Genomic DNA, 110,964 nt, shown 5'->3' with positions numbered 1-110,964 from the left:
GCGAGGAGCGGAAAACCTTCTCATAGCCGATGAGGCTGAAGGTTGTGGCATCCGGTGGCGCGAGCGGGCTGCCGAAGATGGCGCTGCGTACCTTGAACGAATTCATCACCACGAGCAGGATCGGACCGACCGCCAGCAGGCTGTAGGCGATCAGGACGAGATGAACACCGAAGCTCCTTGCACGCTGCTCCGTCGTCATACCGCCCTCCTCAGAACGCGTAGCGGCGGATGCGCCGCTGCACGAGGAAGAGATAAAGGCAGAGGCCGACGAGGATGATGAAGAACATCACGGTCGCGACCGCGGAGCCCATCGTCGGATTTCCGAGCTGAAGCTGATTGCCGAAGAAGGTGCGGTAGAAGAACGTGCCGAGAATGTCGGTCGCGAAATTCGGCCCTGCAAGCGCGCCCTTGACCGAATAGATCAGATCGAAGGCGTTGAAGTTGGCAACAAAGGTCAGGACCGAGACCAGGCTGATCGTCGGCAGGACGAGCGGAAGCTTGATGTGGAAGAATATGCGGAAATGTCCGAGCCCGTCGACGCGCGCCGCGTCGATCAGTTCTTCGGGGATGTTGAGCAGCGCGGCATAGATCAACATCATCGGGATGCCGACAAATTGCCAGACGGAAATGAGGGACAGGGTCACGAGCGCGCTCGATTCAAGACCAAGCCAGGGAGCGAACAGTGAGCCCAACCCCACGGCCTTCAAAGCGCCGGAAGCGACGCCCCAGAGCGGGGATAGGATCAGGTTCCAGGAGAAGCCGACGATGACAACCGAAAGCATCGTCGGCAGAAACATGACGGTGCGATAAAAGCCCCTGAGCCTCAGGCCCGGCAGGCTCAGCAATCCTGCGAGCGCGATACCGATCGGGTTCTGCACGCACATGTGCACGGCGAAGAATATCAGATTGTTGCCGAAGGCATTCCAGAACGGCTTCGACCACAGCGCATCACCGAGCAGCGTTTCGAAGTTGGCAAGGCCGACGAAATATCGGGCCCCGGTCGGATCGCTTGTGTATGTAGAGAGCGCCATCGTCGCGACGAGCGGATAGATCGAGAACAAGGTGTAGATGGCGACCGCCGGTCCGAGAAAGAACAGCAGCAGGCCCGCGAGCTTTGCGCGAGGCATCTGGGCGGTGATGTTCGAGACCGATTCGGGCATGACGGAAAGAGATCAAACCTACCGTGCGTTATCGTCCCTCTCCGCGCCTTGAGGCTCGCGCCTCGTTAGCGGAGTGTGCAGCAACTATCGAATGAAACAAGGAAAGTACCTCTCCCCGCGAAAGCAGGGAGAGGGATCGGCATCACTTGGCAGGCTTGTACCACTTGTCGAGGCCGTCCTGCAGTTGCTTGCCGGCGGCATCAGGCGTCAGCTTGCCGTTGACGACCTGCGCCGACACGTTCCAGAGCTCGTTTTCCAGATTTGGCGTGCCACGCGACAGGATCTGATACGAGTTGCGGATCGTCGACTTGCAGGTCTGCCGCCATCCAACCATCGTCGCGGCGACGTCGTCGTCGACCTTCACCGGAGTCTTGGCGAGGGGGAAGAAGCCGGGAAGTGCGTTGGCGTAGATCGTTGCGAATTCCGGCGTCGCCAGCCATTCCAGGAACTTCTTCGCGTCTTCCTTGTTCTTCGAGGCCGCGTTCACGCCCATCGCGATATCGGTATGATCGGAGATGTAGCAATCCGTCATGCCGGCCGGTTGTGGCGGCGGGAATGCGCCCATGGCGAATTTCGCCTGGCCGCGGAACGTCGAAATGTCCCACGAGCCAGCCGCATAGATCGCGCCCTTGCCGAGCGAGAACAGGTTCTGGCTGTCAGCGTAGGTCTGCGCCTGGAAGCCTGATCCGAGATATGGCGCCCAGCCGGCGATCTCCTTGAAGGCCGCGACATATTGCGGGTCGGTGAACTTCTCCTTGCCTGCAATCAGATTGGCGCGGCCGGTCTCGCCTTTCCAATAGTCGGGGCCGATGTTCTGGAATCCCATGGTCGCGGCCTCCCACTGGTCAGCCGTGCCCATCACCAGCGGGACGTAGGTGCCGTCCTTCTTGAATTTCTCAAGCACGGCGTGGAATTCATCGAGCGTCTTCGGCTCGGACGCGCCGACCTTGGCGAACGCTTCCTTGTTGTAGATGAACCCTGCGATGACGGAGGCGATCGGAACACAGAAGGTGGTTTTGCCGTCGTCGGTTTGCCATGCGGCCTTCGCGACATCAGAGAAATTGTCCATGCCCTTGAGGCCGTCGACCGGATCGAGCTGATGCTTCTGATAGAGCGCCAGCGAGGCGTCGAACGGTCGGCACGTGATGAGATCGCCAGCGGTGCCGCCATCGAGCCGCGCGTTGAGGGCGGCGTTGTATTCCTTGGGCGCCGAGGGCGAGAATTCGATCTTGATGTCGGGATAATGCTTGTTGAAGGCGGGAATGATCTTCGAGTTCCAGATGTCGGCGTCGTCATTGCGCCAGCTCTCGATCTTCAGCGAGCCTGCCTGGGCCGACGCAAGCCCCGCAAGCAACGCCAACGCGGCAACCTCAGCTCCCATTGCAGCCTTGAATGTCCGTCTCATGCTACGCTCCCTTGTTCGGGCCTTCGCCCTTGATCTCGTTGACGCTTGCGCGGCGCAACGCGTCGTCTATCCGGCCTTCTGCAGCCGTGAGCCACGTAACGGCTTCGCTCATGCTGACGACACCGCAGGCAATCAGGACGGCCGGCTTGACCTCGCCGCCAGCCTCGCGCAGCGCCGCTTCCGCTTTGGCATCGCTGACATCAGCGATTGTCGCGACGATCCCGCGCGCGCGTTCGCGCAATTTCACATTGTCGGCCTTCAGATTGACCATCAGGCCCTGATGGATGTGACCAAGCTCGAATCCCATCAAGGATGAGAGCATGCCGAGCGCTGCCTTTTGCGCAGCTCCGGCCGCGAGTCGTGTCGAGCCGCGCAGCGCCTCCTCCCCGCTCTCGAGCAGGATCGACGCGTCGGCGCCCACGAGCAAGGGCGAACCTGGGCGATGCGCGATACCGATCACGAAAGCGCCGCGGCGGCGCGCCTCTGCGGCGGCCGCGACGGTGAACGGCGTCGAGCCACTTGCGGATACGACAATCACGGCATCACGAGAGAGGTCACCGAGCGCGGCCATGGCGCGCTCGCCGGCCGCCGCATCGTCCTCCGCAGCCCCATCGATGCGGAATGGCTCGGCGGTCCCTCCGGGCAGGACAATTGCGATGCGGCTTTGCTCAAGGCCGAACGTGCCAGGAAGCTCAGCGGCATCTTCGGCCGCGGCAAGACCGGAGGAGCCTGCCCCCGCATAGACCAGACGTCCGCCTGAGCGCCAGATCGCGGCGAGGCGCAGCGCGGCGGCGCGGATGTCGGCGGAGACAGCCGCGACCGAAGCAATTGCCCGACGGTACGATGCGAGCATCGCCTCCGCGAACATCGCCTCATCCGCCATCACGACACCTCCGATGTCGCGCCACCTCTCTGCGTCCGTCTCCGAGCTCGGCAGTACCGACATCGTGAATACCAATGGTAGATACCTCTTGTATTTGTTTTAGCCACGTGACATACCACTTGTCTAGAGGCGTTAAGAAATTTTTTAGGAGGCTCCTTGGCGACGGCCCAGTTCTTCCTCGGTGTGGACGGCGGCGCGACCCGCTGCCGTGCGAGATTGCGGGACTCATCGGGCCGCGAGCTCGGACGCGGTCTCGGGCCGGCTTCGAACATTTATCTCGATTTCGACGAGGCCATGCGGGTCGTCCGGGAAACGATCGAGTCAGCGATCGCCGACGGCGCGCCAAGACAGGAGATCGCTGTCGGCCTCAGCCTTGCCGGGCTTTCGGACGACAAGGAAGCAGAGCGCGTCGCCGCCGCTCTGCCCGGCTTTGCGCGCATCGTCGCTGTCAATGATGCTGTCGCCGCCTGCGTCGGTGCCAATGGCCTCGGCGACGGCGGCCTGATCATCGCGGGCACGGGCTCCGCGGGCATCGCCCGCGTGGGAGCTCGGACGACGATTATCGGCGGACGCGGGTTCTGGCTCGGCGACGACGGATCTGCCGCGCGCCTCGGCGAGTCGGCGTTGCGTGCGACGCTGCGTGCGATCGATGGCCTCGAGCCGATGAGCGGCCTGGCGCAAGCGCTCGGGCGCCATTTCGATGACGATCCGTTGCGGATGAGCCGCTGGGCAGCGGACGCGAGACCCAGAGACTACGGCGCCTTCGCACCCCAGATCCTCGATGTTGCCAGGTCCGGAGATATGCGCGCGCGCGAAATCGTCGGCGAAGCAGCGGACGCGATAGCGGCGCTTGCGAACGCATTGAGGGCACTCGGCGCCGAACGCATTGCGCTCGCAGGCGGGTTCGGCGAGCCCTTGCGTCCCTTCTTGCCGCCCGATGTGGCCAAGCGCCTCGCCCCGCCGCGGCGCGATGCGGTCGATGGCGCAATCCTGCTTGCCGGCGGAACGCTCGCGGAGGACGCGGCATGTCCATGACGGTCGAAACCGCGCCGGGCCAGAAGCTTTATCGTGCCGTGGTCGACGCGCTTCGGCGCGAGATCGAGACCGGGCGCTTCGCGGAAACGCAATTGCTTCCGGCCGAGCGCGTATTGTGCGAGCTGCTCGATGTGTCGCGCACCACGCTGCGCAAGGCGATTGCGGATCTGATCGCCGAAGGAGTGCTGTTTCACCGCCATGGCGCCGGCACCTTCATCCATCGCGCAACGCCGCGCGTCGAACAACCCTCGTCGCGCCTGACGAGCTTCACGGAAGACATGCGGCTGCGCGGACTGGAGGCGAGTTCGCGCGAGATCGAGCGCGGCGTGTTCCTGCCGACGCCGGAAGAGGCCATGATGCTTGGCGTAAGGCCGAACGAACGCGTCTTCCGGCTCGGCCGACTGCGCTTGGCCGACGGTTCGCCGATGGCGATCGAGCGTGCTGCCGTACCAATACGTTTTCTTCCTGAACAGGATTCGGTCGGCGGCTCGCTCTACGAGGCGCTCTCTGCCAAAGGCTTCAGGCCCACCCGCGGCCTGCAGCGCTTGCGTGCAACCCTCGTCGATCATGCAGATGCGGAACTGCTCGGCGTCGCACCGGACAGCCCTGCGCTCTATATCCAGCGTATCGCTTACTTGGCCGACGGATCCTGTGTCGAGTTCACGAAATCGTGGTACCGCGCCGACGCCTATGATTTCGTCTCCGAACTCACGCTGTCGCCACCGACCCGAAAGGCGCACCGATGACGACTCACATGCTCCAGGAGATCGGCGAGGCAGGCGATGCGGTTGCGCGCCAGCTTAGCCAGAATGCGGAGCGGTTCGCTGAACTTGGGGCACGTCTGCGCGCCCTCGATCCGCCGCTCGTCGCGACCATTGCCCGCGGCTCGTCGGATTGCTGCGCGCTCTATCTGAAATACCTCGTCGAGATCGTTTCGGGGGTGCCTTGTGCCTCCATCGGGCCCTCCATCGCGACGCTCTATCGTACCCCGATGCGGCTCGAAGGCGGCGTTTCCGTCGCAATCTCCCAATCGGGGCGCAGCCCGGACATCGTCGAAATGCAGCGCGCCGCGCGACGCGGCGGTGCGCTGGCCGTCGCGCTGGTCAACGACGTCGCCTCGCCGCTCGCGCAAGAGGCCGAAGTGCTGCTGCCCTTGTGCGCCAGCACGGAGCGTTCTGTCGCCGCGACCAAATCGATGGTTGCAGGTCTCGCCGCGGGCGCTAGCCTCGTCGCGGCCTGGCGCGAGGATCGACAGCTCGCAGACGCCCTCGCCGGCCTGCCGGACGTCCTGCGCGGGCAAGCGGAGCCGCCGCCCCCGGAGATGCTGGAGAGGCTCGCAAATGCCCGGAGCGCCTTCGTGCTCGGCCGCGGCGCGACGCTTGCCATCGCAGCGGAGGCGGCGCTGAAGCTCAAGGAAACCTGCGCGATTCACGCCGAAGCCTACTCCGCGGCGGAGGTACTGCACGGCCCGGCCGAACTTGTGGCCTCGGGCTTTCCCATCATCGCCTTCCTGCCATCCGACGCGGCGCGCGAAGGCATGTTGCCGACGCTCACGGCGCTGGCCAATGCGGGCGCGACGGTGATTGCAATCGAAGCGGGCGGCACCGACAGGGCCGATCGTCTCACAACGGCAAGGGTCGAGGCGACACTGCTGGAGCCGATCGTCATGATCCATCGCTTCTACCGCCTTGCCGAGGCGCTTGCGCTCCGGCTCGGGCGCGATCCTGACCACCCGCGCAACCTGCGCAAGGTGACGGAGACTGTGTGATGATCGTTCTGTCCGGCGCGCGGATTTTCGATGGCGAACGCTTTCTCGACGACCATGCTGTTGTCGTCGAAGGCGAGCGTATCACTGCAATCGTCCCTTACGCCGAGAGACCCGGCGGCGCCTTACGCGATCTCGACGGCGGCCTGCTGGCGCCCGGCTATATCGATGTGCAGGTCAATGGCGGGGGCGGCGTCCTGTTCAACGAGGATCCGACGCCCGAAGGCATCGCCCGTATCGCCGCCGCGCATCGCAAGCACGGCACCGTCGGGCTGCTGCCGACGCTGATAACCGACGCGCCGCAAGTGACGGCCACCGCCATTGCCGCCGCGCACGAGGCGCGGCGTCTGACGCCAGCTTCGCTTGGAATCCATCTGGAAGGACCTTTCCTGGATCCACGCCGCAAGGGCGCGCATGAGCTGAGATACATCCGCAACCTTGAGGCTGACGACATCGCGGCAATCGTCGGTGCGAATTGCGGCTCGGTCATGCTGACGCTCGCGCCCAATCGGGTTGGGGTGGAGAGCGTCGCCGAACTTTCCCGGCATGGCGTGCTCGTCTCGCTCGGCCACTCCGAGGCGACCTACAAAGAGGCACACGCCGCGGTCGAAGCCGGCGCGCGAGCATTCACCCATCTGTTCAATGCGATGAGTGCGCCGGCCGTGCGCGAAGCGGGCATGGTCGGCGCAGCGCTCGATCTCGACGAGCCGTTCGTCGGCATCATCGCCGACGGCCATCACGTGCATGAGGCGAACCTGCGAATCGCGCTTGCCGCCAAACGGCACGATCGTTTCATGCTGATTACCGACGCGATGCCGCCGGCGGCCGGTGGTCCCGATCAATTCGATCTGCTGGGCCGCCGCGTGACATGCGTTGACGGTTGCTTGCGGCTCGATGATGACACGCTCGCCGGCTCGGTGCTGACCATGGACCAGGCGGTGCGCTATGCCGTCAACGTCCTAAGGCTCGAGCTCGGCGACGCTCTCGCGATGGCCTCGCGCGTTCCGGCAACCTTTTTGCGGCGCGAGACCGAGCTCGGCCGCATCGCGCCCGGCAATCTGGCGAGCCTCGTGCATCTCGATGACGATTTGCACGTGCGCGAAACCTGGATCGAGGGCCGCCCGACCGCTGGCCTCTCCTGATGCAGGAATCCGCGGGGCGTTGAAGGAGGTGTGCGATGCCCTCTTTATCGATTTCAACCGAGCGGCGCGTCCGCGTTCTCGTGGTTGGCCTTGGCACCATGGGAACGAGCCATGCCCGCGCCTACACAGCAATCGAAAAGTTTGAACTCGCGGGCTTCTGCACCTCTCGCGCAGCCGATCGACATGACCTCGAAACCGAATTTCCGGGCCTGCCGCGATTCGAGCGATACGACGAGGCACTCGCGGCGCTGCGTCCGGACGCCGTCGCGATTTGCACCTACACCGAACATCACGCCGCCATGGCTCTTCAGGCCTTCGCGGCAGGTGCGCATGTATTCTGCGAAAAGCCGCTGGCCGACTCGCTGGAGGCCGCCAGGAGCGTGGTCGAAGCCGCGCAAGCAAGCGGAAGGGCACTGCTGATCGGCTATATCCTGCGCGTCCACCCCTCATGGTCGCGCTTCGTCGAGATCGGCCGCACGCTCGGGAAGCCGCTCGTGATGCGCATGAATCTCAACCAGCAATCGGCCGGCTCTTTCTGGGAGGTTCACAAGAAGCTCATGCTGTCGACCTCGCCCATCGTCGATTGCGGCGTGCACTACGTCGACATCATGTGCCAGGTGACGCGCTCGCGGCCGATAGCGGTGCATGCGGTCGGGGCGCGGCTTACGGACGAGATTTCGCCCAGCACGTACAATTATGGCCATCTTCACATCATGTTCGAAGACGGATCGGTCGGTTGGTACGAGGTCGGCTGGGGGCCGATGATGAGCGAGACCGCTCATTTCGTGAAGGACATCGTGGGGCCGAACGGCAGCGTGTCGATCGTTGCCAAGGAAAGCGCCGATGCGAATGCGCGTTCCGCGGATCATGACACGCACACGCGCACCAACGCGATTCGCATCCATCACGCGGCCCTGAACCCGGAACGCAACTTCGAAAAGCCCGATGAGCTCCTCTCCACGGAAGACGAGCCCGGTCATCAGGAACTCTGCGAGCGCGAACAGCGGCTGTTTCTGAAAGCGATTCGCGGCGAGATCGATCTGTCCGAACACCACGAGGCCGCGATCAACTCGCTGAGCATCGTCTTCGCGGCCGACGCCAGCGTTCACAGCGGCGAAGTCGTTCGCCTGTAGCGACTGTTTCTCGGATGGGGCCGTCGCACGCGACGCCGAGCCCGGCCGTGAGCGTAAGCACCGGTCGCAAAAAAAGCACCCGGCAGTTTCCTGCCGGGTGCTTGTCCGTCCGTTTGAACGAACTTAGAAGTTGCGCTGAGCGCGGAGGAGCATGCTGACCGAGTTCTGGTCCTTCAGCTCATACACGCCTGCCGGCTTGGCGGCGGTCGTGATGCCCGGGCTGTTGATGGAGCCCGAGTACTTCTGGTCGAGACGGGTCCAGTTCACGTCAGCCGTGAACGCCAGGTTCTTGACCGGGGTCCACACGGTGTTGACACCGATAACCGCGAAGTTGAAGTCCGGGTTACAGGTCGAACCGGCCACGGCGATCGCCGCGAAGTTCGTGCAGATCAGAGCCTTGCCCGTGTCGCCGTACTTCAGCTGAGCATAGCCACCGTAGATGGCGCTCGCCCAGTTCGGGTTCCAGTTGTGGGTGTAGCCACCGCGGAAGCCCCAGGTCTTGACGGTATCGATACCAGTGCCGGTGCCGAAGACGCCGTCAGCAAGGCCCGCGAAAGCGGTGCTCTGATACGCGCCGGTGCCACTGCCGCTGAACATGAAGAAGCTCTGCGGGAACAGGCTCTGGAAGTTGTAACGGGTCGCACCATCCGTGTAGACGGCCTGCAGGTTGATCGTGTCGCCCGGACCAGTCGGGATGTTCTTGATCGACAACGCACCCTGGACAGCCCAGCCCCACTTGTCAGCCGGATGACCGCTGAGTTCGGTGGTGCCGTAGTAGGCGGGATGGATGTCATGCGCGGCAACCGAGATCTGGGCCAGACCCCAGGCCTGATCGACGCGGATCGCACCGACGATATCGGGAACGCGGGTACCACCCCAGTCCGCGACGCCGTAGTTGCCCTGCACGAAGGCAGCCGAAGCAGCCGTGGCCGCGGTGAAGCCGTTGACGTTCCAGAGGTTCGACTGACCACCAGCCGCCGTCGTCAGATCCTGCAAGGCCACCGAACCGGTGATGCCCTGGCCGAAATCAGCCGTGTAAGCAACCTGGTTCACGCCGGTGACGTTGTTCGAGCCGCCCGGAATGGTGTCGGGACCGCCAGCCGGATAGCTCTGCCACGGAGTATCGAAGATCGAGACCGTACGGCCGAAGGTGAAGCCGGCGAACTGGATGAACGCATGGTAGAGACCGAGCCCGGCGGAGCCGGTCGAGAACGCCGACGGGTTGCTGCCGGTGACCGCGGTCGTATCCCAGGTGAAGATCATGTCAGCGTAGGTGCGAACCACGCCATACTCGGTCGCCGTGCGGGTATCGACCGTGAAGTCCATACGAGCGCGGCTGAACCAGTAGTTGGTCAGACGGTTGTTCGAACCCTGGTTACCGGACGAGCTGCTCTGCTGGATGTTGTAGTCGCCAGCGCCAACCGACGTGTCGGCACGAACGTAACCACCGAACTTGATGCAGGTATCAGTGCCCGGCATGTAGTAGAAACCGGCTCCGTACAGGGAGCAGATCTTCACGTATTCGACCGCCTTGGCCTTCACGGGAAGATCGGCTGCCTGTGCTCCGCCAACGGCGATCAGAGCCGCCGCCGAGCCAAGCATAAGGCTCTTCGTCAATTTCATTTGCTTACCTCCAAGTTGGTGTTGGGCGGCTCGGACGCGATCGAAGACGCGGCCTCCTGCCCCTCAATTCCCCAAGTCCGCACCCAGGTTCCGGCTGCGGAAACGACTTCGAGGTGCCCCCCTCCGTCGCTAAATTGGATATAATTTAACAAAACAATCATCTCAATTGATTGTTTTATTCAATCGATCGTTCGCGGCGAGCTGTTGTATGCGCGCAACACCGCAAAAACCCCGGGGTTTCGGGCCAATTCTGATTGAAATAACAACAAAAAACCCTCGGGGGGCATCCCGAGGGTTTCCTTGGAGGTTTAGCGAGTGGCGCTTCAGAACCCTTCGTTGAAAGAGTTTGAGCTGCTCGTAAACACCAGCAATGATTATTTTAATTAATTGATCTTTGCAAGCCTCTATTTGCGCCGATGCTTGCGTCGAGTCGTGGCTCGAGTTCAGCACAATGGGTCCGTGGATAACGAATATCTGAGAACAAAATCGTTAGAGATAACCGTAGAGTAGCTAAAAGGCCTCTGGTGCCTGCAACCTCGCCGGATCTCAAAAATGATCGAGAAAAATCTCGACCGAGCAATCAAAGACTTCATTTGGAACGTGGTCGAGATCCACTCTCAACTGGAGGAAATCCATAAGAGCTGGGCCGAGCTCCTCGGCATCACGGAACCGCAATGGCTGATCTTGATGGCCATCGACGAACTGGATGACGGGCAAGGCGTGGCTGGAATCGATATTGCGGGCAAGCTGCGCATTCATCCGGCCTTCGTCACCAATCAGACGAAGAGCCTCGAGAAGGACGGCTTACTGTCGCGAACGCCGCGTGCGGACGACGCACGTTATGTCTTGATGTCTCTTACCGCCAAGGCACGAACTGAAATTGCGAAGCTCACCAAGAGAAAACTGGCTCTGAACTCGACAATGTTCAACGAGTTCGATGAGAAAACGCTGGCAGACGTCAACGTCGCGCTCGCGGCGATCGCCAAGAATGCGCGGTTGGCATCTCGCCTGCTGGCGATCGATATCTCCTGAACGCGGGAAGCCGATCGACCGGCGCATCATACACCGGGACCTCAAGCTCGAACCAGCCGTAGAGCAGAATTCTTGAGCTGCTTGCTGCCTGCTAATCGCTCGTCGGTTCAAATTGCCGACGCGATCCGAGTTTCTGCTCAAGCCAGTCGAGAACGAAATCGTCCTTCGTGACGAAGTTTTCAAGCTCGTCCGAGCCCCGAGAAATCGCAATGGAGCAATCCACTCCAGCACGCTTGCAGTCGGCCTGCAGTTCAAGAGCATGCTGCTGGTCGACCATCGCTCGACCTCCCGCCACGATCAGGACCGGACACCGCATTCGGCCCACCAGCCGCTGACCAGACTCCCGCGCGCGGTCCGAGGCCGAATCCCAAATGCCCGTCATCCAGCCCACGCTCGCGCGATGTTGGGCCGCAGTCCAAAGTCCGCCGTCACAAACAGCCGCGACTATCCTGCGGTCCGATGCAGCGATACGCGACGCATAACTGGCGGCCATTCTCTCACCGCTGACAGCAATTCGGTCGGCATCGACATCCGATCGGCTTTCCAAATAGTCCAGCCAACTCGCCAGGAGGGCTTCAGGCCCGAACAGACGATGCCTTGACGCATCGTCTCCTCGAACAACCAGGATCGATAAATTGCGCCCCTCAGCCGCAGGCAGAAGCTGGCTCAAGATCGCATCGGGCGACGCTTCTTGGTCACTAATGAAAATAACTGCAGGCGCAGGCCGAGCGCGACACGCCGCGGGCAGAAAGTACCCGGCAAGCCGCAGGTCATCGAAAAGCTTGATCTCTATCCGTTCGACGCGACGCGGCTCACTGGCATCGAGACTCCTGAGACTATTCTCGATCCGATCCTCAAGCGCGAGGCTCGATGAACTCCCGGGATGAGCGAGCTCTCTTGCGACCTCAAAAGCCGTCAGAGCGCAAAGCCAAGATTCACGGGATGACGTTGGCAACTTCTTGCTGATCGCGAGTTCAGCCGATTCCCGATACCCATCACCAACCGTCATCCAGTGATGAATCCAACGGTCGCAATCTTTGGAAACAGCGACCAACAAATTGTCAAGAAATGCTGCGGCACTCTGCCGCACATCTGCAAGGTTGGCGCGGGCGTTCGTCATAGGTGCCTGCGGCCACCGATCGCCGTCCATGTCTTCCTCCGAAGGTCTGCTCTCCAACTTGCGTGAGCGCCCCTCCTTGGTTTTCACCCGACTCTTCTCTCAACGCGTCCTTTGTTCATCTTGCGAGCAGCCGAACCTGCCTGCACGAGACGCCGGCAACGCGCACGTCTATTACGATTGTCGGGAATACACCCGACGAAGATTAGATTTTTGATCGGCTCGGTCAACCCTCGTCGGCGGACACGAATGCAGCAGCGACGACCAAGATTTGGCCGGATCGTTTCACTTGCTTTCCGAAGCCTGGGTCAAAGCCCCGCCATGACTCGTGACGGCACAAGCTTCATCCAGGATTGCATCAACCCTTCGGCATTCTCCAACGTGGCCCCAAGGACCTGCATGCCCATCCCGAGCTTTTCTTGCAATAGCAGGCGGTATTCTTACGGAAGAGCTCGCCGAACTCGGCATTCCCTTTGTGGCGGCATCAGCGGACAGGCCGACGCGACCTGGCGTCTCATCTTCTCAAGTGGCGGCAGCCGCTTGAGAACGCCGTCACGCAATCAGGCGACGCCAGCGTTCGGAGCGGCAAGATTGTGCGTATTTCAGCGGCATAAGAGCGCTTTTGGCGCTTGGCGCAGCTACTTCGTCGCCTCGAGCACAGCTGTAACAGGTCCTTCGATGCTGCCGATCGTCAAGGGCTCCGCCACTCCGAGGAGTCTCACATGCAAACGGTCGAATGCCGGACGGAAACCGCCTTGCGCTTTTGCAGTCAATTCCAGGCCGGTGCCTTTCCGGCACAAATGGAAGGACAGAAGCAAAGAATCCGTGCGCCAGGCTGCCGTTTCGCCATCGTCCTCGTAGAGATCGGCAGCGGAATGCGCGCCCGGCGCGCCGAAAACCATAAGCGACCGCTCGCCCGGTCTACCGGCCAAATCGATATCAACGACCGGAATCATGGCTCCTGCACGGACGAACAAAGGCATGCGTCCAAGGGGCGCAGCGACCTGCACAGTCTCACTATCTGAGAAATGACGGCCATCGTGCCAGTCGTACCAGCCACCTTCATGGGCGGGTAGCCGGACGCGGCGATCGGAAGCGCCCTCCTCGAGCACGGGCGCGACGAGCAGATCGGGGCCGACCATGAAGGCGTCCTCAACGTCCCTCACCGCCGCATTATCAGGAAAGTCCCAGAACAGCGGACGCACCACGGGCTCATGGTCGCGGCTGGCGCGCCACATCTGCGTGTAAAGGTAGGGCAGCAGCCGGTGCCGCATCTCGATCACGGAGCGCACCTGAGGCAACACCGATGCGTGCATCCAGGGCAGAGTGACCGATCCGTCATCGTTCCACGAGTTCATGATCATGCGTGGCCAGAGTGCGCAGAACTCGACAAAGCGGCAGAGCAACTCCGGACTTGGCCTCGGGCCGTGAAAACCGCCGACATCGTGGCCGATGTTGAAGAGCCCGGACAGGCTCATGTTCAGACCCTGGGTGAGATTGAAACGCAGCGTCTTCCAGGCGGTCTCGTTGTCACCGGACCAGGTCTGGCCATAGCGCGCAAGCCCGGCCGGCCCGGCGCGCGTGATGACGTAGGGCCGCCGTGAGGAGGATCGGTCGGCCTGCGTCTCGAAGGAAAGCTTCGTCATCAGCAAGGCCTGCGCCGGGCGCGCCAGCGCCTGCGCGAAGGGGCGGCCGTCGCCGGCACAGACCGCGTCCTCGTCCCAGATCTCGAACTCATTGTTGTCATTCCACATGGAAACGACGCCATGATCGAGCAGCGCATGCTCGATGCCCGCGCGCCACCACCGGCGCCCGTCGGGATTGGTGAAGTCGACGTGAAAGCCGACGCCATCCCAGAATTGCGCGACGGCTGGAGCTCCGGTCACCTTGTCCTTCACCAGGATGCCATCGTCGATGGCCTCGGCGAGCCGCGGATGATCGTCGAGCAGGCACGGCTTGATGTTGGTCACCGGGTGGATGCCGGCATCGACCAGCCGCGCCATGGTCGAGGATGGATCGGGAAACTTGTCGTGGTTCCAGTTGAACACGTAGCGACGTCCACCGATCGAGGTGTAGCCTGAGCCGAAGTGGAAGCTGTCGCAACGAATAGCGTGGCGGCGGCAGTCGGCGATGAACTCCGTAACCCGCCGATCGGCGTCGGGCGCATCCGCGATCGCCATCGACGTAACACCGAATCCGAGCGACCAGCGCGGCGCAAAAGCCTGCCCCCCGGTGAGCCAGGAGAAACGGCGCACGACCTCGCGCACGCTGGGCCCAGCGAGCACGTAGAAGTCGAGGTCGCCATCGTCGGCGCGATAAGACCGGAACGTGCCATGGTAGTTGTCGATCGTGCAGCCGAGATCGACAGATCCGGTGGAGAGATTGTCATAGAAGATACCGTGGGCGCCTTGCGGCCCATCGACAATGACGAACGGCAGCATCTTGTAGAGCGGATCGCTCAGCTCGGCGTCGAATCCGCAAGGGTCTACTGCGTCAATGGCAAAACGCCGTCCCGTGCGATCCAGCGGCCCGGCCTTGTCGCCGAGGCCGTAATGGCGCTCGTCCGGATGACGCGCCATCATGTGCGCGATGGCCGGGGTTTTGTTGGAGACGAAATAGGCCTGGGTCGGCCGGTCGCGCAGAAACGGCTCGACTTCGTCGTCACGCCGCCAGGCAATGCCGAACGGATGAAGCGTAATCTCGGCCGTCAGCCCGGCTGTCGTCATGCTGACGGTGCCCTCGCCCACTGTGATCGTCACCGCGGGATTGGCGAAGCCCGACATATCGTCGCGGTCGCGTCCCCCATATGGGGGCTCGATGCCGCCGGGCGCCAGCGACCAGCCGCGGTCGAGCCGAAAGCCGCCAGCACGGCGAAGCGTCACCCGGCCGAGATCGCGCTCGAGGATGCGCACCGCAATGGTGGCTCCCTGCCCGACGTCGAATATTGCAGCTCCGCCCTCGCAACCGCGATAGCGACCCTCAACCAGGGCTTTCATGTCTCAGCACTCCATCTTTGATCTTGTTCTATCGTGCCGGCCTCAGCAGCCTGGCCGCACGGCGGCCCCTTCGGCGTCGAACAGGTGAAGGTGCGCCGGCTCGAAACGAACCGGGAGGGTCTCGCCGCGCCCCCGCAACGCCTGACCGTTCTGGCGAACCGTCATCTGTGGCAAGCCGGGCGCGCTGCCATAGAAATACGTATCACCGCCGAGCTGTTCGACGAGGTCGATCGTGAGCGTCAGATCGGCCGCGCCGTCAGCGAGCGCGATGTGCTCGGGGCGCACACCGAGCGTGGCGGAAGCGCCCGCGATGAGCGAGCCCGTCGCTACCTTGATTGGTTCTCCGGTTTCGCCGACGCGTACCAGCCCCGGCGACACCACCTGCACCGGCAGCAGATTCATGCGCGGCGAGCCGATGAAGCCCGCAACAAAGAGATTATCGGGCCGATTGTACAGGTCGAGCGGCGTGCCAACCTGCTCGATGCGGCCGCTGCGCAGCACGACAATACGGTGCGCCATGGTCATCGCCTCGACCTGATCGTGCGTGACGTAGATCATGGTGCCGCCGATCTCGGCATGCAGCGCTGCGAGCTCCTTGCGGGTGGCAACGCGCAGTTCGGCGTCGAGGTTGGACAACGGCTCGTCGAGCAGGAATATCTTGGGATCGCGAACGATCGCGCGACCAATCGCCACGCGCTGCCGCTGGCCGCCCGACAATGCCTTCGGCTTGCGCTCGAGATATTCCGTGAGGCGCAGCATCTCGGCCGCGCGCCGGACCCGGGCATCTATCTCGGACCGCGCAAGACCCATGTTCTCGAGCGCGAAGGCCATATTCTTGTAGACCGTCATGTGCGGATAGAGCGCGTAGGACTGGAACACCATGGCGAGCCCCCGGTCCGACGCCGGTACGCGCGTGACGTCGAGGCCATCGATCGCAATCTGTCCGTCGGTGACATCCTCAAGCCCGGCGATGATGCGCAGCAAGGTCGACTTGCCGCAGCCGGACGGGCCGACGAAGACGATGAATTCGCCGTCCGCGATCGCAAGATCGACGCCGTGGATCACGGCGATCGTTCCGTAGGCCTTGCGGACGCCCTTGAGAGTCAGGCCAGCCATGACGACATCCCCGCCATCATTTCATTCCCGTATTGGCTATTCCCGTGGCGATGAAGCGCTGCAGAAAGACGAAGACAAGGGCCACGGGGATCAGCGACACCACCGTCATCGCGAGGAGATAATTCCATTGCGTCTGCAGTTCGCCCTGGAAGGCATTGAGACCGATCTGCAGCGTGAAGGATTCGGACTTGGTGAGCACCGCGAGCGGCCACAAAAACTCGTTCCACCGCCACATGATGGAGAAGATGGCGAGCACTGCCAGAGCCGGGGCCGCCAGCGGCATGACGATCCGCCAGTAGATTTGCCATTCGCTTGCCTTGTCCATGCGCGCCGCCTCGATGAGATCTCGCGGCAGCGTCAGCATGTATTGCCGCAACAGGAAGACCCCCGTGGGAGTCGCGGCACCCGGAAGAATGACCGCCCAGAGCGAATTAACGAGGCCGAGTTTCGTGACGACGAGATAGACCGGCACGAGAATGATGGTGATCGGGATCATGAGCGTGCCGATCACCATCAGCATGGCGATGGTCTTGCCTCTGAATTCGTAGATGGAGAGAGCATAGGCTGCCATCGAATTGATGAGCAGCGTGATCAGAGTTGCGATCGTCGTGACGAACACCGAGTTCCACAGATAGTGCGTGAAGGCGAATTTCTGGAGCGGCTCGGTGTAATTCGAGGTCGCGAAACTCAAGTGCCGAACAGGCGCGAGCTTGGCGGTTGGTACGCGATATTGCTGCTTGGGATCGGCCGGGTCGACCATCTGGGCGATCAGCCCGATGCGCCTGATTTGCACGAGTTCGCGACGCTCGCCATTGTCGAGAGTGGCCGCAAAAAGCGGCAGCGGCTGCGGAAAGCCCTGCACTCTGACCTCCTGTTGCGACAGCGGCAGCAGCGAGGGCGGGAATTCCAGCAGGCTCGCCTGGGTCTTGAACGAGGACAGAACCAGCCACACGACGGGCCCGAACATCAGCACGACACCGAGCCCGAGATAGGCGTAGGCGGCGATGTCTGTCCAATGCCAGTGCCCGCTCCGACGGCGGGCGCGCAGTAGCTGAATTGGCTTCATGAGGCGCTCCGGGTGCGAGACAACTGCGCCAGCGTGAGCAGAAACAGCACCACGCCGAGCACGATTGAAGCCGCAGCAGCCAGGCCGAAATTCTGCACCTGGCTCGCAAATGCCGTCTCGTAGATGTATTGGACGATCATCAGCGTTGCCGTGCCCGGTCCGCCGCCGGTCAGCACGAACACCTCATCGAACGTCTGCACACCGCGGATCAGTGCAAGCACGATCACCACGATGAGGTTCGGCCAGAGCAGCGGCAAAGTGATCCGCCACAACACGCGCCATCGCGGCGTCGCGTCCATCTGTGCCGCTTCGTAGAGATCGGCTGGAATGGCCTGCAACCCCGCGAGCAGGATGAGCGTGTAGAAGCCCATATGCGCCCAGACCGAGACGAACACCGACCAGAACATCGCCCAGCCAGGATCCACGAAGAACAGGATCTTCTGCCCGCCGATCGTGGTGAGCCCGGCGTTCAGCAGGCCATCGCGTTGCAAGATCCATTTCCAGACAAGTGCAACCACGACCGGCGACAGCAGCACCGGAAAGAAATAGACCGCGCGAAAAAAACCGCGGCCGCGGATCCGCATGTTCAGAACCAGCGCGGTAACGAGCGAAAACGTCACCATGGATACGAGCTGGAAGATGGTGAAACGCAGCGTATTGGCGACGCCGCGCCAGAAATGATCGACCCGGCACGAAGCGGGATCGAAGAAGGAGCCGCAATCGAACAGATAGGCGTACTGATCGGTTCCGACATAAGGCCGCTGCGAAGGAAACAGCGATTCCCCGCCCGTGAACGAAAACACCAGATCGATCACAAGCGGGACGAACACGAACAGCGAGAAGAAGACGAGGTTCGGCAGCAGAAAGACGTAGGCCATTCGCCGCTCGCCGATAAGCTCTTGCAACAGGCGCATCGGGCGATCGACGAGACGTAGCAGGGCTCCGAACACCGCGCCGAGCGCCGTCTCGCCCGCGCGACGCAAGCGCGCGAGCAGCGCGACCGTCGGCGCGGCCTGCGGTTCAATGCCAGTCGGCAGATCGGTCATGCCGCCACGCGTCCGTCCGACGCCTACTTCTTGTTGCGCTCGGCGAGCTGCTGCTCGATATCGCCCGAGATGCGCTTATAGGCCTCATCGAGAGTGATCTCGCCGGAGACGGCCTGGCCAAGCCGACTGATCACCGCGTTGAGTATGACGCGACTGGCCGGGTAGCCCTGCAGCTGGTTCGCCGCCGGCGCGAGTTGGTTGACGCCGTCGCTGAAGACCTTGAGCGCGGCGTTCGCGACCGGTGACGCATCCTTGTAGTCGAGGCCCTTGCGGGCGAGACCGAGATGGCCCGGCACGAACAGTGAGCGGGCATAGAACTCGGCGACGACGTCCTCGCTCGCGAGGTAATCGAGCACGCGGGCCACTTCTTCCGGATGCTTGGTGGACTTGATGCCGACGAGCGCCGCACCGCCCGGCATGCCGGAACAGTTCGCCGGCCCGCACGGCGTCGGCACGGCAACCCAGTCAAAAGCCGTTCCGATCGTCTTGTCGAACTGGCTGATTTGCCAGGAGCCCGATTCATACATGACGACCTGGGCGTTTTTGAACTCCTCGTTGGCACCGCGATAGGTCGCCCCCGCCACCGATCCCCACAGCTCCTTCGACATCACGCCGCTGTTGTGCCAGTCATAGATCAGCTTGGCGGCACGTTTGAACCCGTCGTCGACGACCGCCGGCTGCCCCTTGCCATCGAACACGGCGGCGCCTTCCGAAATCGCCATGCCGAAAAAGCGGTGACCGGAACGGTCGAATGCGATCGGAAATGGCGCCTGGACCTTGTCCGCCACCTCTTTTGCCGCCTTGGCCCAATCCTCCCAGGACGCTTTCGCAGCGGGCATTGCGACACCCGCCTGCTCGAACAGCGTCTTGTTGACGAAAGGACCGGTCACGGTCAGCTGGGTCATGAAGCCCGGGATCGAAGACGTATCGCCCGGGACCCGCATCCACTTCAGGAAGGGACCGTAATTCGCTTCCCAGTAGTCGGCGTTCTTCAAGTAGGGGCGCAGGTCGAGCATATAGCGGGCAAGGCCGCCCATGTCGCCGACACGGGCGATGTCGGGCCCCTGCCCCGAAGCTAGCTGCACAGGCAGATTCTCGTTGATGGCCTTGAACGGCACCTGGTCCAGGACGACGTGGATGTCCCGGTTCTTGTCCTCGAAGCGGCGGAGGAGATCGGCCATCACCTCGCCTTCGTTGCCGTCCGAATACCAGGTCATCCGCAGGACCGTCTGCGCCTCGGCGGCGCGAACGCCCAAACTGCCCGCCAATAGGCAGGCCGCCAGCACGGAGGCGCTGATAGCGCGACGGGTCATTGTCCTCATTTGCGTCCTCCGGGCGATACTTTGATTGTTGGCGGGTACTTTGGCAAACGTTTGCCTAAGCTGTCAATCGCTGTATTCTCGCGTTTCAGCGGATCACACCCGAGCCCAACAATGACGCGCAAGCAACGCTCCGCCCCCGCTTCACTCGCGACCGTCGCTGCGGCCGCCGGCGTTTCGATCGCCACTGTCTCGCGCATCGTCAACGGCGAAACGCGCCGGGCCTCTGCCGAGACCGTGGAGCGCGTCCGCAAGGCCATCGCCGTCGTGGGCTACCACCCCAACCATGCCGGCCGGACGTTACGCAGACGGGAAAGCCGCCTCGTCGCGATGCTCGCGCCCAATCTGGACAATCCCGTGATGGCCGCCATCGCCGCTTCGACCGAAGCCGCGCTGCGCGCCGCCGGTTATGTGATGATCCTCTGCGACACGCACGATCGGCCCGATCTGCAGGACGAATATCTCAATGCCATGCGTTCGCAGGTGGTGCGCGGCTACATCATGGTCGCGAGCGTACCGAGCGCAGTGCTGAAGGATTTCGTCGCCGACGGCGCGCCAATGGTTTTCGTCAACCGTCGCCCGCCGTTCGGGCGCGGCGCCTTTGTGGGCATCGACAACACCAAGGCGGGCGCCGACGCCGCCGACATGCTGTGGTCCGCGGGGTTGCGGCGCTGCGGCGTGCTCGCGCCCGCCCAGGGATCGTCCGTCACACTGGATCGCCTCAAGGGATTCTGCAGCCGCATGCGCGCGCTCGGCGCCACAGAAATCCCGAAGGCTGAGGCAGCTGGCCGTTCTCACCTCGAGATCGGCTATGAGGCCGCCCGTCGGCTCGCCGCGCGTAACGGTTGGCTCGAGGGGCTGATGTGCGTCAGCGACCAGATCGCCTACGGCGCCTATCGTTTTGCCCGCGAGAGCGGCATCCAGGTTCCGGAGCGCTGCAGACTCGTCGGTATCGATGGCAATCCGCTCAATCGGTGGATTGCGCCGTGGCTGCGATCGATCGAGGTGAAGTATGAAGATTTTGGCGAACCGATCGTCGAACTGCTCGACCACGTCTGGTACGGCAGAGGCCACGTAGAGCGGGTCATACCACACAGCGTGGCATGATAAGGCCTCGAGGGCTGCGCTAACGGCCTGCGTGGCCCGACTACGCCCACGTGCTCGTCCTCGCGTAGCGCCGAATGCTAGGAGCCTTCCCGCACCCGCTCCAGCTTCTGCAGACACCGCGTGGCACGTACGACGGCCGGCATCTCCTCGTCCGGAAAGTTCGTCTTCCAGTCGGTGACGCCGACCTCGCCGACATACAGGTCACCTTGCGAATCCAGAGCGAGGCCATGCGGCGCCAGGAATTTTCCGCTGGCGAGACCCGGACCATCTTCGCCGCCAAGCCGCGCGATGCGCTTGCCTTGCGCATCGACGATCGACAGCCGCGGGCCGAGATTGGACACCTTGCGGTTCACCGGCATGGCAGGGCCAAGCTCACCGATGATGAAGGTCGGCTGCTTGCCGCCGCAGCAGCACAGCGCACAGGGCCGGTGCAGATTGTTCCACTGCGTCTCGTATCTGCCCTTGCCGTCGAACACCTGCACGCGATGGTTCTCGCGGTCGGCGACATAGACATAACCGTCGGCGTCGGTGGCGATGTTGTGAACGATGTTGAACTGCCCGGGATCGGTGCCGGGCTCGCCCCAGCTCATCATCAGCTTGCCGTCCGGCGTGAATTTATGGACGCGGGCATTGCCGTAGCCGTCGGAGACGTAGATCTCGCCCTTCGGCGACAGCGCGGTATGGGTGCAGCGGTGGAAGGGATCGCCGCTCATGAACGGCGAGGGTTTTTCGGGGACGCCGATCGTCAGCAGCACCTTGCCATCGGTCGCGCACTTGCGCACCGTGTGGTCGCCATCATCGGTGCAATAGAGATTGTCGTCGGCATCGATATGCAGGCCATGCGCGCGGGTGAAGAGCCCCTCGCCCCAGCTACGCAGGAAATTACCCGCGCGGTCGAGCACCACCATCGGATGAGCGCCGCGGTTGAAGACGTAGATGCGATCCTTGCTGTCGACCGCGACGGACGCGACATCGGTGAGCTGCCAGCCATCCGGCAGCTTCGCCCAGTTTTCAACGACGCGGTAACGATGCTCGCCCGAGCCGAGAATGGCCGGCATATTCGCTCCTCGTCCGCCCGCTCAGCCGAAGGTGCAGTTCTTGGCCTCGAGCACCTTGCCAATGCCGGACAGTTCTAGAATGTCGCCACCCGCCTTGAGTGCTTTCATCACGCTGGCTTCCTTTTCCTCGCGTGCAGCGGATTTGACGCAAACGTCGGCGATGTTCTCCTTGGGCACGATGACCACACCGTCATCGTCAGCACTGACGATATCGCCCGGACGGACTGCGATGCCGCCAATGACGATCGGCTGGTTGATGTAGCCGAGGGTCTCCTTGACGGTTCCCTTCATGCACAGCCCGTAGGAGAAAACGTGGAAGCCGGTATTACGGATCGCCGGACCATCGCGCACGCCGGCATCCGTGACCAGGCCGGCGAGTCCCTTCGAGACACAGGCCGTGGCAAGCACCTCGCCGAAACCGCCCTGCTCCGGATGATCGCCTGCGCTCACAATGAGCACGTCGCCCGGTTTGGCCAGCGAAATCGCCGTGATGAGCATCATGTTGTCGCCGGGATGGCAGCTCACCGTAAACGCCGGCCCACAGGCCCGCATTCCCGGATAGATCGGCTTGATCCGGGACGTCAAAGCACCCGAACGCCCCTGCGCCTCATGAAGAGTGGATGGAGGAAACTGCTTGATGCGCTCGACGAGGTCTGCGGCAGGCCGATCGAAAGTTCTGACAACGTGAACCATGGTCCCTCCAAGGGTCCGCTCTGAGCTTCACCTGAGATAGTCGACTGCCTGATGTCGGAGAATTTCAGATTTGGGATTGCCGCATCGTATTTCGTTATGGCTCGTCCTTCGGATCGCCCAAAGGCGGTGTCGGGCCGACGGCAGCCGAGCCGGACGGGCAATCGAACGGCCCCCAGCTCTTGGCGATGATCTCGAGCAATATCTTGTAAACGGCGAATGCAGCATCGGACAAAGCAACGTTGTCGGAAATGCATAGCGACGTTTGCTGCGACGCCGACGGCGCATCGATCCGCCGAATGCAAAGCTCATCCAGGTTCGGCAGTGCCTGTGCGATGGACATGGGTAGCACGGCAGCACCCATTCCGGCTGCAATCGCCGAGGACAGGGTCGATTGCGAATGAATCTCGGCGATGACGCGCGGGCGAAGTCCCACCTCGGCGCAGACCCGTTCGACCGCCTGTCGCAGGAAGGATTCCCGATATGGAAGCAGCAGGTCGAATTGCGCGACCTCCTCCGCAGAAACCTCCTCCGAAGGCGTCTGACCCGAATACATGCTGCGGGGCGCGACAAGATAGAAGTACTCGCGCATCAGCGGCTTGTAGTCGAGACCGGTCACCGGACGATCGCCGTAGAGGACAGCCATGTCCATGCTCCCCTTCAGCACCATTTCGCTGAGCATGACGCCGGAACTGTCGTAAATGTGCAGCACGATGCCGGGATAGCGTTCACGCACCTGCATCAGCAGCGGGGTCGCGAGCAATGCCGCCGAGCTGAGCGGCGCCAGGCCGATCGTAACGTTGCCGGTCAGCCCCGATCGGTTCTCCAAGATAGTCCGTCTCGCCTCGTCGATCTGCCGCTGGATCGATTTGGCATAGCGGTAGAGGATCTGACCCGCGTCGGTCGGCCTGACACCCCGGGCGCTGCGGTCGAGCAGCTTTCGCTTGAAGTCGACCTCCAGACTGGCGATCTGCTGGCTTAGCGCCGGCTGGGCAATGTTGAGCAGTTTCGCCGCGCGCGACATGCTTCCGAGGTCGACGACTTTGACGAAGGCTTCGAGGCGGCGCGTATCCAATACGGGGTTCCCAACAACAAGGTCATCATGGCGGCAGCAATACGCTGGAGCTATGGGACTAGAACGAAATATTCTTACCACCTGGAACCCGCCGGGCCTATAGGTAACGATGCACGAAGGAGCCGAACGAATGGGATTTTCAGACTATCGAACGGCGCTGGTGACGGGCGCTTCCTCGGGCATCGGCTCTGCAACGGTTCGTCGGCTGAGCGCCGAGGGCCTCGACGTCTATGCCGTGGCGCGCGACGCGGACCGGCTTGCGGCCCTGTCGGCCGAGACCGGCTGCCGTGCCTGCGCCGTTGACGTCGGCGATCTGGACGCGCTGACCGCGCTGGCAAGCTCGGCCGAATTCGACGTTCTCGTCAACAATGCAGGCCAGTCACGTCGCGGCAATATCCTGGACACCACGCCCGACGATGTTGACGCCCTCATCAACGTCAATTTGCGCGCCGTCCTGCATCTGACGCGACTGATCGTGCCCGGCATGGCCAAGCGCGACCGCGGCCATATCGTCAACATCTCGTCGATCGCCGGCCATTATGCCTTCGGCGGGGGAAATACCGTGTACCACGCCACGAAGGCGGGCATCCATTCGCTTTCGCAGCAGCTGCGTGTCGATCTCTATGGCACCCGGGTTCGCGTCACCGAGGTTTCGCCGGCCCGCGTAGAGACGGAAGTCTTCGGACGATTGCTGGGCGATCTTGCCGAGGCCAAGCGTCGCTTTTTCGACGACTACGACGCGCTGCAGCCCGAGGATATCGCCAATTCAATTGCTTTCGCGGTCGGCTCGCCCGCCCGCATGAACGTCGCTTTCATGGAGGTGCTGCCGACCCAGCAGGTCGTCGGCGGCCTCAACTTCGCGCAGAGACATCGGCAGACCACGACCTGATGGACGAGAGGCGCATATCGATACGCTAGACAGGGGCGATCACCGTGGACCTCGCTAAAATCGAGCAACTGGTCGATCTGGTCTCGCGATCGCGCATCGCTGAGCTGGAGCTGACGCAAGATGGGACACGCGTCCGCATCCTGAAAGGTCCGCCGCCGCAAGAGGCGAATCCGATTGCACCTCACATCCCGAACGCATCGGACGGGATGCGCGTTCCCAGGCATGAGCCGGCCCCCTCGCCGGCCGCAGCCCGCTCGCCGGCCGTGCCTGACGAAGAGACCGTCGTGCCCGCACCAATGCATGGCGTGTTTTATCGGGCCGCCGCGCCGAACGAGCCGCCGCTGGTGGAGATCGGCAGCACCATCGCGGCAGGCCAGAAAATATGCATCATCGAAGCCATGAAGACGTTCATCGACGTCACCGCCGAGACGTCCGGCGTCGTTGTGGCCGTTCTCGTCGAGGACGGTAACGAGATCGAAGCCGGACAGGCGCTATTCCGGATCCGACCTGCAGGCCCCTCCTGATGTTCGACAAGGTTTTGATCGCCAATCGCGGCGAGATCGCGCTTCGCATCCAGCGCGCCTGCCGGGCGATGGGCCTCAAGACCGTCGTCATTCACTCCGAGGCAGACCGGGACGCGCGATACGTTGCGCTCGCAGATCAAGCGCTCTGCATCGGCCCCGCCGTAGCGAGCAGCACCTATCTGAATTCTGCAGCGATCCTGCTCGCCGCGGAAGCCACCGGTGCGCAGGCGGTTCATCCGGGCTACGGATTTCTGTCGGAAAGCGCTGATTTCGCCGACAGGGTTGCGCAGGCAGGCCTCATCTTCATCGGCCCGCCGGCGGACTGCATCCGGACCATGGGCGACAAGGTCGCGGCCAAACGAGCGATGCGGATGGCCGGCGTTCCCTGCGTGCCAGGCCCGGACAGCGCCTTGCCCGATGATCCGGTCGAGCTGCGCGCGATCGCGCGGGAGATCGGATATCCCGTCATCATCAAGGCGGCGGGCGGCGGTGGCGGGCGCGGCATGCGGATCGTGCGCGCAGAACATGAACTCGATGATGCGCTCGCCCTGACGCGCGCAGAAGCGAGCAAGGCCTTCAAGAATGCCGCCGTTTACATCGAGAAATTCCTCGAAAAGCCGCGCCATATCGAAATTCAAGTCCTGTGCGATCAGCACGACAATCATCTCTGGCTTGGCGACCGCGACTGCTCGCTCCAGCGCAGAAATCAGAAGGTCGTCGAGGAGGCCCCCGCGCCCGGCATCGACCGCGCACTCGTCGAGCGGGTCGGAGCGAGCTGCGTCGAAGCCTGCCGTCGGATCGGTTACCGCGGCGCAGGCACCTTCGAATTCCTCTATGAAGATGGGCAGTTTTTCTTCATCGAGATGAACACGCGCGTCCAGGTCGAGCACCCCGTCACCGAGATGACCACGGGCATCGACATCGTCAAGGAGCAGGTCCGCATCGCACGTGGCGAGCCATTGCTGATCTCGCAGGCGGATATCGCGCGGAGTGGCCATGCCGTGGAATTTCGCATCAACGCGGAAGACCCGGTCACCTTTGCGCCTTCACCAGGCGCCGTGACACGCTGGGATGTCCCCGGCGGTATCGGCATTCGTGTCGATTCGCACATCGTCGCCGGAGCCAATGTTCCGCGTCACTACGACTCTCTGATCGGCAAGCTCATCGCCCATGGCGCCACCCGCGACGAGGCCCTGGCGCGCGCACGTGTCGCGCTGTCCGAGCTGCGCGCTGAGGGCGTCCGGACCAATGTGCCGCTGCATCAGGCCATCCTGTCGGATCCAGCGTTCTGCAGAGGCGGCTATGACATCCATCATCTGGAGCATTGGATGGCCGAGCAGAGAGCTGCAAAATGACCGCCCTCGATCGGCCACGGATCAGCCTGCTCGGCACATCGGCCCTTCTGTTCGAGGCGCCCGGCACGTTCGACCTGCCGCACCAGCAGCGCATCTGGGCGCTCGCCGTGGCGGCCTCGAAATGGCCCGGCATCCGCGAAGCCATCCCAGGCATCACCAACCTGATGCTGACTTTCGAAACACCTCCCCGCGAACTGGACACGCTGATCGCGGCTCTCAACGACGGATGGGATGAAGCGCAGGAGTTTACGATCGGGGGACGCGAGATCAGGTTGCCGGTCACCTATGGCGGAGAGATCGGATCGTCACTGCAGGCCGTTGCCGATCATACCGGCCTGTCCGTTGATGACGTGGTGTCGATCCATTCCGCGCCCCTCTACACCGTGTTCGCGCTGGGAAGTCATCCCGGCTATTGCTACCTCGGCGGCATGGATCCCCGCATAACCATGCCGCGCCGTCAGACGCCGCTACAACGTTCGGCTGGCGGCTCGGTATCAATCGGCGGATCGCAGACCGGGGTCTCCGCATCACCCGGCCCCACTGGGTGGCACGCCATCGGACACACGACCTGGACGTTTTTCGATCCGGCATGGCCCACGCCGGCCGCGCTCGCACCGGGCGACACCATCCGCTTCGAGATCGAACGGGTGATCCGTTGATCGAGATCATATCAGTCCTCGGCCCGACCAGCGTCCAGGACCTCGGCCGCTTCGACCAATATCGGTTCGGGGTCGGCACGTCAGGCGCGATGGACGACGTCGCATTGCGCGCCGGCAACATCCTGCTTGGCAATGACGAGAACGCTGCGGGCATCGAGATCCCGATGACGCCGTTCAAGCTTCGCTTCGGCCGAAGCATGGCCTTTGCGCTTACGGGCGCAGAGGTCGAGGCCGAGGTCGGAGGGCGAACGATCCCGCCATGGTGGCGATCACATGCGCAGGCCGGAGACGTTCTCAATCTCAAGACGATGCCGCGTGGCGCGCGCTGCTATCTTGCCGTCAGCGGCGGTATCGACGTTCCAGTGGTTTTGGGATCACGGAGCACCCAGTTCCGCGGTGAGTTCGGCGGCCTTCACGGGCGGCCTCTCCAACCGGGGGATATCCTGCCATGCGCCGAGCCCAATCCAGTGACCGGAATCGGCGAGCTCGGGATCGAACCGGCCGAGGTCGCCCTCGCCCGGCCGGATGCGCCAGCGGACGATATCCCCGTGCGGGTCGTGATCGCCGGCGAATATGATGGGTTCGACGGCGCAACGCAGGAGTTGTTCTGGCGCAGCAGTTGGAAGATCACGCCACAGAGCAATCGCTACGGTTACCGCCTGCAAGGTCCCGCCGTGAAGCCGATCGCACCGATCGAAAAGCGATCGCACGGCATCGTCCCGGGCGTCATCCAGATCCCGCCCAATGGACAGCCCATCATCCAGATGCGCGATGCGCAGACCTCCGGCGGCTACCCGAAAATCGCAACCGTGATCAGGGCCGATCTTTGGCGCGTCGGGCAGGCCAGGCTCGGCGGCAGACTCCGGTTCGAGCAAACTGCATATTCGGATGCGCTTGCAGCCGAGGCCGATATCTCGGCCTATCTTGATCGGCTCAGGACCAACGTTCGACTTATCGAGGAGCTCCGCAGATGCCGATAGACGCATCCCACATCGAACGCCTGGCCAGGCTCCTGGAGATCTACGGCGTCGCGTCCATCGAGATCGAAGACAAGGACCAGTCGTTGAAGCTCGTGGTGGAGACGGGCGCATCTTCGACGGCGCCGGTCGCCACATCGAGTCCGCGGAGGGATTCTCACGTCGTCGCGACGGCTGATGTCGCAGGGCATTTCCTCAGCCAGCATCCCTGGCGGGCAAAGCCGTTCGTCGAGCCGGGCCAACAGATCCAGGCCGGCGCGATCGTCGGCCTCGTCAAGGTTGGTCTGATCTATGCGCCGGTTCTGTCTCCCGCCGAGGGCATTCTCGATGCTGTCCTCGCCGAGACAGGCGCGATGGTCGGCTACGGAACGCCCATCGCGAGGATTCGCCCCCTTGTGGAGGCCTGCTCGACCTGAGCGACGGCCCGCGAGGCCGGCCGACGCAGCTAATTGACCAACGCCGCCGCTGGGGCCACCTCGCCGCCGCCCTGCTCCACCACGCGCCGCACAGTAGCCGCGAGATCGACGGAGCCAGGGGTGTCGCTGTGAATGAGGATAGAGCGCGCCTCGACCTTGATCGATTTGCCTTCGATCGTCTTCACCGTGCCGCTGTCCAGAAATCTCTGAACCCGTTCTGCCACGGCGTCTGGCGAGGTGATGACGGAATTGGGCAGCTTGCGCGACACGAGATGGGCGTTCTCGTCATAGGCGCGATCCGCCAGAAAGAGCGTCAGCACCCGCAGGCCGACCTTGCATGCGGCGTGTACGATCGCGGCGTCGGGCTGCGAGAACACGATGAAGTCTCGATCGATGGTCGCGATTGCGCGGGCAACCACGGCAGCCATGTCCGGATCGGCATTCACCATGTTGCCCATCGCCGCATGGAAGCTGACATGGGTCACGCGGTGGCCGGCATTGGCAGCGATCCCCTGGAGCGCACCGATCTGATAGACCATGTGCTTCTCGAGCTCGGCCGCATCCATCTGAATCACGCGGCGGCCAAATCCGAGCAGATCCGGCAGCCCCGGATGCGCGCCGATCTCGACTCCCTTGGCCTTCGCCATGCGGACCATGCGATCCATGATGATGGGGTCGCCGGCATGGAAGCCGCACGCCACATTGGCGGAAGAGACGATTCCCATGAGCGCCTCGTCGTCACAAATGCGATAGTTCCCGAAGCCTTCGCCCATGTCCGAGTTGATGCCGATTTTCATGTCTGAACCACCGTTTTTGGCTTGTTGCTTGGTTTCACTCAGAGAACTCGATAAAGATCGGCCGTCGCGCGTACCCGGCCGATGTAGTCGTTGACGGGAGCCATGGCGGCGACGGCGTCCTGGTAGCTGACCTCGCTAAATTCAATGAACGATCCCGATCGCGCCTGGCCGAGGCGCCAGAGATCGGCCTGGATCACGGCGGCCATCTTCGGATAACCCCCGGCTGTGTTGGCGTCGCTCATCTGGATGATCGGCTCACCGCCCGGCGGCACCTGTACGACGCCGGCCACCACGCCGTGGGAACGCATCTCGACCGGCGCAGCCAATGTCAGCTTCGCCCCGCTAAGCCGATATCCTCCGCGATCGCTCTGCGCGCTGATCTTCCATCTTGTCGACCAGAACGTCGCCCGTACCTCCTCGGAAAACAGATCGTGCTCTCCAGCGCGTATGACGCGCACCCGCACAACGCGGTCTTCCGCCGGGTCGGGCTCCGCGATCGCGACCTCCGGTGGTTCGGCTCCGAACTCGAAGCGGCCCGCAGATCGAAGTTGCGGACTCCCAACCGGCACGACGTCGCCCGGCTGCAAGGCACGCCCATCCAATCCGCCGAATCCCGCGCGAAGATGCGTGCTCCGTGAACCCAGCACTTGCGGAACGTCGATGCCGCCTTCGAAGGAGACATAGACGCGGGCACCGCGTTTGGGCGCGCCGATCGTAAGGACATCTCCTGCCCTCGCTCGCATGCACCACCAGGGCGGGACGGCTCGCTGCCCCAGCCTTGCATCACAATCAGCTCCAGTGAGCGCAAATGAGATGTCGGCCCTGAAACGCAGGCGGAAGGGAAAGGTCTGCACCTCGATGCCCGCGGCGTCACCATCGTTGCCGAGAAGTGCGTTGCCGGCTTCGAGAGCGACCGGGTCCATGGCGCCAGACGTACTCACACCGAAGCGACGTACGCCGCGGCGGCCGCGGTCCTGGATCGTGTTAAACGCGTGGCTGGTCAGGATCTCGATCACAGTTCGATCCGATCGATTCTGAACTTGACGCGATCGCCCGGCGCCATCAGTGACGGCTGTGTCTTGTGGGGATCGAACATCGTCATATCGGCCCACCCGATCGCATTCCAGCCGTTCGGGCTCGTCAGCGCCGCAACGCCGGTCTGCATTCCGCCGATCGTCACCGAGCCCGCGCGCATGTTGAGCGACGGGACCGATTTGCGAGGCATGAAAATGCGGGGATCGAGGCCGTGGAGATAACCGAAACCGGGAGAGCTTGCGATCGCACAGACCGTATACTCACCCTCACTGTGGATTCTGATAACGTCCCGCGCCGATAATCCCGAGCGCGCCACAAGGGCCGGCAGGTCGAAACCGAGTTCGCCGCCATAAACAACGGGAATCTCGATCAGCTTGCCATCCGTATTGCGCGGGCTCAAACGATGCCAGAGCTCGATGATATCGGCTGCGAGCGCGTCAATGTCGTTCGGCGGCTGCACGAAGGTGAGCATGACGTTGGTGACGCCAATCACGGCCTCCTCGACATTGGGCCAGGACGAAAGCACGTCGGCAAGCGACCAGACGCGCCCCTGCTGAACAAGGTCGAACTCCCCCGGCGCCTCTACCAGCATGGCCAGCGTGCCGATCAGACTGATCTTTGGGTCCTTCTCGAGCACGCCGACGAAGGGGGAAATGCGATGGGTGATCGACAAACAGCGCTCCGGAGATCGAACGCGCGGCCCTGTGGCCACTACATCCAATCTAGATGAGCCGCACGAGCCAAACCAACACGTTGTCGCTCTGCGGGTATAGGGGATATTGATTGCTGGCGAGATGTCCTGCCGCCTGCACCGCGACGTACGATAGCGAGCGCATGACTTGCGCTCGCTATCCCGTTCGATGAACCTCGGACTTGCGACGCCGAACTTCAGTGCCGCGCAATGACGTGATTGCTCGGTGCGTTCCATCGCGCAACGACCTGCTGCCCTACCGCGTAGCGGAGCTCCGATTGCTGCGATTGGTTCTGCTCGAACACGATCAGTTGCTCACCGCTCGCCGTCTTCAGATAATAGTGACTGACGAAGCCGCGGTAGACGACCTGATCGACGCGCGCAGCCACGCTGTTTGGCCGATCCGCCGCTCCGCCCTGGTCAACGCCCTCGACGATGATCGCTTCCGGCCTGATCGAGACCATCACGTCCGCGGCAGAAGCCGGCACCTGATCGACTTGGAGCTTCAGATCCTGCGACACGCGAATGATCGCGCCATTTCCGTTGCGTTGCTCGACCTTGCCCTCGAACAGGTTGGAGGCGCCGATGAACTTTGCAACGAATTTGGTGGCTGGCCGCTGGTAGATCTCGGTCGCCGAACCGACCTGCTCGAGCTTGCCGTCCCGCATCACCACGATCTTGTCAGCCATCGTCAGGGCTTCGTCCTGGTCGTGCGTGACCATGATGGTGGTCAGGCCCAGTCGCCGTTGAAGGGCTCGCAACTCGACCTGCATGCTTTCGCGAAGCCCCTTGTCGAGGGCGCCCAACGGCTCATCGAGCAGCAGCATCGCAGGCTCGATCACCAGTGCTCGCCCCAGCGCAACGCGCTGCTGCTGGCCGCCCGAGAGCTGGGTCGGGTATCGCTTTCCGAAGTTCGAAAGCTGGACGAGGCTCAGCGCAGCGGCGACCTTCTTGGCCGCCTCCGCCTTGGCGATCCCCCGCATCTGCAGGCCGAATGCGATGTTCTCCTCGATCGTCATATGCGGGAACAACGCGTAGTTCTGGAACAGCATGCCGATGTTGCGCCGATGCACCGGCACATCGGTGATCTTTGCATTGTTCACCAGGACGTCACCGGATGTGGGGCGGATCAGTCCGGCAATCATGCGAAGGCAGGTCGTTTTCCCGCACCCGCTCGGACCGAGCAGGGCAACCATGTGACCCGGCTCGATCGTCAGAGACACCTCATCGACCGCAACAGTGCGGTTGTACTCCTTGCTGAGGCGTTCAAGCCTGACTTCGGAGGACCTCATGGCTACATGCCTCAGCTTGTAAAGACTTGGTTGTAACGCTCCAGCCAGGGGCCGCGACGCGGCACGATGAAATTCCAGTCCGGCGTGAAGAGCCCGAGATCGGTCGCCTTGGTATCCGGATATGCGAGGAACTTCGCCGTCTCCGGCTTGAAGTCGATGCCGCTGACCGAGGGCGCGCTCAGCGTCTGCTCCGAGAGCATCTTGGCAACCGACGGCTCGAGAATGCGGTTGATGAGAGCTGCTCCCAGTTCCGGCTCGGGCGCATTCTTGACCACCGTCATGCTGTTGATGCCCGTGAACGCGCCTTCCTTGGGGAAAGTCATGTCGAGCGGCATGCCCTTCGCCGTATGCGGGTAAATGGCCTTCGAATATTCGATGCCGCCGATCGTCGCCTGCCCCTGGGCAACCTGGAGGACCTGCGCTTCGCTGTCATAGATCGTCAGCACGTTCGGCTTGAGCGTCGCCAGCTTGTCCCAACCCTGATCGACCAGGTACTGGGCCTCCTTGAACGGCTTGCCCGTCACGAGCGCCGTCGCGGCAATGAGCATCAGCACGCTCTGGGTGTTCTTCGGCGTATTCAGCAGAATCTGCTTGCGATACTTCGCATCGAAGATCTGCTCGTAGCTCTCGATCGGTTTCGTGACCTGAGGATTGATGAACAGCGCAGCGCTCGAGATCGAGAAACCGACACCGTAGCCATCCTCGAAGATGTAGCGCGGATACACTTTCGCGAGATTGGGAATCTTGGCGGGATCGAGCTTGTCGATCAAACCCTCCTGCTTCGCCTGGGGGATACCGACGTCGTCCATCATCATGACGCTGTATCGCGGCGTATCTCGCGTCGCGCGGAGTGCTGCGATGTTGGAGAGCGTCGCTCCTTCGATCGTAAAGACGCGACACTTGAACTCAGCCTCGAACTTGGGAATGATCTCCTTCTGGATCAGCTTGCCCAGGGCGGAGTTGTAGACGCCGACATGAAGCTGCTTGGCGTCCTGTGACCATGCCCGGCTAATGATCGTCGGGAAAGCAACCGCGGATGCACCGGCCTTGATGAGAGTCCTACGCGTCAGTCTCATGGTCCAATCTCCATCTACGAAGTAAAATCAGGCGGCCAGCGCGCGGCGAAGACCTACCAACTTTTCCAGAAGCAGGACGCCGACCATCGCCATCAGGATGATGATCGTCGACATCGCAGGCACGGAAGGATCAAACACGTTGACGAGCTGCCGCATCAGCACGAGCGGCACCGGCGAGTACTCGGAATTGGCGAGCCACATCGTGACCGGGTAGTTGTCGAAGGACACCATGAAGGCGAACAGGCCGCCGGCGGCGACCCCGGATGCGATCTGCGGCAGCGTGACACGCCAGAAAGTCCACAGCCGGTTCGCTCCAAGCGTACGAGCGGCATCCTCCAGATTCTCGTCCACCAGTTGCAGGCTGGTGACCACCGTACGGATGACGTAAGGCGAGGTCACGACGACATGCCCGATCAACAGGTTCAGCCTCGCGTCCTCGGAACCAAGCTTGGTGAGGACCTGGAGCAGCGCAAGGCCGGTCACCAAGGCGGGGAAAATCAATGGCGAGAGCAGGAAGCCCTTGATAGCCGACACGCCGAAGAAATTTCCGCGCACCAGCGCAAAGGATGCCGGAACGCCGAACAGCAGCGAGCCCGCCGTCGTGCCGAGCGCCAGCAGGATGCTCAGCCGCATCGCTTCCAGGAAATCACGATCCCCGAGGACCTTGACGTACCACTTGAGCGTGAAGCCCTGGGGCGGAAACGTAACGAAGTAGGAGTCGGAGACCGACACCGCCATGACCAGAAGCAGTGGCGCCAGGATGAAGACCATCATCGCGGTCGTGATCGCATAGAGAATGTAGGCGCCAATGCCGGAGAAATGCTCGTCCATCAGCTCGGCCTCCGAAGACGGCGGCCCTCGAGAAGCCACATCGAGAAGCCATTGACCGCGAATACCACACCCACCAGGACCACGGCGATCGCGGCGCCGAAGGGCCAATCGTACACGACGAAAATCTGCTGCTCGATCAGATTACCCAGCATGACGGCGGAGGCCCCTCCCAGGATGGCGGGGATCACGAAGGATCCGGCCGTCAACGAGAACACCAGGGTAAAACCCGCCACGAAGCCGGGCATGCTCAACGGCAGCGTCACCCGCAGGAAGACCTTCCACCACGGCGCGCCAAGAACGCGGGCCGCATCCTCCAGATTGCGATCGATCTTGCCGAGCGCGGATGCCAGCGGCAGGACCATCATCGGGAAGAACACATGAAGCGAGCCGATGACCACGGCCTTCTCGGTGTAGAGAACCGATACCGGCCCGTCGACGATATGCAGCGTCATCAGGATCCAGTTCAGCATCCCCTTCGGGCCGTTTGCCAGGATCAACTGCCACCCATAGCCACGAACGACGACGCTGACGACCAGCGGCGCGATGACGATGAGCGTAATAATTCGCGTGAAGAGGGGGCGGCTCTTCACCATGACCAGCGCCACCGGATAGGCCAACACAGTCGCAAGGGCTGACGTGATCAGGCTGATCCTCAGCGTCGTCCAGAACACGCGCGCATAGAGCTCGACATCGATGAGCCTCGCATAGTGCGCGAGCGTGAAGGGAGGACCGATAATACCCTGGCTGTTCTGGGTTTGAATGCTCGAGAACAGCAGCCTTATTGCCGGGTAGAAGAAGAAATAAGTCAGGAAGACCAGCATCGGGAGCGCGAGCAGCCCGGCGGGCAAGCTCAAGCGCCACCGCGATCCCTGTCGGGTCTGTGGTTGGGCACTTACAACAGCCACCGCATCGTCGCTGGTCATTGCTGGCCGTCCCCGACTGCGCGATCCCAAGATCTACCCCTCTTTAAGCAAAGCTTAGACGCCGACACCTGATAGGACCAAGATTGTCTCCATTTAGGGGCATTGCAAACAGTTATGACAATGGGTGCGGCACCCTGCCCGAACTCCAGTCATCGGATGCCTCATCCGACATCGCATCAACGCAAGCCTTCGCAGAATGCCGCAATGCGTCGGCAGCCCTCCTTCAGCGTGTCGATATCGGTCGCGTAGGAAATCCGGAAATACGGGCTCATTCCATAGGCCCCACCGGGAACGGCGGCGACGTAGTGCTCCTCCAGAAGGGCCGAAATGAAGTCGGCATCGGTGTCCAGCCGCCGTCCTCCCTTGGTCGTCTTGCCGATACAACCGGCGATATTCGGGAACACGTAGAATGCGCCCTCCGGCTTGTGGCACGTGATCCCGGGGATCTGATTGAGGAGCGAGACCACCAGATCGCGCCTGCCGCGATAGATATCGGCTCGTTCTTTGAGATAATCCTGAGGACCGTCCAGAACCGCCACGGCCGCCGCCTGGCTGAGCGTACAGATGCCGCCCGTCGCCTGGCCGTGGACATTGTTCATCGCAGCAATCAAGCCTTTGGGGCCACCGCAATAGCCGACGCGCCATCCCGTCATGGCGTAGGCCTTGGACGCGCCGTTGACCGTCACGACGCGATCCTTCAGCCTGGGCTCGACTTCCGCGATCGTGCAGAACTCGAAGCCGTCATAGGTGAGGTGCTCGTAGATGTCGTCGGTCAGGATCCAGACGTCGGGATGCTTCAGCATGACGTCCGCGATCGCGCGCATCTCGGCCCGCGAGCAGGCGGCGCCGGTCGGATTGTTCGGGAAATTCAGGATCAGCCACTTCGTCTTTGGCGTGATCGCAGCCTCGAGATCGGCCGGCCGCAGCTTGAACTGGTTGTTCTCCGGGCACGGCACCGAAACCGGCGTCGCCTCGGCGAGGAGAACGATGTCCGCATAGGTGATCCAGCCCGGGGCCGGAATGACCACTTCGTCGCCGGGATTGCAGGTGGCGAACAGCGCGTTGAAGATGATCTGCTTGCCCCCGTTGGCGATCAGGATTTCATCAAGGGCGTAATCGAGATTGTTCTCACGCTTGAATTTGCGCTGGACCGCGCGTCTCAAGGCCACCGTCCCCGGCATCGCCGGGTATTTGGTGTCCCCCGCCAGTGCCGCTGTGTGCGCCGCATCGATGGCGTGCGGAGGCGTCGGAAAATCGGGCTCGCCGGACGACAGGCTGACGATCTTGACGCCTGCATCGCGCAGCTCACGCGCCTTGTCCGTCATCGCCGCCGAGGCGGACACTTTTACGGTTTTGAGGCGGTTCGCAAGTTCAGGCATCATCAGCTCCGTTTCTTGATCTCTCATTGTTGCGCGGATCGACGCGCAAATCGCAGGTCACCTACGACCTGAAACGTTGGAATAATCTCGAGCATCGCGACGTTCATGCGCATCGGCGATCCCACAGCGAACGCGATTGCGTCCGCAATATCCTCGGGTTGAAGCGTCTCGAAGGCACCGACGAAGCGGTCATTCTCCGCGCCTCCAACCTCCGGATTGCGGAAAATGCCGGTCGCGACCCGCCCCGGGGACACTTCGGTGACGCGAACCCGGGTGCCGAAGAGATCCACCCGCAATTGCTGCGACAGCGAATGGATGCCCGCCTTGGACGCGTGATAGGCGACGGAGGAATTGAACGTCGTCGCGTTCTCGCCGAAGGCATAGTGGCCGGCTATGGAGGAGATGTTGACGACGTGCCCGCGGTCGCGCTTGGCCATGGCCGGCACGATCAGCCGCGTGAGATGGAGGACGGCCCGCAGATTCACGTCCACGAGCGTATCGACGTCCTCAGGGGCGGTATCCAGAATATTGCTGCGCCGGGACTGCCCGGCATTGTTGACGAGCACATCGAACTCGGCCGCGCCTGCCAGTTCCGTCAGGGCGCCCAAATCATTCACATCAACCGCACAGGCGCGGCACCCGGTCTCCGCCGATAAGGCGGCCAGCCGTCCCGCGTCCCTGGCGGTCGCATAGACCTCGAGGCCCTCTGCGCTCAAGCGGCGAACCGTTGCAGCCCCGATTCCCGAGGACGCACCCGTCACCAATGCCGTTCGAAAGTCCGCAAATCCCATCCGCATGCCTCTCTTGCGATCAAGCGGAGCGGCGGAACACTACGTTCACACAAATGGGCGCGGATAGGACGGATTCGATCTGGCCTCATAAGCATGGCCGATAGCTGTGCCGGCGCCTCCGGCAGTCCCATAAGCGTCACCGATACCGGCAGAGTGAATTGCTCTTACTCTGTTTCGGCCACGCTCCCCTACATTCGCTCAGACCCGTTTGGCCGACCATTGGGAGAGAAACGCACATGCTGGAGGTCAACAATCGGATCGTCATGGTCTCTGGCGCCTCGCGAGGCATCGGACGCGCCGTGGTCGATCGACTCCTGGCATCGGGTTTCCGTGTCTCGGCGGGCGTTCGCAATCCCGACGCCCTCCCGGAGAGCCAACGGCTCATGACACACCGCTACGACGCCGACGATGCCGAGAGCCCCCAAGCATGGGTCAAGGCGACGATCGCGCGATGGGGCGGCGTGGACGCGATCGTCAACGCGGCCGGCATCAATCCGAGGGTCCGCGTCTCCGACGAAGGCGAAGACGAATTGGAAGACATGTGGCGGATCAACGTCAAGGGCCCGCTGCGTGTCATCAGGGCCGCCCTGCCCCATCTTTCAGCTTGTGGCCATGGGCGAGTGGTCAACCTCGGGTCGCTCGCCGGCAAGCGCGTGGGGAGCAATGTCGGCTACGCCATGACCAAATTCGCGGTAGTTGCACTCACGCACGGCATCCGCCGCGAGGGTCGCGCTGCAGGAATCAGGGCGACCGTCATATGCCCCGGCTATGTCGCCACCGACATGACGCTGAACGATGACGAAATTCCCCGTCACGAGATGAGTCAGCCCGGCGACATCGCGCGACTGGTCGAGACCGTACTGATGCTGCCGAACAACGCTTCGGTCTCCGAACTGCTGGTGCATTGCCAGTTCGAACCGATGTTGTAGCGATCGGGTTGCGCAGCCTGCCCAGCGCGAAGGCGGGCCTCCGCAAAAAAACCTCGAAAACCACCCCATGCAAAGCAGCCGGCAAGCCCGAACACAGGCTGCTGCGGCTTTTACGAAATCGATTGACGCATCGGGCAAATCACCGATGCCATCATCGCAGACTGACGCATCCCGCCTGGCCGTGAAGCTGCGTCGCGGGATCAGGTCCTTGGGAGACGGCTTCGAATTTCGCGATGCGCTGGTCCAGGCGCCACAACTCGATGCGATAGAGACTCACCAGTGCCCGGGCCTTTCGCTTGGCATCCTCCTCGTCGTCACAGACGAGGTTGATGCACCCGAAGACGTGGCCGGCGGGATCGATCTGGAACGCCCGATAATGTTTCATGATCTGCCCCCTCCTTGCCAGCGCTTGTGAAGGGCCGGCGCGGTCAACCAATCGGTCAGATTGGAAGCCACTTCGTCCTGCTTCGCGCGGCGCAGCAACATCTCCCGCTCCTTGCCGGCCGGAAGACGGCGGGCATGCTGGCGGGCCTGTTCGGCTGACATCTGCAAACGCTCCTGGAGCGAATGCGTCTGTTTGGTTCGATTACGCTTGATGCCCATTTTCTACATTCTAGGATGATCTGGATGGTAGAGGACCGGCCCCGGCCGGAGGCTCAAAGCGCCGGGGCCGGTCACCTGCCGCACCGGGGACGGCCCGGGCGGATAGTGTTCGCAGCTTCGGGTTGGAACCCGGTTCCGGCATTTCCATAAGTTAAGCGGAGGCGATTGTTACGAGCAGCGCCGACCAGCCACTGCATCGCAGCACGATAGATCGCGCAGGCGCCTCACGTACGGCGACAGGCGCCCGAACATGACGGCGGGGGTCTGAAGCTACTTGCCGCGGTAGAGTTGCAGATAGCTCGGCGAGTACAACGCGGCGTCCTTGAGTGCATCGAAATCGATGATGGTCAGGGTGCGCTCGCGCAGCACGATCAGGCCGTTAGCGCGCAATTCCTGCACGGTGCGATTGAGATGGACCACCGACAGGCCGGTGGCATCGGCAAGGTCCATCTGCGTCACCGGCATGATGCAGGAATTGCCGTCGATCATTCCGACCGGGCGCAGCCGCTCGAAAATCTCGCAGAACAGATGCGCTACGCGTTCAAGCGCGCTGCGGCGGCCGAGATTTACCGCCCATTCGCGCTGGATGGCGCCGTTCACGAGCGTCTCGCACCAGAACGCTTCAGCGAGCGATCGATCGCTCGCGACAAGGCTCTCGAAGCGAGCACGCTTGATTTCGGTATAGACAACCGGCGTCAGCGTCGCGATTGAGTGATCCATCACCTCCAGCAGAAACGCATGTGCGTCGCAGGTCTCACCGGGAAAGATGAAATTCACAATCTGGCGCCGCCCGTCCTCAAGCGTCTTGTAACGGCAGAGCCATCCCGACAGCACGACGCGGACGCTTCCGACGGAATCACCCTCGATGATCAGATCCTCGCCCGATCCGGCGCGCTGCATCCCTTCGAGCATGGCATGCTCAAGCGAAGCGGAGGCCTCGGTCGACAAAGGCCGCAGGGCATTCAACCTGCGGATGACCGGATCGGTCACGCTTCGATCGAGGGTCGACACCGGCATCAACTACCGCCCCCTGGCGTATGGAACGTGCGCTTGCTCAAGGGAATGGTGATCGTGCATTGCAGTCCCGAACCGCTTAACGCCATCGTCGTCTGCCCCTTGAACTCGAACGTCAGCGTGCGCTCCAGAAGTTCCGTGCCAAACCCCTTTCGCGGCCGCGGCGTAACGGGGGGCCCGCCCCGCTCGCGCCATTCGAAGACCAGCTCCGCCGGATCGGTAGTCTCATCGAAGCGCCAGGAGATTTCGATCCGCCCCGTAGGCTGGCTCAAGGCGCCATATTTCAGGGCGTTGGTCGCGAGCTCATGAATGGCGAGCGCAAAAGTCTCCGCGGCCTTCGGCTGGAAGCGGACCTTGGGGCCGGAGATCCGAACCTGCTCGCCCTCGCGGGCATTGTAGGCCAGAAGCTCCTCGACGACGAGATATTCGAGATCGACACCGCCCTCGGGATCACGCGTCACAAGCGCCTGTGTACGCGCGAACGTGTTCAGCCGACCGTCGAGATGGGAGGCATATTCGTCAACGTTCGAGCTCGATTCGGCCGTACGCCGTGAGATCGAGCGCACGACACTAAGCGTGTTGCGGACCCGATGCTGAAGCTCGGCCAGCAGCAGGCGCTGCCGCTCCTCGGCACGGGTGATCGCGGTGACATCGATGAAGGTGATCACGACGCCGGCAATGAAATTGTCGATGCTGCGATAAGGCAGGATGCGCACGATGTAGCGGGTGCCGCTATCCGGCGCGGTCAACTCGCGCTCGGCGCTGGCCAGCGTCCGCAGCACGCGGCGGACGTCGTCATAGAGCTCCTCGATGGGGATACGCGCCTTGATGTGGGCGATCGGACGGCCGACGTCGGTTTCCACCAGGTGCAGGACCTGTGTGATCGCAGGCGTGAAGTTCATCACCCGCAAATCGTTGTCGAGGAACACGGTCGCGATCCGCGTGCTCTCGAGGAAATTCTTCAGATCGCTGGTAGCGCGTGTCAACTCCTGCACGCGGTGCGCCAGCTCGCCGTTGACCGTCGTCAGTTCCTCATTGACCGACTGCAACTCCTCGCGCGAGGTCTCGAGCTCTTCATTGGCCGACTGCAATTCCTCATTGAGCGACTGGTATTCCTCGTTGGAGGATTTCAGCTCCTCGTTTGTGCTTTCCAGCTCCTCGATGGTCGCCTGCAGACGCTCCCGTGTCGCACGCAGCTCGCTTTCCAGCCGCTCGACGTGCTCCGTGCGCACCAGCACGTTGGCATTGCCCTGCTCCGCCTCGATCGCGCGAACAGGGCCGTCCTTGAACAGCACCACGAAATTGCGATGGCCGCCGGCGCCTTCCTGGATGGGCTCGACCGTGATGTCGACCAGGACGCGGTGGCCGTTCACCCCGAGCTGCACTTGCTCGGCATGGGCGGGCTCGTTGATTTCCGACGCACGGCCGAGCGCGGTGCGCAGTTCGAGCCTGAGATCGCGGTGGACGAGCTGAAGCAGGTCGAGCGTGGCGGCGCCCGCGGTCGGCTCGATGTAACGGCCCGTGCGTCCGGAAAAATGCAGGATCTGGAAATTGTCGTCGGTGATGACATAGGCGGGCGCATATCGCTCCGCGATGCGCTGCGCGCGGCGCTCCAGGCCCACATCCGGGCCGAACGAGCGCACCGGCGGCACCTCGACCGGTACTCTGCCCGCCGCAGTCGTGATCGGAAATTCCGGCGGCAGCCTCGTGCCGGTCTCGAGCTTCTTGAAGATGCGGGCGCGGCGATCGACTGGCGCGAAGAGCTTGGGGTGCCGCGTCACGTTCTCGGAATTGCCGAGAAAGAGGTAGCGGTCCGGCAGCAACGCAAAATGGAACAGCGGGATCACGCGGTTCTGCAATTCGGCGTTGAGATAGATGAGGAGGTTGCGGCAGGAGACGAGATCGAGCTTGGAGAACGGCGCGTCCTTGATGACATTGTGCTGCGAGAAGATGCACATCTCGCGCAATTCCTTCACCACACAATAGGTATCGCCCTCGCGCACGAACCAGCGCGCGAGGCGTTCGCTGGTCATGTCCGCCTCGATACTGGTGCGATAGCGGCCGACCCGCGCGGCGGCCAGCGCACGCCCGTCGATGTCGGTCGCAAAAATTTGGACCTGCGGCGCCGAATCCATCCGCGCCATGTACTCACGCAGGAGGATGCCGATCGAGTAGGCCTCCTCGCCGGTGGCGCAGCCGAGCACCCAGATGCGAACCTGCTGGCCGGCACCCTTGCTTTCGAAGACCTTCGGAATGATCTGGGTCTCCAGCACCTCGAACTCACGCTTGTCGCGAAAGAACTCGGTGACGCCGATCAGGAGGTCGTTGAAGAGATTCTGGGCCTCGTCCTTGTCGTTTCGCAGGAAATCGACGTAGCCCGGAATCTCGTCGATCTGGACCACCTGCATGCGCCGCTGCACGCGACGCAGGAAGGTGTTCTGCTTGTAGCCGTGGAAATCGTTACCGGTCTTGTTGCGCAGGATATCGGCGATGCGCGACAGCGAGGTCGCAGCCGCCGCCAGCACCTCGTCAAAGCCCTGCTTCTCTTCGAGGCGCCGCAGATGACGGGCGTAGACCTGGATGTGCTCGGGGATGTCCTCCGGCGGCAGTACGTAGTCGGCGATGGAAGCGGGCGTATTGCCCTCAAGCAGATGCTCGGACTCGGGGCTCGCCGTTCTTTCGGCGATAGCCAGACCGCCGTGATCCTTGAGCGTTGCGGTGCCTAACGTTCCGTCGCCGCCGGTGCCGGCGAGGATCACGCCGATGGATTGCTCGGCACGCTCTTCGGCGAGCGACACCAGGAAGCTGTCGATCGTCGCCCGCTCGCCTGGCGCCTGCTCGGCCTTGCGGATCGCGAAGCGATCGCCCTGGATGGTGGTGATCATCGCCGGCGGGCACAGATAGATATTGCCCCCCTCGATCGGCCCGGCGTCACCGATGTTGGTGACCGTGGCGCCGTTGGCGCCACGGACGGCCTCGCGCAGCCGGCCCTCGTCGAAGGCCTCGTGATGCTGAAGCGCCAGCACGATGGCTTGATCGGCCGCGACGGTCAGCTTGGCAAAGAAGCGCTCGATGCTGTCCAGTGCGCCGGGCGAAGCGCCCACGCCGATGATCAGCGGGGCCTTGACTTGACGCTCTCCCTCGACCGACGGGTCGCCGACTTCATTCATGACTCTGGTAGCTCTCGTTGGCTGGCCGGAAGCAACGGGCATCCGGCCCCCTGCAATTAGCAGAAACTCATGTTACCCTAATAGTTCAAAGGCAAAAATGGTCTCGCCGCCCTTCCCCCCGGGCGTGTTTTGCCGTGCCGCAACGGCCATTCTCGAGCCGTGACGCCGGAACCCGTGATGCAAATTTCCGAAGAACTCGCGGCCTTGATCAGGCGCGCCGAGGGCGCCACGGCGCCCGCCCGCCGAGAACGACCGCTGGCGTCAAAGCGTGGTGCGACAGCTCGACCATATGTTCGAGATCGGCGCTGAGTTCAGGAGAGCGCCCGTTAGCTGGACGCCGGCGGGTCCGGATCGACTTGATTCCGAAGATAGAGGACGCGCTGCTCGATCAGGGTACGATGGCGCTCCCACTCGGTCAGGGTTTCCTTGAGGAGGTCAATGAGGCGCTCGGCCTGACGGATGTCGTACCCGTCACCCCTGAGATCACGCACCTTGTCTTCCTGATCGCGCAGTCGCTGCCGCCCTTCCTCGATGTCGCGATCGGCCTTGACGAGAAGAAGCTGCTCGGAGTTGAGCTGCTCCGTACACTCGGCGAGGGTCAGGGTCATGGGATGCCTCTAAGCCTCCCGCTTGCGCACCGGAGGATCGAGCGACTGTAGCACGACGCGGCGGATCATGTCGGCATATTCGCGATATTCGGCGGCCCGCGCGCCGTACAACTCGGCGACTGCAGACCGGCCGCTCCGCTGGCCGTCGGAAGCCATCCGCTGCACCAGTTCGGCCCGCTCCTCGATAATGCGCAGCGCAATCCGCAAGGCTTCATCGACGCGCCCTTCCTGCTCCTTTGCAAGGGCATCGGCGGTGTAGGCATGACCGACCTGGCAGCGGAATCGCATCGGGCGCGATCCTTTGATCTCGGACAGGACGCCGCCGCAGCCCGGGCAGGTCAGCGCCACCGGATCGGCAAGTGAAACGAGGTTATCGCTGCCAATCCGGTCACCGGCTGCAATCTCGACTTCGAGGCGGATATCTGGCGGAATCGGCAACTTCGCCGCCGGAGGTTCCCTGACGAGATCGGACAGCACATCGCCTATGGTCGCGCCGGGCACGCAGAGATCGATAGTGGTCGCCTCGAGAGCACGCCTTGGCATTTCGTCGGCAATGGCGTCGGACGGATCCTGCACCACGGTCATCCCGCCGCAACGCTTGATGGCGTTGAGACCGGCCGCGCCATCGGACAACAGACCGCTCAGGAGGACGCCGATCACGCGAGGGCCATGGTGCAGCGCCGCGGAGCGGAATAAGGCATCGATCGCCGGCCGCGCCATGTTCTCGCGCGGACCGCGCCCGAGCAACACGCGATCCTCGAATAGCAGCAGATGGTGATCGGGCGCCGCCAGATAGACGCACCCGGGTTCGATCTTCATGCCGTTTTCGGCCTGCCGGACCGGCAGCTTGGCGGCACTTCTGGTAACCGTGGAGAGGATGCCAACGCCTTGCGCCGGTATGTGCAATACGATGAATATGGCGGCCGGCAGATCCGCCGGCAGGCGACCCAAAATCTGCTTCAGCGGTGCGGTCGCCCCGGCCGAGCCTCCGATGACGATAATGTCGTGGTTGCTCATGGAACCCGCCTTCGATTGCATCGTTTTGGACCAAGGCGGCCCTTCATCTTATGTTCCTAATCGTTCGAAGAAGATCGCTGGAGGGATCATGTCCGCATCGCCCATGCTGTCTCGTCGGCCCGCGCCGTTGGCGGGCCGCCGCATTCTCGTGGTCGAGGATGAGTATTTTCTCGCCGATGACATCGGCAAGACGCTTCACGCCTTCGGTGCCGATGTTGCGGGACCGGTGGGTCACATCGAGGATGCAGTCAAGATTTTGCACGATGGCAGCGTTCTGGATGCCGCCGTGCTGGATGTGAACATCCGCGCCGAGATGATCTTCCCCATCGCCCGTGAGCTCAGGTCACGCCAAGTGCCGTTCGTGTTCACCACGGGATATGACAGGACTTCCATCAGTTCCGAATTCCGGGACGTCCTGCTCCTCGAGAAGCCGCTCGATCTCGCGGCGATGGCCCGGAAGCTGACGGCGCTCATCGACAATCCAGCGATCTGACGCGCAATCCCCGCGCCGCTCATCAGGATGACGAGACATTCGATGAGACATTTAATGATCTACACACCTGACCACGCGCTGGATGCAAAGCTGCTGGCGAACTCTCGCGAACTGGTTCGCGAGGCGCTCAGGCTGCTGCGCAATAGCGATCACCTCGTCGGTGCCGTGCGCCTGCGTGACGAGTTCGAACGTCACGAACCTCCCCGGGACGAGGGTCAACCGTCCCGACGTAAGGCCCGGCCGTCGCGTTCACAGCAAGTTGACAGCTAGAACAGATGAGCAAAGGCCAACCAGGCGGTCACCGCGAAACAAAGCGCAGCCGCGAAATAAGGTAGCGCGACGCGCAAGGTTACCTCCCCGTCCGGTCAGCTCAGCATCATCCACACGATCGCCCCGGCCATCACGAGGAATCCCGTAATGGCGGTTGCGACAAAGGCCTGTTCGACGCGATCCATCGCCATCGCAGCCCCCTTTCCAGCCCGATCAGTGTGATGGGCCGGGACGTATCGCGCATTAGGATATGTGAATCGGCGGCACCAGCTTTTTTTGGCACCCCGGTTGAGACCGCGCTGCAGAAACGATGCGGCGCTACGATTTAGCTATTCTCGCCAGAATTTGGGCAGTTCCTCGGCCGTCACCAGGTCCACCTGGCCATGGAAGCGATTGCGGTACATCGTCATGAGCGCATCGTGGCCGACATCCGAGGAACTGCACAGGGCATCCTCTACGATGACGACCCTGAAACCGAGATCAACCGCGCTCAAGACCGTCGACAAGACGCAAACGTCGGTCTCCGCACCGGTGATGATCACCGTACCGACACCTTTTTCGACGAGCAGGGCCGCGAGGGTCGGATTGCTGAATGCCGAATAGGCCGGCTTGTCGATCACGCGTGCTGGAGGGACGTACCGAGCAAGGGCCGGCACGAGGTCGAGGCCGGATGGCGGGATACGCGCCCGCGTTGCCTCCCTCCAGCGGCGAAAATAGTTCTGCCATTGTCCGGGGCGATCCTCGGGGTCCTCAGGCGTGATGAAGCGCGAAAACACGGTTCGCGTCGTGTAGCGCGACGCGATTCCGCCAATCGTCGGCAAGACCCTTTCCATCCAGGGCGTTGCCCAAAGCCCGCCGGGAGCGAAAATGTTCTGCATGTCGATGCAGAGGTGAACCGCATCCCGGATCTCCGCAATCTCCGACCTGTCGTCCCTCATCACCATCCCCGTCGTTTCAGGCGATTGCAATGAACCGACGACGACGATGGTTCCGCCGCGTGGCGGCTCGCCCGCGTTCCCAGCGGACCTTTCCCGATTTCGATTGGCTCATGACCGATGTTCCGCCGTCTCTGCTACTTGGCCGAGAGCGGCATCTCGCCGCCTTCGATCAGCTCAGGGACGACATCCCGGAACAGGCGCACCGGAACGGACTTTGCCGCCGGCACCTTGCTGCCTTCGGCGAAGTGCCACAATGGAATGAGCCCGTTGCACTCCGGATAGTAGCCGGCAATGCTCCTGCGCGGAATGTCGTAAGGCACGACCTGAAGCTCGCTCAAGCTTCGTTCCACGCCATCGCCTGCTTCGGTCACCAGGGTGACGGTGTCTCCGGACTTGAGGCCATCCATCTCCATGTCAGCCGGATTCATCAAAACGACGTAACGGCTGCCGTGAATGCCGCGAAAGCGATCGTCTTCCGTGTAGATGGTCGTGTTGAACTGACCATCGGCACGCATCGTCATCAGCTCATAGACGCCGTCGCTCTCCCGCGGCGGTGCGAAGGCCGCCTTGGGAACGGTGAAATTGGCCTTTCCGTTGGGCGTCTTCCATTGGCGATCACGCGCCGCCAGCGGTCGCGGAAATCCGCCGGGCTCGAACATACGTTTATTGAAATCCTTGAACTGGTCGGGATAGGTGCGCTCGATGGCGTCCCGCACGCGTGAATAATCAGCGGTCCAGGCATCCCAATCGACATTCGGATTGGGCTTGAGGGCCGCCTTTGCAAGGCCGGCAATGATCGCCGGCTCCGACAAGGCATGCTCTGTCACGGGCTTGCGCTGGCCGCGCGAGCCGTGAATGCAGGCCGTGGAGTCCTCCATCGACACGGCCTGTGCGCCGCTCGCCTGATGGTCGATCTCGATGCGGCCGAGACATGGCAGGAGATAGGTGACCTCGCCCGGAACGATGTGTGTGCGATTAAGCTTGGTTGCGATCTGCACCGACAGGCGCAGACCCGACCAGGCCGGCTCCATCAGCGAACGCTCGGGAATTGCACGCACAAAGTTTCCACCGAGGCTGACGAAGCCGCGAACATCTCCCTTCAAAATGCCCTCGCACGCATCGACGGTCGACAGGCCGTCCCATCGCGGCGGCTCGAAGCCGTAGAGTTCGGCAAGCCTGTCGAGCGGCACGAGTTTTGTCTTTTCGGAGATGCCAACCGTACGCTGGCCCTGAACGTTGGAGTGGCCCCGGATCGGCGAGATCCCGGCGCCCGGCTTGCCTATGTTGCCGCGCAGCAGCAGCAGGTTCACAATCATCTTGGCCGTTTCGACCCCGTGCTTGTGCTGGGTGACGCCCATGCCGTAATTGGCGATCACGGCCTTCGCCGCCATGTAGGTGTTCGCAGCCTCGAGCAGCGCCGATCGCGAAAGCCCCGATGCCCTCTCGATTTCGCTCCAGCCCTGCGCGCGGCAGAACGCGGCGAACTCTTCAAAGCCCGCAGTGTGCCGTTGAATGAACTCGACATCGACAAGAAGCGGATTTCCGTTCTCCCGCGCAAGGTCATCCGACTCGATCACCCTTTTGCAGATCCCGACGATCGCAGCGGCATCGCCGCCGACCCTAACCTGATGATATTGCGAGCTGATGCGCGTGCCGCCAGCGATCATCTGAAGCGGGTTTTGCGGATTGACGAACCGCTCCAGTCCCCGCTCGCGGAGCGGATTGAACGTCACGATCGGCACGCCCCGCTGAGCCGCTTCCTGCAGCGGATGCAGCATGCGCGGCGCGTTCGTAGTCGTGTTGTGGCCGAAGAAGAAGATGCAATCGGTGCTCTCGAAATCCTTGAGCAGAACTGTGCCCACCGGAGAGCCGATCACCTGCGGCAACGCCACCGACGTCGTCTCGTGGCACATGTTCGAGCTGTCCGGAAAGTTGTTGGTGCCGTACATCCGGCCGAACAACTGGTACATGTAACTCGCTTCGAGCGAGGCCCGGCCCGACGTGTACATGATGACCGAGCGCGGATCGAGCTTGTTCAGCTCAGCGCCAATCTCGCGGAACGCCTCGTCCCACGCGACCGGCAGATATCTGTCGCTGGCCGGATCGTAACGCATCGGTGTCGTGAGGCGGCCCTGCTCTTCCAATTGATGATCGGACCATGTTCGCAGCTCGGTCAGCGTATGCCCCGCGAAGAACTCCGGCGTGACCGTCTTGCCCGTCACCTCCCAGGCAGTGGCCTTGGCGCCGTTCTCGCAGAACTCGAAGGGACGCGGTTTGGCGGGCTTGGCCCAGGAGCAGCTCACGCACATGAAGCCGCCAGGCTTGTTCTGCTTCAGCAGGATTTCGCTGCCGAGCATCGCGACCTCTTCCTGAGTCAGGATGTGAACGACGGCATTGAGCGATCCCCAGCCACCGGCTGGAGAGTCATAATCTTCGATTTTTGCTTTTTGCCTCATGGCGGGCCCTTCGACTGCAAGCCCCTTACTGAAAACCTGAGAGACGATCGCTGGTTCCTTTATGCTTAGGAACCTCGCAGCCGCTCGCGCGTCGATAGATCGACCCAAGGACGAACATCATGCACGGCTTCCGGTTCGACGGACACAGTCGCATATCCACGCCGACAGCTTCAGTGAGAATGCCCCGACTGACATCGAGCCGCAGGGATGACCAGCGGATCGTGGCGGAGGAGTCTCCGGTTGCGCTGGTCTATGACGGAACGAGCATCGCCGTTCTGATGGCGACGCCCGCCGATTTGACCGACCTTGCGGTCGGCTTCAGCCTGACCGAGGGGATCATCGAGGATGTCGGCGAGATAGAAGAGCTTACGATCGCCGGAGGTCCCGACGGCATCGAACTGCGAATGTGGCTGCGCCCCGGCGCCGGACGCCTGCTGAAAGAACGACGACGCCGACTGGTCGGGCCCACGGGGTGCGGCCTGTGCGGCATCGAAAGCTTGCGCGAAGCCAGTCGAGCCATCCGCTCCGTTGAGCAGCGGATGCGCCTCACGCCCGAACAGATCGGCATGTCCATCAAGACCCTGGCCGCGTCGCAGATGCTCAACCACAAGACACGCGCAACACACGCCGCCGGATTTTTCGATCCTGGCAGCCGACGCATGATGGTGCGCGAGGACGTCGGCCGCCACAACGCGCTTGACAAGCTTGCTGGGGCCCTCGCCGCCGAAGGGATATCCGGCAGCACCGGCGCGATCGCACTGACCAGCCGGATATCGGTGGAGATGGTGCAAAAGGCCGCCGCGATCGGCGCCAGCATCGTCATCGCGATGTCGGCACCGACCGCGCTTGCGATACGTACGGCTGAGTCCAGCGGAATCACGCTCGTCGGCATCGCGCGCGGGCACGATTTCGAGATTTTCAGCCACCCGGCAGGAATCGACTTCTGAAGGATCGATCCACGCCGGGCCGCCGGCCTTCGTTCACGCCGGATATCGGCCGATGAAAAATTCGCGGAACGGATCCATGCTGGGATCCAGCCCGGCATCGATCAGTCCCTTGCGAAGAGCGAACATCTGCGGGTCGTGAATACGCTGCGTCGGCTGACGAAGCGGCCCACCATTGTAGCCTTGCAGCCAGCCCTGGAATTTCCAGGCCTGGCGGTTGAGAAAGGCACCACCGTGCAGCACCGGCGCCAGGCCGCCCTTGATCTTGCGGGCGGGATGAAGCTGCCAGTAGATCTGCGTCGCCTGGTCGTATTCGCCCTTGCGGAGATGATTGAACACCTTCGGGATCATCGGCCCGTAATATTCGTGGTCGCTGGTCGCCGATAGCTGGATCTTCATGATCTGGCCGAGCGGTATCAGTTCGCCTTCGATCGGCATCGAGATCACGACGTCCTTGCCGAACAGGCGGTCGCATTCAATGACGCTCTGGATTGAGGGGAAGCCTCCTTCAGCCTTGATTGCCGCGACATTCGGGCAATCATCGATCAAACGCCGGATCAGGCGCGTTGGGATATCCGAGGGATGAATGCGGCTGGAAAAGCCCCAGAGAAACATCGGAAACAGCATGACCGCGAGATTGGTCGCGTCGCAGACCGCCTTGGTGTAGTCGTAGATGTCCTGCTCGCTCTCCGGATAGAAGTTCGGCGGATAGGACAGCAGTACGAATTCGGCCCCCGCCTCCTCTGCCCCACGTATGGCCTCGATGTTCTGCTCGAGATTGTTCCAGCTTGCGTGATGGGTAACGACGAGGCGGCCGGCCGCTTCGTCGGAGATGATGCGCAGAAAATCGAGATATTCCGACAGGGTGATCGACACCTCCGACACGCCCAGGGTGCCAATGAACCCGTGGGTGATAGCGAGCCGGGTGTCGTGCCGAATGGCTTTTTCGTTGATGCGCTTGAGATCCCCCGTAAAGGACGGGATCGTGCAGTTGACGACGCCGACGAGCTTCTCGCGCGCCCATTCGCGCGCTTCGCTGCGCTTATACCTTGCCATGATGTTCTCCCTGATAAGTCTCGCGACATCGTTCGGGTGCGTGACCCGGCTCTATCCGCCGCAGCCGCTTCCGCTTCATTTGAGGACCGGTGCGATGGTCACTGGAAGCACGGTGCCCAGCGACATCTCGCGCGCCCGCGCCACGCACATGCCCGCGATCACCAGATCCTGTAATGCGGCACCGACAGACTTGTAGAGCCGTAGCCCGCCCGCCTCGATGTCGCAGGGTTGCCTCAGGAGTTGCGACAGCGATCGCAGGCGGGGCTCGAATCCGATACCGGCTCGACGCGCCGCCAGCATGTCGCCGGTATCATGCGCGACTTCATCGACCATGTCGGCGATGATGATCTTGGCTCGCGCGATCACCGACGTGTCGACCTCGCGCTGCTCCGGCAGCGTCGAGCCGATCGAGATCACCGTGGTGCCCTCGCTCATCCAGTCGCCGTATAGGGTCGGCGTCTCGTCGCGCGAGCGCGCTGCGCAAATCACGACATCTGCCCCGGCGGCGGCCGCAGGTCCGCTCTCGGCGGAGATGATGGGGATGCCAAGGTCGGCAGCGTCGGTCGCAAAGCGCGCTCGGCTTGCCGGATTTGGGCTGAACACACGGACGCGCGCTATGTTGCGGATCGATGCAAGCGCCCGCAAATGCATTTTCGCCTCGAACCCGGAGCCGATGACTGCGACGTCGAGCACTCCCGCTCGCGCGAGGACGTCCGCAGCAAGCGCGGAAGTCGCGGCGGTCCGGAATCCGGTAATCGAGGCCGCGTCCACGAGCGCCACCAGCTCGACCGTCTCCTGATCGAACAATGGAATGAGGTACGATGCGCGACGGTTGCGGATCGAAGCGGCGATCAGCTTGGCACCCATCAGTCCGCCATCGGGGCTGATACCCGAGAGCGTTCGTAGCCAAAACCCCTCGCCTCGCGCCATGCCGCGCGGCGGAAACATCGCCGGATTTGCCGCCACAGAATAGGCACGCCGTATTGAATTGATGGCGCAGCGCCAGTCAAAGACGGCGCGTACATCCGCATCGGTGAGAAAGAGCGACATCGCTTTGGGGGAGACGGTGGTTTCACTCATGGTTTGGCCTGCTCCACCGAGGGCGTCGTGACGACGGGCTCGCCGGCCAGGCGACCTCGCGCTTCGGCATAGGCGCGGCGGCCAAGCAACGAGGCGGTCAGGCCCAAGGCGATTACCGGAAACAGCACAGTCAGCATCGACGCACCCAAGGCCTTCGGGTCATGAAAGACCCGATCGGTGACGAGCGCGATAAGCGTCGGCGCGACGCCCATACCGAGCAGGCCGGAGAAAATGAAGTGCACTGCCGTCGCCTGACCGCGCAGCCGGTTCGGGGTAATGTCCTGGATCATCGGCGGTACGCTGGCGAGACCAACGCCGCTGCCGAAGACGAGCACCCCAACGGCGCAGAGGGCCACCAGTTCGTTCCGTGCCGTAGCGATTACCGGCAAGGTCAGGATCGAGATCAACCACCAGACCAGCGGCACCAGAAATCGCCCGGCCGGAAGACCGCGACGAACCAGCCGGTCAGAGACGATGCCGCTGGTCAAGCTGCCGAGCGCGCCGGCGATCGCCGTGACAGGGCCGAGATGCAACCCGACCTGCGCAGGTGAAATTCCAAGCTGACGAATGAAGAAAGTCGGTCCCCACACCGCAAAGGTCAGGCCGACGAACGAGGTCATGGTCGAGACCGTGTAGAGCGAGAGATAGGCGACACGATGCGCGGACAGATGAGTGTAGAGTTGAGCGAATGCCGTGCGCCGGCTTTGTACGCCGCCCACCTGCTTGCGCGGCACTTCGCGAACCGTCGAAAGCCATAACGCAACGACGAGCCCCGGCGCCCCGACGATGAAAAACACCGCCTTCCAGCTCGCAACCTCGCCGAGGAGCGGCAACTTCGCGGCACTCGCCTGGCCGACGAGCGAAATCACGACGCCACCGATCAACAACGATGCACCGGTGCCGACGTAATTGGCGATGTTGTAGACGCCCATCGCACGGCCACGAGCCAGAGGGCGGAAATAGTCGGCGATCAGCGAATAGGCGGCCGGAGCAAGACATGCTTCGCCGATACCTACGCCGGCCCGCGCCGCGAACAGCCCGGTAAAGCTGTCCGCAAGGCCGCAGGCGATCGTCATGGCGCTCCACAGCGCCACGCCGGCGACGAGAATGGTTCGTCGATTGCTCCGGTCGACGAGCGCACCGAACGGCAGACCGAAGACAACGTAGAAAATTGCAAACGCGAATCCTTGCAACAGACTGATCTGGGTGTCGCTCAACAGGAGGTCGCGCTTGATCGGCTCTACCAGCAGCGAAATCAGATAGCGGTCGAGATAGGATGTGACCGCTGCCACGAGCAGAACCCCGACCACGTACCATGCGTAGCCTGCGCTCGGATAACCCTCCCGGTCCAACCCGCGCACCGCTCGTTCCGACGGGTCGTTTGGCACCGAGACCGGCTCCGCGACCTCCGCAATGCGCATTGCTTTGCCCCTCCCCGCCGATTTGTTCGTTTGAGATTAATTAATTCGACAATTAATGCATGTCAATATTTCCATTGATGCGCTCCTATGCTTTCAATCCCATCGGAAATCGGCCATACCGCCCCCATGAACGGAATGCAGCCAGAAGAGCAGCGCTTGCGCGCCTACGTTGACGACGCCTTGCGCGAACGTCGCGAACGGTTGTTGCCGGAGCCTCAGCTATCGGAGCTTCTCCAGATTCCGCGCGGCCGGCTGCGCACCCATCTGAAGCGGCTCGAAGAAGACGGTCTGATCTGGCGCCATGTCGGGAAAGGCACCTTCGTGGGCCCACGCACGGCGCAGCTCCCCGACTCGGCCGCCATGGCTTCGGTCAGCCCGAGCGATGTGATGGAAGGCCGGTTGATGATCGAGCCGCTGCTTGCGGGAAAAGCCGCCGTGCACGCAAGGCAAGCGGATATCGAAACCATGCAGCGCTGCCTCGACGGGATGAACGGCGCGAAATCGTATGTGTCCTGGAAAAGCGGAGACGATCGGCTGCACCGGACCATCGCGGAAGCGGCACAAAACCCTCTGCTGCTGATGCTGCACGATGCCGTCCACGGCTATGCCCGGAAATTGATCTCCGAGCGCATGGAGCAGGCGCTCGGGCAAAACCCCGCTCCGGTCCAAAATTCAAATAACGAACACGAGGCGATCGTCGCCGCGATCAGAAGTCACGATCCAGAAGGCGCGGAGGACGCAATGCGCAAGCATTTGACCTCGATCCGCACAGTCCTGTTCGGAGATCGCTGAGCGCCTCGTCCGCTGGCGTCGGCTAGCCCTGTGCTTGTTGATTGCAGATGCTCATCTCGCGACCCATGCGCGGCAACCCCGCGCAAAGCGAAACGTCATCAGGACGAAATTGTGCGGCCGCTGCAATGAACAGCCGTTGCGCGCTAAGCTATTGAAATGATTGGAGCGGGTGAAGGGAATCGAACCCTCGTATTCAGCTTGGAAGGCTGCTGCTCTACCATTGAGCTACACCCGCGTCGGGGATCACCTAACACGGCGCGCCGGGCGCCTCAACAGTCCACCGCGCCTTTTGGGCGTTGCGAACAGGCCCTGTTCCGTCGCACGCCGCCATGTCAGGACGCTGCGGCCCGCACCTCCTCCGCCCCGCCGCGACGGCCGGCCATCTCGACGGCGAGCAGGAGCGCGGCACGGCTGGCGCCGGCGGACGCGATTCCCTTGCCCGCGATGTCGTAGGCGGTGCCATGCGCGGGCGTGCAGATCGGAAACGGAAAGCCGCCGAGCAAAGTCACGCCGCGATCGAAGCCCATGAGCTTCATCGCGATTTGTCCCTGGTCGTGATACATCGTCAGCACCGCATCGAAGGCACCGTTCTTTGCACGCAGAAACACCGTGTCGGCCGGGAACGGCCCCTCGGCAGCGATGCCGTCGCGCTGGCCGGCTGCCACCGCGGGCGCGATGATGTCGATTTCCTCGCGACCGAAATTGCCGCCGTCGCCGGCATGCGGGTTGAGCCCGGCCACCGCAATTCGCGGCCGCGCAAAGCCGGCGTTGCGCATGCAGCCGTCGGTCAGCTTCAGCGCGCGATGAATGCGCTCAACGGACAATCGCGCCGCGACGTCCTTCAGCGGAATGTGCGAGGTGACCCGCGCGTTCCAGAGCTCGCCCAGCACGTTGAACTCGCTCGCCGCGGTCTCGAGCCCAGCGACTTCCGCCGAGAACGCGATCTCGTCGTCATAGTCGGCGCGTGCAAGCCGCATTGCCTGCTTGTTGAACGGGGTGAAGCAGACTGCATCGACGCGGCCATCGCGGGCAAGCTCGAGCGCGTGGTGGTAATTGGTCAGCGCGAACCTGCCGCCGGCAAGACTCGCAACGCCGCGTTTGACCTCCGCGGGATCGAAATGGCCGAGATCGACAAACAGCGCGTCGCCCTCCGCCGCGCGACAATCAGCGCCCTTCTCTACCGTCTTCAGCTCTGGAGAAACGCCGGCGACGCGCGCGCCTTCGTCGAAGATGCGGCGGTCGCCGATCACGACGAGCCGGGCATGGGCGCGGATGTCGTCGAGCGCCACGAGCCTCGCCGTCAGCTCGGGGCTGATGCCGGCGGGATCTCCCATCGCCAATGCGACAAGCGGCTTTGCGTTCATATGATCACCTTTTCCTGGCTTGTCGTATCGGCGATGGATGCGGGCTTGCGCCAGAGACGTGCGAGCTGCAACACCAGCGGAAGCAGCAACAGCGCGATGCCGGCCACAACCAGGCACGTCACCAGCCGGTTGGCAAAGAAAATTCCGAGCGAGCCCTTGGACATCAGCATCGACTGCCGGAATGCGTCCTCCGCCTTGTCGCCGATGACGATCGCGAGCACCAGCGGGGCCAGCGGATAGAACAGCTTCTTGAAGAGATAGCCGACGACGCCGAAGCCGAGCATCATGACCACGTCGAGATAGGAGTTCGACACCGAATAGGCGCCGACGACGCAGATGATCACGATCAGCGGCGCGATCACGACGAAGGGGATGCGCATCAGGGCGGCGAACACCGGGACGGTGAGCAGGACGAGCGCGACGGCGACGATGTTGCCGACATACATCGAGGCGATCAGGCCCCAGACGAAATCCTTCTGGTCGACAAACAGCATCGGGCCAGGATTGAGCCCCCAGATCATCAGGCCGCCCATCATGACGGCCGCAGTCGCAGAGCCGGGAATTCCGAGCGAGAGCATCGGCAATAGAGCACTTGTGCCCGCGGCATGATCGGCTGTCTCCGGTGAGATGATACCCTCGACTTCGCCGGTGCCGAAATGCCGGCCGCGGCGCGAAAAACGCCGGGCGATGCCGTAACTCATGAAAGACGCCGCGGTCGGACCGCCCGGCGTGATCCCCATCCAGCATCCGATCGCAGCACTGCGCAGCAAGGCAACGCCATGACGCGGCAGGCGCACTACCGCGCGAAACACCTCGCCCCAGTCGATCTTCGAGGAGACCGCGCGGGCGTGAACCTCCTCTTCGACGGCGATCAGGAGCTCGCCGATGCCGAACAGGCCCATGACCGCGACGACGAAGCTCACCCCCTTGACGAGTTCGTCGACGCCCATGGTGAGGCGCACGCTACCCGAAACGGTGTCGATGCCGATCGCGGCGATTGCAAAGCCGATCGCGAGCGCCACGACCGTCTTGATCGGCGCCGCGCCACCCATGCCGACAAAGCTCGCAAAGGCGAGGAAATAGACCGCAAAATATTCCGGCGGCCCGAAGGCGAGCGCGACCTGCGCAACCCATGAGGCCAGAAAGGTGATCAGGATGACGCCGACCAGCGCGCCGAACGCGGCCGAGCCGAAGGCGGTCGCGAGTGCCGTCGTCGGCCGGCCGTCGCGTGCCATCGGGTAGCCGTCGAACGTGGTCGCCACGGACGATGGCTCGCCGGGAATGTTGAAAAGGATCGAAGTGACGGAGCCGCCGAATAGGGCGCCCCAGTACATGCTGGAGAGGAGAATGATCGCCGAGACCGGCTGCATGCCGAACGTCAGCGGCAAGAGCAGTGACACGCCATTCGGCGCGCCCAGCCCCGGCAGCACGCCGACGAGGATTCCGAGCAACACGCCGATCACCATCAGCACCAGGTGCGGCACCGTGACCGCGATGGTGAAGCCGTGCAGGAGTTCCCCGAGATTATCCATCGGCCTCTCCGTCAGAACCCGAACGCAGCGGCGAGCGCGCCATGCGGCAGCGTGACCTGGAACATGCGCTCGAACACCACGTAGAGCGCGAGCGCTGTCGCCGTCGCCATGGCGAGCGCACGCGGCACGGATTGATGTCTGGGGATCGCCAGCACCGCGAAGATATAGATGGCCGAGGCGAGATACATGCCGAGCAGCGGAATCGCAGCAACGAAGATCGCGGCCGGCACGAACAGGCTTGCGAGCCGGCGCAGCTCGGTCGGTGTGATCGCCACGGGGATGCTCGCGAGCGTCACGGCCGGCAATGCGCCACGCACCAGATTGTAGAGGCTGCCCAGAACGATGATAACACCGGTCAGGAACGGAAACGTGCCGGCGTCGACACCCGCGCTCGACCATCCAATGCCGTTGTCGAGGCTGGAGACGACGACCGCCATACCAAAGCTGCCGGTGAGCATGGCGGTCGAGAGTTCAAGAGCGCGGCGCGATATCATCGAGGACTCCGGTCCGATACGTGACATCAGGATTGCAGCTTAACCTTTTACTTGATGAGCCAGCCCTGCTCGCTCGCCACCTGCTTGAGGTGCTCGAGATCCTCTTTGATGAATCTGTCGAAGTCGCCGCCGGTCAGGAACGTGTCGACCTGGGAGGTCTTCTCGATGTAGTCCTTCCATTCCGGCGTCGCCTGCACCTTCTTCATGAGATCGACATAGAACGCAGTCTGGTCCGGTGTGACCTTGCCGGGCAGCCATACCGTACGCGGCTGTTCGTATTGCTTGATATCGAGGCCCTGCTCGACGCAGGTCGGAACGTCGCTCCAGCCTTCGGTCGCGGTGATCTTCGGGCCCTGGGGCAGCCGCTTCGGGCTGAAGGCGCAGAGCGGGCGCTGCGTTCCGCCGCGCCATTGTCCCAGGCTTTCGCTGGGGTTGTTGACGTGGGAATCGATGTGGCCGCCGGCCAGTTGCACGGCGGCCTCGGCGCCACTCTTGAAGGGGATGTAAGTCAGCTTGACGTGACCGGCCTTCTCGATCATGCGGGTCAGCACTTCGTCGGTGTCCTTTGACTGCGCGCCGCCCATCTTGAATTCGCTCGATGCCGCTGCCTTCAGATATTCGCCCGCGGTCTTGTAGGGCGCGTCCTGCTTGACCCAGAGCAGAAACTCGTCCTGCGCCATCGCCGCAATCGGGGTGAGGTCGGTGTAGTTGAAGGCGACCTTGGAGACGAGCGGCTGCTGCCAGGCATTCGACGTGCCGAAAATGACCTTGTAGGGATCGCCTGCGGAGGCCTTGCCATAGACATAGCCTTCGGCGCCGCTGCCACCGCCCTTGTTGACGACGACGATCGGTTGCTCCGTCAGCTTGTACTTGGTGACGATGTTCTGCACCGCGCGCGCAAGATTGTCCGTGCCGCCACCCGGCCCGGCCGTGGCGACGAACTCGATCGGCTTCTGCGGTTGCCAGGCCGCAAACGCCGGCATCGTGCCGGCGAGGACGATGGCTGCCGCGGAGAGAAGAAGTTTTGACGTGCTGCGCATGATTTTCCTCCGGCTGATTTTCTTGTTTTTGTTTGTTGGTCTTGTCCGTCGTATCGACGCTTGGTCAGGCGACTCGTTCCTCGCGCGGTGTGGACGCTGATACGATTGCGCCCTGTTTTTCGAGCGCTTCGATCTGCTCTTCATCGAAGCCGTATTCCGCCAGCACCTCGCGCGTGTGCTCGCCATAGACGGGCGCGCCGGAACGGACCTTGCCGGGCGTCTCCGAGAACTTGACGGGTAGCCCGATGGTTTTCACCGGACCGAGCGTCGAATGCTCGACCTCGACGACCATCTCGCGCGCCAGCGTCTGCGGATCGCTCAGGGCTTCCAGCATGTCGTGCACGGGTCCGCACGGCACGCCCTTCTCATCCAGCGCCGCGAGCCAATGCGCCCGCGTCCCGGTGCGGAAGCGTTTGCCCAAAACCTCCTCAAGCTCCTTCAGATGCGCCATGCGGTCGGCACCGGTGATGAAGCGCGGATCGGCGGCGAGCTCGCTCGCGCCAAGCGCCTCCAGCATCAGCAGCCAATGCTTCTTGTTGGCGCCGCCGACCACCAGCCAGCCGTCGGATGCTTCAAAGGCCTGATACGGCGCGTTGAGCGGATGAGCCGAGCCCATCGCGCGTGGCGCCGTGCCCGCGGCCAGCGCAATCGTCGATTGCCAATAGGTCTGCACCAGGGCTGCTTCATAGAGCGAGGTCTCGACCCACTGCCCCTCGCCGGTCTTCAGGCGGTGCGTGTAGGCAGCAAGGATGCCCATGCTCGCGAGCAGGCCAGCGGTGATATCGGACAGCGGCGGGCCGCATTTCACCGGGGGACCATCGGGGCGCTCGCCGGTAAAACTCATGATGCCGCTCATCGCCTGCGCGACGAGATCGAAGCCGCGACGGTGCTTGTAGGGACCTGTGCGGCCAAAGCCCGAGAGCGAGCAATAAATCAGCGCCGGAAACTCTCGGTGCAGGTCATCGTAGCCGAAGCCGAGGCGCTCCATGGCGCCCGGCGCAAAATTCTCGACCAGCACGTCGGCGCTCGCGATCAGCCGTCGCAACACCTCCTTGCCGCCCGCTGTCTTCAAGTCCAGCACGATGCCGCGCTTGTTGCGGTTCATCATCAGGAAGGAGGCGGCCTCGTCACCGATCTTCGGCGGCACCGAATGGCGGGTGTCGTCGCCGTTCGGCCATTTCTCGATCTTGATGACGTCCGCCCCCATGTCGGCGAGCATCAGCGTGCAGGTCGGCCCGGCCATGACATGGGTGAGATCGATCACCTTGAGGCCGGCCAGCGGTCCGGTGGGGCGAGCGGTGGAGTGCGATTGATCCTTTTTCATCGGCCCGTCCTATCGGCCGCGCCATTGCGGGGCACGCTTGCTAAGGAAAGCATCGAGCCCTTCGCGAAAATCCTGGCTCGTGTAGCACATCAGGATGAGGTCTTCGCCCTCGTCCCGCGTCAGCCGCTTTTGCAGGCGGGCCACCGCCTGCTTCGTCGCGTTCAGCGTCAGCGGCGCGTGGCTGGCGAGCAGGCGGGCGACCTCGTCGGCACGCTTGTCGAGTGCCGCGCCATCCTCGACGATCTCGCCGAGCAGACCGACGCCTGCGGCTTCGGCGGCGTCGACGAGGCGCGCAGTGAAGATCAGATCCTTGACGCGCGCGGCCCCAATAAGCGCGGTGAGACGGCTGACATTGGACATCGACAGGCAATTGCCGAGCGTTCGCGCGATGGGAAATCCGATACGCGCGCTCTTCGTGCCGATGCGCAGATCGCAGGCGGCCGCTATGCCCGCCCCTCCGCCGGTGCAGAAGCCGTTGATCGCCGCGATCGTCGGCACCCGGCATTGCTCGAGCGTGGTGAGTACGCGATCGATCCGGTTCTCGTAATCGAGCGCGTCCTGCGACGTCCCGAATTCGCGAAACTGGTTGATGTCCGTGCCCGAGGCGAAGGCCTTGTCGCCCGCACCGCGCAGCACCAACACCTTGATGGAATGATCGCTGTTCGCCTCTTCGCAAATCGCGGCTAGCCGCTCATACATCGCAAAAGTGAACGCGTTGCGGGCCCGCGGGCGGTTGAAAGTGATCCGCCCGATGCCCTCCTCACGCTCGAAAACGAGGTCTTCCGCCTCTGCGACTTGGAGGTCCATTTCCTCACGTCCCTTTTGTTTTTTGCATTTTTGAATGCAAAATTTGGAATTTTCAAGCTGGAACTTAAGTATTTTTGATCTATAAGCTCACTTTTGCATGCAAAATAGAGGCTTGTCCCATGCTTCATGAGGACGTCGTCAGCCGCATCCGCGTTATCCTGATCGAGGGCGAAATCCCGCCGGGCGCGCGGATTCCCGAGCGCGAACTGTGCGAGCGGCTCCAGATCTCGCGCACGCCGCTGCGCGAGGCACTGAAGGTGCTCGCCGCGGAAGGCCTCGTGCAGTTGCTGCCCCATCGCGGCTCGCGTGCGGCAAAGCTGACCGACAAAGATATGCGCGACCTCTTCGAGGTCTGCCAGGGCCTCGAGGCGCTCGCCGGCGAACTTGCCTGCGAGCGCATCACCGAGGACGAGATCGACGAGATTGCCGCCGCGCAAACGGCGATGGAGCAGCATTATCGCGATGGCGATCTCATCCAGTACTACCGCTGCAATCGTGCCATCCACGAAGCGATCGTCACCGCCGCCGGCAATCCCGTGCTCGCGAGTCTCTATAACTCCGTGACGGCGCGCATTCGCCGGGCTCGCTACGTTACGCCGATGACGCCGCGGCGCTGGGCGCTCGCCGTCAGGGAACACGAAGCGATCCTCAATGCGCTCCAGCGGCGCGACGGTACCGGCCTTTCCCACATCCTGCGGGCCCACCTGCGCCATAAGCGCGAGGAGGTGTTGCAGGCCGGATTTGCCGAGACGGACGGCCCGGCCCTTGCCGCCGCCGATGAAGACGACGACTAAGCGCACGACGAGATCATCACAGACGAATATTTATTCCAGACCGGCGGCAACAATTCCGCCCCTTAACTTCAGCGCGATCTCGACCTATATTGAGTGTCCCGAAACCAACGAAAGGAGGTGATCCAGTGTCTTATCTCAAGCGCTGTCACCTCGCTGGGATCGCCCGCTAGGCTTTGACGTAAAAACGTGACGTCAAAGGTTGGCAACGGGGCGTTCTCAGCCCTGGACCAGCGAGACAACAGATCGGGCGCGACGGGGCTTTCCCCTGCCGCGCCTTTTCTTTTTTGCGCACGTGCTGGTCTTTAGCGCTTCCCGCAAGGTCAATACGGCAGGCTGCCAGTCAGCACTTCGCGGATCTTCTGCGACAGTTCCGACTTCCGGTACGGTTTTCTCAGCAGCGCCACGCCGGGATCGAGGTGGCCGTCATGCACGATGGCGTCGTCGGTATAGCCCGATGTGTAGAGTACCCTCACATCCGTACGATGCTTGCGGATCGCCTCCGCCAATTCCCGTCCGTTCATACCGCCGGGCATGATGATGTCGGTGAACAGGAGATCGAACTTGACGCCCTGCCCCACCAGCGCGAGCGCGGCGGCGCCATCGCCTGCAACCAGCGTGCGGTAGCCGAGACTGCCGAGCTGGGCGATCACATAGCCCTGCACCAACGGATCATCCTCGACCACCAGGATCGTCTCGTGTCCGCGTGCCAGGCTGGGCGCGGCCACGGGGCCGGCCTGGCTTACCATTCTGCCGATGGAACGCGGCAGAAACAGCTTCACCACCGTACCAGAACCTTCCTCGCTCTCGATCGCGACGGTGCCCCCGGTCTGCTTGGCAAAGCCGTAGACCATGCTGAGTCCGAGCCCGGTGCCGCGGCCGACGCCCTTGGTGGTGAAGAACGGCTCGAACACGCGGTCTCGGATGTCGGCGGGGATGCCGTGGCCGGTATCGGCGACCGCGATCATCACGAACTCGCCGGCCTCCATGTCGCGATCCCCGGACTCGCCGGGGCCTTCGAGTACGCGATTGGCGGTCCGAAGCGTGAGCTTGCCGCCGCCCGGCATGGCGTCACGCGCGTTGACGGCGAGATTGACAATTGCCGAGGAAAGCTGTGACGGATCGGCCATCGCGAACCACGCATCCTCGGCGAGCTCGGTGTCGATCTCGACGTGCTCGCCGAGGATGGGCTTGAGCAGACGCGAGGTCTCGACCACGAGACCGTTGACGTCGATTTCCCGCGGGTCGAGCGGCTGGCGCCTCGCGAAGGTCAGGAGCTGAGAGGTGATCTCGGCGCCGCGCGTCGCCGCATCGTCGATGAGCTGCGCGATCGCGGCAAGCTGCGGCTTGTCGGCAAGACCTTCCTGAAGGATCTCGATGGTCCCGGTGATGACCGTCAGCACGTTGTTGAAATCATGCGCGACGCCGCCGGTGAGCTGACCGATCGCATCCATCTTCTGCGATTGCCGCAACCGCTCCTCGGTCTCGTGCTGGTCGGTGAGGTCGGTGGTCGAGCCGCGATAGCCCAGGAACCGACCGGCGGCGTCGAACACTGGCCGGCCGTTGACGCTGAAATGCCTGATGCGTCCGGCGGCATCGCGGCCGCGATACTCGAACTTGCGAAATGGCTCGTGGCGATCGAGTGCAGCCATGTGGTCGCGCCATTTCTGCGGCTCGGCCTCCCGATCGATTGCGCCGTCGGGACGCCGCCTGCCGATCACGAGATCACGCACCATACCGAAGGTGCCCGCGCGATCCGAGATATAGGTGAACACGTGATCCGGCCCGGTCTCCCAGAACCAGTCGGAGGCGGTTTCCGCGTAGTCGCGGAAACGCTGCTCACTGCGGCGCGCGTCACTCTCGGCACGCCGCCGAACCTGGAGATCGCGTTCCAGATTGGTATTGGCAAGACGCAGATCGCCATAGGCACGCTGCAGGCTCGCGGACATGGCGTTGAACGCGTCGATCACCTTGTCGAGCTCGTCGACCTCGTGCGATGGCTCGCGTTCCAGATGCAATAGCGGCTGCGGCCGCGCCAGCGTGTATTTGCTGACGAACTCGGCGATGGCGACCAGATGCCGGGTCACCAGCAGATGGAACATGTAGATGATGAAGAGTGAGACGAGAAACGTCTTGGCGGCCTGGCTCGCCAGGATGATCAGGGCCCGGTTCAGCAGCTGCCTGTAGACGTCGGTCAGCGTCGCCTCGACATGCAGCGTGCCGATCCTGTGCTTCTCGCCTTGCGTGGCGTAGTCGATGGGATAGTCACGGACCACCACAGCGCGGCCGCCGCTTTCGCCGGCCACCACGCGAATCGGATTCGGACGATCGGCGAACTCGCGAACCTCGACCGCTTGAATGTCGGGCAGTCGCATGATGCCGTTGAGCTGAAGCTCGAGCTGGTTCTTGTCCAGGCTCCAGAGGCTCTCGCCGAGGCTGCCGAGATAGCTGCGGCCGATCTCGTTGAGCCGCGTCTCGATGATGCCCATCTCGCGGTCGTAGTCGAGATAGAGCTGAAGCGCGGTCAGGGTCAGCGTCACGATCGAGGAGAACAGCAGCACAGCGGCGAGCAAGCGGCGGCCGATGCCGCTGCGAAACCACGAGAATACGCGCGGCAGCGGGAAGCCGATCCCGCCCCCGATTCGAGGCAAATCCTCATTCGCGGCTGCCGGCGCAATGGCGCGGCCGCGATTGGGATCGTGCTCATCCGTGTTGCCCATGCACCACTCCCCCGAGATGGCGACAATCCTGCGTCGGCCCCTTGCGGCCTGCCGCGGTTCGACAGTTCGGCCTCCCTGGAAGACCCGACCCGCTCGCTCAGCCTCCCTGCCGTATCCTGGACGATGATTCGTCTGTGGGGGTCAATTTTTGCGCCCAGCCGCAGGAAGCCTGCGCAAGCTAGCATCATGCGTGCTAAAATGTCATCGGTGAAAGTGCGGAGTAGTTCCACATCGCGGCGGCGGATGGTCGCTGTGATTCGCGGGGGCCCATCACCATCCGCGGTAGATCGCACCGCTTCATGAATCCAGTGGTAGCAAGGACGAACGGGAGACGCGTCATGTGGCGGATATGTCTGGTCGGGGCGCTGCTACTGTTCGCTCCCCCCTCACAGGCACAGTCGGTCATCCGGCTCGCGCGGATCGCCAACATTCCCGACCAGTATGTCGGTGGTGAGATGCTGCGCGCGGTCTATGCGCGGCTGAACATCAAGCTCGAATTCGAGGATGTGCCTGGGAAGCGCGCGCTCGCGCTTTCGAGCACCGGGGAGCTTGACGGCGAGATCCAGCGCATCGGCACGCTGTCCAAGGATTACCCGACGCTTGTCCGGGTCACGCCCGCGATCAACTATATCGAGCCGGCGGTCTTCGCTACGAAGCTTCGTTTTGACGTTGCCGGCTGGGATTCGATCAAGGACTACAGCGTCGGCATCGTGCGCGGTGTCGGCTCTTCGGAGAACGGGACGCATGGATTTAGCCGCGTCACCGCGACCACGAACCTTGAAAGCCTGATCCAGATGCTCGACGCCGACCGCTTCGACCTGATCGTCACCGACCTGTTCAGCGGTCTCGTCGCGATCCGCAAGCTCAACCTGCAAGCACGGATCTATCCGCTTTCGCCGCCGCTGGAGCGGATCGACATCTACCACTATCTGCACGAGCGCCACCGCGATCTGGTGCCGAAGGTCGGAAAGGTGATCGAGGAGATGACTGCAAGCGGCGAGCTCGCCAGGTTGCGCGAGCAACTCGTCAAGCAGGTGCTGAACGAATCCTGACCGCGGGGACAGCTAAACTATATCTTTCACGCACCGCGGTGGCGCGCGCGGCCTGTCGTGTTCTTCGTCGCCATCAGTCGCGATCGGGGGGAACCCGCTTTCAAGGTGCAGCCGACAATCGGGGTTGAGGACGGTTTCTTGCCCGCGCGATCACGCAATATTTCCAGATCGGCGATTGTCGGACTCATCGGCCTTCATACGTCCTTGGACCGGCAAAGGTGCAAAGCAAGCGAGGTGACGATGTTCTACGCCATCCTGGCCTATCACGTGGAAAGCGAGGTCATGTCCTGGACGAAAGCGGAGGACGCCGCCGTCATGGCCGGCCTTCGCGAGGCACAAGACTCCTTGAAGGCCAACGGACATTTCGGGCCCGCGGCGCGGCTCGACGAGACCAGGAAGGCGCGCACGCTGCGCGGCCCTGGCGCGGGCATGGTGCTGGACGGGCCCTTTGCCGAAACCAAGGAGCAGCTCCTCGGCTTCTACATCATGGAGTTTTCGGACGAGGCCGGCGCGATTGCCGCCGCACGGGAGCTGCGCAAGGCCAATCCGAGCGCGGTCTACGAGATTCGCCCGATCAAGCTTTTCCTCCCCGCCGATGGGTTTGGCGCGACAGCGGACAGCGGATGACCTTCTCAGGCCTTTCTGACCGGATTCACCCTGACGAACCGGCGCATCAATAAGGCGCCGAAGGCGAGAAACCAGACGAATTGCGCATATTCCGGCGCGATCGCGGCTACGATCGTGCCCGGCACGAACACGAGCACGGGAAAGATCGCAGGAAGGATCTCGTGAAGGCGGCCGGCCCGGGCCGCGAACCACCATAGCCAGGCATTGAGGCCCGCAATCGCGGTCAGATGCAGGCCATAGAGCACCGCGACGGCACTGCTCAGCCGGTAACTGCCATAGAGCCCGTTGGTGACCGGCAGCAGGATGATCGAGAGCAGGAAACACAGATTAAGCAGCACCACGCCTCGGCCAGCCTCGGGCTGGCGCGCCAGGCGACGATGATGACTGATCCAGAACACGCCGGCGACGATGAAGGTCAGGATCAGGCCTGCCACGCGTCCGGAATAGAGATGGTCGAGATCGCTCCAGGTCGGCGCCGTCTTGAGCTCATCGGCTTTGGGCAGACTATAGGCGAGCAGAGTCATGGCGACGCCGAAAATGGTGTTGCTCAGCGACTCCATCCGGCGCATCTCGAACTGATCGGTATCTTGCTCGGTCATCCGGGGCATGAGGCTGGAACCAGGGGCGAGCTTCTCCCCTAAATCCTAATGCACCTCCCGTCCAGCCGCATTGCGGATCGCAGACGGATCGCTGAATCTGCGACTTTCACCGGGGCGATTCGTGGCGGTTGCGACATATCTGGACACGCTGAATGCCGAGCAGCGCCGCGCCGTCGAGCATGGCGTGGCTGATGGCACCACCGTCGGCGGCCCCCTCCTCGTCATTGCCGGCGCGGGTTCCGGCAAGACCAATACGCTCGCCCACCGGGTCGCGCATTTGATCGTCGCGGGCGCCGATCCGCGCCGGATCCTGCTGATGACGTTTTCGCGCCGTGCGGCCGCCGAGATGGCCGCGCGCGTGGAGCGGATCGCCAGAAAAGTGCTGGGCGAGAACAACGCCGCGATCATGCGCGACGCCTTGAGCTGGGCCGGCACGTTCCACGGCATCGGCGCGCGGCTCTTGCGCGAATATGCCGAGCGGATCGGCGTCGATCCTGCCTTCACCATCCACGACCGCGAGGATTCCGCAGACCTGATGAACCTCGTGCGGCACGACTGCGGATTGTCGCGGACCGAAAGCCGTTTTCCCGCCAAGGGCACCTGCCTGTCGATCTATTCCCGCTGCGTCAACGCCGAGATGGAGATCGAGAAGGTGCTCGGCCAGCATTATCCCTGGTGCGCGGGCTGGGCTTCGGAGCTGAAGCGGTTGTTCGCGGCCTATGTCGAGGCCAAGCAGTCCCAGCACGTGCTCGACTATGACGACCTCCTGCTCTACTGGGCGCAGATGATGAGCGACGCGCTGATCGCCGAAGAAATCGGCGGCCGCTTCGATCACGTGCTGGTCGACGAATACCAGGACACCAACCGCCTGCAATCCACCATCCTGCTGGCGCTGAAGCCGGAAGGCCGCGGCCTGACCGTGGTCGGCGACGATGCGCAGTCGATCTACTCCTTCCGCGCCGCCACCGTGCGCAACATCCTCGAGTTCCCGCAAAGCTTTTCGCCGCGAGCCGCGATCATCACGCTCGACCGCAATTACCGCTCGACGCAAGCGGTGCTGGCGGCGGCCAATGGCGTGATCGGCCTTGCACGCGAACGCTTCACCAAGAACCTCTGGACCGACCGTACCTCCTCGCACAAGCCGCAGCTCGTCGCCGTGCGCGACGAGGCCGAGCAGGCGCGCTACATCGTCGAGCAGGTCCTGGCCAATCGCGAGCAGGGCTCGCTGCTCAAGCACCAGGCGGTGCTGTTCCGCACCTCCTCGCATTCGGGCCCGCTGGAAATCGAGTTGACCCGCCGCAACATCCCCTTCGTCAAGTTCGGCGGCCTGAAATTCCTCGATGCTGCCCACGTCAAGGACATGCTGGCGCTGCTGCGCTTCGTCGAGAATCCGCGCGACCGTGTCGCGGGCTTTCGCATCCTGCATCTGTTGCCCGGGGTCGGACCTGCAACGGCGCAGCGCGTGCTCGATCACATGGCCGAGAGCCCCTCGCCGCTTGCCGCGCTTGCAAAACTGCCCGCGCCGCCGCGGACCGGGGACGACTGGATTGCTTTCATTCGCACGGTCGAAAACCTCAGCTATTCCGAATGGCCGGCCGACCTCGAGCGCGCGCGCCTCTGGTACGAGCCGCATCTCGACCGCATCCATGAAGACGCCGAGACGCGCCGCGCCGATCTCGTGCAGCTCGAGCAGATCGCCAGCGGCTATGTCTCGCGCGAAAAATTCCTCACCGAGCTCACGCTCGATCCGCCGAATGCGACGTCCGACCAGGCCGGTGTTCCCCTGCTCGACGAGGACTATCTGATCCTCTCCACCATCCACTCCGCCAAGGGCCAGGAGTGGAAATCGGTATTCCTGCTCAACGTTGTCGACGGCTGCATGCCGTCCGATCTCGGCGCCGGCACCAGCGCCGAACTGGAGGAGGAGCGCCGTCTGCTCTACGTCGCGATGACCCGTGCCAAAGACGACTTGCATTTGATCGTGCCGCAGCGTTTTTTCACCCATGGTCAGGCTGCCTCGGGCGACCGCCACGTCTACGCCTCGCGTACCCGTTTCATTCCGGAAGCGCTCGTGCCGCTGTTCGAGCGGACGACCTGGCCGAAGGCGCAAGCCGGCACAGCGCGGACCGCGTCGCAGGGGCCGAAGATCGATATTGGAGCCAGGATGCGGGGCATGTGGCGCTAGCGCTGACCGCGCGCACGAAGCCTCAGGAATTCCAAGGGAGCATGGAGATGACGACAGCAGGAAAGAACGCGATCAAGGCGGAACTCGACACGCTGCGAAAGCTCGCACGCGAGGTGATCCAGACGTCCAAGGGCAAGAGGCCGCTTCCCGTCAAGGACCAGCGCACCCTGCGCCAACAGCAGAAACGAGCGGTGGACGCGATCGTCGCCGAAATCAAGGAGCTGAAGCAGTTGAAGCGCCGCGTTCTCCAGGCGCGCGCCCCCGAAGCGATGGCGGAAAAATTCGTGCCTTGATGCGAGCGCTGCGGCGATCGACAGGCATCGCCGGGGCGCGAAACGGAAACAATGCATTTCCTGAAGCGGTATTGTGACGGGCAAGCCGGCGACTAGATCTCAAGCTGCCTCCGCAATTGTTTGAGCACGATTTTTTCGGAAAACCGCTCCACCCTTTTTCCGGATCGTGTTCCAGAGACCCGATCAATGACCGCACCGCTCGAATTCGGACTGGATACCTTTGGCGACGTCACCAAGGACGCAAGCGGCACGCCGCTGCCGCATGCGCAGGTGATCCGCAACGTCGTCGAGGAGGCCGTGCTGGCCGACGAGCTCGGCATCGACTTCATCGGGCTTGGCGAGCATCACCGCGCCGATTTCGCGATCTCCTCGCCGGAAGTCGTGCTCGCGGCGATCGCGGCCCGCACCAAGCGTATCCATCTCGGCTCCGCCGTGACGGTGCTCTCCTCGGACGACCCCATCCGCGTATTTCAGCGCTTTGCGACGCTGGACGCGCTTTCGAACGGCCGCGCCGAAGTAATCCTCGGCCGTGGCTCGTTCACCGAGTCCTTCCCGCTGTTCGGTTTTGACCTGCGCCGTTACGAGGAGTTGTTCGAGGAGAAGCTCGACCTGTTCGCCGCACTTCTGTCCCAGAAGCCGGTGACCTGGGAGGGCAAGCTGCGTCCGCCGCTGCAGAACCAGCTCGTCTATCCGCCGGTCGAGCACGGCCAGCTCAAGACCTGGATCGGCGTCGGCGGCAGCCCGGAATCGGTGGTGCGCGCCGCGCATTACGACCTGCCGTTGATGCTCGCGATCATCGGCGGCGATCCCAAGCGCTTTGCGCCCTATGTCGAGCTCTATCACCGCGCCTACAAGGAATTCGGCCGCGCGGTGAAGCCGATCGGCGTGCACTCGCCCGGCTATGTCGCCGAGACCGATGCGCAGGCGCGCGAGGAGCTCTGGGCCGACTACAAGACCATGCGCGACCGCATCGGCAAGGAACGCGGCTGGCCGCCGATGGGCCGCGACGAGTTCGTGCACGAGGCAGATCATGGCTCGCTCTATGTCGGCTCGCCCGAGACGGTGGCGCGCAAGATCGCCGCCACCGCGAAGGCGCTCGGCATCTCCCGCTTCCAGCTCAAATATTCCGCGGGACCCCTGCCGCATGGGAAGCTGATGCGCAGCATCGAGCTCTATGGCGGCAAGGTGATCCCGATGGTGCGCGAGATGATGGGCTGAGGTTTAGCCTCAGCCCTTGAGCGCGGTGACGACGACCTCGATCAGCGCGCTGCCGCCGAGATCGGCGACGCCGACGGTTGCGCGCGCCGGCAGATTGTCGCCGAAGAACTCTGTCCAGACCGCGTCCATCTCCTTCTTCTTCGACAGGTCAGTGACGAAGATCGAAGCGCTGACGATGCGAGACGCGTCGGTCCCCGCTTCCTTCAGGTAGCCCGCGATCTTGCCGAGGATGTTGCGGGTCTGCTCGCCCATCGACACGCCGGTGTCGTCGGCGATCGTGCCGCCGACGAAGACGAAGCCATTGGCCTCGACGGTGCGGTGCATGATCGGCGTGCGGATGCTGCGGGTGATGCTCATGAAGTATCCTGCTGTGTCTTACGGAGTGGAGGAACGGAAGCGATCGATGCTGAGACCGCCGATCCGGGTCTGGGTCCCGCCATTGACAACCAGCTCCGCCATGACGGCGCCGGCGCCGGGGCCGAGCTGGAAGCCATGCAGCGAGAAGCCGAACTGATGATAGAGGCCGACGTGGCGGGCGCTCGGGCCCAGCACGGGCAGATCGTCCACCGTCTTCGCCTCGATGCCGGCCCAGGCGCGCATGATGGTGGCATCGCGCATCACCGGAAATAGCTCGAACACTGTGCGGGCGCTGATAGCGAGGCTGCGCCAGTCCAGCACCGTCTCGTTGCGGTCCTGGTCCGGCGTCGCCAGATGGCCGCCGCCGATCAACACGGTGCCGTTCTTGAATTGCTTGAAGGACAGTTTGCGGCCACGCAGGATCACCACGGGATCGATGAAATGCGGCACGCGCGAGGTGATCATCAGCATCGGCGCCACGGTCTCGACCGGCACGGGCTCGCCGAGCCCTGCGGCGATGCGCCCTGCCCAGGCGCCGGCCGCATTGACCAGCACAGGCGCGGCATAGGTCTCAACGCCGACATCGACGCGCCAGAGTCCATCCTCGCGGCGGACACTGCTTGCGGCCACGCCCTCGCGCACGGTGGCGCCGAGCTGCTCAGCCCTGCGTCGGAACGCCGTCGTTGTCTGCGCAGGATTTGCCGCACCATCTCGGCGCGAGACCACGCCGCCGGGACAAGTGTCGGCGACGGCGGGCACCAGCCGCCGCAGCTCGGCACCGTCGATCAGCTCCTCATGGGTGAAGCCGAGCGCATTCAGCTCGGCGACGCGGGCGCGGCATGCCGCTAGCTCGGTCTCATCCTCCGCAACCAGGACCTGGCCGTGGCTCTCGAAACTGCAATCGTCATCGAGCAGCTCTTCGATCCGCTCCCAGATCCCCATCGAGCGAATCGAGAGCGGGATCTCGGCAACGTGGCGCGCAAGCTGGCGCACGCCGCCGGCATTGACGCCGGAAGCGTGGCGGCCGGCATAGTCCTTCTCGATCAGCACCGGCTTCATGCCGGCGAGCGTCAGGTGCAGCGCCGTCGAGCATCCGTGGATGCCGCCACCCACGATGATGGCATCCGTAAGCTTGGTCATCCCCGCACCACTGCCTTGACGTCGTCTTCCGTCTTCGGCATCGCCGCGAGCTCGGCGAGCGTGATCGGCTTCACCGGAGCGCGCAGCCGGTAGTAGCCGATTTCCTGCGGGCTCTTGCCACGCGCCTCGGCCATCAGCTCGGTGACGGTGAGACCGCACAGACGTCCCTGGCACGGACCCATGCCGGTGCGGCGATAGGCCTTGAGCTGGTTCGGTCCTGTCGCGCCGATCGCAACGGCATCGACGATGTCCTTGGCGCTCACCTCCTCGCAGCGGCAGACGATGGTGTCGCCTGCGGGAATGCGGAATTGCCGCGCGGGACGGAACAGCGTGTCGAGGAAGGCGCGACCGCGCTCGGCTTTGGCGAGATCGGCACGCAGCGCTGCCATCGGCGAAAGCCTCGCGGCGGCTGCAGGTGCAAGCGCCTCGACTGCAGCCCGTGCAGCGATGTGGCCGCGAACCACTGCGGAGTTCACGCCGCCGATGCCGGCGCCGTCGCCGGCGATCGCGATGCCCTCGATCGAGGTGCCGCAGTTGGCATCGAGCACAGGTGACCAGCAGAGTTGCAAATCGTCCCAGCGATGTTCGACGCCCGCCGCCATCGCGAGATTGACGTTCGGCACGACGCCCTGATGCAACAGCAACAGATCCGCCGGCATCGTCTCGTGCCTTCGACCTGCCACATAGCTTACAGTGGCGAGGCGCCCCTCGCCGGTCGCGGCCAGCTCGGTGACGCCTGTGATAACCGGCACTTTCGCCTTCACCTCGCGCATCAACGCCAAGCCCTTCGTAAAATAGGGCGACGTTACGAAGGCGAAGGCGTGCGGTAGCGCCGAGAGGTAATTGTTCCGCTCGGTGGTATCGAGAATGCGATCGATACGGCCACCGAGGCGCAAAATCTGCGCCGCGAGCAGCCACAGCAGCGGCCCCTGCCCCGCGATCACAGTGCGCCCGTCCGGCACCAGCGCCGACGATTTCAGCATGGTCTGCGCGGCGCCGGCGGTCATCACGCCCGGCAACGTCCAGCCCGGAATTGGAAACGGCCGCTCAAGTGCGCCGGTCGCAAGAATCACGCGCCGCGCCTTGACGAAGGCAGACGCGCCGCCGATGGAAACGCCGATCTCGAGGTTGCGATCAAGGCTCCACACGGTGGCGCGATGGATGATCTCGGCCTTGCCCGCTCGCACCTCGCCGACCAGCTCGGCACCTGCCCAATAGTCGGCGCCGAGTTGGTCATGCGCCGTGACCGGGGTCGACGCAATCGCGCGCCAGACCTGGCCGCCGGGGCCGGGGTTTTCATCGAGCAGCAGTGTCGACAGGCCTGCTGCGGACGCTGTCGCCGTCGCGGCAAGACCGGCAGGCCCGGCCCCGATCACGACGACGTCGTAGGCGTCACGCTGAGGAGCCGCGTTCATCGGCCGATCTCCCTTTGGCCTTGCTGGATCTCGATCTGCATGCCCGCCGCGACCGGCACCAGGCAGCCCTGGCGGTTACCGACGCCATCGATGGTGACGAGGCAATCGAAGCACACACCCATCATGCAATAGGGCAGCCGTGGCGCACCGCTGACCGCGGTCACGCGCCGCACGTCGCGTCCCGAGGCAAGCAGCGCGGCGGACACGGTGTCGCCCTCGCGCGCCTCGACGGCAACACCGTCGACGAAGATCTGCAACGATGGACGCTTGTCCTGATCGGATCGTCTGAACATTGGACGCCTCTTGGCCCCTTCTCTGAAATCGCTAATAGCCGCTGTTGTTCGCTGCGCCCTCGCCGCCGAAGCGGCTCGCCGAGAACGCGCCGACCAGTTCGGGCTCGAGCGCGCCCCCTGCGACCATGCGCGCGATCTCGAAGGCATGGTTGGAGGCGAGCGTCACGCCGGAATGGCAGCAGGCGACGAATGCGCCGGGATGCGTTTCCGACTGGTCATAGATCGGAAAGCCGTCCTGCGGCATGACGCGGATGCCGGCCCAGCTCCTGACGACGTTGAGCCGCGCCAGATGCGGAAACATCCGCTGCGCGCGATCCGCCATCACGGCGCTGATCGAATGCCTCAACGCGCGATCGTCGAGCTCGTCCTCCTTGCTGTCGCCGATCATCACCGTGCCCTCGTCGGTCTGGCGGATCGTGGTCAGCGGATGCGGCAGGAACGGCATGGTGCGTTCGGTCACCACGATCTGTCCACGCGTCGGCCCCATCGGCGCAAAGAGGCCGACCATCGGCGCGAGCGTCTGATTGGCATTGCCCGCGGCAAGCACGATCTTGTTGGCGCGGATTTCGCCTTGCGGCGTCGTCAACCGGAATTCGCCGCCGCTCTTTGTGAGCGCGGAGACCGGCCGCTCCGGGAAATAGTCGATGCCGAACGTCTTGAAACCCGTGTGGAACGCGCGAAAAGTGCGCAGCGAATTGACGTGACCATCGAATGGACAGAAGCTGCCGCCGGACACCTCCGGGCCAATCAGCGGCAGCATCTTCTTCACCTCAGAGGCCGGCAGCATCTCCATCCTGTAGTCGGCCGCGCCAACCTGGTTATGCATGCGCGTGACGAGCTGTGTCCGCTGCTCGTACTCGTCTTCACCGAGCGTCAGATGAAAGCCGCCGTTCTGCTGGAGGCAGACGTCGAGGCCGGTCTGGTCCTTCAATTCGGCGGCAAGCATGGGCCAGGCCTGCGACGCGCGCACCGTCCACACGGTATAGGCGGGCATGCCGAGCCCTTTGCTCTGCACCCACACCAGCGCAAAATTCGCGCGCGAGGCGCGCTTGGCGATGTCGCCCTCGTCGAGCACGGCAACGCTCTTGCCGAGCCGGCCAAGCCCCCAGGCAATGGCGGAGCCGAGCAGCCCGCCGCCGACGACGGCGACGTCATAGTCCCTGTGCATGCGTTCTCCTATCGCCCGGGATCGCTCTTGCCTGCGAGCACGCGGTCGAGCCCGTAGAAGCGGTCGAGCAGGATAAGGGCAGTCATGGTGATTGCGATGACGCTCGCCGAAACGGATGTCACGAGCGGATCGATGTTGTCCTGGATATAGAGGAACATCCTGACCGGCAACGTTTCAGTGCCTGGCGCGGCAAGAAATACGGTCATCGTCAAATCGTCGAAGGACTGGATGAAGGCGAGCGCCCAGCCGCTGATCACGCCGGGCAGGATCAGCGGCAACGTCACGCGGCGGAACAGCGTGAAACCACCGGCACCGAGTGAGACCGCAGCCATCTCGACCGAGCGGTCCATGCCCGTCGCCGCTGCCAGCGTCAGGCGTAGCGCGAAGGGAAACACCACGATGACATGTGCGATCAGCAGCGCAGCAAAGGTGCCCCCGAGCCCGAGCGAGGTAAAAAAGCGCAGGAAGGCGATGCCGAGCACGACATGCGGGATCATCAGCGGCGACAGGAACAGGGCTGCCAGCGCATCGCGGCCTCGAAATCTGTAGCGCGCAATCGCCAGTGCCGCCGGCACCGCGAAGAGCAGCGCGACGAAGGAGGACACCATCCCGAGCCCGAGGCTGACCCAGAACGCATGCACGAATTCCGGATAGCTCGCGATCGTCCTGAACCAGCGCAGCGAGAAGCCGTTGGTCGGCAGCGAGAGAAAACCCTCGGGCGTGAAGGCGACGAGGCAGACCACAACGATCGGCGCGAGCATGAAGACGACGAAGAGCGCGTGGAATGTCAGGGCGAGCGGGCCATTCGTCCTCATCGGAACACCTCGGCATAGCGGCGCTCGATCAGTGCGTTGCTGCCGACGACGATCAGCACCAGCGCGAGCAGCAGCAGCACGGCGACCGCCGCACCAAGCGGCCAGTTCAGCGTGTTGAGGAATTCGTCATAGGCGAGCGTCGCCGCGACCTTCAGCCTGCGGCCGCCGATGATCGCCGGCGTGGCAAACGCGCTTGCCGACAGCGAGAACACGATGATTGCGCCCGAGAGCACGCCGGGCATGATCTGCGGCAGGATGATGCGGCGAATGATGGTGAAGGCGCCGGCGCCGAGCGACATCGCGGCATTTTCGATCTGCGGGTCGACGCGCTGAAGCGCGGCCCAGACCGACAGCACCATGAACGGCATCATGACATGCGCGAGCGCGACCACCATGCCGGTCTCAGTAAACATGAAGGGCAAGGGCGAGCGGATCAGGCCGAGCGACATCAACAGCTTGTTGACGAGGCCGTTATTTCCACCGAACAAAAGCGCCCAGCCGAGCGTGCGCGCCACCACCGAGATCAGCAGCGGCCCCAGGATCAGGAGCAGGAAGATGCCTCTCCAGCGTCCGCTCATGCGGTTGAGGATGTAGGCTTCGGGCGCACCGAGCGCGGCTGTGATCAAGGTCGCAAGCAGCGCGATGCGGAAGGTCCGCCAGAACATTTCGGCATAGTAGGGATCGCTCGCGATCTCCTGCCAGTTCTTCAGGATGAAGACCGGCTCGATGCCCTTGTACTGCCCCCAATCGTGAAACGAGAGCATCACGGTCATGAGAAGCGGGATGACCAGCACGCCGACGAAAAGCGTCAGCGCAGGCAGCGTCAGCGCCCAGGGCGCGCGGGCCTCGGCAGATTGCGTTGACGTATCGGCGGCGGTCATGCAGCGCCTCCGCTTCCGCGCAGGCTCATGTCTTCCACGCGCCATGCAAGACAGACCGCCTCGCCTTCTCCCGGCTGAGGCGCGCCGTCATTCTGCCGGATCACGATCGCCGGCCCGCATTCGGTCTCGCACTGGAACAGCCAGTGATTGCCCTGGAAAATCCGCGTGACGATTTTTGCAGCAAGGCCAGCGTCGGCAAAGCTGATCCGCTCGGGTCGAAGACTGATCGTCACCGCACCGCTCACGCCCGCCGGCGCCGGTGCGTGCCAGGAGCCTGCGACGAGTCGCGCCGGCGTGGCCGTGCGATCGACGGTCGCGGCAAAATCGTTGGTCTTGCCGAGGAACTGCGATACGAAGGCCGAGGCCGGCCGCTCATAGGTCTGTTGCGGCGTGCCGATCTGCTCGATCTTGCCCTGGCTCATCACCACGATGCGGTCGGACAGCGACATCGCCTCGTTCTGGTCGTGGGTGACGAGGATCGTGGTGGTGCCGATGGTGCGCTGGATCTGGCGCAGCTCGATCTGCATGTCTTCGCGCAGCTTGGCATCCAGGTTCGACAAGGGTTCGTCGAGCAGCAGGACGCTCGGCTGGATCACCAGCGCGCGGGCCAGCGCCACCCGCTGCTGCTGGCCGCCCGACATGCGCCGCGGATATCGCTCCTCGAAGCCTTTGAGCCCGACCATCGCCAGCGCCGCGCGGACGCGCTCGGTGCGTTTGTCCCTGGGCACGCCGCGCATCTCCAGACCGAAGGCGACATTCTCGGCCGCTGTCATATGCGGAAACAGCGCATAGCTCTGGAACACGATGCCGAGGCCGCGCTTTGCCGGATGCACCTTGATCAAGTCGCGTCCCTCGAGCCGGATCGCGCCGCGCGACGGCTCGAGGAAACCAGCGATCATCTGCAGCGTCGTGGTCTTGCCGCAGCCGGAGGGACCGAGGAACGAGATGAACTCGCCCCTCTCCACTGCAAGGCTGAAATCGTCGACGACGGTTTGCGAGCCGAACTGCTTGCCGACGCGATCGAGTTCGAGGAAGGCCATCGCGTTAGCGCTCGACCTCGCGATTCCACCGCTTGGTCCACTCTTCGCGCTTCTCGTTGATGACGGTCCAGTCGGGATTGTAGAGCTTGGCCGCACGCTCGCCGATCGGCGCCATCTTGCCGAGCTCCGGCGGGACGACGAGCGATTTCAGCACCGGGCCGTAGCCGTAGTCCTTGAGCATGATGAGCTGGATATTTGGATCAAGCAGCTTCTTGATGAAGCTCGCCGCGAGCGGCGAAGCGTTTGGCTTGGCGATCGGACAGGCGGTCGTCAGAAGAGTTGCCGCGCCTTCCTTGGGATAGACGAAGTCGACTGGGAAACCGGTGTTGGCAAAGCTCTGCACACGCCCCGTACCCCACACCGCGATCACGGCCTGGCCGGACTGGAACAGCTCGGTCATCTTGCCCGGCGACGGCTCATAGGCAAGCACGTTCGGATTGATGTCGTTCTTGAAGATCTTGAAGCCGGCATCGACGTTCGACTCGCTGCCGCCGTTCATCTTGGCGAGCATCACCAGCGCCTCCAGGCCGTAGGTGTTGTTGATCGGCGGAATGACGAGCTGCTTCTGATACTTCGGATCCTTCAGGTCGTTCCACGACGTCGGCGGCGCCCAGCCCTTCTCGGCGAACACCTTGGTGTTGTACATCAAGCCGGTGGCGACGAGACCGATCGCCACCGCGCGATCGTCCTTGAAGCGGGCGGCGTCATAAAGATCGGCCGGCAAGCCATCGAGCTTGCCGCAGAAGCCAAGCTGGATCGCCTGGTACATCGGGCCATCATCGACGATCGCGAGATCGATCTGCTGGTTACCCTTTTGCGCCTGGAGCTTTGCCAACGTGTCGGTCGAGTTGCCGGCGACGTACTCGACCTTGACGCCGTTCTCCTTTTCGAAATTCGGGATCACCTCGTCGCGGATCGTCTTCTCGAACGAGCCGCCATAGCCGGCGACATAGAGCGTCTTCTGCTGTGCCGAGACGACCGTCGGGACTGCCGCGAGCATCGCGATGCCGACCGCTGTCAGAAGGCTGAGAGTCTTCATAAGGACCAATCTCCAATACCGGGATGAGGTGACGTGTCGACGATCAGACGGCCGAAGCACACCCCGCGTTCCCTCGGCGCAAATCCCGCTCCGACCAGGGCTCCGGCCCCTGGTTTTCCGGGTTTTGGCGGCAATCGGGGAGATTGGCCCCGATCTGCCGGAAAAACGGGCTGTCTCCAGCGCTGATGAAAAAGATCGCAGAGCTAGACTTCCATCGTCCAATGAATAATGGCACCCTCTGCATGCCGAAATGTTATGAAGAGAATGCAGATGGCGCGGATCAATTCGCGGCAGGTGGAGGCCTTCCGCGCAATGATGCTGACCGGCAGCGTGACTGAGGCCGCCAAGCTGATGGTCGTGACGCAGCCTGCCGTCAGCCGATTGCTCCGCGATTTCCAGGCGCTCCTGAAGATGGAGCTGTTCGAGCGGCGGGGCACCGGGCTGGTGCCGACCGCGGCTGCAACGGCGCTCTACACCGAGGTCGAACGGTCCTTCGTCGGCCTCGAACGTATCACGGCCGCCGCCGAGGAGATCCGAGGCCGCCGGACCGGCTCATTACGGATTGCCGCCTTGCCGGCGCTTTCGAACGGCTACCTGCCGCGGCTCGCCGGACATTTCCTGAAAGAGCGGCCCAACCTCAACCTCGCCTTCTTCGGTGTGATCTCGCCGATCGTGGTCGACTGGGTGCTGAACAATCAATGCGACATCGGCTTTGCCGAGGTGCCGATCGCCCATTCGGGCCTGCCGAGCCTGCGGCTACAACCGCTGGCGCGCGTCGCGGTGCTGCCGGCCGGGCATCGTCTCGCAGAAAAGGAAGTGCTGGAGCCAAGCGATTTCGAGGGCGAGACGTTCATATCGCTCTCGGCGGGATCTGCGAGCCGGCATCTCGTCGACCAGGTCTTCCACCGCAGCGACGTCCGCCGCGTGCTGCGCGTCGAGACCACGCTGTCGGAGATCATGTGCGGAATGGTGTCGTCGGGACTCGGCGTCGCGATCTGCGATCCCTTCACCGCGCAGGAGTTTGCAACCCGCGGCGTCATCGTGCGCCGCTTCCTGCCACGCATCGATTTCGAATTCTCCGCGGTCTTTCCCGCGCAACGCAGCCCCTCGCCGGTGGCGCTCGATCTGGTCGAGGCGCTACGACGCGCGCTGCGGGAGATGGAGGCGTAAGTGAGCGCGAGATGGCATGGCTCGGCCGAAGCTCGCGGACGCAACGCCGGCTTTCGAAAAACCACGTCGCGCTGCCGGTCGAGCGGATCCGCACGCCGATGACAAAGGGTGCAGTCCTAAAGAAGTGCGGTCCTGATTGGGACACTCGTTAAACTGAAGGACGCGCGGAAAATCCGAGTTACGCCGGTTGTCCTATCGCATAAGACGCGGCTCTCATGCACATTGGCCTGACGGGTCAGCGCAAGCCTTGGTTGGCCCGGCAACTTGGCCTCGACTCCCCTCAGCCCCCCGAGTTGGGGCCAAATTTTTGGAGGCTTCCACAGAGAGTCGAACAGGAACGTTCGGGCGATTGCTGAGTTTTCCTGATACCCTTCCCCAAGGGTGTTGGCCCCAGCTCTCCGTAGCCCCCCAAAAAGGAGCTGGGGCCTCTTTTGCGCTGGCGGGGGAAATCAGCGACGATCTGGCGGCTTCCGATTTGTTTGACAATCGAGTGATCAGGCGCGAAGCTTGCACTCATAAAATCATTGAACGTATTGAACTATCGCATTTGCTCCTCGAATAGATTTTTTCATTCATACGGGAGGCCCCATGACTGACGAGAGACTCGCCCGTCTGCGTGCCCACGATAAGAACATCAGCCGCTATCGACGCCTGCTTAAAACCAAACTGTCAGATCTTGAGCGCCAGTTTTTGGAACAGCGCCTGAGCGAGGAAAAGTCGGCCGTCGAAAGCCTCGCCCATCCTGCTCTCCATCCCATCGCGGATTGAACGACACGATCCCGTTCGCCGCCAGCCGTCGGTCGAGCGCGGCTGGTTCGACGCATGAAAGTGGGGCCTGCGTTCGTCGACTGAGCCAGTTCTGGCCGGTGCATGCTGGCCTGACGGAAGGGTCGATCCCCTCTATCGACGGTGCATGCACGCGTGCACGTAATCCTTAAAGCCGGGATCTTTCTTCGCTTTGACGAGACCCACTGCATGCGCCTCGTCGCGGCACATTTCCTTTTTCTCGACAATTTCTGGATGTTTCGCCGCCTTGCACTGAAAGCGGAAAGGTCCAGGCGGATATTGCCTGCAGTTTTGCGCTTCGGCTGCGACGATTTGACTGCCGAGAACTATCGAAGCGCCAATCAGCATTCTGATCATGAGGCACCCGATCGAAGCAAATTTTCAAAACCTCCGCCATCGAGCGGTCAGCGCGGAGAAACGGCCCCGGCACAACCCTAAATGCCGAGGCCGTTGGAGGTTGCCTGGCCTATTCGAATGGACCAAGCCAAGCGAGCCTAGACCAGCGCGGGATTTTGTTATGTCCACTTTTGGACAGAGCCGCCGTCGGTACCCCGAAATGGGTACCTACGGATCGCGCCTCAGATTCGCTTTTGTCATTTACGGAAGCGAGCGTTAGTCGAATGATCTGCACTACCGGGGCTGGCTAAACAATTTCAGTTTCGGAGTTTCTATTGCAAACCCGGTGCTAGGGCCGCCGCTCCAAACGCAGCGGCCCTTTGCTATATGCTCCGTTGACCACGCTCAACAGATCGATATCCGTAATAGTCCGCGAGCGGCTCTCCCTTGGGTGGCCCATTTCCGATAAGCTGAATTTCGCGTGTTCGGCGGAGCGCGGGTGGACGGCTCCGGCTCGCTTCTCAGCCAGCCTCGCGCGCTGGAGCCGTTCCCTCTACAAACTCAACGAACGCCAGAAGGGATAAACGATTGGGTGAGGCGGATCCGGTATTCCCAGCCATAGCCGCATTACCTGGGAAAAACCGGCAAAAGGCATTTGAAAGCCAAAAATGCCGTCTAATCTCTGCATGTTGAGTCGGGGGTTAGCTGTGGGCGTTTATTTGTTATCCCTCGCCGCCTGCCTCGTCGCGATGCTCCTCTTTTTGGCATTCTGCCGATAAGGCCGACAGCGGACACATTTGTTGCCACCAATCCTCAACCGGACGCGGAAACGACGGTTCCCTGAGGATGGTTTTTGACTGTGCAGGAATGAGCGCATTCACTCCGGCGAGGAGGTGGATGTCTTGCTCGCCTGGATCTTTGCTCTCGTCGTTGCCTTAAGCGTGGCGGTTCTCATCGCCCACGTGATCGACGCGATGCGTACTTGATTGCGCGCTTGCAGACTGTGCAGGTATTCGAGTGCGCTCCATGGCCGCTATCGTCTGTGAGCAGGTCTAACGGGTCGTTCGCGATCTCGATGCGGTGATGTTCGGAGCGCCGCCCTTGGCCGTCGGCACGCAATGGCCCGGCTTGCATGCCTCGGTGGCTTGTGCGCTCGGCCCGAGATGGTCGGCCAGCACTGACAACAAGCCAGCGACGAAGGCCGCGACCAAGACGCATACCGTGAGGCTGATTGCGCCGCGCAACAGCAGTTGTCTCAATTCGATGACCACCCAAGTCCCCCGAAGAAATTCTCGCCCGCCTGCTGGTATCTCTGAAAATCCTTAAGTCGACCTTGAGGTCTCCTCGGAGCCAGGCGTCCTCTACTTCAGACTCGAACCCGCGTATCGGCCGCCGCAGCTTTCCAGGTTCCAATGGCCTCTCGCTTTGCGCTGTCGCGTCGACGCCACACTCACGATGTTCCGCCAAGGAACAGGCTTTCCAGACTCAACGCCGCCGCCGACTTCTGGAATCATCCTCGTTAACCGGGGCTGGAAGTAGCAATTTATCGACAGTCAATTTTCCCGGACGGCCGCAGGAAGGGGTGGGCCTGCGGCCTTTTCAACCACGGTCATGAAAGCGGGGAATGGTGACAACAGTCATAAAGAATTTGCTTTCACGGAAGCAGGCGCTTGTCGATCAGCTTAAGAAGACCAGCGCCGTTGAGGAGCGAGACAAAATCGAAGGTCAGCTCGAGCAGATCAACACCGCCTTGCATTTTCTCGACAAGCCCGACCCGAAGCGCGGAGAATGACCGTCTGGATTTAGGCGAAGGGCCAAGACTTGAACTCTTGCCGCCGCACAGCCCGCGAACAAGCTTTGACCGGATGATACGAAGGAAACGGCTTTTTTTTCGGACTCGGATAGCCCTCGAAGCCCCGCTCCCTGTAAGGCTCGCGTCAGTTTGCCACCGTAGGATCAGCCGCTACTTTAGCTGGAGGGTCAGGTGGCAGTCAGACCCCTATTGATAGCTATTTGCATTTTGCCGTTGAGCGTGTGTCCGGGTCTTTCCAAGGAAAGCGGCTTTAATTCAGACCAACCTTGGAATCACGAGCATACAAACGTCTTGCCCGCTGACGTTCGCCATTGCATCGCGGAGACCTGCAAGAGGCCGCCTCGAGCCCAGCACGACTTCGCTGTCTACCTGCCGAGCGAACACCGGCGGAACGTCAATCCTGAATGCCTTCGACGCGACGATCTCGGTCGTGACTTCCGACGAGCAATCAATGTCTCGACGTGGACTTCGTACAAGCTGGCTCGCACTTTCGGCTGATCAGGAACCATCACGTAGCCTGCGCTTTCTGACCTGTAAGCTTCGCAGGCCCGCCAGCGTGAACCGGCGGGCTCTAACAACTCCCGACACTGTCACAAGACCGTGGCATGACCGTTGCATATTACCCACTGCGATTTCAGTGCGCAGTTAGAGATGAGATCGCTGCGGGACCCCTGGCATTTCGAGCCCGCAGCCAAATTTTGTGTTGCTCCATGGCGCAAGCACGCGTGTGCAAGGCAAGAACAAGAGGGCAAGAACATGAGCGATAACCCACCGTCTACGCCGAGATTTATGGTGCGGCAGGCATCTCAGGGCTGGATGGTCTACGATCGACAACGTAAAGGCCCCGCATTGGTCGGGACTAATCTGGCTCTAGCGGTCAATCTGACGAAGGATCAAGCCGAGCGCGTCCAGCAGTCGCTAACTGCCGACCCGGGTCACGAGACGTCAACAGTGTCAAATAGAACCGATCGCATCTTCGTTAGTCGTTAGCGCAATGTGCGCCCGCTCCCGCCTTAGTTCCTGGATCCCCGCCAATACGCCGCCAAAGCTCCCCCTGGGTGCCGGTCAACACCTTTTGGGCCTCCCGTTTTGCCGCTGCGTCGTTGGCGCATTCAAACTCTACGGCACCAACCAGGTCGCCACGTTCATCCAAAATGTGTAGACGGTATTGGGTCATTGCACATCCGTGCTTAGGCCCGACATTTTCTATCCCCCTGCTAAGAGAGCTTTGCAAACCCCATGCATTCCAATCGGACATTCGTAGTGAAGGGAGCCCGCCATTGGCGACGGGCTCAAGGCTAAGGGAGAGTAAGACGCCATGAAGGCGCATCTAAAACGTACGGCGATTCCCAATGATGCGCTGTATCGCAATTCACACTGTGGACAAGAAAGCACCCCTGGGCGCTGAAGAATGAGCAACGGTCGCGTGATTTCGCCGATTGTGGTCGACCGGGCGCTGAACAATCATCAGTGCGAGATCGTGTGCGAGATGGTGCCGCCGGGACTTGGGGGCGCGATCTGCGATCCCTTCACGGCGCAGGCGTTCTCGCCGCGCGGCGTCATCGCGCGCCGCTTCCTGCCGACTTCGGATTCTCCGCCGTCTTTCTAACGCAGCACACCCGTCACTGGCGGCGCTCGATCAGGCCGAGGCGCCGCGACGCGCGCTGAGGGGGGATGGAGGGAAGCGGAAGGAGGAGATGCGGTCTCAGTCCGTATTCGCTTTCGCTGTGCTCCAGCTTCGCCGGACGCGCTTCGCCCAGATGGGCTTTACGCTCGGCTGCGCCACGCGTAGCCCGTCAGGGCGAAGCATGGTGGGGGAGGCAGGACTCGAACCTGCGAAGCCATGAGGCGGCTGATTTACAGTCAGCTCCCTTTGCCACTCGGGACACTCCCCCGCTCGACGGCAGCATAATCGGACCGGACCTTGCCGGGCGGACCGAAACGGCCATGGAGACGTGAAGACCGCGACTACCCGAAGGGACACGGGGCGCGGCCGGGCGCGTTTATGGGGGAAGCGGCGGGGCAAAGTCAACCGAGCTAAGCAGCTAAAATCGCCTCTTTGGACATCCAAATTGCCATCTTTCGGAACCCGTGAGACAAGCGAGCCCATGAACGATCGCAAATTTGCTCAGAGAACCCGGCGCGGCGGGGCTAAGCCCTTCAATAAAGGCGCAAAATCCGCGTCTCGGCCGGCCTGGCGCGACCGTGATTCGGACCACGACGGGCCAGTCATCCTCTATGGCTGGCACACCGTCACCATGGCGCTGCAAAACCCGGAGCGGCGAATCCGCAAGCTTACGCTGACCGAGAATGCGGCCCGCCGCCTCGCCGAGGAAAACATCCAGACCCGCATCGCTCCCGAGATCGTCCGTCCCCAGGAGATCGACCGGCTGCTGTCGCCCGATGCCGTGCACCAGGGCCTGCTGGCTGAGGCCGATTCCCTGCCCTCGCCTGACATCGAGACCCTGGCGCAGGAAGGCATCGTGCTGGTGCTCGACCAGATCACCGATCCCCATAATGTCGGCGCGATCCTGCGCTCCGCCGCGGCCTTCGCCGTGAAGGCGATCGTCACCACCGCGCGCCACAGCCCGGAGGCGACCGGCGTGCTGGCGAAAGCCGCTTCCGGCGCGCTCGAGCTCGTGCCGATCGTGACCGTGCAAAATCTCGCCCGCGCGCTGACCGCGCTCAACGAGCGCGGCTTTCAGACCGTCGGCCTCGACAGCCAGGGCAGCGAGGATCTCTCCGAGGTCGTTTTGCGCGAGCCGCTTGCGCTGGTGCTCGGCGCCGAAGGCAAGGGCCTGCGGCAATTGACCCGCGAGACCTGCAGCGTGGTGGCGCGACTCGACATGCCCGGCGAGATCAAGAGCCTCAACGTCTCCAACGCCGCCGTGCTCTCGCTCTATGTCGGCGCGAGCCGGCTCGGGCTGATGAAGCGCTGAACGGACGACAAAGCAAAGCGCCCGTCCGCGTGATGCGAACGGGCGCTTCGTGATTCAGCTCAGCCGGTCTGGCGATCAGTAATAGCGGCGCAGCACGCGGTGGCCGTGGTAGTGGTACGGCGCGTAACGATAGCCATAGCGCGGGCCGTAGCCATAGTGCACGCGCGGCAGATAGCCGTAGCGCGGACCGTAGCCGTAGCGATACGGACGATAATACGGCCGGTGGTGATAGTAGGGATAGGCAGGCGCGACGGCCGCGCCATAGCCGTAAGACCGCGGGCCATAGTTCACGACGGCGTCTTCCTGGTAGGTCGGATAAGGCGCGAACGCGCCGGGGCCGGTGTAGGTCGGGCCCTGGTTGACGTAGTAATATTGCGTGCTCGGCTCGGCGAGGCGCTCAAAGCCCCAGCCACCGCAGCCGGAGTTGCAGCCCGAATAAACCGGTGCAACCGGTGCCACGCAGGGGCTCCAGCCGCAGGCCATGGCGGGCGCCGCCCCCACCACCATCACGGCTGCTGCCGCGACCAATCCTGAAATCATCTGACGCATTACTCTCTCCTGTAGATTTCCGTTTGTTTGGATTTTGCTTGGGTGTTGATCTGCCTGGACTTACCTGTGCAGCTCATGATTGCCCGGCGCCTCGGCGTGAGGTGACGGGCGGACACGACGATGCGGATCGACGTCGATTTGCGGCGCAAGGATCACCGGCGGCGGATTGGCTGGCACATCTACCTGAGGCGGCAGCGGCGCCGATTGCACGCCCCAGCTCCGGTAGTAGCTCTCGGCTGGTTGCGGCACCTTGCGGTTCGCCGGCGGCTCGATCTCGAGGCGGCCATAGCCGGGCTGCAATCCCATGCTTGGATAATAATGGCCGACATCGCTCGGCTGTCGCTCGCCGATGTAGCGCCCGCCGTAGATCGTGGGCTGCATCTGAACGTTCTTGGCCAGTCCCCATTCACCTTCGACGACGGCGTAGGACGCATCGATACCGTTGATGATGATGGGCACGCCGGGACGGCCTGGAATCACGATGTCGAAGCCCTCACCGGCAAGCGCCGTCGCGGGCAGTCCGACCAAAAGTGCAAGGAGCGCGACAGCGCGCATAAGAGGGCCCCGGATTAATCGGTCGAGAACCTATCCGATCGCCGCGGTCAGAGTGTTAAGGCAGGCTGCCGAAATTCCGGTAAGCCTAACGCGTAAGCATTGGCGGGCGCTCAAATGCACTCGCGGGCGCTATCGAAGCATTAACGGCAACTGCGCACTCGGTCCGTCGCACAAGGCCACTGCTGTGCGGTTGCGTGGCTGCAAGCAAACATCCTGCACGGGCTCACGTCGATGTGACCCCGCGGGCGACAAACCGCGGAACCACGGCCGGACGTCGTACTTACCCAAGGTCTCAACCACATGGAGCAAATGCCATGACGAGCCCCAAACTTCTTGGCGCGGCAGCCCTTCTCGCATCCGCGCTGGCAACACCTGCCTTCGCGCAAACCATGACCGACAATCCCCGCTGCACGGGCCTCTTCCAGGATCCCGCCTGCCAGGCCATGACACCTGGCACGGTCACTGACCGACACTATCGTCACCGCCACACCGCCTATCGACAGGCGAACCCGAATGATCAGACCGGCTTCTGGCCGGCCGATGCGGCAGGTGCAGCCGCCGGCGCCGCCGTCGGCACTGCGGCCGCGATCACCGGCGCGGCCGTTGGCACCGCGGGCGCTATCGCAACGGCGCCGTTCGGAGGCTGGAACAATTCCTATGCCTATTATGACCAGGGTGGCCCCGCCTGGCACGGCGACTGGAACAGCTACGCCGCCCGCAATGGCATCGTTTGCAGGCCCGGCACCTGGTTCAAGGGCGACGACGGCCGTCGGCACCTCTGCCAGTAGAACGTACGCTCTCAGACTAAATGGTTCAGGCGGCCTTCTGGCCGCCTGTTTTTTGACCGCTTGCAGTTTGGCGGCACCACCTTGGGACTTCGCCCGCGGGTTCTGGCACTTTTCAGACAAGTCTGATATTGCGACCGCACCCAAGCGGACCCGCCGGCGCTATGCCGGTGACGTTTTCCCGGAAAGTTGCCGGCTTAGCTCAGCGGTAGAGCAGCGGTTTTGTAAACCGAAGGTCGGGGGTTCAATCCCCTCAGCCGGCACCAGCCTCCTGGCCGAAGACTGCCCCTCGCCTCATCCGTCCGACCTGCCTGCACCGGCGACGCGATCACGCCGCAGGTCGGCTTCGAGATCGGTGACGATGTGCTGTAACAGACGCGCGGCGAGCGGGTCCGTCACCTCCTGCGCCAAAATCCTGTAGCGGGCGATCTCGCTTTCACGCTCGTCGAAACCTGCATCTGTGACCATCGCGGCACCCTCCAGCAGAACTGACGCAAAGGGCCCGCAGATCGTTTCGCTAAAATTTTCCGATCATTTTTCATGGTTCACAGCCTGTAAACAATGTCGACTGGCGTTCGTCCCACAGCAGGACGGCCCGAGGACAAGCATAAAAAAAGCGGCCTCAGCATCTGGGGGCCCTGGTGGAGGCTTAATGCTGAGGCCGCACGTCCGCGCCGGTGTTGAAGCGGCACCCCAGGAAGCTGCTCTGCTTCGCGGGTTCCCGCACTTGCCTATGTGAATCCGGCTGCGCCCTGCGCCCCGGGGCTAGCCAAGTTCAATTTCCCACCTCGAACGCCAGCAATACGTTGCCCGCCACGCCACTCCATTGGCCGTAACCGGAGTTGGTGTAGAGCATGCCGCCCGCGATCACCGGGCCCGGTCCGTCGATCGCACCGCCAGAAGCCGGAACACCGTTCACGGCCTTGTAGTCTCGCGAGGTGTCGAACTCCCAGAGCAGTTTCGCATCCGCGGTCGCATAGGCGCGCAAGTAACCGCTGACACCGCCGGAGAACACGACGCCGGGAATGACGCTGATCGCGGCCGACAGAGCTGGGCTGCATTGCGGGCGCTCGCCGCACGGCACGGGTGCCACCTCCATCGAAACTTTTCCAGTCGCAAGATCCAGTGCGAACAGCCCGCCGCCTTGCGTGGAGTCGAGCCGCCGCGTGCCGTCGCGCAGGAAGCGCACATCGGAGATCGCGACATAGATGCGGTCCTGGTCCGCTGCCGAGCCCCATTCGGTGCCACCGAGGGGACCGCCCTTCCCGATCCGGGTCTGCCAGAGGATCTTGCCTTCGCTGTCCGGATCGAGCGCATGCACGACGCCGGATTTCTGGCCGATGACGAGAACACGCTTGCCGTCGCGCAACTTCACCAGGATCGGCGACTGGCCGAAATCATGATCCGGGCCATGATCGTCAGGACAATTGGTCTGATCGGCCGTGAAGCAGGCCACGACGAAGGCGTCCTTCGGCGACGCCTGCTGCTTCCAGAGCAGCCGCCCGCTTGCAAGCTCGAACGCAAGCACCGCATCGCTGGTCGCGGCTGGCGGATTCGAATAGGAGTTGCTGGTCGCGACATAGATTGCGTTCCGCTCGGTGTCGATCGTCGGTGCGGACCAGATGGCGGCGCCGGACGGACCATAGAGTTGCGTGCCGCGCGCATTCCTCGTTGTCGGCTGCGGTACTTCGGGGATCGTGTAGGCCTTCCAGATCAGCTTGCCCGTCGCAGCCTCCAGCGCGACGAGGCTGCCGCGGAAGGTGCAGCACTCGTAGTTCGGCTGCGATCCGGCCAACTCCTCGATCGAGGAGACCGGCACGTAAAGCACGCCGGAATGGAGCACGGGGGCGCCGGTGATGCGGCCAGCCGGGTGCTCTTCAACATTCACTTTCCAGATCAGCGCGCCGGTCAGCGCATTGACGGCGTAGACGTTGGCGCGGCCATCGCCAAAGAACACTGCGAACTGATCCGTGCCCGGGACCCGCCCGAAGCTGATCGCCGCGCGGACCGCAAGATCCGAGGCAAATGTCCACACCGTGCAGCCGCTCTTCGCATCGAGCGCCCGCACCCTGCGATCGGCGCCGCCGACGAACAGCAGCCCGCCGACGACCGTCGGCTGCGCAAAGGCCAGCGTCGCTCCGGGAAATGCATACGCCCATTTCAACGTCAGATGCGGCACCTGCTCAGCCGTCAGCCCGGCCATCCCGGCCGGCTGGAAACGGCTGTTGTTGAGATCGGCGCCCCAGCCATTCCAGCGCGGCCCGTCGATGCTTTGCGGAAAGGCGGTGACGGTTTGCGTGCACCGGCCGGACGCGTCGGCCGTCGCAGCCGCGCCGCTCACCGCCGTCTTGCCGGAGACGAAGGACGCGATCGCCTTGCGCTCGTCGTCGCTGCGCCCCTGCACCATCGCCGCCATGCTGCCGGTGTTGAGCGCCGCCAGTACGTGCTCGAACGACATCGCCTGCAGTGCACTGCGCGGTGGTACCCGGCTCTGCGCGTCGCTGCTATCGTGGCATTGCGCGCAATGCGCGGCATAGAGTGCGGCGCCATCCTGCTGCGCGATCGCGGGGGCGCCGCAAGAGATCAGCAACAAGGCCACGATCGCGTTCAGCTTCATCGTTCACACCCCGGCAAGAGCAGCGAAGAGAAATCCCGTCACGCAAAGCGGAGTGTAGTGTGAAGCCGATGGAGAGGGCAACCGACGTTGCGGCGACATCAGTCACACAGCCTTCGCAATGTCCCCTGTCTCGCCGGCCAGATCGGTGAGGCGCCACAGCCCGAGGCTCTTGTCCCGCCAGCCGCCATCCCCCTCCTCGCAGTGCTCGTCGATCGTCTCCAGCGGCGCCGGCCAGCCGAACGGCGCCCGCTCGAGATTCAAGGCGCGCCAGTCGCCATCCTCGCAGTCCAAATTGGACTGCCATTCCGGAAAGGTGGTGGCGAGCAGGAAGCGCGCGCCGCTGGCGCGAAAACGTCCCACGGCGCGGGAGATGTTCTGAAAGCTCAGATGCACCAGGCAATCCCGGCACAGGATGAGGTCGGCCTGCGGCAGCTCATCGCGCGTAATGTCAGCGCGGATGAAACGGCCCAGGAGTTCGCCCTGCTCGACCTGCCGGCGGTTGGCTTCGATCAGCGACGGCACGATATCGACGCCGATATAATCGACATCGAGCCTGCATCTTCCGATCCAGCCTGCATCCCCGCAGGGCGCATCGAGCAGCGAACGCACACCAAGGCGTCGCAACAGGGGCGGCAGCGCGCCCCTGATCGCGGCGGTGGCCGGGTCCTCGGAGCCGAGCCCCGATACCGAGGTCGGAGCGCCCCACAGATTGGTCTGGATGATGCGCTCGAACCGCCCGGCAAGATCGAGACCGGCAAAGTTCTCGCGATCGGCAACGAAGCGCTGATGGGCGAGCACGGGCGGACGATCCGGGATCATCGGGCAAGGCCTCGAGAAAGATGTACGGCAAGTCAAATTTCCGTCGCAGGCGCACTATACAGGCGACGCTTCCCGATCGGAATCCTTCTTGAAGAGAGCCGAGTGATGATCACGCGACGAACCACTCTTGCAGGGCTGGCCTTGCTCTCGCTGTCGCCTGCGGCGCACGCCGAGCCCGGCAACGGCACCTTGACACGCTATGCCGCGGAGGTCTCCGGAAAGCGCCCCGCAGTGATTCTGCTGCACGGCTCGCGCGGCATCGAGCTCAGGCGGCGCGCCTATGAGCGGTACGCCGACGCGCTTTCGGCCAAGGGCATCGATGCCTATTTGCTCCGCTACATGACCGAGCGCGACGCGGAGACGCTGACCTCCAAGACCAGCACGAAAGCGAGCCGCGAGACTTTCGAGACGACACGGTTCGACGGCTGGTCGGACACGGTCTCCGCCACGGTGACAACCATCCTGGGGCAGCCCGACAGCTCGGGACGTGTCGGCCTGCTGGGCTTTTCGCTCGGCGGCTTCATCGCCGCCAATACGGCCGCGCGCGACGAGCGCATCGCCGCGCTCGCGGTGCTCTATGGCGGTATGCCCGATGCGATGGCCCGCAAGGTCAAGCACCTGCCGCCGATGATCGAGCTGCACGGCGAGGCCGACCAGAACGTTGCGATCGCGAACGGAAAGAAATTGATCGAGCTCGCCAAATCCGTCGGGGCGGAAGCCGAGTTCGTGCCCTATCCCGGCAAGCCGCACGGCTTTGACTTCTCCGACACCGATCCGATGACCGCGGATGCGATCGACCGCATCAGCCGGTTCTTTCAGGCAAGGCTCGCAGGCTGAATCACGCAAGCCCCGCTCAAGCCGGCTTCTGCCACTCCATGATGTGGAAATAGGGCACGCGGCGATGCATCGCGTTCCTTTCGGGATCACCGCCCGTGGGCTGAGGCTCGCTGAATAAGCGCAACTGCAGACCATGATCGAGCAGCAGCGTCATGTAGGTGCTCAGCGGACGGTGCCAGTTCTGGATCCGGATGCCGCGCCAGGCAATCCAGTTCGCCCGCTCGTCCATGTAGTGATCGATCGGGAAGCGCATGACGCCATCGCTGTCGCGGATCCATCCAACCGGCGGGCCGGCGGTGTTGAAGCTCGTCAAATTCGCGATCAGGAGCGTGCCGCCCGGCCGCAACGCCGCCACCATCTTCGCGATTCCCGTGCCGAGATCCGGTATATCGATCAGGCTGAGATAGCTGACCACCAGATCGAAGGACGTATCGACATCCATCGTTTCGGCGCGGCCGAGCCGATAATCGCCATGCGGGTCCAACTCTCTGGCGCGCGCGAGCAGCGCCTCGGTCGGATCGATGCCGGTAGTTGCGATGCCGGCGCGCTGCATGATGCGGCAGAAGCGCCCCTCTCCGCAGCCGACATCGAGCGCACGATGGAAGCCGCGTCCCTCGATCCGCGCCCGCATCGGCGCGTCCAGCACGAAGCGGCGGCCGTAGTCACCGTCGTCCCCCTGCTCCAGGATCCATGCGGAAGCGGAAGCAGCCCAGCCGTCGCCGACATCGTCGCTCATTGATGTCCCTCAGGAATGGATGTTGGCCGCTTGCTTTGCGGGGACGGCCATTAACCACACGTTGGATCGAAGTTCAACATGAGCTAGTTTGCGCACCGCATGCGCCCTTCCACCGCCCGAGAGAAAGCCAAGATCACCGCGGGTGCGGTCGCCGCCGTCGTTGCGACAGGCATGCTGTTCGCGGTCGTGTTGGCTCTTTTGTTGATTCCGCCATAAGCCGCGCGGCGCAACCGGCGGCGCGAGGCCGCCGGGTCATTGGTGCTGCCGGATTTAGCCGGCGCGCACCGTCGAGAGGAATTTGCCGACCTCGAGTTTCAGGCGGTTGCTGTCGGTCGCCAGCATTTTCGCGGTCGAGAGCACCTGCGAGGAGGCAGAGCCGGTCTCGGCGGCGCCGCGCTGAACGTCGCTGATGTTCGAGGACACCTGCTGGGTGCCGTGGGCAGCCTGCTGAACGTTGCGCGCGATCTCCTGCGTCGCAGCACCCTGCTCTTCCACCGCCGCGGCAATCGTCGAAGACACTTCCGACAGTCGCTCGATGGTCGCGGAAATCTCGCGGATCGCCGCCACCGAATCCTGGGTGGCGGTCTGGATGCCGGAAATCTGCTGGCTGATCTCGCCGGTCGCCTTCGCGGTCTGCTCGGCCAGCGACTTGACCTCGGAGGCGACGACCGCAAAGCCGCGGCCGGCCTCGCCTGCGCGCGCGGCCTCGATGGTGGCGTTGAGCGCGAGCAGATTGGTCTGGCCGGCAATCGTGTTGATCAGCTCGACCACGTCGCCGATCCGCGTCGCGGCGGTCGAGAGCTCGCTGACCCGCTCGGTCGTGGTGCGCGCCTGTCCCACCGCATCGATCGCCATCCGCGCGGATTCCTGCACCTGGCGGCTGATCTCGTTGACGGAAGACGACAGCTCCTCGGTCGCGGTTGCGACCGACTGGACGTTGCCGGTGGCTTCACCCGAAGCCACCACGACGACCGACGTCAGTTGCTGCGCGCGCTCCGCCGTGGTCGCAAGCGTCGAAGACGACGCTTCGAGTTCGGTTGAAGCGGAGCCGACGGTATCGATGATCTCGCCGACCGTGCGCTCGAATCCATCGGCGAGGTCGACCATGTCGCGGCGGCGCTGCGCGGCGGCCTGCCGCTCGGCGTCCTCCTGGGCCTTCTTCAGCCGCTCGACCTCGAGCGCATTGGTCTTGAAGATCTCGACCGTCTTCGCCATCTCGCCGATCTCGTCGCGGCGATCCTTCTCGGGCACGTCGGTTGCGAGATCGTTGCGGGCCAACCCCTCCATCGCGAGCTTGAGCCGGGCGATCGGCTGCGACATCGCCTTGAGGCCGATGAAGAGCGCGATCACGACACCGAGAAGCAGGCCGGCCGCGCTGACGCCGATCATGGTACGGGTCGAAGCGCTGGCCTGCGCCTCGATCGCCTGCTTGCGCTTGGTTACCCGTTCGGCCGTCTGCGCTGCGAAAGTCGCGATATCGGCCAGCGCCGCGTCCATCACTGGATCGCACTCCTTGTGGGCGCGGTCGGCGGCCTTGGCGTTTTCCTCCGCGGTGCTCGCCTTGGCGCCGGCCTCGAGGACCGGATCGCACGCGGAAAAGACGCCCCTCAGCTTATCCCCGATGGCGCGGATGTCACCGGCGCGGGCGCTGTCCTCCGCGATCGCACTGTCGAGAAAGCCTCCGATCGCGTCGCGGTTCTCGCGCGCCGTTTTGAGGCGCCTCGCATTTCCCGCCTCGGTCGTCTCGGTCAGCACGGCATAGAGCGCTGCATGATACGTCTCCACGCGACGTTGCGCGCGAGTGAGGCCGAGCGCCGCAGATTGCGAGCCCGTCAGCTCCGCGAAATTGTCCACGGTCGAGGAGAGCTGGACGGCGCTGAACGCCGCCACGCCCAGGAGCGCACAGCCGAGCACCGTAACGATCAGGCCGACCTTCAAGACAATCTTCAAATTATTCAAAAAGCCCATTGCAACCCATCCGATTGGATTCGTTCACCAGCGTTCCCGAAGTAGAACCCAATGGAACCCATGGACGTTAAAATTTGATACAATATGCCGCGCGTAAAATTACGGGAGAATGGCTTTTGACCGCTGCCTTGTAAGCTTCACGTAAGATTTCTATGACTGCAGCGACATCGACTAGATCGTGCGCGACATAAAAGCGGTTCGTCCGAAGCCCTTCCAGTCGGTGTGCTCGACGAGCTCCCAACCGAGCCGCTGGTAGAACCCCGCAGCACTGGTCGTGTAGAGGAAGATCCGCGTAAAGCCGCGCAGGCGGGCGTGGGCCTCGATCGCGCGCACCAGCACGGCTCCGGCTCCATGCCGCCGATGCTCGGGCGCGACGAACAGTCCTGCAAGCCACGGCGAGACCCGATGGTTGGGCTCGATCTCGGAGGGTACCAGCAGGCAGGTGCCGACCGGCACATTTCCGCGCTTGGCGATCAGGGCCACCTGCCGCGTCTGATCGCCAGCGAAAGTATCGAGCGAGCGCCGCTCCTGCTCGACGCTCGCCTCAAGCACCGAGAAAGTGTCTGCGCGCCAACGCGCGCAAATGTCGATTTCGGGCGTGCCAGGGTTGACGACGTAGGTCTCTATCCCGGCCGTATCTATCTCGATCATGGCGCCGATAAGAGCCGAAGCCGCATGAATGCGCAAGCTGTGCACGGAAACGACTACAGCCTGGACGTGGGCACCGATCGATAGGCTCAGGTCGGGGACGCTTCCGCCCCCTCCTCGTGGCGCTCCTGCGCGCGCGCAAGCTCATCGGCAAATTTGAGCACGAGACGCCGCTTGTCGGGTGGCAGCAACAGGAAGGCACGCACCAGTCTCAAGCCCTCGGCCTCTTCCGGCCATTCATCTTTCGATTCCATTGCCGCATTTTCGGGCGATCGGGAAAAATATGCAATCCCCTGCAAGCTCGCACGCCTTGATTCGGAGCAGCCGGTTTGCTGAAATAGGATGCGCGCGTAAAGGTGGACCATGAAGTGGATCAAGGAACGCGATGCGCTGATCGCGCAGACATTGGCCTTTGTTCAATCGGTGACCGGGCGGAAGGACGAGTCGCTCCTGACGGGGTCTGCTTCCGTGCCCCCTCCGGTCGCAGTGGAGGTCACCTCCGTGGTGGTGATCGAAGAGGTCCGTGAGGTCGACCAGGCGCCGCAGCCGCAGGCGGCGCCCCCTCCCCAGCCCCAGCCCTTCCAGGTCGCGCCGCCCAAAAGATCGGGCGATTTCCGCAGCGAAGTGCAGGCCAGGGTTGCCAATTTCCGGAAGCATCAGGAGCGTTTCGAGCGCGAGCGCGAGGAGTTTTGCCAGTCGACCCTCGCCAAGGCCAGGGATGCCATCCACAATCCCCCGCCCCGGCCACCGGCCGGGAGATCAGGCCATTAGAGCCAGGTCCAGACCAGCAGCAGATTGGCCGCACAGGCACCGAAGAGCGCCAGCGTAAGCGGCAGGAGCATGTGCTCGCAGGAGGTTTTCAGGCCGGTCGTCATGGCCAGAAACATCCGCTGATTCCAGCCTGGGAGTCCCAGGGATTCTTTTTTTTGGGATTCAGGACTCGTTTACGACTCACGGCACCACGCTCCGTTCACGGATCCGTGATGTCGGACCGTCCGGTGACGTCAGGCTGAAACCCTCAATCCGCTCGAGCGTTAACGCCCTTCCGAAAGGCGGGATCGATGCCGTACGCGCTGTTTTGCAACGACGCCCAACTCAGCAAGGCCTACCCAAGCGAGGCCGATGTCTGGAAAATTGCGCAGCAAAGCGGCCTGGTCGTGGACGTCGCCAGCGACGAGGGCAGACCGGGGCCGCGCCGCGTCCTGGACAACGACTATGAGATCAAGCCGTGCCGCATTGGTCCCGGCGAGGATCCTGCCAAGAACAAGGCAGATGCGGAGCGGCAATCCAGAGTGGAGCTGCAGTTCAATTCGTGAAGACGCGCTTCAGGGCGTCGCAATCGCCAGCGACGCCTGCTCGCCCGACAACACGATGCAGGCCTTGCGCCGATGCAGGCCGCGGATCGCGCCGGTCACCTTCAGCACCCGGCCCGGCCCGCAGGAGAAATCCTGCACGAAGGCCACTTCGTAGGGCGCCAATACCAGCGGTTCGGATTTGAGGATCGTCTGTGCCGAGCACGGCAGCGTGACGAATAACGAGATCACCACCGACGCCAAGATACGCATGTTCGTCATCCCACCCAGCCCGGCAATCACATAATTACGCGTCCCGGCGCGTGTTCCGTAAGTGGCAAAAATTATTTTTGCTTTACTGCACGCCCATGACGCTGGTGAGACCAGCCTTGCAAAAACGAGGCCGGCGAAGCCGGCCTCTGCAGTCAGTCGCTGATGTCGGGATCAGTAGCGGGAGGCCGCAGGCCCACCCCAGCCGAAGCGGTAGTTTACACCGACCTTGACGGTGTGCTCGTCATCCCGGCCCCGGACGCCGACGACGTCGGCCGGCCCGGCGGTGACGGTGGTGCTGCCGAAATTATAGTACTGGTACTCGGCCTTGGCCGACCAGTTCGGCGCGAACATGTATTCGAGGCCGGCACCCACGGTGTAACCGTCCTTGTTGTTGCCGGTGGTGCTGACCGCGGTAGGCACGCCGCCGACGCTGGCGCCGAAATTGTTGTTGCGCCAGGCGTAACCGCCCTTGGCGTAGAGCAGCCCCGGGCCCCAGGTGTAGCCGACACGGCCCGTCACCGAGCCGAGCTGGTCGGTGTTGGAGGTCACGACCGTACCACCCGGAAACAGGGCGCCATTCTTGTTGGGCGGCAGCCAGGAATACTGAGCCTCGAGACCCATCACCCAGTTGGGCGCGAACTGGTAATCGAAGCCGCCCTGCACACCACCGAGGAAGCGGGCATCGCTTGACTGGAAGGTGTTGTCGCCTGCAAACGCACCGCCGACATGGCCACCGATATAGAAGCCGGTCCAGTTATAGATTGCCTGTGGCGGCGTATAGGCCGGAGCCTTGGTGTAGGGCCGCGCCTGTATGTCGGCTGCGGCGGCTGGTGCTGCCAGCGCGAGCACGGCGGCTGCGCCAAGCAAGAACGTCTTCATGGATGATCCCCGTTATCTCGAATTCACCCTCAGCAAACAACTTGGCCTGAATTTGGTTGCTTCGCGGCGATGCCGGAGCCTTGATCGTTCGGTGCCGTGACGAGGCCGCAACAGCGGCTTTTTGTTCCCTGGCGTTCCCACCTCACGACAAAATTTTTCGCTCGCGCGCAAACTGCCGTAGTGGTTTGTCGCCAGCCCTGACGGCCTCGTTCAATGCTCCCCGAAATGTGATCAGCGGCTTCCAGCTATCGCTAATCCTAGCAGGCGCCGGTGAAGACGCGCTTTGCGCTATCGCGTCATCTTTTCCAGTTCTGGAAAGGGTGCGTAAACCGCACCCGCGCACATCTCCCCGGCCCGCTCGGTGACCCGGTCGGCGCGTCCATTGACGTAAACGATCGCTCGCTCGCGCATGCTCCTGTAGCTGCCGTCGCTCTCGCGCGGGGTGAAGTGCAGGCAGCTCACATAGAACAGCCGGCCACCGACCGTGCGCAGCACCGGATCAGCCATCGCGGCATCGCGTATGCCGACCGGATCGTTCAGATAGCTATGCATGATGGCGAGCGCCTCGCTGCGGAAATTGTCCGGAAACGGCTGCTGCACTGGATTTCCCGCATCGTCCACCAGCGACGGCCGGCCGCCGTCGCTGCCGAAGCAGGCCGCAAGCAATAGCGGCAGCACGAAGATGCTCGCACGTTTTGCCAATCCCCCCACGACTCCCCTCTCTCGACCGGACGCAAAGCCGTTCTAGCCGCAAGGTCGCGCCGAGGGAATTCGCTTCTCGCCCCCGAAACGGCTAACCGGCCCGCCGCCATCGTTCACGCTTTCGCGAGGTGCGATGACAGTCGGGCCGGCCTGAACCCTGCGCGCGGTGGCGGGGCAATGTGGGTCGCCACCGCGCGGGATCAGTCGTTAGCTGCGCTTCTCGGTCGTCACCGGCGCGCCCGGCTTGGTCACGTCAGGCTGGGCTTTCGGTTGCTTCTTGGCCGACAGCAGCTTGTGGTGATGACGATGCTTGTGGACCGACTTGTGCTCGCTCGGGGTGATCGCAGCGTTGGCGTTCATGGCCTTCGTCTTGGTGTCGAGCTTGGCATCAGCCTTCGCGTCAGTCTTGATGCCGGTCTTGGCGTCAGACTTGGCGTCAGACTTGGCATCCGCCTTGATGTCGGCCTTGGTGCCGGTGTTCGACGCCTTGGTCTGCGTCTGCTCCGACTTGATCACCGGGGCCTGCGTCGTGGTCTTGCCGGCCTCCGCGGCGAAGGCCGGAGCGGCGATGACGGAAGCGGCGATGAAAGCTGCAGAAATCGTCTTCAACATGGTGGTCTCCTCTTGGAAGGATCTTGAGGCGGCGCCCTCTCGCCAACCCTTCGATCATGGAGCAGACGTTAGGCGGGGCGCGCTGAACCCATTCTGAAGCGCGTCAATGGCTTCCATTCATCTCGATGACATCTTTGTCATGTTTCGGCAGAGGACCCGACCGTGGTCGTCCGAGAATAAGCCGGGCGGCCGGGAATGTTTTTGCGACCCGGGTGTTCCCGTCTTGAGGCAATCGTGTAGGATCGCCGCGTTCCATACGGGAGAGATAGATGCGCAAACTTTCAATGCTTCTGGTGCCGGGACTTGTCTCGATGGCCTTGGCCACAGCCCCGGTGCTGACCAGCGCCTATGCAAACGGTAGCGACGAGCCCTCCTCACCGCCCAAATCGGATACGTCGAGCAAGAAAAAGAAGAAGAGCTCCTCGGTCAGCGATCCGAAATTCCTCGCCGCCTATCGCATGGCCTACACCACGATCTACGATCGTCACGACTATGCGAGCGCGATCGACCAGCTCAAGTCGCTCAAGCGCAACGACGTCGCGGACGTCGTCAACCTGATCGGCTATTCCTACCGCAAGCTCGGCGACTACAAGCAGTCGCAGACCTATTACGAGCTCGCGCTCAAGGACGATCCGAACCACGTCCGCACCTGGCAGTATTACGGGCTCTGGCAGCTCGAACAGGGCAACCGCGAACAGGCGCAGTATCATCTGAACAAGATCGCCTCGCTCGCGGGCACCGGCAGTGAGGAGTATCGTTCGCTCGCCGCTGCGCTCGACAAGCCGACGGGCGCGACGCTGGTCTACTGATCACCGCTTCACCGCAAAGATGAATGAACCGGCGCAACCCTCGGGGGTTGCGCCGGTTCTGTCTTGTCGGCTAGCCTGCGCCAAGAACTTCTGCTTCGTACGTGGTGGGCAATGGATGCGTGGTTGCGAGCCGCTATCGACTACATCGGCTCATGGATCGAGTTTCAACTGATCGGATCGCAGCAGCCGGGCCTCATCATCGCGATCGCGCATCGCGGCGAAGTCGTCGCCGAGCACGCGTTCGGCCTTGCAAATCTCGACACCGGCGAGAAGCTGACGCCGCGACACCGCTTTCGCATCGCCTCGCATTCCAAGAGCTTCACCGCTGCCGGCGTCCTGAAATTGCGCGAGCAGCGCAAGCTTCGGCTTGACGATCCCGTGGGCCAATATGTCGGCGGCCTCCATCCGCGCGTTGCCGAGACGACGATCGCACAGTTGCTCTCCCATAGCGCAGGCCTCACGCGCGACGGCGCCGACTCCGGTCAGTTCATCGACAGCCGTCCCTATCTCAACGAGAAGGAGCTGTTGGCGGAACTGCGAACGCCCACCGCGATCGAGCCCGGCACGCGCTTCAAATACTCCAATCACGGCTTTGGCCTGATCGGGCTTGTGATCGAAGCCGTCACGAAAGAGCCCTACGCCGCCTGGATCAAACGCGAGATCATCGCGGCCGCCGGCCTTCGCGAGACCGAACCGAACGCGCCGCTTGGCAAGGGCACGCCGTTCGCCCGCGGCCACACGCGCAAGCTGCCGCTCGGTGAGCGCGGCGTGATCCCCGGCGACAACCCCACACACGCGATGACATCCGCCGCGGGCTTCGTTGCGACCGCCGCCGATACCGCCCGCTTCTTCGCGCAGCTTACGCCCAACGCAAGGAAGAGCGTGCTGTCGGTCGCAAGCCGGCGCGAGATGACGCGGCATCATTGGCGCATTCCGCAGAGTTTCGAGTGCTATTACGGCCTCGGCGTCAACGCCAGCAGAGACGATGGCTGGGACTGGTTCGGTCATAGCGGCGGCTTTCAGGGCTACGTCTCGAGGACCTGCTCCATTCCGGCCTGCGAGGTCGCGATCACGATGCTCAGCAACTGCATCGACGGCGCTGCGCCGATCTGGATGGACGGCGCGATGCAGATCCTGCGTGCGTTCCAGAGCCGCGGGACGCCTGACCGGCGGTCACGCGACTGGACCGGCCGCTGGTGGACGATCTGGGGCGCTGTCGACCTCGTACCGATGGGCAACCGCGTCGTGGTCGCCAACCCGCAATTCAACAATCCCTTCATGGATGCGGCCGAGATCGAAGTCACCGGCCGCGATTCCGGCACCTTCGCCACGGCCGCCGGTTACGCCAGCTACGGCGAGCCGGTGCGCCGTATCCGCGACAAGCGCGGCAAGGTCCGCGACATCTGGCTCGCCGGCATCAACGTCAAGCCGGAGAGCGTCATCGCCCGCGAGATCGCGCGCAAATATGCGCCGCGGAAACGCCGGCCTACTGCTTGATCAGCGCCTCGACCTCGGCACGAAACGCCTGCCGCGAGCCATCGCGCGAATAGAACATGTGGCCGCCCGGATAGACCACGAGTTTCACCCGCGGCGCCGACGCAAAGCCCGGCAACTGGTCGAGTGCGATTTGCGAGCCGAAATAGGGTGTCGCCAGATCGAACAGGCCATGCCCGACCAATACCGTCATCTTCGCGTCCGTTGCGAGGATCTGGCGCAGCTCCGACAGCGACTGCGCGGGATTGATGCCGTGGCCGAAATCCCAGGCCCGTTCGACGGCGCCGTTGAGCACCTCATAGGAGCCGTCCGGCCGCCAGTTCAGCTTACGCGTGAGGAGGTCGACGGCAGCACTGGTGAGCGGTGCCTGAAGCGTGTCGCCCGAGGGATCGCCGAAGCGGGAGCTGCTGGAATCCGGATAGGGATCGAAGCCACGCACGGAGGCATCGTAGCGGCCCGTCACCTTGCCGTTCTTGCGATCGAGCTCGCGGCGGAATTCGCCGACGTCGAAGCGGCCCGCTAGCCTGCGGCTCACCGCCTGGTCGATTCCCGTCAGCGTGGCGACCTTGTCGGCCAGTCGCGTGGCCGACTCCCTGTCTGCCTCGCCTTTGACGAGGTCGGCCAGGAACTCGCCGCGGGCGTAAGCTTCCACGTCGGCGAGATCGGCCCGCTTCACCGGCCCTTTGGCTTCGCGCACGGTCGCGACATAGCTCGGCAGCGTTGCGACATATTGCAGAAGGCTCGTGCCGCTGAACTCGCGGAAATCGAACAGCGGCGAGATCATGATCAGGCCCTTGACGCCGACGCCCTGCTGCATCTGCAACTGGCGCACGACCTTCGGCCCGCGAATGCCGCCATAGCTTTCGCCCGCAACAAATTTCGGCGACAACAGCCGGTCGTGCTTCTCGAGCCAGCGGCGGATCACCAGCGCCAGCGCGCTGACGTCGCCATCGACGGAATAGAACCGCCTACGGACATCCTCGCCGGTCGCCACGAAGCGGCTATAGCCGGTCCCGACCGGATCGATGAAGACGAGGTCGGTGAAATCGAGCCAGGTCTCCGCGTTGGGCTTCACCTCCGGGGAGGTCGATGGCGTGACCTCGTCTGCATTGATCGGCAGCCGCCAGGGACCGGCATTGCCGAGCTGCAGCCAGGCCGACGATGCGCCGGGCCCGCCGTTGAAGAAGAACGTGACCGGGCGCGTTGCGCGGTCGGTACCGTCGAGCTGATAGGAGGTGTAGGCGATCTCGGCCTGCGGCTCGCCCTTGTCGTCGAACAGGCGGATGGAGCCTGCGGTCGCAGCGAAGGCGAGCGTCCGCCCGGGCAGCTCGAGCGTTTGCCGGGTGGTCGAGTCCGGCGGCAGGCGATGCTGCTCGGCCGCGGACGGCGTGCTCGGCGTCTGGCCGGCGCGCGCCCCCGGACCACCCTTCTGTCCAGCCGGCGTCGCGGCATCGGGACGCTGCGGCGGGTCGTCCGCGCGAGCCGGGCCAAGCATGGCAAAGGCGAGGAGCGCTAGCAAAAGCCCTCCGCGGCGAAGCGCCGGCGATGTGATGGTCACGCTGCTCACTCCCTGTTATCCGCTACAAGCTGTAGCACAAGATTGCGACAAAGGCGCGGCATCACGGCGTATTGACCGTTTGCCATTGACCGTTTGCCATGGCGCGGGGTCACGCTCGACAACAACGGCCGAGGTCGTATAGACGACCTCGGCACATCTTTTCGAGCCGGCCAGCCCCTTTCGAGCCCCGCGATTTCATGACAAAGCCCAAGCGATATGATCGGATCGCCTTCGTCGCCAGCGCGGGCCTTGAGGCCCAGGACGCCTATGCTCAGTTGACCAAGCTGTACGGCAATTGCACCCCCGATGAGGCCGACGTGGTCGTGGCGCTTGGCGGCGACGGCCTCATGCTGCAGACGCTGCACCAGAACATGCGCACGGGAAAGCCGATCTACGGCATGCACCGCGGCACGGTCGGCTTCCTGATGAACGAATTCTCGACGGTCGATCTGCGCGTGCGGCTCGAGGCCGCACATGTGTCCGTGATCCATCCGCTGCTGATGCGCGCCACCGACGTGCAGGGCGCGGTGCACATTCATCACGCGATCAACGAGGTCTATCTGTTCCGGCAGACCTATCAGGTGGCACGGCTCAAGATCCTCGTTGACGAACGCGAGCGCATGCCCGAGCTGATGGCCGACGGCATCATTCTGGCAACGCCGGCCGGCTCGACCGCCTACAACCTGTCTGCGCAGGGCCCGATCCTGCCGATCAACGCGGCCCTGCTCGCACTGACACCGATCAGCGCCTTCCGCCCTCGCCGCTGGCGTGGCGCCCTCCTTCCGAACACGGCCTATGTCGTGATCGAGGTGTTGGAAGGCGAGAAGCGCCCCGTAGCGGCGGTGGCCGACCATGACGAGGTGCGCAACGTCAGCCGCGTCGAGATCCTCTCCGACCGGAGCATCTCGATGCGGATGCTGTTCGATCCCGGCCACAGCCTGGAAGAGCGGATCCTGCGCGAGCAGTTCGGCTATTAGCATCAGCCGCGGCCGGTCGCAGGAGGCAACGCTTCGTTAACCCCGGACGCGATATGGTTAACGAAGTTTGACCGCTTCGGCCTGGGCGTCATGTTCCGCATCGATTTCAACAAGCTGCGCTTCCTCGTCTGCGACGACAATCCGCACATGCGCCGCATCCTGCGGACGCTGCTGCACTCGTTCGGCGCGCGCGAGGTCTATGAGGCCGAAGACGGCGCCACGGCACTTGAAATGTACAGCCACTACGTGCCCGATATCGTCATCACCGACTGGGCGATGCCGATCTTCGACGGGCTCGAGCTGGCGCAGATGATCCGGCAGCCGGAATCCAAGGGCAATCCCTACGCGCCGATCATCATGTTGACGGGTCACTCCGAAAAACGCCGCGTCACCGTGGCGCGCGACGCCGGCGTCACGGAATTCCTGGCCAAGCCGATCTCGGCCAAGGGACTTTACCAGCGCATCATGAACGTGGTCGCCAATCCCCGGCCCTTCATCAAGACAAAGACCTATTTCGGGCCCGATCGCCGCCGCAACACCAGCTCCGCCTATATGGGCCCCGAGCGTCGCGTCGGTGAAAAGCACGAGGTGCTGCAGCAGCCCTCGCTGCTCGACAAAGCGCGGTCTTCCATCTAGCGAGCGCCCTCAACCACCGAGGCAGGCATCATGGCCAGAAACAGCCCCAGAGACATCGAGGTCAAGGCCTTCGCCACCCACCACGTGATCACGCAGCCCAATCCGCTGCGCAAGGTGCTGCGCCGGGTCGAGGCGAAGGACATGGACGATCCGGTCGGTCGCGCCGAGCAGGCGCTCGCCGGACTCTCCTGCGAGTTCAAGAACTGGATGGCGACCGAGGCCGGACGACTGGCTGCAGCCTACGCGGCTGTGCAGAAAGACGGCTTCACCAAGGAGGCGCGCGACGAGCTGTTTCGTGCAGCCCACGACATCAAGGGCGACGCCGCGACGTTCGGCTATCCGTCTGCCGCGGTCATCGCCGAAAGCCTGTGCCGCGTGATCGAGCATGCGCCCGATCTCGCCAAGGTGCCGAGCGAGCTCTTCTCGCACCACATCAACGCTATCCAGGCCATCGTGCACGAAAACACCAGGCTCGACAGCATCTCCGTCGGCAGCGAGCTCAGCCGCCGCCTGCGCAAGGTTGCCGACGAATATCTTGCCCACATCAACCGCGACCGCCCCGAGCACCTCGAAGCAGTCCTGGCGCCGAGCATCGTGCCGGGGGAATAGCGTTGCCAGGTTGAAGGTGCCGTAGGGTAGGCAAAGGCGCTCTTGCGCCGTGCCACCTTCTTGCCGCCACTGCAACAGAAGTGGTGGGCACGCTTCGCTTTGCGCACCCTACGGTGTCCGGGCTACGCCGCGATCAAATCGTCGTACGCAACTGCGGGCCCCTCCTCTGCGAGGAGGTCGTCGCAGAACAGGCGCGCCTCCTCGCGCGCCGACTCGGTCGCGAAGCGGCGCAACAGGATGAGCAGCGGCTCGGTGGCGCCGCGATCGGTCTCGCAATGGGTGAGCACACGCTCGACCATGCGCCTGCGCAGCCGCGCAGCGCCATCCTGGGTGTCGACAAAGCCGTTCTCGTGGCAGGCTTCGAGCGCGACCTGGAAGGCCGCGAAGGTCGATTCCGGAAAACCTGCCCGGCGCAGCAGCGCATGCAGGCTGGCACCGCCGCGATCGTGCAGCAGCGCTGCGACGCGCGCCGGCGGCAGCTCCGACAATTCCGCAAGCGCGGCGTTGAACAATTCGAGATTGCCCGACAACAGCGCGCGCAGGATCAGGCCCGCTGTTAGCTGGCCGGTCGCGCGCAGGTGAAGCACGAGGCCCTGCATGTCCTCGCCGCGCGAGCGCGCCGCGATGTTGACGGTGGAGCGGTCGCGCGCCTCGATCGCGATGCGCTCGGCGCGATCGGCACTCAGCCAGTTGCGGGCGATCACGAACTGGGCCAGCGTCTCGGAGAGCTTTGCGACGAGTGCGGCACGCGTGGCCGCCGGCAGATCATCGAGCACCAGGAGCGCCTCGCGGATCGCGGCGAGATGGCCGTGACGCTCGACGATACGATCCCAGGAGAACTGCGCAAGCTCGGCGTAGGGATTTTCGATCAGCTCGAGCGCTGCCGCCGCGCAGCCGACTTCGGCGATTGCGGCACAGACCGACACCGGCAGCGCAATGCGGCGGGCGACGGCGCATTGCACCTCGCAATTGCCGGTCGCGACGATGTCGACGAGGTCGGCATCGATCAGGAGCGGCGAATGTTCGAGCACGGGAAGCGCGACGGACGGCTGGTCGGTCGATAGCGCCTGGACGATGGCCGCCGGCGCCTCGGTCGAGCGCGCAAAGGCTTCCGCCATGGCCTGGCGAACCAGTGGCGAGGGATCGTCGAGCAGCATCAACAGCGCGCCTTCCGCCGCGACGCGATCATCGTGAGAAAGGTCTGAAATCAACCAGGCACGGGCCAACGCCCGCGTTGCCTCTGCCCGCTCACCAGCAGACGCAGTCCTGATCCAATTGATGAACTGCCGAACGATCATTGTGCTTCCGGCCTACGCAACCAAACGAAACGGTGACACCCGTCACCCGCAAGACAAAATAAACCACGACGCTTAACAAAGCGTTCACCATAACTGACTGGTATTGTTGACGTTTTGTTAAGGGCTGCAAATTTTGCAGCGCGAGCCTAGCTCGAGAAGGTGCCGCTGCGGTCGCTGAAGAGGTCGAGCGGCTGCGGCGCGCGAACCTCGGGCGTCGCATTCGTAACCGAGGTGAGCGAGGCGTTATTGCCCCACAATTTCTGCACGGTGGCCGAAACCGGCTGCGTGCTGTCACCGGGCTGATAGATCGAGCGAAACACCGGCGTGCTCGGCGAATTGTCCGCCACCGTCGTCGCCGAGGTCGCGCTGCTCGGTGTCGCCACGCGCGTGTCCGGGAAGGTCTGCAGATAGGCGGCGCTGTTGATCAGAGGCGTTGGCTGTACGCCGTTCGCGCTCGCGACCTGCGTCGTCGACGGCGTGTCGCCGTACATGGCGATCGCGCTGCGAGTCGCTTTCGAGCTCGCGGCGCCGGCGTAACGCGAATCCAGCACCGAGTAGACCTCGGAGACGCTGCGCGCGCGGCCGTCTTTCGCATAGAAGATCGAACGGTTGGTCGCGGCGGCATTAGGGAATAGCCGAGCGCCCACGGCTTGCGGATTGTCCTCGGCGTTGGCGATCAGCTTGGCCGCACCGCCGACGCCCATGAAATGCGCCATATAGAGCTCGCTGTCGCTCGGACGGCGGCCGAGCAGGCCCGTGAGCTTGAAGCTGTTCGACTGCGTCAGCACGGCGGCCATGCTCGATGCGGCCTCGGGATCATCGCGCAGCTTCATGATCGAGCTGCGCATGGTCGGGTCGGTGACCGTGTAACTGCCGGAGGAAGTCCTGGTGATGGCGTCGGCGTAGCTGCCGTAGCCGAGCTGGGTCCCCGCCTCCTTCACGGTGCCGAGCCAGGTCTGGTCGATGAACTGATAGAGCCCGTGCGCAGACGAGGTGGTCGCACCCGCGGTCGGATTGAAATCCGATTCCATCTTCGCGGTGGTCAGCATGTATTCGAAGCTGACGCCGGTGAGATTGGAGGCCTGCTTGATGGCGCCGGTCACACGCGCCCGCGACGGATCGATCCCCGCCGTCGTCGTGGCACTTGAGTTGTCGACCGACATATTGGGCAGCCCGCTCCGCGCGGCGTTGATGACGCCGGCAATTCGGCGCCATGTCGTCTCACGGTGGGACAGTTATGGTTAATGCCAGGTTAATTCGCACCCCCGTCGTGCCGGGGCGTCGCGCAGCGACGACCCCGGAATCTCGAGCTTCTGGGCTCGGCTCTTCGACCGCCCCGGAATGACGGAGACTATTTCTTATAGACCGCACCAGGATCGAACAGCCGCTCGGCCTCGACGAAGACGAGCTTCGCGCCTCCGCCATCGGCCTCGACTTTGCGGTAGAAGCACGACCGGCGGCCGGTGTGGCAGGCCGCGCCGACCTGCTCGACGCGGATCCAGACCGCATCCTGGTCGCAATCGGTACGCATCTCGACGACGCGCTGGGTCTGACCTGACGTCTCACCCTTTCGCCATAACGCATTGCGCGAGCGGCTAAAGTACCAGGCTTCACCCGTCGCGATGGTCTTGCGCAGCGCCTCGTCATTCATGTGGGCGACCATCAGCACGTCGCCGGTCGCAGCATCCGTCGCGACGCAGGTGACGAGGCCGGCGGCGTCGAATTTGGGCTGGAAGCTCAGCCCCTCCTCGATGTCGTGGGAGTGTGTGGACACGGGACTCCTCGCAAATTCTTCGCGAGGGTCAGCGCTGTGAGCCTCGCACCAGGGACAGGAAGCGGGCCTGCTCCGCCGGATTGTCGCGGAACATGCCGGTGAAACGGCTGGTGAACGTCATCGCGCCATGCTTGGCGACACCGCGCACCGACATGCAGGTATGCTCGGCCTCGACCAACACGGCAACGCCGCGAGGCTTCAGGACCTCGTCGATCGCGGCCGCGATCTGCGCGGTCAGGTGTTCCTGGGTCTGGAGCCTGCGTGCGAAGATGTCGGTCAGGCGCGCGAGCTTGGACAGGCCCACCACCCGCTCGACCGGTGTATAGGCGATATGTGCCTTGCCGTAGAACGGCATCATGTGGTGCTCGCACTGCGAGGTGAACTCGATGTCACGCACCAGCACGAAGTCGTCATAGCCGGCGGTCTCGCCGAAGGTGCGGTCCAGCACCTCGGCCGGGCACTGGTGGTAGCCCTGATAGAGTTCGTCAAAGGCCTCGACCACGCGGCGCGGCGTGTCGAGCAGGCCCTCGCGCTCGGTGTTCTCGCCGATATAGGCGAGCAGCGTCTTCACCGCCTGCTCGGCCTCGGCACGCGCCGGGCGCGGCTGGTCGGCACGGACGGCGGCCGCGAGAAATTCAGCAGGATCAAGCTCGGCGGGGCGATCGACCTGCTTGTCGGAAGGCTTGCTGGGTCGGATGGGTTTGATCAACGCGTCCATGTCAACTCCGTTCGACGGCCTTGCGGCCGGAGTGTCACCGGCAGACGGGGCGGTCGAGCCGCCGGACGCCTGAGAGAACAACCAGATTTGGCGATCAACCGCCGCGCGCCGATGTCGGATGCGAGGTGCTCGACCACCGCCGACGAGGCCACCGGGCTGTTTTTCCGCCAGTTCCAACCCTATATAGGACCGAGGACGGCGGCCGCCAAGGCCGATCCCGACGGAAGCCGCCCGGAAGGTCTCGGACTCCATCACATGCTGAACGACATCTATAACAAGCGGATCATCGAACTGGCCGGGAATATCCCCCGTCTGGGTCGCCTCTCCGATCCCGATGCCAGCGCCACCGCCCATTCGAAGCTCTGCGGCTCGACCGTGAAGGTCGATCTTAAGATGAGTGGCGACACCGTCACCGACTTCGCGCATGACGTGAAGGCCTGCGCACTCGGACAGGCCTCTTCATCCATCATGGCAAGTCATGTGGTCGGCTCGACTGCGAGCGAACTCCGTGAGTTACGCGAAACCGTTCGCAAGATGCTGAAAGAAAACGGCGCGCCGCCGGACGGAAAATGGGCCGAGATCAAGTTCCTCGAGCCGGTCCGCGACTACAAGGCGCGCCATGCGTCGACGCTGCTCACCTTCGATGCCGTCGTCGACGCCATCGGCCAGATCGAAGCGAAGACGAAACAGCCGGCCGCGACAGGTTAGGTCGACGTCAACGTCGTTCCGGGGCGCGCGCCAGTGCGAACCCGGAATCTCGCCCTCCAGCGTCTGGGTTCCCCAACGCGCAATTGCGCATAGGGCTTCGTCGCCCCGGGACGGCGCGGAGTGACCATCAATATCAGAGGCTATTTCTGAGATGCCGCCACCGGCGCCGCGCCGGTCGGGACCGCGGCTTCCGCCGTCCTGGTCGACTTGGCCGTCAGTTCCGGACCCGCCGCAAAGCGGTCCTGCGCCTTCGGCGTCGCGTCAGCCATCGCAGGGGCCGAGACATCGACGTGCGGCAGCACGTCCGAAGCCACGTCCGTCGTCACCACATTGGTGAGTTTGAGCTCGGCCGCATCCAATTCGTGCAGGTCTTCCCACGGCGGCACATTCAGCGCGAGCGACAGCAAGTCGCCAGCGCCCCCCATATCGAAGGTGTATTTGGCGAGCCGGCCGATATCGCGCTCGACGATCATCAGATCCTGCGCGCTGTAGCTCGCGGCACGCGCGTCGTCGGCACGGTCGCCCATCCAGATCTGATGCACGCGGACATGGGCCGCTTCCGGCACGTATCGCGTCTTGCCGGCCAGCAACAGAAACACGCACATGGACTCGCAATAGGCCTCGGGCGCGACTGCTGCACGCCCGCCCTGCCCGGCGCGGTTCTGCACGCTGACGCCGACAGTGGTCAAAAGGCCGAGGTTGCGGAAGCGCCGCCCGAGCGTGATCGCATCGTTGACTGAACCACCACTGGAGTCGAGCACCACGGTTGCCCCGCCAAGCTGACGTCCGCGGGCAAAATCCTCAAAGTCCTTCGGCGTATCGGCCGTGATGATTCCGACGGCGCTGACCCAGCCGCGGCAGTTCGGCTCGCATGCAACCCAGTTGAATTTCATTGGCAGCTTGCGCTCTTCGAGCGTACCGCCGGCATGTGCGGAAGAGCTGAAGGTCGCGACTGCGCCCGTCAGCGCAACGCAACATGCAGCGGTTCCCACAAGCAACCAGCCGCGAAGGTCAAGCGACTTCAGAAGTCTCAACGTGGTTCCTTCCCCAAGCCTCAAAAGCGATCAGGCAAGCCCCATGCAACGTGCGACTCTGTATTACACAGGCGTCACAAAAAATGTATCCGGGGGATTACAGATCGTCCATAGCTACTTGCTGCACTGCCCTCTAAAAGCATGCAAAATATGGCATCAGCGCAACGGCTTGCTGTTCCCTGCGCTGGAACCGCGCAACACCTCGCACAGCTTCACGGCAAGACGCACATGAAGCGTTCAGCGTCAGAACAGGATCGCACCATCGTCGCATCGTTGCTGCGGCTGCCGCGCATCGTCGGGCGCGGCCTGATCTGGCTGTACCGACACACGCTGTCCCCGCTGGTCGGCTACAATTGTCGCCACCTGCCGACATGCTCGGTCTATGGCGATGAGGCGATCGAGCGTTTCGGACTCTGGGCCGGTGGCTGGATGACGCTAGCGCGTCTGTTGCGCTGCCACCCGTTCGGAACGTCAGGCATCGACAACGTACCCCTGACCGCCCCGCAAGGCGCACGCTGGTATCTGCCCTGGCGCTACGGACGCTGGCGCGGCGTCAACGCACCCTGACTTTGCTGCGCCGCTTCCAAGCGCGCCATGCAGCTCTGACTTGCATGGAACCGCGGATACCACGATCGCGTTGTTGTG

General features: G+C 63.3%; 111 protein-coding genes and 3 tRNA genes (1 of these 114 cut by a window edge). 41 read left to right on the top strand and 73 right to left on the bottom strand.

The features are described 5' to 3' along the window. The 4 genes from ACV1FX_RS00845 to ACV1FX_RS00830 form a co-directional block, all read right to left on the bottom strand. Nucleotides 1–199, bottom strand: partial view of a carbohydrate ABC transporter permease gene (locus ACV1FX_RS00845; protein WP_473115637.1) — the 5' portion only. The gene continues 635 nt to the left of window position 1, outside the view; 199 of the gene's 834 nt are visible here — the first part of the coding sequence; the start codon lies at nt 197–199; its stop codon lies beyond the left edge, outside the window. A 10-nt stretch (nt 200–209) separates the two neighbouring features. Beyond that, nucleotides 210–1,127 carry a carbohydrate ABC transporter permease gene (locus ACV1FX_RS00840; protein WP_473115963.1) on the bottom strand — a complete coding sequence of 306 codons (918 nt, stop codon included), beginning with the start codon at nt 1,125–1,127 and terminating at the stop codon, nt 210–212. 175 nt (nt 1,128–1,302) lie between these two features. Beyond that, a complete protein-coding gene (locus tag ACV1FX_RS00835; protein ID WP_473115636.1) occupies nt 1,303–2,565 on the bottom strand; it encodes an ABC transporter substrate-binding protein in 1,263 nt (420 codons plus the stop codon). Nucleotide 2,566: 1 nt separating this feature from the next. Then, nucleotides 2,567–3,511 carry an N-acetylmuramic acid 6-phosphate etherase gene (locus ACV1FX_RS00830; RefSeq protein ID WP_473115635.1) on the bottom strand — a complete coding sequence of 315 codons (945 nt, stop codon included), beginning with the start codon at nt 3,509–3,511 and terminating at the stop codon, nt 2,567–2,569. A gap of 93 nt (nt 3,512–3,604) precedes the next feature. Between ACV1FX_RS00830 and ACV1FX_RS00825 the strand changes: the two genes are divergently transcribed. From ACV1FX_RS00825 to ACV1FX_RS00805, 5 genes are read left to right on the top strand one after another with little or no spacing between them, the layout of a single operon-like run. Next, on the top strand, nt 3,605–4,483 hold the full coding sequence (locus ACV1FX_RS00825) for a glucosamine kinase nucleotide-binding domain-containing protein (RefSeq protein WP_473115634.1): 879 nt from the start codon (nt 3,605–3,607) through the stop codon (nt 4,481–4,483). After that, nucleotides 4,474–5,229, top strand: coding sequence for a GntR family transcriptional regulator (locus ACV1FX_RS00820; RefSeq protein WP_473115633.1), 756 nt, complete (start codon nt 4,474–4,476; stop codon nt 5,227–5,229). Before ACV1FX_RS00825 ends, ACV1FX_RS00820 begins: the two co-directional genes overlap by 10 nt. Continuing rightward, a complete protein-coding gene (locus ACV1FX_RS00815; RefSeq protein WP_473115632.1) occupies nt 5,226–6,251 on the top strand; it encodes an SIS domain-containing protein in 1,026 nt (341 codons plus the stop codon). The genes ACV1FX_RS00820 and ACV1FX_RS00815 overlap by 4 nt, the downstream gene beginning before the upstream one ends. Then, nucleotides 6,251–7,390, top strand: a complete 1,140-nt coding sequence (nagA, locus tag ACV1FX_RS00810; protein WP_473115631.1) for an N-acetylglucosamine-6-phosphate deacetylase — start codon at nt 6,251–6,253, stop codon at nt 7,388–7,390. Before ACV1FX_RS00815 ends, nagA begins: the two co-directional genes overlap by 1 nt. A gap of 35 nt (nt 7,391–7,425) precedes the next feature. Next, nucleotides 7,426–8,523 carry a Gfo/Idh/MocA family protein gene (locus ACV1FX_RS00805; RefSeq protein WP_473115630.1) on the top strand — a complete coding sequence of 366 codons (1,098 nt, stop codon included), beginning with the start codon at nt 7,426–7,428 and terminating at the stop codon, nt 8,521–8,523. A gap of 123 nt (nt 8,524–8,646) precedes the next feature. Here the strand turns inward: ACV1FX_RS00805 and ACV1FX_RS00800 are convergent, their stop codons facing one another. Next, nucleotides 8,647–10,146 carry a porin gene (locus ACV1FX_RS00800; RefSeq protein ID WP_473115629.1) on the bottom strand — a complete coding sequence of 500 codons (1,500 nt, stop codon included), beginning with the start codon at nt 10,144–10,146 and terminating at the stop codon, nt 8,647–8,649. 552 nt (nt 10,147–10,698) lie between these two features. On the opposite strand from ACV1FX_RS00800, the gene ACV1FX_RS00795 reads away from it, so the two are divergent. Then, the gene (locus ACV1FX_RS00795) at nt 10,699–11,178 is read left to right on the top strand and encodes a MarR family winged helix-turn-helix transcriptional regulator (RefSeq protein WP_473115628.1); all 480 of its coding nucleotides are present in this window, start codon (nt 10,699–10,701) and stop codon (nt 11,176–11,178) included. A 91-nt stretch (nt 11,179–11,269) separates the two neighbouring features. On the opposite strand, the gene ACV1FX_RS00790 is transcribed toward ACV1FX_RS00795, so the two are convergent. The 6 genes from ACV1FX_RS00790 to ACV1FX_RS00765 all read right to left on the bottom strand — a co-directional run bounded on the left by ACV1FX_RS00790 (nt 11,270) and on the right by ACV1FX_RS00765 (nt 19,841). Continuing rightward, entirely contained in the window at nt 11,270–12,328 is a 1,059-nt protein-coding gene (locus tag ACV1FX_RS00790; RefSeq protein WP_473115627.1) for an alpha/beta hydrolase family protein, read from the bottom strand. A 605-nt stretch (nt 12,329–12,933) separates the two neighbouring features. Continuing rightward, nucleotides 12,934–15,291 carry a glycoside hydrolase family 31 protein gene (locus ACV1FX_RS00785; protein WP_473115626.1) on the bottom strand — a complete coding sequence of 786 codons (2,358 nt, stop codon included), beginning with the start codon at nt 15,289–15,291 and terminating at the stop codon, nt 12,934–12,936. Between the two features lie 42 nt (nt 15,292–15,333). Continuing rightward, nucleotides 15,334–16,407, bottom strand: coding sequence for an ABC transporter ATP-binding protein (locus ACV1FX_RS00780; RefSeq protein ID WP_473115625.1), 1,074 nt, complete (start codon nt 16,405–16,407; stop codon nt 15,334–15,336). Between the two features lie 16 nt (nt 16,408–16,423). After that, nucleotides 16,424–17,473, bottom strand: a complete 1,050-nt coding sequence (locus tag ACV1FX_RS00775) for a carbohydrate ABC transporter permease (RefSeq protein WP_473115624.1) — start codon at nt 17,471–17,473, stop codon at nt 16,424–16,426. Then, nucleotides 17,470–18,519 carry a carbohydrate ABC transporter permease gene (locus ACV1FX_RS00770; protein WP_473115623.1) on the bottom strand — a complete coding sequence of 350 codons (1,050 nt, stop codon included), beginning with the start codon at nt 18,517–18,519 and terminating at the stop codon, nt 17,470–17,472. Before ACV1FX_RS00770 ends, ACV1FX_RS00775 begins: the two co-directional genes overlap by 4 nt. A 23-nt stretch (nt 18,520–18,542) precedes the next feature. Continuing rightward, nucleotides 18,543–19,841, bottom strand: a complete 1,299-nt coding sequence (locus ACV1FX_RS00765) for an ABC transporter substrate-binding protein (protein WP_473115622.1) — start codon at nt 19,839–19,841, stop codon at nt 18,543–18,545. On the opposite strand from ACV1FX_RS00765, the gene ACV1FX_RS00760 reads away from it, so the two are divergent. Beyond that, nucleotides 19,842–20,945 (top strand): LacI family DNA-binding transcriptional regulator, encoded by a 1,104-nt coding sequence (locus tag ACV1FX_RS00760; protein ID WP_473115621.1) that lies wholly within the window; start codon nt 19,842–19,844, stop codon nt 20,943–20,945. It abuts the gene before it with no gap. Nucleotides 20,946–21,022: 77 nt separating this feature from the next. Here the strand turns inward: ACV1FX_RS00760 and ACV1FX_RS00755 are convergent, their stop codons facing one another. From ACV1FX_RS00755 to nac, 3 genes are all read right to left on the bottom strand, one after another. Next, complete coding sequence (locus ACV1FX_RS00755; protein WP_473115620.1) at nt 21,023–22,003, bottom strand: peptidyl-alpha-hydroxyglycine alpha-amidating lyase family protein; 981 nt, start codon at nt 22,001–22,003, stop codon at nt 21,023–21,025. 21 nt (nt 22,004–22,024) lie between these two features. Continuing rightward, complete coding sequence (locus tag ACV1FX_RS00750; protein ID WP_473115619.1) at nt 22,025–22,696, bottom strand: 4-carboxy-4-hydroxy-2-oxoadipate aldolase/oxaloacetate decarboxylase; 672 nt, start codon at nt 22,694–22,696, stop codon at nt 22,025–22,027. 94 nt (nt 22,697–22,790) lie between these two features. Beyond that, nucleotides 22,791–23,768, bottom strand: a complete 978-nt coding sequence (gene nac, locus ACV1FX_RS00745; protein ID WP_473115618.1) for a nitrogen assimilation transcriptional regulator NAC — start codon at nt 23,766–23,768, stop codon at nt 22,791–22,793. Between the two features lie 130 nt (nt 23,769–23,898). On the opposite strand from nac, the gene ACV1FX_RS00740 reads away from it, so the two are divergent. Genes ACV1FX_RS00740 through ACV1FX_RS00715 form a run of 6 tightly spaced genes read left to right on the top strand, consistent with a single transcriptional unit; the run spans nt 23,899 to nt 28,588 of the window. Next, nucleotides 23,899–24,657: an SDR family oxidoreductase gene (locus ACV1FX_RS00740; RefSeq protein WP_473115617.1), complete on the top strand. Its 759-nt coding sequence runs from the start codon at nt 23,899–23,901 to the stop codon at nt 24,655–24,657. A gap of 44 nt (nt 24,658–24,701) precedes the next feature. Then, nucleotides 24,702–25,181, top strand: a complete 480-nt coding sequence (gene accB, locus ACV1FX_RS00735; RefSeq protein WP_473115616.1) for an acetyl-CoA carboxylase biotin carboxyl carrier protein — start codon at nt 24,702–24,704, stop codon at nt 25,179–25,181. Beyond that, on the top strand, nt 25,181–26,536 hold the full coding sequence (gene accC / locus ACV1FX_RS00730) for an acetyl-CoA carboxylase biotin carboxylase subunit (protein ID WP_473115615.1): 1,356 nt from the start codon (nt 25,181–25,183) through the stop codon (nt 26,534–26,536). Before accB ends, accC begins: the two co-directional genes overlap by 1 nt. Continuing rightward, nucleotides 26,533–27,195 (top strand): 5-oxoprolinase subunit PxpB, encoded by a 663-nt coding sequence (gene pxpB / locus ACV1FX_RS00725; RefSeq protein ID WP_473115614.1) that lies wholly within the window; start codon nt 26,533–26,535, stop codon nt 27,193–27,195. Before accC ends, pxpB (ACV1FX_RS00725) begins: the two co-directional genes overlap by 4 nt. Beyond that, on the top strand, nt 27,192–28,175 hold the full coding sequence (locus ACV1FX_RS00720) for a 5-oxoprolinase subunit C family protein (RefSeq protein WP_473115613.1): 984 nt from the start codon (nt 27,192–27,194) through the stop codon (nt 28,173–28,175). The genes pxpB (ACV1FX_RS00725) and ACV1FX_RS00720 overlap by 4 nt, the downstream gene beginning before the upstream one ends. Next, nucleotides 28,166–28,588, top strand: coding sequence for an acetyl-CoA carboxylase biotin carboxyl carrier protein (locus ACV1FX_RS00715; RefSeq protein WP_473115612.1), 423 nt, complete (start codon nt 28,166–28,168; stop codon nt 28,586–28,588). Before ACV1FX_RS00720 ends, ACV1FX_RS00715 begins: the two co-directional genes overlap by 10 nt. A 29-nt stretch (nt 28,589–28,617) precedes the next feature. Here ACV1FX_RS00715 and ACV1FX_RS00710 read toward each other — a convergent pair whose 3' ends face one another. The 9 genes from ACV1FX_RS00710 to ACV1FX_RS00670 all read right to left on the bottom strand — a co-directional run bounded on the left by ACV1FX_RS00710 (nt 28,618) and on the right by ACV1FX_RS00670 (nt 37,403). Further along, nucleotides 28,618–29,385: a LamB/YcsF family protein gene (locus ACV1FX_RS00710; protein WP_473115611.1), complete on the bottom strand. Its 768-nt coding sequence runs from the start codon at nt 29,383–29,385 to the stop codon at nt 28,618–28,620. Nucleotides 29,386–29,423: 38 nt separating this feature from the next. After that, the gene (locus tag ACV1FX_RS00705) at nt 29,424–30,401 is read right to left on the bottom strand and encodes a 5-oxoprolinase subunit C family protein (protein ID WP_473115610.1); all 978 of its coding nucleotides are present in this window, start codon (nt 30,399–30,401) and stop codon (nt 29,424–29,426) included. After that, the gene (gene pxpB / locus ACV1FX_RS00700) at nt 30,398–31,348 is read right to left on the bottom strand and encodes a 5-oxoprolinase subunit PxpB (protein ID WP_473115609.1); all 951 of its coding nucleotides are present in this window, start codon (nt 31,346–31,348) and stop codon (nt 30,398–30,400) included. Before pxpB (ACV1FX_RS00700) ends, ACV1FX_RS00705 begins: the two co-directional genes overlap by 4 nt. Further along, a complete protein-coding gene (locus ACV1FX_RS00695; RefSeq protein ID WP_473115608.1) occupies nt 31,309–32,403 on the bottom strand; it encodes an ABC transporter ATP-binding protein in 1,095 nt (364 codons plus the stop codon). The genes pxpB (ACV1FX_RS00700) and ACV1FX_RS00695 overlap by 40 nt, the downstream gene beginning before the upstream one ends. Nucleotides 32,404–32,414: 11 nt before the next feature. Then, complete coding sequence (locus tag ACV1FX_RS00690) at nt 32,415–33,479, bottom strand: extracellular solute-binding protein (RefSeq protein ID WP_473115607.1); 1,065 nt, start codon at nt 33,477–33,479, stop codon at nt 32,415–32,417. Nucleotides 33,480–33,506: 27 nt separating this feature from the next. After that, nucleotides 33,507–34,310: an ABC transporter permease gene (locus tag ACV1FX_RS00685; RefSeq protein ID WP_473115606.1), complete on the bottom strand. Its 804-nt coding sequence runs from the start codon at nt 34,308–34,310 to the stop codon at nt 33,507–33,509. Further along, nucleotides 34,310–35,164 carry an ABC transporter permease gene (locus ACV1FX_RS00680; RefSeq protein ID WP_473115605.1) on the bottom strand — a complete coding sequence of 285 codons (855 nt, stop codon included), beginning with the start codon at nt 35,162–35,164 and terminating at the stop codon, nt 34,310–34,312. The genes ACV1FX_RS00685 and ACV1FX_RS00680 overlap by 1 nt, the downstream gene beginning before the upstream one ends. 245 nt (nt 35,165–35,409) lie before the next feature. Then, the gene (locus ACV1FX_RS00675; protein WP_473115604.1) at nt 35,410–36,612 is read right to left on the bottom strand and encodes a pyridoxal phosphate-dependent aminotransferase; all 1,203 of its coding nucleotides are present in this window, start codon (nt 36,610–36,612) and stop codon (nt 35,410–35,412) included. A 23-nt stretch (nt 36,613–36,635) separates the two neighbouring features. After that, nucleotides 36,636–37,403 (bottom strand): SDR family oxidoreductase, encoded by a 768-nt coding sequence (locus tag ACV1FX_RS00670; RefSeq protein WP_473115603.1) that lies wholly within the window; start codon nt 37,401–37,403, stop codon nt 36,636–36,638. 236 nt (nt 37,404–37,639) lie between these two features. Here ACV1FX_RS00670 and ACV1FX_RS00665 point away from each other — a divergent pair, with 236 nt between their 5' ends. Next, a complete protein-coding gene (locus ACV1FX_RS00665) occupies nt 37,640–38,332 on the top strand; it encodes an SDR family NAD(P)-dependent oxidoreductase (protein WP_473115602.1) in 693 nt (230 codons plus the stop codon). Between the two features lie 151 nt (nt 38,333–38,483). Here ACV1FX_RS00665 and ACV1FX_RS00660 read toward each other — a convergent pair whose 3' ends face one another. From ACV1FX_RS00660 to ACV1FX_RS00635, 6 genes are all read right to left on the bottom strand, one after another. Then, nucleotides 38,484–38,717 (bottom strand): hypothetical protein, encoded by a 234-nt coding sequence (locus ACV1FX_RS00660; RefSeq protein WP_473115601.1) that lies wholly within the window; start codon nt 38,715–38,717, stop codon nt 38,484–38,486. Further along, on the bottom strand, nt 38,714–38,935 hold the full coding sequence (locus tag ACV1FX_RS00655) for a hypothetical protein (protein ID WP_473115600.1): 222 nt from the start codon (nt 38,933–38,935) through the stop codon (nt 38,714–38,716). The genes ACV1FX_RS00660 and ACV1FX_RS00655 overlap by 4 nt, the downstream gene beginning before the upstream one ends. A gap of 270 nt (nt 38,936–39,205) precedes the next feature. After that, nucleotides 39,206–39,952, bottom strand: a complete 747-nt coding sequence (locus tag ACV1FX_RS00650) for a Crp/Fnr family transcriptional regulator (RefSeq protein WP_473115599.1) — start codon at nt 39,950–39,952, stop codon at nt 39,206–39,208. Continuing rightward, a complete protein-coding gene (locus ACV1FX_RS00645) occupies nt 39,952–43,119 on the bottom strand; it encodes a CheR family methyltransferase (protein WP_473115598.1) in 3,168 nt (1,055 codons plus the stop codon). Before ACV1FX_RS00645 ends, ACV1FX_RS00650 begins: the two co-directional genes overlap by 1 nt. 326 nt (nt 43,120–43,445) lie before the next feature. After that, nucleotides 43,446–43,727 (bottom strand): hypothetical protein, encoded by a 282-nt coding sequence (locus ACV1FX_RS00640; RefSeq protein ID WP_473115597.1) that lies wholly within the window; start codon nt 43,725–43,727, stop codon nt 43,446–43,448. Between the two features lie 9 nt (nt 43,728–43,736). Further along, complete coding sequence (locus ACV1FX_RS00635) at nt 43,737–44,744, bottom strand: chemotaxis protein CheB (protein ID WP_473115596.1); 1,008 nt, start codon at nt 44,742–44,744, stop codon at nt 43,737–43,739. Between ACV1FX_RS00635 and ACV1FX_RS00630 the strand changes: the two genes are divergently transcribed. Beyond that, complete coding sequence (locus tag ACV1FX_RS00630) at nt 44,743–45,237, top strand: response regulator (protein ID WP_473115595.1); 495 nt, start codon at nt 44,743–44,745, stop codon at nt 45,235–45,237. The genes ACV1FX_RS00635 and ACV1FX_RS00630 overlap by 2 nt on opposite strands. Before the next feature lie 54 nt (nt 45,238–45,291). Continuing rightward, the gene (locus ACV1FX_RS00625; RefSeq protein WP_473115594.1) at nt 45,292–45,507 is read left to right on the top strand and encodes a hypothetical protein; all 216 of its coding nucleotides are present in this window, start codon (nt 45,292–45,294) and stop codon (nt 45,505–45,507) included. 329 nt (nt 45,508–45,836) lie between these two features. Here the strand turns inward: ACV1FX_RS00625 and ACV1FX_RS00620 are convergent, their stop codons facing one another. Further along, on the bottom strand, nt 45,837–46,445 hold the full coding sequence (locus ACV1FX_RS00620) for a cysteine hydrolase family protein (protein WP_473115593.1): 609 nt from the start codon (nt 46,443–46,445) through the stop codon (nt 45,837–45,839). Nucleotides 46,446–46,579: 134 nt separating this feature from the next. Continuing rightward, nucleotides 46,580–48,901, bottom strand: coding sequence for an FdhF/YdeP family oxidoreductase (locus ACV1FX_RS00615; protein WP_473115592.1), 2,322 nt, complete (start codon nt 48,899–48,901; stop codon nt 46,580–46,582). Between the two features lie 119 nt (nt 48,902–49,020). Here ACV1FX_RS00615 and fdhD point away from each other — a divergent pair, with 119 nt between their 5' ends. Continuing rightward, the gene (gene fdhD, locus ACV1FX_RS00610) at nt 49,021–49,848 is read left to right on the top strand and encodes a formate dehydrogenase accessory sulfurtransferase FdhD (RefSeq protein WP_473115591.1); all 828 of its coding nucleotides are present in this window, start codon (nt 49,021–49,023) and stop codon (nt 49,846–49,848) included. 33 nt (nt 49,849–49,881) lie between these two features. Here the strand turns inward: fdhD and ACV1FX_RS00605 are convergent, their stop codons facing one another. The 3 genes from ACV1FX_RS00605 to ACV1FX_RS00595 form a co-directional block, all read right to left on the bottom strand. After that, nucleotides 49,882–50,901, bottom strand: coding sequence for a dihydrodipicolinate synthase family protein (locus ACV1FX_RS00605; protein WP_473115590.1), 1,020 nt, complete (start codon nt 50,899–50,901; stop codon nt 49,882–49,884). 75 nt (nt 50,902–50,976) lie between these two features. After that, complete coding sequence (locus tag ACV1FX_RS00600) at nt 50,977–51,981, bottom strand: ornithine cyclodeaminase family protein (protein ID WP_473115589.1); 1,005 nt, start codon at nt 51,979–51,981, stop codon at nt 50,977–50,979. Then, nucleotides 51,978–53,402: a spinster family MFS transporter gene (locus ACV1FX_RS00595; RefSeq protein ID WP_473115588.1), complete on the bottom strand. Its 1,425-nt coding sequence runs from the start codon at nt 53,400–53,402 to the stop codon at nt 51,978–51,980. The genes ACV1FX_RS00600 and ACV1FX_RS00595 overlap by 4 nt, the downstream gene beginning before the upstream one ends. 87 nt (nt 53,403–53,489) lie before the next feature. Between ACV1FX_RS00595 and ACV1FX_RS00590 the strand changes: the two genes are divergently transcribed. Continuing rightward, nucleotides 53,490–54,194, top strand: coding sequence for a FadR/GntR family transcriptional regulator (locus ACV1FX_RS00590; protein ID WP_473115587.1), 705 nt, complete (start codon nt 53,490–53,492; stop codon nt 54,192–54,194). Nucleotides 54,195–54,355: 161 nt separating this feature from the next. Here ACV1FX_RS00590 and ACV1FX_RS00585 read toward each other — a convergent pair. The 7 genes from ACV1FX_RS00585 to ACV1FX_RS00555 all read right to left on the bottom strand — a co-directional run bounded on the left by ACV1FX_RS00585 (nt 54,356) and on the right by ACV1FX_RS00555 (nt 60,755). Next, a tRNA-Gly gene (locus tag ACV1FX_RS00585) sits at nt 54,356–54,429 on the bottom strand. 97 nt (nt 54,430–54,526) lie between these two features. Then, nucleotides 54,527–55,558 carry a 4-hydroxythreonine-4-phosphate dehydrogenase PdxA gene (locus ACV1FX_RS00580; protein ID WP_473115586.1) on the bottom strand — a complete coding sequence of 344 codons (1,032 nt, stop codon included), beginning with the start codon at nt 55,556–55,558 and terminating at the stop codon, nt 54,527–54,529. After that, nucleotides 55,555–57,090 carry a tripartite tricarboxylate transporter permease gene (locus ACV1FX_RS00575; RefSeq protein WP_473115585.1) on the bottom strand — a complete coding sequence of 512 codons (1,536 nt, stop codon included), beginning with the start codon at nt 57,088–57,090 and terminating at the stop codon, nt 55,555–55,557. Before ACV1FX_RS00575 ends, ACV1FX_RS00580 begins: the two co-directional genes overlap by 4 nt. A gap of 11 nt (nt 57,091–57,101) precedes the next feature. After that, nucleotides 57,102–57,584 carry a tripartite tricarboxylate transporter TctB family protein gene (locus tag ACV1FX_RS00570; RefSeq protein WP_473115584.1) on the bottom strand — a complete coding sequence of 161 codons (483 nt, stop codon included), beginning with the start codon at nt 57,582–57,584 and terminating at the stop codon, nt 57,102–57,104. A 47-nt stretch (nt 57,585–57,631) separates the two neighbouring features. After that, on the bottom strand, nt 57,632–58,624 hold the full coding sequence (locus tag ACV1FX_RS00565; protein WP_473115583.1) for a Bug family tripartite tricarboxylate transporter substrate binding protein: 993 nt from the start codon (nt 58,622–58,624) through the stop codon (nt 57,632–57,634). 64 nt (nt 58,625–58,688) lie between these two features. Beyond that, entirely contained in the window at nt 58,689–59,948 is a 1,260-nt protein-coding gene (locus ACV1FX_RS00560; protein WP_473115582.1) for a CaiB/BaiF CoA transferase family protein, read from the bottom strand. A gap of 9 nt (nt 59,949–59,957) precedes the next feature. After that, nucleotides 59,958–60,755, bottom strand: a complete 798-nt coding sequence (locus ACV1FX_RS00555; protein ID WP_473115581.1) for an enoyl-CoA hydratase/isomerase family protein — start codon at nt 60,753–60,755, stop codon at nt 59,958–59,960. Nucleotides 60,756–60,874: 119 nt separating this feature from the next. Here ACV1FX_RS00555 and ACV1FX_RS00550 point away from each other — a divergent pair, with 119 nt between their 5' ends. Further along, entirely contained in the window at nt 60,875–61,549 is a 675-nt protein-coding gene (locus ACV1FX_RS00550; protein ID WP_473115580.1) for a GntR family transcriptional regulator, read from the top strand. Between the two features lie 320 nt (nt 61,550–61,869). Here ACV1FX_RS00550 and ACV1FX_RS00545 read toward each other — a convergent pair whose 3' ends face one another. Next, a complete protein-coding gene (locus ACV1FX_RS00545) occupies nt 61,870–64,266 on the bottom strand; it encodes an ATP-binding protein (RefSeq protein ID WP_473115579.1) in 2,397 nt (798 codons plus the stop codon). 338 nt (nt 64,267–64,604) lie between these two features. Between ACV1FX_RS00545 and ACV1FX_RS00540 the strand changes: the two genes are divergently transcribed. Then, nucleotides 64,605–65,318: a substrate-binding periplasmic protein gene (locus tag ACV1FX_RS00540; protein WP_473115578.1), complete on the top strand. Its 714-nt coding sequence runs from the start codon at nt 64,605–64,607 to the stop codon at nt 65,316–65,318. 240 nt (nt 65,319–65,558) lie between these two features. Beyond that, a complete protein-coding gene (locus ACV1FX_RS00535; RefSeq protein ID WP_473115577.1) occupies nt 65,559–65,945 on the top strand; it encodes a YciI family protein in 387 nt (128 codons plus the stop codon). Between the two features lie 5 nt (nt 65,946–65,950). Here the strand turns inward: ACV1FX_RS00535 and ACV1FX_RS00530 are convergent, their stop codons facing one another. Beyond that, nucleotides 65,951–66,544, bottom strand: a complete 594-nt coding sequence (locus ACV1FX_RS00530) for a TMEM175 family protein (RefSeq protein ID WP_473115576.1) — start codon at nt 66,542–66,544, stop codon at nt 65,951–65,953. 121 nt (nt 66,545–66,665) lie between these two features. Here ACV1FX_RS00530 and ACV1FX_RS00525 point away from each other — a divergent pair, with 121 nt between their 5' ends. From ACV1FX_RS00525 to ACV1FX_RS00515, 3 genes are all read left to right on the top strand, one after another. Next, nucleotides 66,666–68,729, top strand: a complete 2,064-nt coding sequence (locus ACV1FX_RS00525) for an ATP-dependent helicase (protein ID WP_473115575.1) — start codon at nt 66,666–66,668, stop codon at nt 68,727–68,729. A 47-nt stretch (nt 68,730–68,776) separates the two neighbouring features. Further along, nucleotides 68,777–69,022: a hypothetical protein gene (locus tag ACV1FX_RS00520; protein WP_473115574.1), complete on the top strand. Its 246-nt coding sequence runs from the start codon at nt 68,777–68,779 to the stop codon at nt 69,020–69,022. Between the two features lie 186 nt (nt 69,023–69,208). After that, nucleotides 69,209–70,240, top strand: coding sequence for an LLM class flavin-dependent oxidoreductase (locus ACV1FX_RS00515; RefSeq protein ID WP_473115573.1), 1,032 nt, complete (start codon nt 69,209–69,211; stop codon nt 70,238–70,240). A 9-nt stretch (nt 70,241–70,249) separates the two neighbouring features. Here ACV1FX_RS00515 and ACV1FX_RS00510 read toward each other — a convergent pair whose 3' ends face one another. Genes ACV1FX_RS00510 through ACV1FX_RS00470 form a run of 9 tightly spaced genes read right to left on the bottom strand, consistent with a single transcriptional unit; the run spans nt 70,250 to nt 78,388 of the window. Continuing rightward, nucleotides 70,250–70,597 (bottom strand): RidA family protein, encoded by a 348-nt coding sequence (locus ACV1FX_RS00510; RefSeq protein ID WP_473115572.1) that lies wholly within the window; start codon nt 70,595–70,597, stop codon nt 70,250–70,252. Between the two features lie 18 nt (nt 70,598–70,615). After that, the gene (locus tag ACV1FX_RS00505; protein WP_473115571.1) at nt 70,616–71,737 is read right to left on the bottom strand and encodes an NAD(P)/FAD-dependent oxidoreductase; all 1,122 of its coding nucleotides are present in this window, start codon (nt 71,735–71,737) and stop codon (nt 70,616–70,618) included. Continuing rightward, nucleotides 71,734–73,152, bottom strand: coding sequence for an FAD/NAD(P)-dependent oxidoreductase (locus ACV1FX_RS00500; RefSeq protein ID WP_473115570.1), 1,419 nt, complete (start codon nt 73,150–73,152; stop codon nt 71,734–71,736). The genes ACV1FX_RS00505 and ACV1FX_RS00500 overlap by 4 nt, the downstream gene beginning before the upstream one ends. Further along, nucleotides 73,149–73,445, bottom strand: a complete 297-nt coding sequence (locus ACV1FX_RS00495; protein ID WP_473115569.1) for a (2Fe-2S)-binding protein — start codon at nt 73,443–73,445, stop codon at nt 73,149–73,151. Before ACV1FX_RS00495 ends, ACV1FX_RS00500 begins: the two co-directional genes overlap by 4 nt. A gap of 31 nt (nt 73,446–73,476) precedes the next feature. Beyond that, nucleotides 73,477–74,613 (bottom strand): NAD(P)/FAD-dependent oxidoreductase, encoded by a 1,137-nt coding sequence (locus tag ACV1FX_RS00490; protein WP_473115568.1) that lies wholly within the window; start codon nt 74,611–74,613, stop codon nt 73,477–73,479. A gap of 8 nt (nt 74,614–74,621) precedes the next feature. Further along, nucleotides 74,622–75,428: an ABC transporter permease gene (locus tag ACV1FX_RS00485; RefSeq protein WP_473115567.1), complete on the bottom strand. Its 807-nt coding sequence runs from the start codon at nt 75,426–75,428 to the stop codon at nt 74,622–74,624. Beyond that, nucleotides 75,425–76,309 (bottom strand): ABC transporter permease, encoded by an 885-nt coding sequence (locus tag ACV1FX_RS00480; protein ID WP_473115566.1) that lies wholly within the window; start codon nt 76,307–76,309, stop codon nt 75,425–75,427. Before ACV1FX_RS00480 ends, ACV1FX_RS00485 begins: the two co-directional genes overlap by 4 nt. Continuing rightward, nucleotides 76,306–77,349, bottom strand: coding sequence for an ABC transporter ATP-binding protein (locus ACV1FX_RS00475; protein ID WP_473115565.1), 1,044 nt, complete (start codon nt 77,347–77,349; stop codon nt 76,306–76,308). Before ACV1FX_RS00475 ends, ACV1FX_RS00480 begins: the two co-directional genes overlap by 4 nt. A 4-nt stretch (nt 77,350–77,353) precedes the next feature. Then, a complete protein-coding gene (locus tag ACV1FX_RS00470) occupies nt 77,354–78,388 on the bottom strand; it encodes an ABC transporter substrate-binding protein (protein WP_473115564.1) in 1,035 nt (344 codons plus the stop codon). Nucleotides 78,389–78,658: 270 nt separating this feature from the next. Between ACV1FX_RS00470 and ACV1FX_RS00465 the strand changes: the two genes are divergently transcribed. Together ACV1FX_RS00465 and ACV1FX_RS00460 are read left to right on the top strand one after the other, a co-directional pair. Further along, entirely contained in the window at nt 78,659–79,558 is a 900-nt protein-coding gene (locus tag ACV1FX_RS00465) for a LysR substrate-binding domain-containing protein (RefSeq protein ID WP_473115563.1), read from the top strand. 588 nt (nt 79,559–80,146) lie between these two features. Beyond that, the gene (locus tag ACV1FX_RS00460; RefSeq protein WP_473115562.1) at nt 80,147–80,326 is read left to right on the top strand and encodes a hypothetical protein; all 180 of its coding nucleotides are present in this window, start codon (nt 80,147–80,149) and stop codon (nt 80,324–80,326) included. 132 nt (nt 80,327–80,458) lie between these two features. On the opposite strand, the gene ACV1FX_RS00455 is transcribed toward ACV1FX_RS00460, so the two are convergent. Next, the gene (locus tag ACV1FX_RS00455; protein ID WP_473115561.1) at nt 80,459–80,701 is read right to left on the bottom strand and encodes a hypothetical protein; all 243 of its coding nucleotides are present in this window, start codon (nt 80,699–80,701) and stop codon (nt 80,459–80,461) included. A gap of 1,603 nt (nt 80,702–82,304) precedes the next feature. Here ACV1FX_RS00455 and ACV1FX_RS00450 point away from each other — a divergent pair. Further along, on the top strand, nt 82,305–82,472 hold the full coding sequence (locus ACV1FX_RS00450; protein ID WP_473115560.1) for a hypothetical protein: 168 nt from the start codon (nt 82,305–82,307) through the stop codon (nt 82,470–82,472). A 1,432-nt stretch (nt 82,473–83,904) separates the two neighbouring features. After that, the gene (locus tag ACV1FX_RS00445; RefSeq protein WP_473115559.1) at nt 83,905–84,102 is read left to right on the top strand and encodes a hypothetical protein; all 198 of its coding nucleotides are present in this window, start codon (nt 83,905–83,907) and stop codon (nt 84,100–84,102) included. Nucleotides 84,103–84,302: 200 nt separating this feature from the next. Here ACV1FX_RS00445 and ACV1FX_RS00440 read toward each other — a convergent pair. Continuing rightward, a tRNA-Tyr gene (locus tag ACV1FX_RS00440) sits at nt 84,303–84,388 on the bottom strand. Between the two features lie 213 nt (nt 84,389–84,601). Here ACV1FX_RS00440 and rlmB point away from each other — a divergent pair. Beyond that, on the top strand, nt 84,602–85,432 hold the full coding sequence (rlmB, locus tag ACV1FX_RS00435) for a 23S rRNA (guanosine(2251)-2'-O)-methyltransferase RlmB (protein ID WP_473115558.1): 831 nt from the start codon (nt 84,602–84,604) through the stop codon (nt 85,430–85,432). Nucleotides 85,433–85,507: 75 nt separating this feature from the next. Here the strand turns inward: rlmB and ACV1FX_RS00430 are convergent, their stop codons facing one another. Beyond that, nucleotides 85,508–85,981 (bottom strand): hypothetical protein, encoded by a 474-nt coding sequence (locus ACV1FX_RS00430; protein ID WP_473115557.1) that lies wholly within the window; start codon nt 85,979–85,981, stop codon nt 85,508–85,510. 60 nt (nt 85,982–86,041) lie between these two features. After that, the gene (locus ACV1FX_RS00425) at nt 86,042–86,536 is read right to left on the bottom strand and encodes a hypothetical protein (RefSeq protein ID WP_473115556.1); all 495 of its coding nucleotides are present in this window, start codon (nt 86,534–86,536) and stop codon (nt 86,042–86,044) included. A 314-nt stretch (nt 86,537–86,850) separates the two neighbouring features. Here ACV1FX_RS00425 and ACV1FX_RS00420 point away from each other — a divergent pair, with 314 nt between their 5' ends. Beyond that, nucleotides 86,851–87,324 (top strand): hypothetical protein, encoded by a 474-nt coding sequence (locus ACV1FX_RS00420; protein WP_473115555.1) that lies wholly within the window; start codon nt 86,851–86,853, stop codon nt 87,322–87,324. Nucleotides 87,325–87,512: 188 nt separating this feature from the next. Continuing rightward, nucleotides 87,513–87,587 (top strand) — tRNA-Thr (locus tag ACV1FX_RS00415). 28 nt (nt 87,588–87,615) lie between these two features. On the opposite strand, the gene ACV1FX_RS00410 is transcribed toward ACV1FX_RS00415, so the two are convergent. From ACV1FX_RS00410 to ACV1FX_RS00400, 3 genes are all read right to left on the bottom strand, one after another. After that, nucleotides 87,616–87,789, bottom strand: a complete 174-nt coding sequence (locus ACV1FX_RS00410; protein ID WP_473115554.1) for a hypothetical protein — start codon at nt 87,787–87,789, stop codon at nt 87,616–87,618. Nucleotides 87,790–88,096: 307 nt separating this feature from the next. Beyond that, nucleotides 88,097–89,938, bottom strand: a complete 1,842-nt coding sequence (locus ACV1FX_RS00405; RefSeq protein WP_473115553.1) for an outer membrane protein assembly factor BamB family protein — start codon at nt 89,936–89,938, stop codon at nt 88,097–88,099. A gap of 102 nt (nt 89,939–90,040) precedes the next feature. Next, nucleotides 90,041–90,757: a class I SAM-dependent methyltransferase gene (locus ACV1FX_RS00400; protein WP_473115552.1), complete on the bottom strand. Its 717-nt coding sequence runs from the start codon at nt 90,755–90,757 to the stop codon at nt 90,041–90,043. 105 nt (nt 90,758–90,862) lie between these two features. Here ACV1FX_RS00400 and ACV1FX_RS00395 point away from each other — a divergent pair, with 105 nt between their 5' ends. After that, nucleotides 90,863–91,594 (top strand): dienelactone hydrolase family protein, encoded by a 732-nt coding sequence (locus ACV1FX_RS00395; protein WP_473115551.1) that lies wholly within the window; start codon nt 90,863–90,865, stop codon nt 91,592–91,594. A gap of 16 nt (nt 91,595–91,610) precedes the next feature. On the opposite strand, the gene ACV1FX_RS00390 is transcribed toward ACV1FX_RS00395, so the two are convergent. The 4 genes from ACV1FX_RS00390 to ACV1FX_RS00375 form a co-directional block, all read right to left on the bottom strand. Continuing rightward, the gene (locus ACV1FX_RS00390; RefSeq protein ID WP_473115550.1) at nt 91,611–92,330 is read right to left on the bottom strand and encodes a class I SAM-dependent methyltransferase; all 720 of its coding nucleotides are present in this window, start codon (nt 92,328–92,330) and stop codon (nt 91,611–91,613) included. A 270-nt stretch (nt 92,331–92,600) separates the two neighbouring features. Next, nucleotides 92,601–94,298: a methyl-accepting chemotaxis protein gene (locus tag ACV1FX_RS00385; protein ID WP_473115549.1), complete on the bottom strand. Its 1,698-nt coding sequence runs from the start codon at nt 94,296–94,298 to the stop codon at nt 92,601–92,603. Nucleotides 94,299–94,469: 171 nt separating this feature from the next. Then, nucleotides 94,470–94,949 carry a GNAT family N-acetyltransferase gene (locus ACV1FX_RS00380; RefSeq protein ID WP_473115548.1) on the bottom strand — a complete coding sequence of 160 codons (480 nt, stop codon included), beginning with the start codon at nt 94,947–94,949 and terminating at the stop codon, nt 94,470–94,472. A gap of 86 nt (nt 94,950–95,035) precedes the next feature. Continuing rightward, on the bottom strand, nt 95,036–95,200 hold the full coding sequence (locus tag ACV1FX_RS00375) for a hypothetical protein (protein WP_473115547.1): 165 nt from the start codon (nt 95,198–95,200) through the stop codon (nt 95,036–95,038). Nucleotides 95,201–95,309: 109 nt separating this feature from the next. Between ACV1FX_RS00375 and ACV1FX_RS00370 the strand changes: the two genes are divergently transcribed. Further along, nucleotides 95,310–95,717 carry a hypothetical protein gene (locus tag ACV1FX_RS00370; protein WP_473115546.1) on the top strand — a complete coding sequence of 136 codons (408 nt, stop codon included), beginning with the start codon at nt 95,310–95,312 and terminating at the stop codon, nt 95,715–95,717. 290 nt (nt 95,718–96,007) lie between these two features. After that, nucleotides 96,008–96,262: a hypothetical protein gene (locus ACV1FX_RS00365; protein WP_473115545.1), complete on the top strand. Its 255-nt coding sequence runs from the start codon at nt 96,008–96,010 to the stop codon at nt 96,260–96,262. A 9-nt stretch (nt 96,263–96,271) separates the two neighbouring features. Here ACV1FX_RS00365 and ACV1FX_RS00360 read toward each other — a convergent pair whose 3' ends face one another. The 4 genes from ACV1FX_RS00360 to ACV1FX_RS00345 form a co-directional block, all read right to left on the bottom strand. Next, nucleotides 96,272–96,511, bottom strand: coding sequence for a hypothetical protein (locus ACV1FX_RS00360; protein WP_473115544.1), 240 nt, complete (start codon nt 96,509–96,511; stop codon nt 96,272–96,274). Nucleotides 96,512–96,682: 171 nt separating this feature from the next. Continuing rightward, nucleotides 96,683–97,390 (bottom strand): outer membrane protein, encoded by a 708-nt coding sequence (locus ACV1FX_RS00355; RefSeq protein WP_473115543.1) that lies wholly within the window; start codon nt 97,388–97,390, stop codon nt 96,683–96,685. Between the two features lie 288 nt (nt 97,391–97,678). Further along, a complete protein-coding gene (locus ACV1FX_RS00350) occupies nt 97,679–98,101 on the bottom strand; it encodes a hypothetical protein (protein ID WP_473115542.1) in 423 nt (140 codons plus the stop codon). 198 nt (nt 98,102–98,299) lie between these two features. Further along, nucleotides 98,300–98,704, bottom strand: coding sequence for a His-rich protein BRANT (locus ACV1FX_RS00345; RefSeq protein ID WP_473115541.1), 405 nt, complete (start codon nt 98,702–98,704; stop codon nt 98,300–98,302). A 269-nt stretch (nt 98,705–98,973) separates the two neighbouring features. Between ACV1FX_RS00345 and ACV1FX_RS00340 the strand changes: the two genes are divergently transcribed. Together ACV1FX_RS00340 and ACV1FX_RS00335 are read left to right on the top strand one after the other, a co-directional pair. After that, the gene (locus ACV1FX_RS00340; RefSeq protein ID WP_473115540.1) at nt 98,974–99,513 is read left to right on the top strand and encodes a tetratricopeptide repeat protein; all 540 of its coding nucleotides are present in this window, start codon (nt 98,974–98,976) and stop codon (nt 99,511–99,513) included. A gap of 111 nt (nt 99,514–99,624) precedes the next feature. After that, nucleotides 99,625–101,010: a serine hydrolase domain-containing protein gene (locus ACV1FX_RS00335; RefSeq protein ID WP_473115539.1), complete on the top strand. Its 1,386-nt coding sequence runs from the start codon at nt 99,625–99,627 to the stop codon at nt 101,008–101,010. On the opposite strand, the gene ACV1FX_RS00330 is transcribed toward ACV1FX_RS00335, so the two are convergent. Then, complete coding sequence (locus ACV1FX_RS00330; RefSeq protein WP_473115962.1) at nt 101,000–102,502, bottom strand: S10 family peptidase; 1,503 nt, start codon at nt 102,500–102,502, stop codon at nt 101,000–101,002. The two genes, ACV1FX_RS00335 and ACV1FX_RS00330, sit on opposite strands and share 11 nt — an antisense overlap. Nucleotides 102,503–102,762: 260 nt before the next feature. Here ACV1FX_RS00330 and ACV1FX_RS00325 point away from each other — a divergent pair, with 260 nt between their 5' ends. The 3 genes from ACV1FX_RS00325 (at nt 102,763) to ACV1FX_RS00315 (ending at nt 104,787) form a co-directional block, all read left to right on the top strand. Further along, entirely contained in the window at nt 102,763–103,542 is a 780-nt protein-coding gene (locus ACV1FX_RS00325; protein ID WP_473115538.1) for an NAD kinase, read from the top strand. A 90-nt stretch (nt 103,543–103,632) separates the two neighbouring features. Further along, nucleotides 103,633–104,178, top strand: a complete 546-nt coding sequence (locus ACV1FX_RS00320) for a response regulator (RefSeq protein ID WP_473115537.1) — start codon at nt 103,633–103,635, stop codon at nt 104,176–104,178. 30 nt (nt 104,179–104,208) lie between these two features. Further along, a complete protein-coding gene (locus tag ACV1FX_RS00315; RefSeq protein WP_473115536.1) occupies nt 104,209–104,787 on the top strand; it encodes an Hpt domain-containing protein in 579 nt (192 codons plus the stop codon). 122 nt (nt 104,788–104,909) lie between these two features. Here the strand turns inward: ACV1FX_RS00315 and ACV1FX_RS00310 are convergent, their stop codons facing one another. The 4 genes from ACV1FX_RS00310 to folE all read right to left on the bottom strand — a co-directional run bounded on the left by ACV1FX_RS00310 (nt 104,910) and on the right by folE (nt 108,577). Further along, nucleotides 104,910–106,085 carry a DUF2336 domain-containing protein gene (locus ACV1FX_RS00310; protein ID WP_473115535.1) on the bottom strand — a complete coding sequence of 392 codons (1,176 nt, stop codon included), beginning with the start codon at nt 106,083–106,085 and terminating at the stop codon, nt 104,910–104,912. A gap of 146 nt (nt 106,086–106,231) precedes the next feature. After that, on the bottom strand, nt 106,232–107,248 hold the full coding sequence (locus tag ACV1FX_RS00305) for a lytic transglycosylase domain-containing protein (RefSeq protein WP_473115534.1): 1,017 nt from the start codon (nt 107,246–107,248) through the stop codon (nt 106,232–106,234). A 188-nt stretch (nt 107,249–107,436) separates the two neighbouring features. After that, on the bottom strand, nt 107,437–107,859 hold the full coding sequence (gene hisI, locus ACV1FX_RS00300; protein WP_473115533.1) for a phosphoribosyl-AMP cyclohydrolase: 423 nt from the start codon (nt 107,857–107,859) through the stop codon (nt 107,437–107,439). A 28-nt stretch (nt 107,860–107,887) separates the two neighbouring features. Then, nucleotides 107,888–108,577, bottom strand: coding sequence for a GTP cyclohydrolase I FolE (gene folE, locus ACV1FX_RS00295; protein ID WP_473115532.1), 690 nt, complete (start codon nt 108,575–108,577; stop codon nt 107,888–107,890). Between the two features lie 255 nt (nt 108,578–108,832). On the opposite strand from folE, the gene ACV1FX_RS00290 reads away from it, so the two are divergent. Further along, nucleotides 108,833–109,285: an iron-sulfur cluster assembly scaffold protein gene (locus ACV1FX_RS00290; RefSeq protein ID WP_473115531.1), complete on the top strand. Its 453-nt coding sequence runs from the start codon at nt 108,833–108,835 to the stop codon at nt 109,283–109,285. 140 nt (nt 109,286–109,425) lie between these two features. Here the strand turns inward: ACV1FX_RS00290 and ACV1FX_RS00285 are convergent, their stop codons facing one another. Then, nucleotides 109,426–110,319 carry a COG3904 family protein gene (locus tag ACV1FX_RS00285; RefSeq protein WP_473115530.1) on the bottom strand — a complete coding sequence of 298 codons (894 nt, stop codon included), beginning with the start codon at nt 110,317–110,319 and terminating at the stop codon, nt 109,426–109,428. 228 nt (nt 110,320–110,547) lie between these two features. On the opposite strand from ACV1FX_RS00285, the gene yidD reads away from it, so the two are divergent. Beyond that, complete coding sequence (gene yidD / locus ACV1FX_RS00280) at nt 110,548–110,886, top strand: membrane protein insertion efficiency factor YidD (protein WP_473115529.1); 339 nt, start codon at nt 110,548–110,550, stop codon at nt 110,884–110,886. The last annotated feature ends 78 nt before the right edge of the window (nt 110,887–110,964 follow it).

Source organism: Bradyrhizobium ingae (genome assembly GCF_055791185.1).
Note: the sequence above shows the minus strand (reverse complement) of the source record. Positions and strands in the feature narration are given on the sequence as shown.

Excerpts from the sequence above, each read along its gene's own strand:
- ACV1FX_RS00625 (WP_473115594.1), top strand. The coding sequence starts at position 45,292 with ATGATCTACACACCTGACCACGCGCTGGATGCAAAGCTGCTGGCGAAC.
- ACV1FX_RS00575 (WP_473115585.1), bottom strand. The coding sequence starts at position 57,090 with ATGGATAATCTCGGGGAACTCCTGCACGGCTTCACCATCGCGGTCACG.
- ACV1FX_RS00565 (WP_473115583.1), bottom strand. The coding sequence starts at position 58,624 with ATGCGCAGCACGTCAAAACTTCTTCTCTCCGCGGCAGCCATCGTCCTC.
- ACV1FX_RS00545 (WP_473115579.1), bottom strand. The coding sequence starts at position 64,266 with ATGGGCAACACGGATGAGCACGATCCCAATCGCGGCCGCGCCATTGCG.
- ACV1FX_RS00800 (WP_473115629.1), bottom strand. The coding sequence starts at position 10,146 with ATGAAATTGACGAAGAGCCTTATGCTTGGCTCGGCGGCGGCTCTGATC.
- ACV1FX_RS00445 (WP_473115559.1), top strand. The coding sequence starts at position 83,905 with ATGAGCAACGGTCGCGTGATTTCGCCGATTGTGGTCGACCGGGCGCTG.
- accC (WP_473115615.1), top strand. The coding sequence starts at position 25,181 with ATGTTCGACAAGGTTTTGATCGCCAATCGCGGCGAGATCGCGCTTCGC.
- ACV1FX_RS00740 (WP_473115617.1), top strand. The coding sequence starts at position 23,899 with ATGGGATTTTCAGACTATCGAACGGCGCTGGTGACGGGCGCTTCCTCG.
- ACV1FX_RS00325 (WP_473115538.1), top strand. The coding sequence starts at position 102,763 with ATGACAAAGCCCAAGCGATATGATCGGATCGCCTTCGTCGCCAGCGCG.
- ACV1FX_RS00560 (WP_473115582.1), bottom strand. The coding sequence starts at position 59,948 with ATGAAAAAGGATCAATCGCACTCCACCGCTCGCCCCACCGGACCGCTG.
- ACV1FX_RS00375 (WP_473115547.1), bottom strand. The coding sequence starts at position 95,200 with ATGGAATCGAAAGATGAATGGCCGGAAGAGGCCGAGGGCTTGAGACTG.
- folE (WP_473115532.1), bottom strand. The coding sequence starts at position 108,577 with ATGGACGCGTTGATCAAACCCATCCGACCCAGCAAGCCTTCCGACAAG.
- ACV1FX_RS00600 (WP_473115589.1), bottom strand. The coding sequence starts at position 51,981 with ATGAGTGAAACCACCGTCTCCCCCAAAGCGATGTCGCTCTTTCTCACC.
- ACV1FX_RS00630 (WP_473115595.1), top strand. The coding sequence starts at position 44,743 with ATGGAACCCGCCTTCGATTGCATCGTTTTGGACCAAGGCGGCCCTTCA.
- ACV1FX_RS00530 (WP_473115576.1), bottom strand. The coding sequence starts at position 66,544 with ATGACCGAGCAAGATACCGATCAGTTCGAGATGCGCCGGATGGAGTCG.
- ACV1FX_RS00290 (WP_473115531.1), top strand. The coding sequence starts at position 108,833 with ATGCTGAACGACATCTATAACAAGCGGATCATCGAACTGGCCGGGAAT.
- ACV1FX_RS00795 (WP_473115628.1), top strand. The coding sequence starts at position 10,699 with ATGATCGAGAAAAATCTCGACCGAGCAATCAAAGACTTCATTTGGAAC.
- ACV1FX_RS00785 (WP_473115626.1), bottom strand. The coding sequence starts at position 15,291 with ATGAAAGCCCTGGTTGAGGGTCGCTATCGCGGTTGCGAGGGCGGAGCT.
- ACV1FX_RS00315 (WP_473115536.1), top strand. The coding sequence starts at position 104,209 with ATGGCCAGAAACAGCCCCAGAGACATCGAGGTCAAGGCCTTCGCCACC.
- ACV1FX_RS00335 (WP_473115539.1), top strand. The coding sequence starts at position 99,625 with ATGGATGCGTGGTTGCGAGCCGCTATCGACTACATCGGCTCATGGATC.
- ACV1FX_RS00460 (WP_473115562.1), top strand. The coding sequence starts at position 80,147 with ATGACTGACGAGAGACTCGCCCGTCTGCGTGCCCACGATAAGAACATC.
- ACV1FX_RS00425 (WP_473115556.1), bottom strand. The coding sequence starts at position 86,536 with ATGCGCGCTGTCGCGCTCCTTGCACTTTTGGTCGGACTGCCCGCGACG.
- ACV1FX_RS00475 (WP_473115565.1), bottom strand. The coding sequence starts at position 77,349 with ATGGCCTTCCTCGAACTCGATCGCGTCGGCAAGCAGTTCGGCTCGCAA.
- ACV1FX_RS00675 (WP_473115604.1), bottom strand. The coding sequence starts at position 36,612 with ATGCCTGAACTTGCGAACCGCCTCAAAACCGTAAAAGTGTCCGCCTCG.
- nagA (WP_473115631.1), top strand. The coding sequence starts at position 6,251 with ATGATCGTTCTGTCCGGCGCGCGGATTTTCGATGGCGAACGCTTTCTC.
- ACV1FX_RS00780 (WP_473115625.1), bottom strand. The coding sequence starts at position 16,407 with ATGGCTGGCCTGACTCTCAAGGGCGTCCGCAAGGCCTACGGAACGATC.
- ACV1FX_RS00550 (WP_473115580.1), top strand. The coding sequence starts at position 60,875 with ATGCTTCATGAGGACGTCGTCAGCCGCATCCGCGTTATCCTGATCGAG.
- rlmB (WP_473115558.1), top strand. The coding sequence starts at position 84,602 with ATGAACGATCGCAAATTTGCTCAGAGAACCCGGCGCGGCGGGGCTAAG.
- ACV1FX_RS00470 (WP_473115564.1), bottom strand. The coding sequence starts at position 78,388 with ATGAAGACTCTCAGCCTTCTGACAGCGGTCGGCATCGCGATGCTCGCG.
- ACV1FX_RS00310 (WP_473115535.1), bottom strand. The coding sequence starts at position 106,085 with ATGATCGTTCGGCAGTTCATCAATTGGATCAGGACTGCGTCTGCTGGT.
- ACV1FX_RS00520 (WP_473115574.1), top strand. The coding sequence starts at position 68,777 with ATGACGACAGCAGGAAAGAACGCGATCAAGGCGGAACTCGACACGCTG.
- ACV1FX_RS00330 (WP_473115962.1), bottom strand. The coding sequence starts at position 102,502 with ATGCTTGGCCCGGCTCGCGCGGACGACCCGCCGCAGCGTCCCGATGCC.
- ACV1FX_RS00765 (WP_473115622.1), bottom strand. The coding sequence starts at position 19,841 with ATGAGGACAATGACCCGTCGCGCTATCAGCGCCTCCGTGCTGGCGGCC.
- ACV1FX_RS00645 (WP_473115598.1), bottom strand. The coding sequence starts at position 43,119 with ATGAATGAAGTCGGCGACCCGTCGGTCGAGGGAGAGCGTCAAGTCAAG.
- ACV1FX_RS00510 (WP_473115572.1), bottom strand. The coding sequence starts at position 70,597 with ATGAGCATCACCCGCAGCATCCGCACGCCGATCATGCACCGCACCGTC.
- ACV1FX_RS00595 (WP_473115588.1), bottom strand. The coding sequence starts at position 53,402 with ATGCGCATTGCGGAGGTCGCGGAGCCGGTCTCGGTGCCAAACGACCCG.
- ACV1FX_RS00755 (WP_473115620.1), bottom strand. The coding sequence starts at position 22,003 with ATGCCGGCCATTCTCGGCTCGGGCGAGCATCGTTACCGCGTCGTTGAA.
- ACV1FX_RS00340 (WP_473115540.1), top strand. The coding sequence starts at position 98,974 with ATGCGCAAACTTTCAATGCTTCTGGTGCCGGGACTTGTCTCGATGGCC.
- ACV1FX_RS00505 (WP_473115571.1), bottom strand. The coding sequence starts at position 71,737 with ATGACCAAGCTTACGGATGCCATCATCGTGGGTGGCGGCATCCACGGA.
- ACV1FX_RS00650 (WP_473115599.1), bottom strand. The coding sequence starts at position 39,952 with ATGCCGGTGTCGACCCTCGATCGAAGCGTGACCGATCCGGTCATCCGC.
- ACV1FX_RS00590 (WP_473115587.1), top strand. The coding sequence starts at position 53,490 with ATGCTTTCAATCCCATCGGAAATCGGCCATACCGCCCCCATGAACGGA.
- ACV1FX_RS00770 (WP_473115623.1), bottom strand. The coding sequence starts at position 18,519 with ATGACCGATCTGCCGACTGGCATTGAACCGCAGGCCGCGCCGACGGTC.
- ACV1FX_RS00465 (WP_473115563.1), top strand. The coding sequence starts at position 78,659 with ATGGCGCGGATCAATTCGCGGCAGGTGGAGGCCTTCCGCGCAATGATG.
- ACV1FX_RS00840 (WP_473115963.1), bottom strand. The coding sequence starts at position 1,127 with ATGCCTCGCGCAAAGCTCGCGGGCCTGCTGCTGTTCTTTCTCGGACCG.
- pxpB (WP_473115609.1), bottom strand. The coding sequence starts at position 31,348 with ATGGAACGCACCGAGCAATCACGTCATTGCGCGGCACTGAAGTTCGGC.
- ACV1FX_RS00695 (WP_473115608.1), bottom strand. The coding sequence starts at position 32,403 with ATGAGGTCCTCCGAAGTCAGGCTTGAACGCCTCAGCAAGGAGTACAAC.
- ACV1FX_RS00370 (WP_473115546.1), top strand. The coding sequence starts at position 95,310 with ATGAAGTGGATCAAGGAACGCGATGCGCTGATCGCGCAGACATTGGCC.
- ACV1FX_RS00655 (WP_473115600.1), bottom strand. The coding sequence starts at position 38,935 with ATGGGCATCAAGCGTAATCGAACCAAACAGACGCATTCGCTCCAGGAG.
- ACV1FX_RS00640 (WP_473115597.1), bottom strand. The coding sequence starts at position 43,727 with ATGACCCTGACCCTCGCCGAGTGTACGGAGCAGCTCAACTCCGAGCAG.
- ACV1FX_RS00715 (WP_473115612.1), top strand. The coding sequence starts at position 28,166 with ATGCCGATAGACGCATCCCACATCGAACGCCTGGCCAGGCTCCTGGAG.
- ACV1FX_RS00390 (WP_473115550.1), bottom strand. The coding sequence starts at position 92,330 with ATGAGCGACGATGTCGGCGACGGCTGGGCTGCTTCCGCTTCCGCATGG.
- ACV1FX_RS00405 (WP_473115553.1), bottom strand. The coding sequence starts at position 89,938 with ATGAAGCTGAACGCGATCGTGGCCTTGTTGCTGATCTCTTGCGGCGCC.
- ACV1FX_RS00495 (WP_473115569.1), bottom strand. The coding sequence starts at position 73,445 with ATGTTCAGACGATCCGATCAGGACAAGCGTCCATCGTTGCAGATCTTC.
- ACV1FX_RS00570 (WP_473115584.1), bottom strand. The coding sequence starts at position 57,584 with ATGATATCGCGCCGCGCTCTTGAACTCTCGACCGCCATGCTCACCGGC.
- ACV1FX_RS00385 (WP_473115549.1), bottom strand. The coding sequence starts at position 94,298 with ATGGGCTTTTTGAATAATTTGAAGATTGTCTTGAAGGTCGGCCTGATC.
- ACV1FX_RS00685 (WP_473115606.1), bottom strand. The coding sequence starts at position 34,310 with ATGGACGAGCATTTCTCCGGCATTGGCGCCTACATTCTCTATGCGATC.
- ACV1FX_RS00500 (WP_473115570.1), bottom strand. The coding sequence starts at position 73,152 with ATGAACGCGGCTCCTCAGCGTGACGCCTACGACGTCGTCGTGATCGGG.
- ACV1FX_RS00450 (WP_473115560.1), top strand. The coding sequence starts at position 82,305 with ATGGTGACAACAGTCATAAAGAATTTGCTTTCACGGAAGCAGGCGCTT.
- ACV1FX_RS00345 (WP_473115541.1), bottom strand. The coding sequence starts at position 98,704 with ATGTTGAAGACGATTTCTGCAGCTTTCATCGCCGCTTCCGTCATCGCC.
- ACV1FX_RS00835 (WP_473115636.1), bottom strand. The coding sequence starts at position 2,565 with ATGAGACGGACATTCAAGGCTGCAATGGGAGCTGAGGTTGCCGCGTTG.
- ACV1FX_RS00515 (WP_473115573.1), top strand. The coding sequence starts at position 69,209 with ATGACCGCACCGCTCGAATTCGGACTGGATACCTTTGGCGACGTCACC.
- ACV1FX_RS00790 (WP_473115627.1), bottom strand. The coding sequence starts at position 12,328 with ATGGACGGCGATCGGTGGCCGCAGGCACCTATGACGAACGCCCGCGCC.
- ACV1FX_RS00660 (WP_473115601.1), bottom strand. The coding sequence starts at position 38,717 with ATGAAACATTATCGGGCGTTCCAGATCGATCCCGCCGGCCACGTCTTC.
- ACV1FX_RS00750 (WP_473115619.1), bottom strand. The coding sequence starts at position 22,696 with ATGGTTCACGTTGTCAGAACTTTCGATCGGCCTGCCGCAGACCTCGTC.
- ACV1FX_RS00815 (WP_473115632.1), top strand. The coding sequence starts at position 5,226 with ATGACGACTCACATGCTCCAGGAGATCGGCGAGGCAGGCGATGCGGTT.
- ACV1FX_RS00355 (WP_473115543.1), bottom strand. The coding sequence starts at position 97,390 with ATGAAGACGTTCTTGCTTGGCGCAGCCGCCGTGCTCGCGCTGGCAGCA.
- ACV1FX_RS00365 (WP_473115545.1), top strand. The coding sequence starts at position 96,008 with ATGCCGTACGCGCTGTTTTGCAACGACGCCCAACTCAGCAAGGCCTAC.
- ACV1FX_RS00490 (WP_473115568.1), bottom strand. The coding sequence starts at position 74,613 with ATGCACAGGGACTATGACGTCGCCGTCGTCGGCGGCGGGCTGCTCGGC.
- pxpB (WP_473115614.1), top strand. The coding sequence starts at position 26,533 with ATGACCGCCCTCGATCGGCCACGGATCAGCCTGCTCGGCACATCGGCC.
- ACV1FX_RS00360 (WP_473115544.1), bottom strand. The coding sequence starts at position 96,511 with ATGCGTATCTTGGCGTCGGTGGTGATCTCGTTATTCGTCACGCTGCCG.
- yidD (WP_473115529.1), top strand. The coding sequence starts at position 110,548 with ATGAAGCGTTCAGCGTCAGAACAGGATCGCACCATCGTCGCATCGTTG.
- ACV1FX_RS00400 (WP_473115552.1), bottom strand. The coding sequence starts at position 90,757 with ATGATCCCGGATCGTCCGCCCGTGCTCGCCCATCAGCGCTTCGTTGCC.
- ACV1FX_RS00615 (WP_473115592.1), bottom strand. The coding sequence starts at position 48,901 with ATGAGGCAAAAAGCAAAAATCGAAGATTATGACTCTCCAGCCGGTGGC.
- ACV1FX_RS00305 (WP_473115534.1), bottom strand. The coding sequence starts at position 107,248 with ATGTCGGTCGACAACTCAAGTGCCACGACGACGGCGGGGATCGATCCG.
- ACV1FX_RS00620 (WP_473115593.1), bottom strand. The coding sequence starts at position 46,445 with ATGAGGGACGACAGGTCGGAGATTGCGGAGATCCGGGATGCGGTTCAC.
- ACV1FX_RS00830 (WP_473115635.1), bottom strand. The coding sequence starts at position 3,511 with ATGTCGGTACTGCCGAGCTCGGAGACGGACGCAGAGAGGTGGCGCGAC.
- ACV1FX_RS00635 (WP_473115596.1), bottom strand. The coding sequence starts at position 44,744 with ATGAGCAACCACGACATTATCGTCATCGGAGGCTCGGCCGGGGCGACC.
- ACV1FX_RS00480 (WP_473115566.1), bottom strand. The coding sequence starts at position 76,309 with ATGACCGCCGCCGATACGTCAACGCAATCTGCCGAGGCCCGCGCGCCC.
- ACV1FX_RS00605 (WP_473115590.1), bottom strand. The coding sequence starts at position 50,901 with ATGGCAAGGTATAAGCGCAGCGAAGCGCGCGAATGGGCGCGCGAGAAG.
- ACV1FX_RS00775 (WP_473115624.1), bottom strand. The coding sequence starts at position 17,473 with ATGAAGCCAATTCAGCTACTGCGCGCCCGCCGTCGGAGCGGGCACTGG.
- ACV1FX_RS00380 (WP_473115548.1), bottom strand. The coding sequence starts at position 94,949 with ATGATCGAGATAGATACGGCCGGGATAGAGACCTACGTCGTCAACCCT.
- ACV1FX_RS00690 (WP_473115607.1), bottom strand. The coding sequence starts at position 33,479 with ATGAGACTGACGCGTAGGACTCTCATCAAGGCCGGTGCATCCGCGGTT.
- ACV1FX_RS00580 (WP_473115586.1), bottom strand. The coding sequence starts at position 55,558 with ATGAACGCAAAGCCGCTTGTCGCATTGGCGATGGGAGATCCCGCCGGC.
- ACV1FX_RS00420 (WP_473115555.1), top strand. The coding sequence starts at position 86,851 with ATGACGAGCCCCAAACTTCTTGGCGCGGCAGCCCTTCTCGCATCCGCG.
- ACV1FX_RS00555 (WP_473115581.1), bottom strand. The coding sequence starts at position 60,755 with ATGGACCTCCAAGTCGCAGAGGCGGAAGACCTCGTTTTCGAGCGTGAG.
- ACV1FX_RS00320 (WP_473115537.1), top strand. The coding sequence starts at position 103,633 with ATGTTCCGCATCGATTTCAACAAGCTGCGCTTCCTCGTCTGCGACGAC.
- ACV1FX_RS00430 (WP_473115557.1), bottom strand. The coding sequence starts at position 85,981 with ATGCGTCAGATGATTTCAGGATTGGTCGCGGCAGCAGCCGTGATGGTG.
- ACV1FX_RS00455 (WP_473115561.1), bottom strand. The coding sequence starts at position 80,701 with ATGATCAGAATGCTGATTGGCGCTTCGATAGTTCTCGGCAGTCAAATC.
- ACV1FX_RS00670 (WP_473115603.1), bottom strand. The coding sequence starts at position 37,403 with ATGGGATTTGCGGACTTTCGAACGGCATTGGTGACGGGTGCGTCCTCG.
- fdhD (WP_473115591.1), top strand. The coding sequence starts at position 49,021 with ATGCACGGCTTCCGGTTCGACGGACACAGTCGCATATCCACGCCGACA.
- ACV1FX_RS00820 (WP_473115633.1), top strand. The coding sequence starts at position 4,474 with ATGTCCATGACGGTCGAAACCGCGCCGGGCCAGAAGCTTTATCGTGCC.
- ACV1FX_RS00540 (WP_473115578.1), top strand. The coding sequence starts at position 64,605 with ATGTGGCGGATATGTCTGGTCGGGGCGCTGCTACTGTTCGCTCCCCCC.
- ACV1FX_RS00805 (WP_473115630.1), top strand. The coding sequence starts at position 7,426 with ATGCCCTCTTTATCGATTTCAACCGAGCGGCGCGTCCGCGTTCTCGTG.
- ACV1FX_RS00485 (WP_473115567.1), bottom strand. The coding sequence starts at position 75,428 with ATGAGGACGAATGGCCCGCTCGCCCTGACATTCCACGCGCTCTTCGTC.
- ACV1FX_RS00665 (WP_473115602.1), top strand. The coding sequence starts at position 37,640 with ATGCTGGAGGTCAACAATCGGATCGTCATGGTCTCTGGCGCCTCGCGA.
- ACV1FX_RS00710 (WP_473115611.1), bottom strand. The coding sequence starts at position 29,385 with ATGAAAATCGGCATCAACTCGGACATGGGCGAAGGCTTCGGGAACTAT.
- ACV1FX_RS00535 (WP_473115577.1), top strand. The coding sequence starts at position 65,559 with ATGTTCTACGCCATCCTGGCCTATCACGTGGAAAGCGAGGTCATGTCC.
- ACV1FX_RS00410 (WP_473115554.1), bottom strand. The coding sequence starts at position 87,789 with ATGGTCACAGATGCAGGTTTCGACGAGCGTGAAAGCGAGATCGCCCGC.
- ACV1FX_RS00395 (WP_473115551.1), top strand. The coding sequence starts at position 90,863 with ATGATCACGCGACGAACCACTCTTGCAGGGCTGGCCTTGCTCTCGCTG.